This is a genomic window from Natronobacterium haloterrestre, from assembly GCF_900112205.1.
Taxonomy (GTDB): Archaea; Halobacteriota; Halobacteria; order Halobacteriales; family Natrialbaceae; genus Natronobacterium; species Natronobacterium haloterrestre.
The window spans coordinates 337,367-447,146 of the sequence record NZ_FOKW01000001.1 but is presented as its reverse complement, the minus strand read 5'-3'; the positions used below and the strand labels follow the sequence as shown (position 1 = coordinate 447,146).

The 109,780-nt window shown below is 67.0% G+C and carries 114 protein-coding genes, 1 tRNA gene and 2 pseudogenes (1 of these 117 only partly in view); 56 read left to right on the top strand and 61 right to left on the bottom strand.

The genetic code is table 11. The annotated features are described in order from the left end of the window. The first annotated feature begins 544 nt into the window (after positions 1-544). On the top strand, positions 545-2,311 hold the full coding sequence (locus tag BM113_RS02185) for an L-lactate permease (protein WP_089784946.1): 1,767 nt from the start codon (positions 545-547) through the stop codon (positions 2,309-2,311). Positions 2,312-2,342: 31 nt separating this feature from the next. Here BM113_RS02185 and BM113_RS02180 read toward each other — a convergent pair whose 3' ends face one another. Then, on the bottom strand, positions 2,343-2,951 hold the full coding sequence (locus BM113_RS02180; protein WP_089784945.1) for a helix-turn-helix transcriptional regulator: 609 nt from the start codon (positions 2,949-2,951) through the stop codon (positions 2,343-2,345). Positions 2,952-3,227: 276 nt separating this feature from the next. On the opposite strand from BM113_RS02180, the gene BM113_RS02175 reads away from it, so the two are divergent. The 3 genes from BM113_RS02175 (at position 3,228) to BM113_RS02165 (ending at position 10,174) form a co-directional block, all read left to right on the top strand. After that, positions 3,228-5,006 carry an L-lactate permease gene (locus tag BM113_RS02175; protein ID WP_089784943.1) on the top strand — a complete coding sequence of 593 codons (1,779 nt, stop codon included), beginning with the start codon at positions 3,228-3,230 and terminating at the stop codon, positions 5,004-5,006. 254 nt (positions 5,007-5,260) lie between these two features. Continuing rightward, complete coding sequence (locus tag BM113_RS02170; protein ID WP_089784941.1) at positions 5,261-7,033, top strand: L-lactate permease; 1,773 nt, start codon at positions 5,261-5,263, stop codon at positions 7,031-7,033. A 57-nt stretch (positions 7,034-7,090) separates the two neighbouring features. Further along, positions 7,091-10,174, top strand: a complete 3,084-nt coding sequence (locus BM113_RS02165) for an FAD-binding and (Fe-S)-binding domain-containing protein (RefSeq protein WP_089784940.1) — start codon at positions 7,091-7,093, stop codon at positions 10,172-10,174. A gap of 43 nt (positions 10,175-10,217) precedes the next feature. Here the strand turns inward: BM113_RS02165 and BM113_RS02160 are convergent, their stop codons facing one another. The 3 genes from BM113_RS02160 to BM113_RS02150 form a co-directional block, all read right to left on the bottom strand. Further along, positions 10,218-11,492 (bottom strand): dicarboxylate/amino acid:cation symporter, encoded by a 1,275-nt coding sequence (locus tag BM113_RS02160; RefSeq protein ID WP_089784938.1) that lies wholly within the window; start codon positions 11,490-11,492, stop codon positions 10,218-10,220. A 358-nt stretch (positions 11,493-11,850) separates the two neighbouring features. Continuing rightward, positions 11,851-13,173: a dicarboxylate/amino acid:cation symporter gene (locus BM113_RS02155; protein WP_089784937.1), complete on the bottom strand. Its 1,323-nt coding sequence runs from the start codon at positions 13,171-13,173 to the stop codon at positions 11,851-11,853. A 171-nt stretch (positions 13,174-13,344) separates the two neighbouring features. Beyond that, complete coding sequence (locus BM113_RS02150; protein WP_245757954.1) at positions 13,345-14,961, bottom strand: potassium channel family protein; 1,617 nt, start codon at positions 14,959-14,961, stop codon at positions 13,345-13,347. Positions 14,962-15,164: 203 nt separating this feature from the next. Between BM113_RS02150 and BM113_RS02145 the strand changes: the two genes are divergently transcribed. After that, the gene (locus BM113_RS02145) at positions 15,165-16,568 is read left to right on the top strand and encodes a sodium-dependent transporter (protein WP_089784935.1); all 1,404 of its coding nucleotides are present in this window, start codon (positions 15,165-15,167) and stop codon (positions 16,566-16,568) included. Positions 16,569-16,617: 49 nt separating this feature from the next. Here the strand turns inward: BM113_RS02145 and BM113_RS02140 are convergent, their stop codons facing one another. Continuing rightward, on the bottom strand, positions 16,618-18,183 hold the full coding sequence (locus BM113_RS02140; RefSeq protein WP_089784933.1) for a sensor histidine kinase: 1,566 nt from the start codon (positions 18,181-18,183) through the stop codon (positions 16,618-16,620). Between the two features lie 224 nt (positions 18,184-18,407). Here BM113_RS02140 and gatB point away from each other — a divergent pair, with 224 nt between their 5' ends. Further along, complete coding sequence (gene gatB / locus BM113_RS02135; RefSeq protein WP_089784932.1) at positions 18,408-19,901, top strand: Asp-tRNA(Asn)/Glu-tRNA(Gln) amidotransferase subunit GatB; 1,494 nt, start codon at positions 18,408-18,410, stop codon at positions 19,899-19,901. A 166-nt stretch (positions 19,902-20,067) separates the two neighbouring features. Here the strand turns inward: gatB and BM113_RS02130 are convergent, their stop codons facing one another. Next, entirely contained in the window at positions 20,068-20,472 is a 405-nt protein-coding gene (locus BM113_RS02130) for a hypothetical protein (protein WP_218149953.1), read from the bottom strand. Between the two features lie 426 nt (positions 20,473-20,898). Between BM113_RS02130 and BM113_RS02125 the strand changes: the two genes are divergently transcribed. The 4 genes from BM113_RS02125 to BM113_RS02110 all read left to right on the top strand — a co-directional run bounded on the left by BM113_RS02125 (position 20,899) and on the right by BM113_RS02110 (position 24,457). Continuing rightward, positions 20,899-21,894, top strand: coding sequence for an MBL fold metallo-hydrolase (locus BM113_RS02125; protein ID WP_089784930.1), 996 nt, complete (start codon positions 20,899-20,901; stop codon positions 21,892-21,894). 99 nt (positions 21,895-21,993) lie between these two features. Further along, positions 21,994-22,413 (top strand): OsmC family protein, encoded by a 420-nt coding sequence (locus BM113_RS02120; protein WP_089784929.1) that lies wholly within the window; start codon positions 21,994-21,996, stop codon positions 22,411-22,413. Positions 22,414-22,494: 81 nt separating this feature from the next. After that, positions 22,495-23,784: an NAD(P)/FAD-dependent oxidoreductase gene (locus BM113_RS02115; RefSeq protein ID WP_089784928.1), complete on the top strand. Its 1,290-nt coding sequence runs from the start codon at positions 22,495-22,497 to the stop codon at positions 23,782-23,784. 259 nt (positions 23,785-24,043) lie between these two features. Then, a complete protein-coding gene (locus BM113_RS02110; RefSeq protein ID WP_089784926.1) occupies positions 24,044-24,457 on the top strand; it encodes an EamA family transporter in 414 nt (137 codons plus the stop codon). Between the two features lie 19 nt (positions 24,458-24,476). Here BM113_RS02110 and BM113_RS02105 read toward each other — a convergent pair whose 3' ends face one another. Both BM113_RS02105 and artA read right to left on the bottom strand, forming a co-directional pair. Next, the gene (locus BM113_RS02105; protein ID WP_089784924.1) at positions 24,477-25,196 is read right to left on the bottom strand and encodes a metallophosphoesterase; all 720 of its coding nucleotides are present in this window, start codon (positions 25,194-25,196) and stop codon (positions 24,477-24,479) included. 57 nt (positions 25,197-25,253) lie between these two features. Beyond that, positions 25,254-26,279 carry an archaeosortase A gene (gene artA / locus BM113_RS02100; protein ID WP_089784923.1) on the bottom strand — a complete coding sequence of 342 codons (1,026 nt, stop codon included), beginning with the start codon at positions 26,277-26,279 and terminating at the stop codon, positions 25,254-25,256. Between the two features lie 122 nt (positions 26,280-26,401). Here artA and BM113_RS02095 point away from each other — a divergent pair, with 122 nt between their 5' ends. Both BM113_RS02095 and BM113_RS02090 read left to right on the top strand, forming a co-directional pair. Continuing rightward, positions 26,402-26,644 carry a hypothetical protein gene (locus BM113_RS02095; RefSeq protein ID WP_089784921.1) on the top strand — a complete coding sequence of 81 codons (243 nt, stop codon included), beginning with the start codon at positions 26,402-26,404 and terminating at the stop codon, positions 26,642-26,644. Between the two features lie 80 nt (positions 26,645-26,724). Beyond that, positions 26,725-27,135, top strand: coding sequence for a DUF7124 domain-containing protein (locus tag BM113_RS02090; protein ID WP_089784919.1), 411 nt, complete (start codon positions 26,725-26,727; stop codon positions 27,133-27,135). Positions 27,136-27,154: 19 nt separating this feature from the next. Here the strand turns inward: BM113_RS02090 and BM113_RS02085 are convergent, their stop codons facing one another. Next, positions 27,155-28,099, bottom strand: a complete 945-nt coding sequence (locus BM113_RS02085) for a phosphorylase family protein (protein WP_089784917.1) — start codon at positions 28,097-28,099, stop codon at positions 27,155-27,157. A gap of 104 nt (positions 28,100-28,203) precedes the next feature. On the opposite strand from BM113_RS02085, the gene BM113_RS02080 reads away from it, so the two are divergent. The 3 genes from BM113_RS02080 to BM113_RS02070 all read left to right on the top strand — a co-directional run bounded on the left by BM113_RS02080 (position 28,204) and on the right by BM113_RS02070 (position 29,965). Further along, on the top strand, positions 28,204-28,806 hold the full coding sequence (locus BM113_RS02080) for a SprT family zinc-dependent metalloprotease (RefSeq protein WP_089785549.1): 603 nt from the start codon (positions 28,204-28,206) through the stop codon (positions 28,804-28,806). A gap of 105 nt (positions 28,807-28,911) precedes the next feature. Continuing rightward, on the top strand, positions 28,912-29,463 hold the full coding sequence (locus BM113_RS02075) for a hypothetical protein (RefSeq protein WP_089784915.1): 552 nt from the start codon (positions 28,912-28,914) through the stop codon (positions 29,461-29,463). A gap of 145 nt (positions 29,464-29,608) precedes the next feature. Further along, positions 29,609-29,965, top strand: coding sequence for a DUF7577 domain-containing protein (locus tag BM113_RS02070; RefSeq protein ID WP_089784913.1), 357 nt, complete (start codon positions 29,609-29,611; stop codon positions 29,963-29,965). A 43-nt stretch (positions 29,966-30,008) separates the two neighbouring features. On the opposite strand, the gene BM113_RS02065 is transcribed toward BM113_RS02070, so the two are convergent. Beyond that, positions 30,009-30,692 carry an HAD family hydrolase gene (locus BM113_RS02065; protein WP_089784911.1) on the bottom strand — a complete coding sequence of 228 codons (684 nt, stop codon included), beginning with the start codon at positions 30,690-30,692 and terminating at the stop codon, positions 30,009-30,011. A gap of 123 nt (positions 30,693-30,815) precedes the next feature. Between BM113_RS02065 and BM113_RS02060 the strand changes: the two genes are divergently transcribed. Further along, positions 30,816-31,736 (top strand): HFX_2341 family transcriptional regulator domain-containing protein, encoded by a 921-nt coding sequence (locus tag BM113_RS02060; RefSeq protein WP_089784908.1) that lies wholly within the window; start codon positions 30,816-30,818, stop codon positions 31,734-31,736. A gap of 51 nt (positions 31,737-31,787) precedes the next feature. Here the strand turns inward: BM113_RS02060 and BM113_RS02055 are convergent, their stop codons facing one another. Beyond that, on the bottom strand, positions 31,788-32,417 hold the full coding sequence (locus BM113_RS02055; protein ID WP_089784906.1) for a hypothetical protein: 630 nt from the start codon (positions 32,415-32,417) through the stop codon (positions 31,788-31,790). Positions 32,418-32,619: 202 nt separating this feature from the next. Here BM113_RS02055 and BM113_RS02050 point away from each other — a divergent pair, with 202 nt between their 5' ends. Further along, positions 32,620-33,822, top strand: a complete 1,203-nt coding sequence (locus BM113_RS02050) for a 3-dehydroquinate synthase II (RefSeq protein ID WP_089784905.1) — start codon at positions 32,620-32,622, stop codon at positions 33,820-33,822. Positions 33,823-33,851: 29 nt separating this feature from the next. Here the strand turns inward: BM113_RS02050 and BM113_RS02045 are convergent, their stop codons facing one another. Continuing rightward, positions 33,852-34,283, bottom strand: a complete 432-nt coding sequence (locus tag BM113_RS02045) for a zinc ribbon domain-containing protein (protein ID WP_089784903.1) — start codon at positions 34,281-34,283, stop codon at positions 33,852-33,854. 103 nt (positions 34,284-34,386) lie between these two features. Between BM113_RS02045 and BM113_RS02040 the strand changes: the two genes are divergently transcribed. After that, a complete protein-coding gene (locus BM113_RS02040) occupies positions 34,387-34,755 on the top strand; it encodes a HalOD1 output domain-containing protein (protein ID WP_245757953.1) in 369 nt (122 codons plus the stop codon). A 47-nt stretch (positions 34,756-34,802) separates the two neighbouring features. Here the strand turns inward: BM113_RS02040 and BM113_RS02035 are convergent, their stop codons facing one another. After that, positions 34,803-35,186 (bottom strand): DUF7344 domain-containing protein, encoded by a 384-nt coding sequence (locus BM113_RS02035; RefSeq protein ID WP_089784900.1) that lies wholly within the window; start codon positions 35,184-35,186, stop codon positions 34,803-34,805. A gap of 146 nt (positions 35,187-35,332) precedes the next feature. Beyond that, entirely contained in the window at positions 35,333-35,944 is a 612-nt protein-coding gene (locus BM113_RS22155) for a DUF7344 domain-containing protein (protein ID WP_089784898.1), read from the bottom strand. A gap of 138 nt (positions 35,945-36,082) precedes the next feature. Between BM113_RS22155 and BM113_RS02025 the strand changes: the two genes are divergently transcribed. Then, positions 36,083-36,319 (top strand): HalOD1 output domain-containing protein, encoded by a 237-nt coding sequence (locus BM113_RS02025; RefSeq protein WP_245757952.1) that lies wholly within the window; start codon positions 36,083-36,085, stop codon positions 36,317-36,319. 78 nt (positions 36,320-36,397) lie between these two features. On the opposite strand, the gene BM113_RS22150 is transcribed toward BM113_RS02025, so the two are convergent. From BM113_RS22150 to BM113_RS02005, 5 genes are all read right to left on the bottom strand, one after another. Then, entirely contained in the window at positions 36,398-36,556 is a 159-nt protein-coding gene (locus BM113_RS22150; RefSeq protein ID WP_007142402.1) for a hypothetical protein, read from the bottom strand. A gap of 350 nt (positions 36,557-36,906) precedes the next feature. Further along, a complete protein-coding gene (locus BM113_RS02020) occupies positions 36,907-37,260 on the bottom strand; it encodes a 2Fe-2S iron-sulfur cluster-binding protein (protein ID WP_089784894.1) in 354 nt (117 codons plus the stop codon). Positions 37,261-37,624: 364 nt separating this feature from the next. Next, complete coding sequence (locus BM113_RS02015; protein ID WP_089784893.1) at positions 37,625-38,563, bottom strand: hypothetical protein; 939 nt, start codon at positions 38,561-38,563, stop codon at positions 37,625-37,627. Positions 38,564-39,108: 545 nt separating this feature from the next. Beyond that, a complete protein-coding gene (locus BM113_RS02010) occupies positions 39,109-39,462 on the bottom strand; it encodes a DUF7344 domain-containing protein (RefSeq protein ID WP_089784891.1) in 354 nt (117 codons plus the stop codon). Positions 39,463-39,642: 180 nt separating this feature from the next. Continuing rightward, on the bottom strand, positions 39,643-40,119 hold the full coding sequence (locus BM113_RS02005; protein ID WP_089784890.1) for an Lrp/AsnC family transcriptional regulator: 477 nt from the start codon (positions 40,117-40,119) through the stop codon (positions 39,643-39,645). A gap of 203 nt (positions 40,120-40,322) precedes the next feature. Between BM113_RS02005 and BM113_RS02000 the strand changes: the two genes are divergently transcribed. Then, the gene (locus BM113_RS02000) at positions 40,323-40,601 is read left to right on the top strand and encodes a HalOD1 output domain-containing protein (protein WP_089784888.1); all 279 of its coding nucleotides are present in this window, start codon (positions 40,323-40,325) and stop codon (positions 40,599-40,601) included. A 149-nt stretch (positions 40,602-40,750) separates the two neighbouring features. Here the strand turns inward: BM113_RS02000 and BM113_RS01995 are convergent. The 4 genes and pseudogenes from BM113_RS01995 to BM113_RS01980 form a co-directional block, all read right to left on the bottom strand. Beyond that, positions 40,751-41,137 (bottom strand): annotated as a pseudogene (locus tag BM113_RS01995) (transposase); the annotation flags it as partial. A 160-nt stretch (positions 41,138-41,297) separates the two neighbouring features. Then, a tRNA-Pro gene (locus tag BM113_RS01990) sits at positions 41,298-41,370 on the bottom strand. 100 nt (positions 41,371-41,470) lie between these two features. Continuing rightward, positions 41,471-42,079: a tRNA (pseudouridine(54)-N(1))-methyltransferase TrmY gene (trmY, locus tag BM113_RS01985; RefSeq protein ID WP_089784886.1), complete on the bottom strand. Its 609-nt coding sequence runs from the start codon at positions 42,077-42,079 to the stop codon at positions 41,471-41,473. An 85-nt stretch (positions 42,080-42,164) separates the two neighbouring features. Beyond that, positions 42,165-42,737 carry a metal-dependent hydrolase gene (locus BM113_RS01980; protein ID WP_089784884.1) on the bottom strand — a complete coding sequence of 191 codons (573 nt, stop codon included), beginning with the start codon at positions 42,735-42,737 and terminating at the stop codon, positions 42,165-42,167. Positions 42,738-42,863: 126 nt separating this feature from the next. Here BM113_RS01980 and BM113_RS22995 point away from each other — a divergent pair, with 126 nt between their 5' ends. Next, entirely contained in the window at positions 42,864-43,109 is a 246-nt protein-coding gene (locus BM113_RS22995) for an HVO_A0556 family zinc finger protein (RefSeq protein WP_089784883.1), read from the top strand. Positions 43,110-43,146: 37 nt separating this feature from the next. Here the strand turns inward: BM113_RS22995 and BM113_RS01970 are convergent, their stop codons facing one another. The 3 genes from BM113_RS01970 to BM113_RS01960 form a co-directional block, all read right to left on the bottom strand. Beyond that, on the bottom strand, positions 43,147-43,341 hold the full coding sequence (locus BM113_RS01970) for a DUF8028 family protein (RefSeq protein ID WP_007142396.1): 195 nt from the start codon (positions 43,339-43,341) through the stop codon (positions 43,147-43,149). A gap of 6 nt (positions 43,342-43,347) precedes the next feature. Then, positions 43,348-43,488, bottom strand: coding sequence for a DUF7511 domain-containing protein (locus BM113_RS23070; protein WP_449406642.1), 141 nt, complete (start codon positions 43,486-43,488; stop codon positions 43,348-43,350). 498 nt (positions 43,489-43,986) lie between these two features. Further along, positions 43,987-45,087 (bottom strand): S1C family serine protease, encoded by a 1,101-nt coding sequence (locus BM113_RS01960; RefSeq protein ID WP_089784879.1) that lies wholly within the window; start codon positions 45,085-45,087, stop codon positions 43,987-43,989. Positions 45,088-45,311: 224 nt separating this feature from the next. Between BM113_RS01960 and BM113_RS01950 the strand changes: the two genes are divergently transcribed. Further along, the gene (locus BM113_RS01950; protein ID WP_089784878.1) at positions 45,312-46,703 is read left to right on the top strand and encodes a tRNA pseudouridine(54/55) synthase Pus10; all 1,392 of its coding nucleotides are present in this window, start codon (positions 45,312-45,314) and stop codon (positions 46,701-46,703) included. 6 nt (positions 46,704-46,709) lie between these two features. On the opposite strand, the pseudogene BM113_RS01945 reads toward BM113_RS01950, so the two are convergent. Beyond that, a pseudogene (locus BM113_RS01945) lies at positions 46,710-48,791 on the bottom strand (S9 family peptidase). Positions 48,792-48,896: 105 nt separating this feature from the next. Between BM113_RS01945 and rnhB the strand changes: the two are divergent. Both rnhB and BM113_RS01935 read left to right on the top strand, forming a co-directional pair. Continuing rightward, positions 48,897-49,568 carry a ribonuclease HII gene (rnhB, locus tag BM113_RS01940; protein WP_089784876.1) on the top strand — a complete coding sequence of 224 codons (672 nt, stop codon included), beginning with the start codon at positions 48,897-48,899 and terminating at the stop codon, positions 49,566-49,568. Between the two features lie 80 nt (positions 49,569-49,648). Continuing rightward, a complete protein-coding gene (locus BM113_RS01935) occupies positions 49,649-50,668 on the top strand; it encodes a sodium:calcium antiporter (RefSeq protein ID WP_089784874.1) in 1,020 nt (339 codons plus the stop codon). 99 nt (positions 50,669-50,767) lie between these two features. Here the strand turns inward: BM113_RS01935 and BM113_RS01930 are convergent, their stop codons facing one another. Together BM113_RS01930 and secF are read right to left on the bottom strand one after the other, a co-directional pair. After that, entirely contained in the window at positions 50,768-52,402 is a 1,635-nt protein-coding gene (locus tag BM113_RS01930; RefSeq protein WP_089784873.1) for a preprotein translocase subunit SecD, read from the bottom strand. After that, positions 52,402-53,295, bottom strand: coding sequence for a protein translocase subunit SecF (gene secF, locus BM113_RS01925; protein ID WP_089784871.1), 894 nt, complete (start codon positions 53,293-53,295; stop codon positions 52,402-52,404). Before secF ends, BM113_RS01930 begins: the two co-directional genes overlap by 1 nt. Before the next feature lie 116 nt (positions 53,296-53,411). Here secF and BM113_RS01920 point away from each other — a divergent pair, with 116 nt between their 5' ends. Continuing rightward, positions 53,412-53,780 (top strand): DUF7968 family protein, encoded by a 369-nt coding sequence (locus BM113_RS01920; protein WP_007142386.1) that lies wholly within the window; start codon positions 53,412-53,414, stop codon positions 53,778-53,780. Positions 53,781-53,782: 2 nt separating this feature from the next. On the opposite strand, the gene BM113_RS01915 is transcribed toward BM113_RS01920, so the two are convergent. Next, entirely contained in the window at positions 53,783-54,274 is a 492-nt protein-coding gene (locus tag BM113_RS01915; RefSeq protein WP_089784869.1) for a DUF5812 family protein, read from the bottom strand. A 139-nt stretch (positions 54,275-54,413) separates the two neighbouring features. On the opposite strand from BM113_RS01915, the gene BM113_RS01910 reads away from it, so the two are divergent. The 3 genes from BM113_RS01910 (at position 54,414) to BM113_RS01900 (ending at position 57,367) form a co-directional block, all read left to right on the top strand. Next, a complete protein-coding gene (locus tag BM113_RS01910; RefSeq protein ID WP_089784867.1) occupies positions 54,414-54,722 on the top strand; it encodes a DUF6199 family natural product biosynthesis protein in 309 nt (102 codons plus the stop codon). Between the two features lie 76 nt (positions 54,723-54,798). Beyond that, positions 54,799-56,133: a glucose-6-phosphate isomerase gene (locus BM113_RS01905; protein ID WP_089784866.1), complete on the top strand. Its 1,335-nt coding sequence runs from the start codon at positions 54,799-54,801 to the stop codon at positions 56,131-56,133. A 73-nt stretch (positions 56,134-56,206) separates the two neighbouring features. Then, entirely contained in the window at positions 56,207-57,367 is a 1,161-nt protein-coding gene (locus BM113_RS01900; protein WP_089784864.1) for a CPBP family intramembrane glutamic endopeptidase, read from the top strand. Positions 57,368-57,479: 112 nt separating this feature from the next. On the opposite strand, the gene BM113_RS01895 is transcribed toward BM113_RS01900, so the two are convergent. Both BM113_RS01895 and BM113_RS01890 read right to left on the bottom strand, forming a co-directional pair. After that, a complete protein-coding gene (locus BM113_RS01895; RefSeq protein WP_007142381.1) occupies positions 57,480-57,938 on the bottom strand; it encodes an NOB1 family endonuclease in 459 nt (152 codons plus the stop codon). Positions 57,939-57,948: 10 nt separating this feature from the next. Beyond that, positions 57,949-58,194, bottom strand: a complete 246-nt coding sequence (locus BM113_RS01890) for a PRC-barrel domain-containing protein (protein ID WP_007142380.1) — start codon at positions 58,192-58,194, stop codon at positions 57,949-57,951. Between the two features lie 365 nt (positions 58,195-58,559). Between BM113_RS01890 and infB the strand changes: the two genes are divergently transcribed. Beyond that, a complete protein-coding gene (gene infB / locus BM113_RS01885; protein WP_089784863.1) occupies positions 58,560-60,395 on the top strand; it encodes a translation initiation factor IF-2 in 1,836 nt (611 codons plus the stop codon). A 47-nt stretch (positions 60,396-60,442) separates the two neighbouring features. After that, positions 60,443-60,622, top strand: a complete 180-nt coding sequence (locus tag BM113_RS21735) for a DUF7987 family protein (protein WP_143095794.1) — start codon at positions 60,443-60,445, stop codon at positions 60,620-60,622. Positions 60,623-60,717: 95 nt separating this feature from the next. Here the strand turns inward: BM113_RS21735 and BM113_RS01880 are convergent, their stop codons facing one another. Beyond that, on the bottom strand, positions 60,718-61,206 hold the full coding sequence (locus BM113_RS01880; RefSeq protein ID WP_245757950.1) for a GNAT family N-acetyltransferase: 489 nt from the start codon (positions 61,204-61,206) through the stop codon (positions 60,718-60,720). 152 nt (positions 61,207-61,358) lie between these two features. Next, entirely contained in the window at positions 61,359-62,279 is a 921-nt protein-coding gene (locus BM113_RS01875; RefSeq protein WP_089784859.1) for a hypothetical protein, read from the bottom strand. 122 nt (positions 62,280-62,401) lie between these two features. On the opposite strand from BM113_RS01875, the gene BM113_RS01870 reads away from it, so the two are divergent. The 4 genes from BM113_RS01870 (at position 62,402) to BM113_RS01855 (ending at position 65,881) form a co-directional block, all read left to right on the top strand. After that, positions 62,402-62,827: a hypothetical protein gene (locus BM113_RS01870; RefSeq protein ID WP_089784857.1), complete on the top strand. Its 426-nt coding sequence runs from the start codon at positions 62,402-62,404 to the stop codon at positions 62,825-62,827. Positions 62,828-62,937: 110 nt separating this feature from the next. Further along, the gene (locus BM113_RS01865; RefSeq protein ID WP_089784855.1) at positions 62,938-64,629 is read left to right on the top strand and encodes a CTP synthase; all 1,692 of its coding nucleotides are present in this window, start codon (positions 62,938-62,940) and stop codon (positions 64,627-64,629) included. Then, the gene (guaA, locus tag BM113_RS01860; protein ID WP_089784853.1) at positions 64,629-65,546 is read left to right on the top strand and encodes a glutamine-hydrolyzing GMP synthase; all 918 of its coding nucleotides are present in this window, start codon (positions 64,629-64,631) and stop codon (positions 65,544-65,546) included. Before BM113_RS01865 ends, guaA begins: the two co-directional genes overlap by 1 nt. Further along, complete coding sequence (locus BM113_RS01855) at positions 65,543-65,881, top strand: DUF7126 family protein (RefSeq protein WP_089784851.1); 339 nt, start codon at positions 65,543-65,545, stop codon at positions 65,879-65,881. Before guaA ends, BM113_RS01855 begins: the two co-directional genes overlap by 4 nt. Before the next feature lie 507 nt (positions 65,882-66,388). Here BM113_RS01855 and BM113_RS01850 read toward each other — a convergent pair. Both BM113_RS01850 and BM113_RS01845 read right to left on the bottom strand, forming a co-directional pair. Further along, positions 66,389-67,105, bottom strand: coding sequence for a 5-formyltetrahydrofolate cyclo-ligase (locus tag BM113_RS01850; protein WP_089784849.1), 717 nt, complete (start codon positions 67,103-67,105; stop codon positions 66,389-66,391). A gap of 51 nt (positions 67,106-67,156) precedes the next feature. After that, the gene (locus tag BM113_RS01845) at positions 67,157-67,876 is read right to left on the bottom strand and encodes a MogA/MoaB family molybdenum cofactor biosynthesis protein (protein ID WP_089784847.1); all 720 of its coding nucleotides are present in this window, start codon (positions 67,874-67,876) and stop codon (positions 67,157-67,159) included. Positions 67,877-68,101: 225 nt separating this feature from the next. Here BM113_RS01845 and BM113_RS01840 point away from each other — a divergent pair, with 225 nt between their 5' ends. Both BM113_RS01840 and BM113_RS01835 read left to right on the top strand, forming a co-directional pair. Beyond that, the gene (locus BM113_RS01840) at positions 68,102-69,142 is read left to right on the top strand and encodes a zinc-binding dehydrogenase (protein ID WP_089784845.1); all 1,041 of its coding nucleotides are present in this window, start codon (positions 68,102-68,104) and stop codon (positions 69,140-69,142) included. A 73-nt stretch (positions 69,143-69,215) separates the two neighbouring features. After that, complete coding sequence (locus tag BM113_RS01835) at positions 69,216-69,527, top strand: DUF7977 family protein (protein WP_089784844.1); 312 nt, start codon at positions 69,216-69,218, stop codon at positions 69,525-69,527. Positions 69,528-69,643: 116 nt separating this feature from the next. Here the strand turns inward: BM113_RS01835 and BM113_RS01830 are convergent, their stop codons facing one another. From BM113_RS01830 to BM113_RS01815, 4 genes are all read right to left on the bottom strand, one after another. Beyond that, positions 69,644-69,955 carry a DUF7853 family protein gene (locus BM113_RS01830; RefSeq protein ID WP_007142368.1) on the bottom strand — a complete coding sequence of 104 codons (312 nt, stop codon included), beginning with the start codon at positions 69,953-69,955 and terminating at the stop codon, positions 69,644-69,646. Positions 69,956-70,136: 181 nt separating this feature from the next. Beyond that, positions 70,137-70,529, bottom strand: a complete 393-nt coding sequence (locus BM113_RS01825) for a hypothetical protein (protein ID WP_089784842.1) — start codon at positions 70,527-70,529, stop codon at positions 70,137-70,139. Between the two features lie 175 nt (positions 70,530-70,704). Then, positions 70,705-71,271 carry an NUDIX hydrolase gene (locus BM113_RS01820; protein WP_089784841.1) on the bottom strand — a complete coding sequence of 189 codons (567 nt, stop codon included), beginning with the start codon at positions 71,269-71,271 and terminating at the stop codon, positions 70,705-70,707. 72 nt (positions 71,272-71,343) lie between these two features. After that, positions 71,344-72,333, bottom strand: coding sequence for a diacylglycerol/lipid kinase family protein (locus tag BM113_RS01815; protein ID WP_089784832.1), 990 nt, complete (start codon positions 72,331-72,333; stop codon positions 71,344-71,346). A gap of 55 nt (positions 72,334-72,388) precedes the next feature. On the opposite strand from BM113_RS01815, the gene BM113_RS01810 reads away from it, so the two are divergent. After that, positions 72,389-73,117 carry a PHP-associated domain-containing protein gene (locus BM113_RS01810; RefSeq protein ID WP_089784831.1) on the top strand — a complete coding sequence of 243 codons (729 nt, stop codon included), beginning with the start codon at positions 72,389-72,391 and terminating at the stop codon, positions 73,115-73,117. A gap of 12 nt (positions 73,118-73,129) precedes the next feature. On the opposite strand, the gene BM113_RS01805 is transcribed toward BM113_RS01810, so the two are convergent. After that, positions 73,130-73,543, bottom strand: coding sequence for an Lrp/AsnC family transcriptional regulator (locus BM113_RS01805; RefSeq protein WP_089784829.1), 414 nt, complete (start codon positions 73,541-73,543; stop codon positions 73,130-73,132). Positions 73,544-73,645: 102 nt separating this feature from the next. Between BM113_RS01805 and carA the strand changes: the two genes are divergently transcribed. Beyond that, positions 73,646-74,722, top strand: coding sequence for a glutamine-hydrolyzing carbamoyl-phosphate synthase small subunit (carA, locus tag BM113_RS01800; RefSeq protein ID WP_089784826.1), 1,077 nt, complete (start codon positions 73,646-73,648; stop codon positions 74,720-74,722). 115 nt (positions 74,723-74,837) lie between these two features. Here carA and BM113_RS01795 read toward each other — a convergent pair whose 3' ends face one another. From BM113_RS01795 to BM113_RS01780, 4 genes are all read right to left on the bottom strand, one after another. Then, on the bottom strand, positions 74,838-75,812 hold the full coding sequence (locus BM113_RS01795; RefSeq protein ID WP_089784825.1) for an FAD-dependent monooxygenase: 975 nt from the start codon (positions 75,810-75,812) through the stop codon (positions 74,838-74,840). Position 75,813: 1 nt separating this feature from the next. After that, positions 75,814-77,010, bottom strand: a complete 1,197-nt coding sequence (locus tag BM113_RS01790) for an ABC transporter substrate-binding protein (RefSeq protein ID WP_089784823.1) — start codon at positions 77,008-77,010, stop codon at positions 75,814-75,816. A 143-nt stretch (positions 77,011-77,153) separates the two neighbouring features. Further along, positions 77,154-77,960 carry an SIMPL domain-containing protein gene (locus BM113_RS01785; protein WP_089784821.1) on the bottom strand — a complete coding sequence of 269 codons (807 nt, stop codon included), beginning with the start codon at positions 77,958-77,960 and terminating at the stop codon, positions 77,154-77,156. A gap of 101 nt (positions 77,961-78,061) precedes the next feature. Next, positions 78,062-78,919: a glycerophosphodiester phosphodiesterase gene (locus BM113_RS01780; protein WP_245757949.1), complete on the bottom strand. Its 858-nt coding sequence runs from the start codon at positions 78,917-78,919 to the stop codon at positions 78,062-78,064. Between the two features lie 118 nt (positions 78,920-79,037). On the opposite strand from BM113_RS01780, the gene BM113_RS01775 reads away from it, so the two are divergent. Then, on the top strand, positions 79,038-79,406 hold the full coding sequence (locus tag BM113_RS01775; protein WP_089784820.1) for a hypothetical protein: 369 nt from the start codon (positions 79,038-79,040) through the stop codon (positions 79,404-79,406). Between the two features lie 88 nt (positions 79,407-79,494). Here BM113_RS01775 and purH read toward each other — a convergent pair whose 3' ends face one another. Further along, a complete protein-coding gene (purH, locus tag BM113_RS01770) occupies positions 79,495-81,123 on the bottom strand; it encodes a bifunctional phosphoribosylaminoimidazolecarboxamide formyltransferase/IMP cyclohydrolase (RefSeq protein ID WP_089784818.1) in 1,629 nt (542 codons plus the stop codon). A gap of 176 nt (positions 81,124-81,299) precedes the next feature. Here purH and purB point away from each other — a divergent pair, with 176 nt between their 5' ends. Then, on the top strand, positions 81,300-82,685 hold the full coding sequence (purB, locus tag BM113_RS01765; protein ID WP_089784816.1) for an adenylosuccinate lyase: 1,386 nt from the start codon (positions 81,300-81,302) through the stop codon (positions 82,683-82,685). Between the two features lie 27 nt (positions 82,686-82,712). Here the strand turns inward: purB and BM113_RS01760 are convergent, their stop codons facing one another. The 3 genes from BM113_RS01760 to BM113_RS01750 form a co-directional block, all read right to left on the bottom strand. Next, positions 82,713-83,801 (bottom strand): M20 family metallopeptidase, encoded by a 1,089-nt coding sequence (locus BM113_RS01760; RefSeq protein ID WP_089784814.1) that lies wholly within the window; start codon positions 83,799-83,801, stop codon positions 82,713-82,715. Next, positions 83,801-85,042, bottom strand: a complete 1,242-nt coding sequence (gene lysA, locus BM113_RS01755; RefSeq protein WP_089784813.1) for a diaminopimelate decarboxylase — start codon at positions 85,040-85,042, stop codon at positions 83,801-83,803. Before lysA ends, BM113_RS01760 begins: the two co-directional genes overlap by 1 nt. A 65-nt stretch (positions 85,043-85,107) precedes the next feature. After that, a complete protein-coding gene (locus BM113_RS01750; protein ID WP_089784811.1) occupies positions 85,108-85,872 on the bottom strand; it encodes an aldo/keto reductase in 765 nt (254 codons plus the stop codon). A gap of 207 nt (positions 85,873-86,079) precedes the next feature. On the opposite strand from BM113_RS01750, the gene BM113_RS01745 reads away from it, so the two are divergent. Further along, complete coding sequence (locus tag BM113_RS01745; RefSeq protein WP_089784809.1) at positions 86,080-86,274, top strand: hypothetical protein; 195 nt, start codon at positions 86,080-86,082, stop codon at positions 86,272-86,274. A 74-nt stretch (positions 86,275-86,348) separates the two neighbouring features. On the opposite strand, the gene BM113_RS01740 is transcribed toward BM113_RS01745, so the two are convergent. The 4 genes from BM113_RS01740 to dapA form a co-directional block, all read right to left on the bottom strand. Then, positions 86,349-87,788 carry an MEDS domain-containing protein gene (locus tag BM113_RS01740; protein WP_089784808.1) on the bottom strand — a complete coding sequence of 480 codons (1,440 nt, stop codon included), beginning with the start codon at positions 87,786-87,788 and terminating at the stop codon, positions 86,349-86,351. 69 nt (positions 87,789-87,857) lie between these two features. After that, positions 87,858-88,739, bottom strand: coding sequence for a 2,3,4,5-tetrahydropyridine-2,6-dicarboxylate N-succinyltransferase (locus BM113_RS01735; RefSeq protein WP_089784806.1), 882 nt, complete (start codon positions 88,737-88,739; stop codon positions 87,858-87,860). After that, positions 88,736-89,509: a 4-hydroxy-tetrahydrodipicolinate reductase gene (gene dapB, locus BM113_RS01730; RefSeq protein ID WP_089784804.1), complete on the bottom strand. Its 774-nt coding sequence runs from the start codon at positions 89,507-89,509 to the stop codon at positions 88,736-88,738. Before dapB ends, BM113_RS01735 begins: the two co-directional genes overlap by 4 nt. Continuing rightward, positions 89,506-90,444 (bottom strand): 4-hydroxy-tetrahydrodipicolinate synthase, encoded by a 939-nt coding sequence (dapA, locus tag BM113_RS01725; protein WP_089784803.1) that lies wholly within the window; start codon positions 90,442-90,444, stop codon positions 89,506-89,508. Before dapA ends, dapB begins: the two co-directional genes overlap by 4 nt. A gap of 412 nt (positions 90,445-90,856) precedes the next feature. Here dapA and BM113_RS01720 point away from each other — a divergent pair, with 412 nt between their 5' ends. Both BM113_RS01720 and BM113_RS01715 read left to right on the top strand, forming a co-directional pair. After that, positions 90,857-91,681: a M48 family metallopeptidase gene (locus tag BM113_RS01720; RefSeq protein WP_089784801.1), complete on the top strand. Its 825-nt coding sequence runs from the start codon at positions 90,857-90,859 to the stop codon at positions 91,679-91,681. A 137-nt stretch (positions 91,682-91,818) separates the two neighbouring features. After that, positions 91,819-92,316: a LabA-like NYN domain-containing protein gene (locus BM113_RS01715; protein WP_089784799.1), complete on the top strand. Its 498-nt coding sequence runs from the start codon at positions 91,819-91,821 to the stop codon at positions 92,314-92,316. Positions 92,317-92,449: 133 nt separating this feature from the next. On the opposite strand, the gene BM113_RS01710 is transcribed toward BM113_RS01715, so the two are convergent. After that, positions 92,450-92,632, bottom strand: a complete 183-nt coding sequence (locus BM113_RS01710) for a hypothetical protein (protein ID WP_007142346.1) — start codon at positions 92,630-92,632, stop codon at positions 92,450-92,452. Between the two features lie 149 nt (positions 92,633-92,781). On the opposite strand from BM113_RS01710, the gene BM113_RS01705 reads away from it, so the two are divergent. The 3 genes from BM113_RS01705 (at position 92,782) to BM113_RS01695 (ending at position 94,628) form a co-directional block, all read left to right on the top strand. Then, a complete protein-coding gene (locus BM113_RS01705) occupies positions 92,782-93,282 on the top strand; it encodes a PUA domain-containing protein (protein ID WP_089784797.1) in 501 nt (166 codons plus the stop codon). Between the two features lie 150 nt (positions 93,283-93,432). After that, the gene (locus tag BM113_RS01700; RefSeq protein WP_089784795.1) at positions 93,433-93,816 is read left to right on the top strand and encodes a nascent polypeptide-associated complex protein; all 384 of its coding nucleotides are present in this window, start codon (positions 93,433-93,435) and stop codon (positions 93,814-93,816) included. A gap of 5 nt (positions 93,817-93,821) precedes the next feature. Continuing rightward, on the top strand, positions 93,822-94,628 hold the full coding sequence (locus BM113_RS01695) for a methyltransferase domain-containing protein (protein WP_089784794.1): 807 nt from the start codon (positions 93,822-93,824) through the stop codon (positions 94,626-94,628). Positions 94,629-94,945: 317 nt separating this feature from the next. Here the strand turns inward: BM113_RS01695 and BM113_RS01690 are convergent, their stop codons facing one another. Continuing rightward, positions 94,946-95,254, bottom strand: coding sequence for a transcription factor S (locus BM113_RS01690; RefSeq protein ID WP_089784792.1), 309 nt, complete (start codon positions 95,252-95,254; stop codon positions 94,946-94,948). A 116-nt stretch (positions 95,255-95,370) separates the two neighbouring features. Beyond that, positions 95,371-95,628 carry a DUF5789 family protein gene (locus BM113_RS01685; RefSeq protein WP_089784790.1) on the bottom strand — a complete coding sequence of 86 codons (258 nt, stop codon included), beginning with the start codon at positions 95,626-95,628 and terminating at the stop codon, positions 95,371-95,373. A 134-nt stretch (positions 95,629-95,762) separates the two neighbouring features. Here BM113_RS01685 and BM113_RS01680 point away from each other — a divergent pair, with 134 nt between their 5' ends. Together BM113_RS01680 and BM113_RS01675 are read left to right on the top strand one after the other, a co-directional pair. After that, positions 95,763-97,055, top strand: a complete 1,293-nt coding sequence (locus tag BM113_RS01680) for an MFS transporter (RefSeq protein ID WP_089784788.1) — start codon at positions 95,763-95,765, stop codon at positions 97,053-97,055. 100 nt (positions 97,056-97,155) lie between these two features. Further along, complete coding sequence (locus tag BM113_RS01675; protein ID WP_089784787.1) at positions 97,156-97,665, top strand: DUF5797 family protein; 510 nt, start codon at positions 97,156-97,158, stop codon at positions 97,663-97,665. Between the two features lie 23 nt (positions 97,666-97,688). Here the strand turns inward: BM113_RS01675 and BM113_RS01670 are convergent, their stop codons facing one another. Further along, entirely contained in the window at positions 97,689-98,135 is a 447-nt protein-coding gene (locus BM113_RS01670; RefSeq protein WP_089784786.1) for a DUF7979 domain-containing protein, read from the bottom strand. A gap of 340 nt (positions 98,136-98,475) precedes the next feature. On the opposite strand from BM113_RS01670, the gene BM113_RS01665 reads away from it, so the two are divergent. Together BM113_RS01665 and BM113_RS01660 are read left to right on the top strand one after the other, a co-directional pair. Further along, positions 98,476-99,765: an aminoacyl--tRNA ligase-related protein gene (locus BM113_RS01665; RefSeq protein WP_177209074.1), complete on the top strand. Its 1,290-nt coding sequence runs from the start codon at positions 98,476-98,478 to the stop codon at positions 99,763-99,765. 115 nt (positions 99,766-99,880) lie between these two features. Next, positions 99,881-100,462 carry a GNAT family N-acetyltransferase gene (locus tag BM113_RS01660; protein WP_089784782.1) on the top strand — a complete coding sequence of 194 codons (582 nt, stop codon included), beginning with the start codon at positions 99,881-99,883 and terminating at the stop codon, positions 100,460-100,462. A gap of 50 nt (positions 100,463-100,512) precedes the next feature. Here BM113_RS01660 and BM113_RS01655 read toward each other — a convergent pair whose 3' ends face one another. Next, on the bottom strand, positions 100,513-101,580 hold the full coding sequence (locus BM113_RS01655; RefSeq protein ID WP_089784780.1) for a DUF5787 family protein: 1,068 nt from the start codon (positions 101,578-101,580) through the stop codon (positions 100,513-100,515). Positions 101,581-101,782: 202 nt separating this feature from the next. Beyond that, positions 101,783-102,217, bottom strand: a complete 435-nt coding sequence (locus BM113_RS01650) for a bis(5'-nucleosyl)-tetraphosphatase (RefSeq protein ID WP_089784779.1) — start codon at positions 102,215-102,217, stop codon at positions 101,783-101,785. Between the two features lie 246 nt (positions 102,218-102,463). Between BM113_RS01650 and BM113_RS01645 the strand changes: the two genes are divergently transcribed. From BM113_RS01645 to BM113_RS01635, 3 genes are all read left to right on the top strand, one after another. Further along, positions 102,464-102,799 carry an uS10/mL48 family ribosomal protein gene (locus BM113_RS01645; protein ID WP_089784777.1) on the top strand — a complete coding sequence of 112 codons (336 nt, stop codon included), beginning with the start codon at positions 102,464-102,466 and terminating at the stop codon, positions 102,797-102,799. Positions 102,800-102,904: 105 nt separating this feature from the next. After that, a complete protein-coding gene (locus tag BM113_RS01640; protein ID WP_007142331.1) occupies positions 102,905-104,185 on the top strand; it encodes an amidohydrolase in 1,281 nt (426 codons plus the stop codon). 132 nt (positions 104,186-104,317) lie between these two features. Further along, positions 104,318-105,544, top strand: a complete 1,227-nt coding sequence (locus BM113_RS01635; RefSeq protein WP_007142330.1) for a M48 family metallopeptidase — start codon at positions 104,318-104,320, stop codon at positions 105,542-105,544. A gap of 318 nt (positions 105,545-105,862) precedes the next feature. Here the strand turns inward: BM113_RS01635 and BM113_RS01630 are convergent, their stop codons facing one another. Beyond that, complete coding sequence (locus tag BM113_RS01630) at positions 105,863-107,272, bottom strand: geranylgeranyl reductase family protein (RefSeq protein WP_089784775.1); 1,410 nt, start codon at positions 107,270-107,272, stop codon at positions 105,863-105,865. 112 nt (positions 107,273-107,384) lie between these two features. Here BM113_RS01630 and BM113_RS01625 point away from each other — a divergent pair, with 112 nt between their 5' ends. From BM113_RS01625 to BM113_RS01615, 3 genes are all read left to right on the top strand, one after another. Next, a complete protein-coding gene (locus tag BM113_RS01625) occupies positions 107,385-107,720 on the top strand; it encodes a 2Fe-2S iron-sulfur cluster-binding protein (protein WP_089784773.1) in 336 nt (111 codons plus the stop codon). Between the two features lie 177 nt (positions 107,721-107,897). Beyond that, complete coding sequence (locus BM113_RS01620) at positions 107,898-109,046, top strand: DUF3179 domain-containing protein (protein WP_089784771.1); 1,149 nt, start codon at positions 107,898-107,900, stop codon at positions 109,044-109,046. Then, entirely contained in the window at positions 109,039-109,689 is a 651-nt protein-coding gene (locus BM113_RS01615) for a hypothetical protein (protein ID WP_245757948.1), read from the top strand. The genes BM113_RS01620 and BM113_RS01615 overlap by 8 nt, the downstream gene beginning before the upstream one ends. Before the next feature lie 61 nt (positions 109,690-109,750). On the opposite strand, the gene ftsZ is transcribed toward BM113_RS01615, so the two are convergent. Then, positions 109,751-109,780, bottom strand: partial view of a cell division protein FtsZ gene (ftsZ, locus tag BM113_RS01610; protein WP_089784769.1) — the end only. 1,176 nt of this gene lie beyond the right edge of the window; only the last 30 of its 1,206 coding nucleotides appear in the window; the start codon falls outside the window, past its right edge; it ends in the stop codon at positions 109,751-109,753.

The following is a 109,780-nucleotide window of genomic DNA, read 5'->3' as shown; positions in this document are numbered from 1 at the left end:
CCAGCGATTGCGTCATCGAGCATCGAGTTTCCACTGGGCGTTCGTCGGAATCGGGGCGCGCGCGAGGTCGACGACCCGCCCGAACGCCCGTTCACTCGAGTGAAGTGGCCTCTTCAGACAACTGTATCTACTGTGCAGTCGTGTGTACTGGTAGAACGTAACGGTCGATCACGAGCGTTCTGGAGCACCCTCCCGTTCCATGCTACTGTCCACCACTGGACACGGATTATGAAATCACAGTACTCGACCGTGACAGACGACTGAATAGGTCGAGGACGATTCCGAACCAAGGGTTATACGTCAGTTATTCACACGCCACGAGGCCCGAGAGGACGAATATCGGCGATTCACCGATCGAAAGTCGCCCGCTGGACGGCATACGACGGGGATTTCCTTCGATAGTCCGCTGAACCGTCGAAATTTATATATAGGGGATCGGTGGTGTCCCAACCATGCCAGACGGAATCCACCGTGGCATAAACAGTACGGACGGGAGACCGACTCCGGAGAGAAACCTCGCGCTCGAGCACGGGGGTGGGTCGTGATGGTCAGCACGGCAGAGATCCTGCTGGCCGCGGTCCCGCTTGTGCTCGCCGGCGTGTTGCTCGTTGGCCTCCTGTGGCCCGCGACGCGGGCGATGCCCCTCGCCTGGATCGCCGCCGTCGTGATAGGGCTGTTCGTGTGGGGGATGCCGCTCGAGTACGTGGTGGCGGCCTCGATAGCCGGCGCGATGACGGCGATCCAGATCCTCTGGATCGTCTTCGGCGCGTTGCTCCTCCTGTACACGCTGATGCAGGCGGGGGCGTTCGATCGGATCAACGAAGGGTTCGCGACGATCAGCGGGGATCGCCGTGTACAGGTCGTCCTGCTCGGCTTCTTCCTCGCGGCGTTCATCGAGGGCGCGGCCGGCTTCGGGACGCCGGCAGCGGTCGTCGCGCCGCTGCTGCTGGCGCTTGGCTTCCCCGCGCTCGCAGCGGTGATCGCGGCCCTGATCGGGCACGTCCTCGCCGTCACCTACGGTGCGGTGGGAACGCCGATCATCGTCGGCATCGAAAACCCGCTCGCGTCGACGGCAGCCACCGAGAGCGCGATCACGGACGCCGGCTTCACTATCCAGGCGTACTCGGTCGAAGTCGCGGTCTGGGCGGCGACCTATCACGCGCTCGTGGGCTTCGTCATGCCCCTGTTCGCCGTCGCGATGGTCGTCTACTTCTTCGGCGACACCGAGGAGCGGAGCCTCGAGCCGGCCTGGGAGGTCGCGCCGCTGTGTCTGTTCTCGGGGATCGCGTTCGTCGTCCCCTACTGGGCGTCGGCACAGATCAGCGCGGAGTTCCCGTCGCTTCTCGGCGCGATGGTCGGCGGCGCGGTCGTCGTCGGCGCGCTCAAGGCGGGCTACTTCGTCCCCGACGAGGAGTGGGAGTTCCCGGATCGCGAGACGTGGCCCGATCACTGGGTCGGCACGATCGAGCCCGGCCAGTCCAGCGGCTCCACCGTCCCCGACGGCATCGACGACGGTGCGACGGTCGCCGACGGCGGCAACCAGCGGATGTCGCTGCTCCGTGCGTGGACGCCGTACATCCTGCTGGTCGCGCTGCTCGTGATCACGCGCGTCGTCGAACCGCTGCCCGAACTGCTGCAGGAGAACGTACTCGAGGTCGCCGGCTACCCGATCCTGTTCAACACGCAGTGGCCGGAGATCCTCGGGACCGGAATTAGCGAAAGCATCTCCTGGGTGTACGTGCCCGGGTTCTGGCTCGTCCTCTGTGCGCTGATCGCGATCCCGCTGTACGGCATGCGTGGAGAGCAGGTGAAGGCCGCCTGGGCCGAGACGGGACAGAAGCTCGTCTCGCCGCTGATCGCGCTGGTGTTCGTCATCGCGATGGTCCAGATCATGCTGCAGTCGGGCGCCCACGCCGAGAGCGCCGAGAGCATGATCTTCGTCCTCGCGCAGGCGACCGCCGACGCCGTCGGCCCCGCCTACCCGTTCATCTCCGCGCTCATCGGCGCGCTCGGGGCGGCGATGGCCGGCTCGAACACCGTCTCGAACATCACGTTCGGCGGCTTCCAGTTCGAGGCCGCGAGCGAACTCGGCCTGCCGACCCAGCTCATCGTCGGCGCACAGGCCGTCGGCGGCGCGATCGGCAACCTCGTGGCGATCCACAACGTGGTCGCCGCGCTGGCGACCGTCGGCCTCGTCGGCGAGGAAGGCCGCGTGATGCGGCTCAACCTGATCCCGCTCGTCTACTACGCGCTCGGGGTCGGGATTCTCACGGCGCTGTTCAGCTACGTCCTCTTCCCGGGACTGTTCTGAACCGGCGTCCCTGGTTTTCGAGCCGGCCGGCTTAGCCCAGCGTCGGGGTAAACCGGTCGTCCCCGAGGAAGCTCCAGATGTGGCCTCGCTCCTCCGGCGAGTCGACCGCCGGTAGCTCCTTCAGTGCGGGCTGGATCGCGTTCCACCAGCCCTCCGGCGTCTCGAAGTCGGCGGGGTGCTCGGGGTAGACGTGCTCGACGAAGTCCGACTTCGTCGCGCTCGGATGGTCGACGATGTACTCGTAGGCCGCCCGGAGCGCCTCACGGCGCGCCTCGAGCGTCTCCCCCGATCCCGGCAGGTCCGCGCCCCGGATCGCCTCCTCGATCGCGGCGGACTCTCCGTCCCCGGAGTCCGCCCGTGGAGCCGCCGCGTCGCCGGCCCGTTTCGGCGGCGTCTCGATCGGCACCCACCAGACCCGGCCGCGGGCGCCGACCTTGCGCGTCTCGAGGTCCCCGCGCTCGACGAGGTCGTTCAGCTTGTTGTGCGCCGTCCGGCGGGAACAGCCGAGCGCGTCCATGACGTCGGCTGCGGTCAGCGGCCGACCGTAGTCGTCCCGGTCCTCGAACGCCTCGAGGGCGGCCTCCGGCGGGATGCGGTCGGCGTACTGGCCGTGCTCGTTTCGCTCTCGGTCGGCACTCATGTGCGCAACCAGTACAGTCGACTGTAAATGTCTTTGGCCGCTCACCCCGTGACAGCCCCGGATTCCCCGGCCGATCGATCGCCGGCACGGAGCTGGAATCGTACCGCGGAGCCGGGACTCCCAACCCTCCACGTTAGTAACGCGATGAATCTTCCGACAACTATAATTAGTATATGTACACAGGTACCTTACAACATGATTTCGCGGGTGCGACGACCGGAGGACTCTGGGGGAACCGGCCGAGGATTCGTCACGACGGGTTGACGAGTGACGAGTATGGTCTCGGGAACAGAGGTGCTGTTCGCCGCGGTGCCGCTGATCGTGGTCGGGGTGCTCCTCGTCGGGTTGCTCTGGCCGGCGACGCGGGCGATGCCCATCGCCTGGCTCTCGGCGGTCGTCGTCGCGGCCGCGGTCTGGGGAATGCCGCCGTCGTGGCTCGCCGCGGCGACCGTCGAAGGGATCATCACCGCGATCCAGATCCTCTGGATCGTCTTCGGCGCGCTCGTCCTGCTGTACACGATGATGATCGCGGGGGCGTTCGACGCGCTCAACCGGAGTTTCGCGACCGGCAGCGAGGACCGCCGCGTCCAGATCGTGCTGGTGGCGTTCTTCCTCGCGACGTTCCTCGAGGGGGTCGCCGGCTTCGGGACGCCGGCGGCGGTCGTCGCGCCGCTGTTGCTTGGACTCGGCTTCCCCGCGCTCGCGGCGGTCGTCGCGGCCCTGATCGGGCACATCATCGCCGTCACCTACGGTGCGGTCGGGACGCCGATCATCGTCGGGATCCGTGAGCCGATAGACAGCGTCTTCCTCATCCGTACGACGCTCGAGGCCGAGGGCGTGACCCCGGCCGAGTTCGCGGTCAACGTCGCGGCGTGGGCGGCGACCTACCACCTGCTGGTCGGCGTGTTGATGCCGTTCATCGCGGTCGCGATGGTCGTCTACTTCTTCGGCGAGCGCCGCTCGATCAGGCCCGCGCTCGAGGTGGCACCGCTGTGTCTGTTCGCGGGCGTGGCGTTCGGCCTCCCCTACTGGTTCGCGGCGTGGTACGTCACGCCGGAGTTTCCCAGCCTGATCGGCTCGATGGTCGGTGCGACGGTCGTCGTCGGGACGCTCCGGGCGGGTTACCTCCTGCCGGACGAGGAGTGGACGTTCCCCGACCAGTCGGAGTGGCCCGACCACTGGCTGGGCGAGATCCAGCCCGGCGACCGGGGGTCGGTACTCCCGAGCGAGCCACGGACCACTCTCTACCGCGCGTGGACGCCGTACCTGCTGTTGCTCGTCCTGCTCGTCGCCACCCGGCTGGTAGAACCGCTGTCCGCGCTGTTGCAGGGGGAGACGGTGATGGCGTTCGGGCGGGAACTGTCGCTGACGCTCGCGACGGTCAGCACCGGGATCGGCCGGTTCACGGTCGGCCTGCTCTCGCTCCAGTGGGTCGACATCTTCGGGACGACCCTCGAGAACGACATCGACCTCGGCTACGTCCCCGGGATGTGGCTGCTGGTCAGCGCGGTCGCGGCCGGCGTGCTGTTCGACATCGACCGTTCGGAGGCGGCGACCGCCGTCCTCGAGGCCGCCCGAAAGCTCGTGACGCCGCTGATCGCGCTCGTGTTCGTCCTCGCGATGGCGCACGTGATGCTCCAGTCGGCGGCCCATCCCGGCGCCCCCGACCAGAGCATGATCGTCGTCCTCGCGGTGGCAACCGCGAACGTCCTCGGGCCCGCGTACCCGTTCGTCGCGGCGCTGATCGGTGCGTTCGGCGCCGCGCTCGTCGGCTCGAACACCGTCTCGAACATCACGTTCGGTCCGCTCCAGTTCGTCGCCGCCGAGAACCTCGCGATCTCGCGGCAACTGACCGTCGGCGCACAGGCCGTCGGCGGCGCGATCGGCAACCTCGTGGCGATCCACAACGTCGTCGCCGCGCTCGCGACCGTCGGCCTCGTCGGTGAAGAGGGCCGCGTGATCCGGCTCAACCTGATTCCCCTGGTGTACTACACCGTTTTCGTCGGCTTCTGGACCGTCGTGTTCGTCTACGTCCTCTTCCCCGAGGTCTTCTGAAGGGGGCCGCCGGCAGGGCGTTCGGGTCCGGCACCGGTTCTCCCGACCGCCCCACCGCGTAGGGCGAGGGAGCCTCACGAATGACCAGATATATCCCGAACGTCCGTTATATAATGGATAATCGTTCAGTCCTCGAGAATTCCGGTAAATATACATGGTGATCGTCGGGAGTCTCGAACGATGAGGACCACTCACACGCGGTTACGTGACGAACGGGTGAGGGAGCGGGCTGTTGCGGCGGGGGTCGTGCGACGATGACCGACCTTATTGCAGTCGGGGCCGCGTTCGCCCCGCTCGTCGTCGTCGCCGTCCTGCTCGTCGCCTTTCTCTGGCCGGCCGAGCGGTCGATGCCGGTGGCGTGGCTCGTCGCCGCGATCGTCGGCGTCGCCGTCTGGGAGATGCCGGCGTCGTGGGTTGCCGCGGCGACCGTCAGGGGAGGACTCGCGGCGCTCGAGATTCTCTGGATCGTCTTCGGGGCGCTCGTATTGCTCTATACCCTGATGCGGTCCGGCGCGGTCGATCGGATCAACGAGGGGTTCGCCTCGATCAGCGAGGATCGCCGCGTCCAGATCGTCCTGCTCGGGTTCTTCCTCGCGACGTTCATCGAGGGGGTCGCCGGCTTCGGGACGCCGGCGGCGGTCGTCGCGCCGCTGTTGCTCGCGCTCGGCTTCCCGGCGCTCGCGGCCGTCGTCGCGGCGCTGATCGGCCACGCCGTCGCGACCGTCTTCGGCGCGGTCGGCACGCCGATCATCGTCGGCTACGAACAGCCACTCGAGAGCGTCGAGCCGGTGATCGCGGCCGAAGGCCTGTCGGTCGGCACCTACTCCGCGTCCGCCGGTGCCTGGGCCGCGGTGTTCAACGGCGTTCTCGGCGTCCTGATGCCGCTTTTCGCCGTCGGCATGGTCGTCTACTTCTTCGGCGATCGAAACGAGCGGTCGCTCGCCCCGGTCCGGGGCGTCGTCCCGCTGTGTCTGTTCTCCGGCGTCGCGTTCGCCGTTCCGTACGCGCTGACGGCGTGGTTGATCGGTCCCGAACTACCCTCGCTGATCGCCGCGATGGTCGGCGGTGCGGTCGTCGTCGCCGCGCTCAGGGCCGGCTACCTCGAGCCCGACGACACCTGGGAGTTCCCGCCCCGCGAGGAGTGGCCCGACCACTGGGTCGGCAGCATCGAACCGGGGCAGAACGAGTCGGACGCCTCGAGCGACGCGGGACGGTCGAACTCGATGTCGCTGCTTCGCGCGTGGTCGCCGTACCTGCTCCTCGTCGTCCTGCTGATCGGCACGCGGGTGATCGAACCCGTGGCGGCGGCCCTGCAGGGCGACCCCGTCGCGTCGATCGAGACGGGCGTCGGTACCCTGGCGATCGGCCCGACCCTCGAGTGGGCAGCTATCTTCGGAACCGAACTCGGCGGTTCGATCGGCTGGGCGTACGTTCCCGGCACCTGGCTCGTCGTGAGCGCCCTGCTGGCGATCCCCCTGTTCGGGATGGACCGCGAGCAGGTGGCCGGCGCGTGGCGCGAAGCCGGCGGCAAGATCGTCTCGCCGCTGATCGCGCTCGTGTTCGTCATCGCGATGGTCGAGATCATGCTCACCGACGCCCACCTCGAGGCCGCAGGCGTCACAGCGGCGGCCGCGCCAGATGGGAATATGATCTTCGTCCTCGCGGACGCGACCGCGGGGGTGCTCGGCTCGGCGTACCCGATGATCGCGCCCGCGGTCGGCGCACTCGGCGCGTTCATCGCGGGCTCGATCACGGTCAGTAACATCACGTTCAGCGCGTTCCAGTTCGAGGTCGCCCAGAACCTGGGGCTGCCGACCCAGTTGCTGGTCGGCGCCCAATCGATCGGCGGTGCGATCGGGAACGTCATCGCGATCCACAACGTGATCGCTGCGCTCGCGACCGTCGGCCTCGTCGGGAAGACCGGCCGCGTCGTCCGGCTCAACCTGATCCCGGTCGCGTACTACCTGATCGTGGGCGGGCTCCTGACGACGCTTTTCGTCTACGTCCTGTTCCCGACCGTCCCCTGACTACACTCACCGACACCTTCACCCGCGTTTCGACCAACCACACAGTATCCGACTGATATGACGATCACACCACCGACCCGAGATCCGGCAGAGGACCCGAACGCGAACTACGACTACCAGAGCGACGACGTCGAGCGACCGGACCTGCTCGCGGACCTCGAGCGGCGCGTCACCGGCGACGTCCGCTTCGATTCCTACTCGCGACAGCTGTACGCGACCGACGCGAGCATCTACGAGGTGACGCCGATCGGCGTCGTCTTCCCGCAGTCGACCGCGGACGTCGCCCGCGTCGTCGAGTACTGTGCCGACCGGGAGATTCCCGTCCTCCCGCGGGGCGGCGGCACCAGCCTCGCGGGCCAGACGGTCAACGAGGCCGTCGTCCTCGATTTCACGACGTACATGGACGACGTCGTCGAGATCGATCCGGACGAGCGACTGGCGACCGCCCAGACGGGGGTCTACCTCGAGTCGCTCAACGAGGAACTCGCCTCTCACGACCTGAAGTTCGCGCCCGACCCCGCCTGGGGCGACAAGAGCGCGCTGGGCGGCGCGATCGGGAACAACTCGACGGGCGCACACTCCCTGCAGTACGGGAAGACCGACGCCTACGTCGAGGAGGTCGAGGTCGTCCTCGCGGACGGCACCGTCACCACCTTCGGCGAGGTCGACGTCGACGACCTGCCCGACCTGGCCGAGGGCGACGACCTCGAGTCGGCGATCTACGCCGAGGTCGCGCGGATCCTCGAGGAGAGAGGTGACCTGGTCGAGGACGTCTATCCCGACCTCAAGCGCAACGTCTCCGGCTACAACTTGGACTGGCTCGTCGAGGACGCCCGCGGGGCCGAACGCGGCGTCGGCGAACCCGACGCCGAGGGCGGCACGGTCAACCTCGCGAAACTGCTCTGTGGCAGCGAGGGGACCCTGGCGATCGTCACCGAGGCGACGGTCTCGCTCGAGCCCGTCCCCGAGGAGAAGAGCATGGCGCTGCTGGCCTACGACAGCGTGCTCGACGCGATGGACGACGTCGAGCCGATCGTCGAACACGACCCCGCGGCCCTCGAGGTGATCGACGACGTGTTGATCGACCTCGCCCGCGAGACGCCAGAGTTCGAGCCGGTCACCGAGATGCTTCCCGACGGGACCGCCGCCGTCCTCGTCGTCGAGTTCTACGCCGACGACGTCGCCGACGGCAAGCGGAAGGTCGCGAACCTGCTTGCCGACCGCTGTCCGGACGTCGATCCGGAAGGGGAGGCAGACGGCGAGGACGACGACGCCCGGACGATCACCGACGCCGACGTCCTGGCGTTCGACGCCCTCGAGGCCTACGATCCCGAGAGCCGCGCGAAGATCTGGAAGCTGCGCAAATCCGGCCTCCCGATCCTGCTCTCGCGGACGACCGACGAGAAACACGTCGCGTTCCTCGAGGACACGGGCATCCCGCCGGCGAACCTCCGGGAGTTCGTCGCGGACTTCCAGACGGTACTCGAGGATCACGACACCTACGCCAGTTTCTACGCCCACGCGGGACCGGGCGTGCTCCACATCCGCCCGCTCGTGAACACGAAGACGGAGGCGGGCCTCGAGGCCATGGAGTCGATCACCGACGACGTGACCGACCTCGTCGTCCAGTACGACGGGTCCGTCTCGGGCGAGCACGGCGACGGCCGGGCCCGTACCCAGTGGAACCGGAAGCTGTACGGCGACGAGATGTGGGAGACGTTCCAGGAACTCAAGTCGGCGTTCGACCCCGACTGGATCCTCAACCCCGGCCAGGTCGTGTTCCGCGAGGGGAACCCGACCGATATGACCGAGAACCACCGGTTCGGCCCCGACTACGAGTTCGACGCCGGCTTCGAGTCGAACCTCGAGTGGCACAACGACAACGGGTTCCAGGGGATGGCCGAACTCTGTCACGGCTGTGGCGGCTGTCGGGGCGAGCAGTCGACGACGGGCGGCGTGATGTGTCCGACCTTCCGCGCGGAGGACGAGGAGATCCTCTCGACGCGGGGCCGGGCCAACGCCCTGCGCCAGGCCATGAGCGGCGACTTGGATCCCGAGGAACAGTTCAGCGACGAGTTCGTCGAGGAAGTGCTCGACCTCTGTATCGGCTGCAAGGGCTGTAAACACGACTGCCCGAGCGGGGTCGACATGGCCAAGATGAAGGCCGAACTCACCTACGAACACCACAAGCGAGCGGGCACCTCGCTGCGGGACCGCATGTTCGCCAACTTCGAGACGCTGGCGAAACTCGGGTCGGCGACCGCGCCGCTCTCGAACTGGGCCACCTCGATCCCCGGCAGCGGCCTCCTCGCCGAGAAACTGCTCGGCATCTCGCGGGAACGGGACCTGCCGACGTTCCGGCGCGACACCTTCGCGAAGCGCGTCGCGGACCACACCCCGGCCGTGCCCGCCGGGGAGGCCGAACGCCGGGTCGTCCTCGTCCCCGACGTCTACACCAACCACGAGTACCCCGAGGCCGGTGAGGCGGCCCTCGAGGTGCTCGAGGCCGCGGGGGTCCACGTTCGGATCGCCGACCCCCGCGACGTCGGCCGGCCCGCCTACTCCAAGGGGATGCTCGACAAGGCCGCCGAGAACGCGGAGGACACGGTCCACGACCTGCTGCCGTACGTCGAGGACGGCTACGACGTGGTGCTGCTCGAGCCCTCCGACGCGGTCATGGTCCAGTCGGACTACCTCGACCTGTTCGACCACGACGAGGTCCGGACGGTCGCCGAGCACACCTACGGCGTCTGCGAGTACCTCGATACGTTCCGCCTGGACGAGCGTCTCGCCTTCGACGCGCCGGCGGACCACCTCGCCTACCACGGCCACTGCCACCAGAAAGCTCACGCGAAGGACCACCACGCGGTCGGCGTCCTCCGCCGGGCCGGCTACGCCGTCGATCCGCTCGACTCGACGTGCTGTGGGATGGCCGGCTCCTTCGGCTACGAGGCCGAACACTACTCGATGAGCAAGGCGATCGGCGAGGTGCTGTACGACCAGGTCGACGACAGCGAGGGCGACCGCGTGGTCGCCCCCGGCGCGTCCTGTCGCACCCAGCTCGAGGATCGACCGGGCGCGACCGAGGAGCCGCCGACCCCGATCGAGGTCGTCGCCGAGGCGCTGGCTGACGGCCGGTAGCGATCCGAAAACACCGGAAACCGCTTTTGCTCGCCCGCGGATCTCAGTTCCGGTTCGAGGGAACCCAGGTCCCGCTGTCGAAGTCGACCGCGTCGTTCCACTTCGCGACCAGCGTCGTCACGGCGAGGTCGCCGCTGATGTTCGTCATCGTCCGCAGGCGGTCGAGGATCGGGTCGACGCCCGCGACGAAGCCGACGATCTCGAGCGGAAGCCCGAGTTGTGTCAGCACGAGCGTCAGCATGATCAGCCCGGTGCCGGGGACGCCGGCCGCGCCGATGGACGCGAGTACGGCGACCGCGACCACTGTCACTTGTTCCCCGATAGTGAGCGAAACGCCGACCAGGTTCGCCGCGAAGATAGCCACGACACCCTGGTAGAGCGCCGTTCCGTCCATGTTGATCGTCGCGCCCAGCGGTAGCGAGAAGCTGTAGACGCTCTCGTCGATGTGGAGGTTGTCGTCGGCGTTTGCCATCGTCACCGGCAGTGTCCCGCTCGAGGAGCGAATCGAGAGGGCGGTGATGAGCGCGTCCTTTCCGCCGACGAGCAGCCCGCGCGGGGATTCTCCGACGAACAGGGCGACGATCCCCGCGAGGTGGACGAGGGCGATGTGAGCGAGCGAGGCGACGAGCAGCGTCAGGATCAACAGCGCGAAGGGGATGATCGCGTCGGTCCCGGCCTGCCCGAAGACCGTCGCCATCAGCGCGAAGACGCCGATAACCCCGTACTCCATGACGCCCCAGACGACCTTGAACATCGCCTCGGAACCGGCTTCGACGACGTCGAAGATCGTTTCGACGCCGTTTTTGACGTCCTCGCTGTCGACCGTTTCCTGAACGAGCGCGAGCGCGAGTCCGAAGACGATCACGAAGAAGATCGTCGGGAGGACGTCGCCCTCGGCCATCGCGCCGAACGGGTTCTCGGGAACGATCCCGAGCAGGACCTCCTGGACGGACGGCGCCTCGGCGGAGTTTGCCTCGGCCTCCTGCCAGCCCTCGAGTCCTTCACCGGGGTTGATCAGGTTCGACACGGCGAGGCCGACGAAGACGGCAAGCGCCGAGGTGATCGCGTACAGGCCGACCACCTGCCCGCCGATCTTCCCGAGGTTACTCGGCGAGAGCCGTCTCGCGCCCATCAACAGCGTGAACACGATGATCGGGATAATGAGCATACTCAACAGATCGACGAAGAGGTCGCCGAGTGGCTCGAGCGCCGTCGCGGGTTCGCCGACGAGCAACCCGAAGATCGAGCCGAGCACGAAGGCGACGCCGATCCGATAGACGATCGGCACGGAGCGATAGCGCGACCAGTAGGTCGCCATGATACCTAACGACATACCTCGAGCAATTAACGGTCGTTTGATAAGCGTTACTATTAGTCAGTATTATCATGAATTACGATATCAGTTCTCGAAGAATCAGTGACAGGAATCAGATCTCCATCGATCGAGTTATGTGCGAAGTACTACATTTACGTGAAAATGACCCGTCGAATTCGGGGAAATACCACAGGTTCCGTTCGTGGTCACGGCCGGTCAGGGGTCCCCCGCGAGCGACGGGTCGACGACAGGACGACCGGTTCCGCGATCGGCAACGGTGAGACGGTCTGCTGTACCGAGTTCCCGGCCCGACCGCAGGCCAGTTCGCGATCGGGCCGGCGATGGCTTCCAGTCGTCCGTATCAGTCCCCGCCGGGCACGGATTCGCCGATCTCGAGGCCGCGGGTCGGGTCCACCCACGATCCGCTGTCGAAGTCGATCGCGTCGTTCCAGTGCGCGACGACCGTCGTCACGGCGAGGTCGCCGGTCACGTTCGTCATCGTCCGCAGGCGATCGAGGATCGGGTCGACGCCGGCCACGAACCCGACCACCTCGAGCGGGAGCCCGAGTTGGGTCAGCACGAGCGTCAGCATGATCAGGCCCGTCCCGGGGACGCCGCCGGCCCCGATGCTCGCGAGCACGGCGATGAGGACGACCGTCACCTGCTCGACGAGCGTCAACTGGACGCCGACGAGGTTCGCGGCGAAGACCGCCACGACTCCCTGGTACATCGCCGTCCCGTCCATGTTGATCGTCGCACCCAGCGGCAGCGAGAAGCCGTAGACCCCCTCGTTGATCCGCAGGTTGTCGTCGGCGTTTGCCATCGTCACGGGCAGTGTCCCGCTCGAGGAGCGGATCGAGAGGGCCGTCACGATCGCGTCTTTCGACCCGACGAGGAAGGCGATCGGCGACTGTCGGGTCAGCGCGATGATGAGCCCGCCGAGGTAGACGACCCCGATATGAACCAGGATCGCGCCGAGCAGGGTCCCGATCAACAGCGCGAACGGGACGAGCGCGTCGATACCGGCCTGGCCGAAGACGGCGGCCATCAGGGCGAAGACGCCGATGACGCCGTACTCCATGATCCCCCAGACGATCTTGAACAGCGCCTCGGTGCCAGCCTCGACGATGTTGAACAGCGACTCGACGCCCGACCGGACCGTCTCGTCCTCGGTTTCCTCCTCGAGCAACAGCAGTGCCAGCCCGAAGACGATCACGAAGAAGATCGCCGCGAGGACGTCACCCTCGGCCATCGCCCCGATCGGGTTCTCCGGGACGATGCCGACGATGACCTCGAGGAAGTCCGGCGTGTCCGCCGGTTCGAACTCGACGTCCTCCGTCAGGGTCAGCCCGGTCCCCGGATTCACCAGGTTCGCCGCCGCGAGCCCGATGCCGACCGCGATCGCCGACATGATCGCGTACAGGGCGATCACCTGTCCGCCGACGCGCCCGAGCGTCGACGGCGAGATCCGCCTGATCCCCATCAACAGGGTGAAGATGACGATCGGAATGACGATCATGGAGAGCAGGCGGACGAAGATGTCGCCCAGCGGCTCGAGTACGGTGACCGGTTCGCCGACGATCAACCCGACGACGGAGCCGAGGACGAACGCCGCACCGATACGGTTCACGATCGGAATCGACCGATACCGTTGCCAGTACGATTTTGTTTCTCTTGTTGCCATGTGACACACCAACTATGAGTTCCATCCCGCAGGTCAAAAAGCCGGGAGACCGTTGACGGGTTCTCGCGGGCGCTCCGATGCATAACGGTGCACTTCGGCGCGTAACACCGTGCTTCTCGGTCGTAACGTGGTCGTACCGTGTGGGGGCCGAACCGTTCGACTGGGGTCCCTTCACGCGAGTCTGGACTCGAGTTCGTCGATGGCTTCGTCGTCGCCGGCCAGCAGCAGGCTGTCCCCGCGCTCGAACGTAAACGACGGCGAAATGTCGGTGACGACCCCGTCGGACCGTTCGACCGCGATGAGGGTGCAGTTCAACTCTGGCAACGGCGTGTCCCGGAGTTCGCGTCCCACGAGGAGGTCGCTCTCGTAGCGGACGATCTTCAACTGGCGGTCGTAGGAGATGATCTCCTCCCGGAGGACGTCGAGCGCGAGCAGGCGGCCGCTGATGTCCGGCAGGTTGAGCACGTAGTCGGCCCCCGCCCTGCGAGCCTTGGCCTCGTTTGCGGAGTCGTTCATCCGCACGACGATGTCCAGTTCCGGTGCCAGTTCGCGGGCGACGAGTACCGAGAGGATCGCTTCGGCGTCGTCCGCGATCGCGATAACGAACGACGACGCCGCTTCGATGCCCGCCCGCCGGAGGACCTCCTCGTCCGTCGCGTTTCCGACGACGTCGACGCCCTCGTCGTCCTCGAGATCGACGACCGTACAGTCGACGGCCGACCCCCGCAGCCGTTCGCTGACCGTCCCACCGACCTCCCCGTAGCCGGCGACGACCACCGAACCGTCACGCCCGTCCTCCGTCCGCGTCCGCCGCTCGAGGTCTTTCAGTTCCGATTCGGGTCCGGCGACGAGAATCGTCAGTTGTTCGTCGATGGGCGTATCCGGTGCCGGCGACGCGACGAACTCGCCGTCCGTCCACAGGCCGACGACGGTGACGCTCCCGTTCTCGATCAGCCCCGTCTCCCCGATGGTCTGTCCGTGAAACGGGCTGTCTTCCGCGATCGTTACCTCGACGAGTGCCAGGTCCTCGCCCAGGCTGGTCACGTCGCTCACCCGTGGGTTGATCTCCGTCTGGACGCGCTCGGCGATCCGCTGGGCCAGCAGGTGCCGCGGCGTCATGACGGCGTCGGCCCCGGCGTAGCGGATCGGCTGCTCGAGCGAGAGGTCTGTACAGAGCACGACGATCTGGATCCACTCGTCGTGTTCCCTGACTGCGAGCACCGCGCTCGCGGCGTGTTCGTCGTCGGTGTCGACGACGACGGAAGCGGCCTCCTCGACCCGGGCTCGCTCGAGAGCCGCTGCCGAGGTGGGATCTCCCTGGATTACGGAGATGCCCGCCTCCTGGAGCTCCAGCACTTGGTCGCGGTTCGCCACGACGACGACGTAGTCGACGCTGCGGGTCTCGAACTCCTCGACGAGTCGTTCCCCGCGGGAGGTGTAGCCACAGACGACGACGTGATCGGTGACTTCCACTTCGCGGGGCACCGCCGGCGACAGCGCTTCCTCGAGGACGGGCTGGAAGACGTAGGGAACGACGATAAACAGGATCAGGAACGTGCTCAGGTCCATCGCGATGACGAAGAGATTGCCGACGGTCGACTCCCAGGGGGAGTCGGAGCCGTATCCGGTTCCGGTAAGCGTCTCGACGACGACCTGGGTCGAGTGAAGATACCGTGGCGACCGCCCCTCGACGACCACCATGAGGTAGTGATACGCCAGCGACGCGAGAAAGGCAAGGACCACGACCCCGGCGACCGTCCTCACTGCCCGCCGTTGCCACCGTTCCATGCCCGATCCGTTCAGATGGGACGCTAATGAACGTTCGGACGATTGGACACGCCGTCACGAGCCGCGAACGCACGGGCCGACGGGAGCGGACCGGCGAAAGACCGTACCCGGGCGCGTCAGGCACGTGACCGGTTCTCGAGGGTGAACGAGCGAGCGAATCAACACCGACTTGTTCCCCCGATTGCGTACGAACTTGTACATAAATGTCCTCTCGTGAATCGTGGGTCTCGAACGTCGGCTTCGTTCTCGCCTCGATCGGCAGCGCGGCCGGTCTCGGGAATATCTGGCGGTTCCCCTGGCTGACCGCCGGCAACGGCGGCAGCGCGTTTCTCGTCGTCTACCTGCTCATCGTCGTCGGCGTCGGCGTCCCGGGACTGCTCGCCGAGTTCGTCCTCGGTCGACGCGGCCGACAGACGCCGATCGGAGCGCTTCGCGCGCTCGTCTCCTCCCGCTGGGGGTCGGCGCTTGGAACGTTCAACGTCCTCACGACGCTCGTGATCCTCTCGTTTTATTCGGTCGTCGGTGGCTGGATCCTCCACTACGCGCTGGTCTCGCCGACCGGGGCGTACTTCGGCCAGCCCCAGCAGTACTTCGGGACCGCCAGTTACGGCCTCCAGGCGGTCGGCTTTCACCTGTTGTTTCTCGGCATCGTCGCCACGATCGTCTTCTTCGGCGTGAGCGGCGGCATCGAACGCGCCTCGAAAGTGATGCTCCCTGCCGTCGTGGTGTTGCTGGTCGCGCTCGCGGGGTGGACCGCGACCCAGCCGAACACCGCCGCAGGCTACGCGTTCTATCTCAGGTTCGACGCCGAATACCTCGCCGCCAACTTCCCGAGTGTACTCGGGCCGGCCGCGGGGCAGGCGCTGTTTACCCTCTCGGTCGGCTCCGGGGCGATGCTGACCTACGCCTCCTATCTCGATGAGAACGCCTCGCTTCCGCGGGATACGCTCGTGATCGCGGTCTCGAACACCTTCATCGGCGTTCTCGCCGGGCTGGTCGTCATTCCGCTGTTGTTCTCCCAGGGCATCGACCCGGGACAGGGCGGGCCAGGCGCGCTGTTCGTCGCGCTCCCCCCTGCGTTCGCGTCGCTACCGGGCGGCACCGTCGTCGCGACGGTCTTCTTCGGGACCGTCCTGCTGGCCGCGGTGACCAGCGGGATCAACCTGCTCGAGACGCCGGTCGCGACGCTCGTCGACGTCTTCGACGTCCCGCGACGGCGGGCGACGCTGCTGGTCTCGGTCCTGCTCGCGGCGACCGGAAGCGGGCTGGCGCTTGCCGGGCCGATTTTCCAGTTCGTCTCGGGTACCCTCGCGGACCTGCTGTTGACCGTCGGCCTGTTCGCGTTCGTCGTGATCGTCGGCTGGCTGCTGGGTCCGGAAGCGCTCGCGGAGTTTCGCGCCGGTAGCGGCCGGTTCGACCCGCTGGCCGAATCGTGGCTGCTGACCGTCAGTTGGGTGTTGCCCGTCGTCGTCCTGTTCTCGCTGACGAACACGCTCGCGTCGCTGGCCGGCGCGTCGCTGGGCCTGGGCGGCCGGGCGGTCGTCGCGGTCGTCGGAGCGATCTGCTGTCGGCTGGCGGTCGCAGTCGCGGTCGGCGCTCGAGACTAACGCGGTAACGCGGCGATCCCCCACCGGCCGCGGCCGCTCCCGTGTCGGTTCACTCCGCGACCGGCAACCGAACGACGAAGACGGCTCCTTCGGGATCGTTGTCCTCGACCCAGACCTCGCCCCCACACCCCTCGACGAGTTGTTGAACCAGGTAGAGCCCGATGCCGCTGCCCTCGCTCTCCAGTCCCTTCTCGCCTTTCCCGAAGATCTCCTCCTTCTGGGAATCCGGAACCCCGGGCCCGTTGTCGGCGATCCGGACCTCGGCAGCCCCGTCACGGACCGCCGCCTCGACGGTCACGGTCGGCACCTCCTTGTCGTTGTGCTGGACGGCATTTTTCAGGAGGTTCCGGAAAACCGCACCCAGCATGTCGTTGCCGATGACCTCGACCGACGGCGGCGACCGTTCGAGCGTGACCGCGGCGTCGGGATACGTCGAGCGGATCTCCGAGAGCTGTTGCTCGAGCGTCGTAGCGAGCGGTACCCGCTCGTTCTCGTCGTCCGTCCGGAGCATGACCTCCGCGAGGTCGCGGGCAGTGGTCGTGAGGTCGATCGCGTTCTCGGCGCTCTCGCGGACGATATCGAGGTGTTCCGCGCCCTCGGCGTCGACGTGGTCTTCGAGCATCTTCGCGTACGCCTGGACGAGCTGGAGGTCGTTCCGGATGTCGTGACGGACCACCTCGTTGAGGATCTCGAGGTTGTCCCGCTGTTCGGCGAGTTCGGCCTCGTACTGCTCGCGCTCGAGTTCGTAACCGACCCGGCTGGCCAGCGCCTCGACGACCGAGCCCTGGATCCCGACGGCGAGGTCCTCCCGTGCACGATCGTCAGCGAAACAGAGTGTCCCGTAGACCTCGTCGTCGACGGCGACGCGGGCGCCGACGTAACACCGGAGGCCGAATCGCTCGACCGCGGGATCCCCGTCCCACCCCTGTTCGGGCGCGTTCTCGAGGACGATCGGTTCGTCGGCCTCGATCGTGCGCCGACAGTAGGTCCTGCCGAGCGGATCGGTCGCTCCCGCCTGAATGTGCCTGTGATTTCCGACCGCGGCGACGATCTCCTGAACGCCGTCCTCGATCCGCGTCACGTAGCCGATCGGGTACTCGAGGTGATCGGCGGCGGTCTCGAGGATCCGCTCGATCGTCGCGGTGACGTCGCAGTCCGGATCGGTTTCGATCGTCTGGACGGCGCTCAGGGCGGCCGCTGCACGTTTCAGTGGCCCGCAGTCCTCGCTCCGCTCGTCGCTCCCCCCACCCGTCCGGTCCGTGGCAGCGGTCGCAATGTGGATCCGGTTGGCGACGACCGCGCCGCGGTTCCGGAGATCGGTCTCACGAACGACCGCCGTCACCGGCGACTCGAGGTCCGTCGCCGAGGGCGAGCCGTCGCTCACGGCGACGATCGCCGGATCGTCGAACGCGTCCGCGAGTCGCGCCGGCCCCGGCGCGTCGTCGTCAGTCGGATCGACCAGCACGCAGTCGACCTCGTCGTTCCCCGCCGTGTCGAGGTTTCCCTCGACGACCCCGTCTTCGACGTCGATCTGCCGGATCCGCCGGGCCGACAGCGCCTCCTTCGTCGGTGGTGGCACGGCCACCCCGACCGCAAGTAACCGAATCTCCCCCATATCACACTCTCGTGACTTATTAAATAAAAACTAGTTTATAGTTCTCATTCGGTGGGACGTTCCCGTGACCGTCGCAATCTCCTGGAGGATCCCGTTCGTTCGACTCCCGTTCCGTGGGGCGACTCCGTGTGGACTCGAGAGCGAACGGACGAGCGGGAACGGCGACCGGGGCCGACGGCTCCGTCCCGTTACGCTTTACCCCCGCCGGACCGAATCGGCCTGCAATGACTGCCCAAACCGTCCAGCAGGGCGACCTCGTGACCGTCATCGGCCTCGAGGTCCACGTCCAGCTGGAGACCGACACGAAGATCTTCTGTGGCTGCTCGACCGAGCCGACCGACGAGCCGAACGAGAACGTCTGTCCCGTCTGTCTCGGCCTGCCCGGCGCGCTCCCGGTACTCAACGAGGGCGCGGTCGAGGCCGCGGTGAAGATCGGCAAGGCGATCGACGCCGACATTCCCGAGGAGACCCGGTTCCACCGGAAGAACTACTACTACCCGGACCTCCCGAAGAACTTCCAGATCACCCAGTACGACGAGCCGATCTGTGCCGACGGCGAACTCGAGATCTCGGTCGAAGGCGACCGCCGCACCGTGGCGATCGAGCGCGCTCACCTCGAGGAAGACCCGGGCAGCCTCCAGCACGTCGGCGGCGGTGGCGGCATCGACACCGCCGAGTACACCCTGGTCGACTACAACCGCGCCGGCACGCCGCTGATGGAGATCGTCACCGCGCCGGACTTCCGCAGCCCCGACGAGGTGCGGGCCTTCCTCGCCGAACTCGAGGAGGTGCTCGAATACCTGGGCGTCTTCGACGCCGAGCGCGACGGCAGCCTGCGTATCGACGCCAACCTCTCGATCATCCCCGAGGAGGAGATCGACGGCGACGCCGAGGAGATCGACGGCGACGCCCTCGAGGCCGCCAACCGAACCGAGGTCAAGAACATCTCGAGTCACAAGGGCGCTCAGAAGGCCCTGGCCTACGAGGAGACCCGGCAGAAAAACGCCATCCAGCGCGGCCGCGCGGTCGAGCAGGAGACCCGACACTGGGACGAGTCCCGCGGCATCACGGTCTCGATGCGCTCGAAGGAAGAGGAGAAGGACTACCGCTACTTCGAGGAGGCCGACCTCCCGCCGCTGCAGGTCTCGGGGTGGAAAGCGGAGATCGCGATCCCGGAACTGCCCCGCGCCCGCCGCCGGCGGTTCCAGGAGGAGTACGGCCTGAGCGAGGAGGCCGCCTCCAAACTCACCTCCACGAAGCAGGTCGCGGACTTCTACGAGGACGTCGCGGGCGAGTTCGACCCCGACCTCGCCGCGACCTGGGTCGCGGACAACCTGCTGGGCGAACTCAACTACCGCGACATGGAAATTACGGAGATGGAGGGCCGACTCGAGGAGGTCACCCGCCTCGTCGAACTCGTCGCGGAAGACGAGATCACGGCGAAGAACGCCCGGGAGACGGTTCTCCGGTCGATGCTCGACGACGGCGCGTCGCCGGACGAGATCGTCGAGGAGGAAGGACTGGGCAAGACCGACGAGGACGAGGTCCAGCAGGCGGTCGTCGAAGCGATCGACGAGAACCCCGGCGCGGTCGAGGACTACGAGTCGGGCGACGACGGCGCGATCAACTTCCTGGTAGGCCAGGTGATGCAAAAGACCGGCGGCAGCGCCGATCCCGGCGACGTCAACCAGTTGCTGCGGGCGGAACTGGAAGGGTAACTCCCGAACGGGAGCAAAGCGAGCGTTCGGCTTTTTGGTCCAGATTGGCTCTTTTGAAACCTTCAGTAGATGATAAGGGGTGCCTGCTGAATACAGAGGATGGGTGCAGTAAACCGATGTTGTTTATTACAAGCACCTTGATATAATTCATCCGCTCAGTAATCGTTCAAGGAGCCCACCTTCGTGTCAGAATTCCCCCTGAACGGATATCAAACGCCAGACCACCACTCTCATACTCGTCACCCGGATAGTAGTAGAAACTGTCTTGTTCTTTTAGACTGGTATTGTCCTCATAGAGGCTGTATTCTATAAGATACTGCTGTCGTTCAGCAATATCTTTACGAACCGTTGGTTCGTCTGGCTCAACATTGATCCGTCCTGAGAACACTCGGGCTTCGCTTCTGGAGAGGTCTCCATCCGTTCGTGAGAAAGCCATTTCGATTGTGTAGGGGTTCTCGGTCTGGTTAAAGACGGTCACAGAGAGCATCGGGGAATCAGAGAACACCTTAGAACATCCAGCAAGCCCCGAACAGAGAGGAATCGTGCCCCAAACGAAGGTACGCCGTTGCATAGGGTATGTATCTCTACAATCAGTAAATACTTTCTGGAGAAAATAAGGAGCAAATATTCCTGTTTTGATTGACCGTTGCTATTGTTGATTAAATTTTGACTCGTGCGACATTCGCGCCCTCTATTCAGCATAGCTACTGAAACCTATCACTAGACAAGGATTTCAACAGCGCCTCCGGATTTTTCGAGAAGTAGGTGCGAGCATCGCGAGCAACCCGACGAGAAAAAGGTGGGAAAACCGACCGGCGGCAGCGCCGATCCCCGCGATGTCAACCAGTTGCTGCGGGCCGAACTGAGCGACTAACGGCGTGCCCGTGGCCTCGAGACCGATCGGTCCGCGCGTCGTTCCGGTTTCCGACCGGAACGGGTAACGACGTATCGTTCCGATACCCCTCGAGTTAATATCGTCAGGCCGATTGGCTGGGACATGGACCGCATCTCGCTGGGCAACGACGAGTTCGAGGGGCACAACAACGCCTACGTGCTCGCGGGCGAGGACACGCTCGCGCTCGTCGACACCGGAATCGCCACGCCGGACGTCCGCGCCGACCTCCGTGACGGACTGGCCGAACGCGGCTACGAGTTCGCCGACGTCGACGACGTCGTTCTCACCCATTTCCACCCCGATCACGCCGGACTGGCCGGCGAGATCCAGGCCGAAAGCGACGCCACGGTGTACGTCCACGAGGCCGACGCCCCGCTCGTCGAGGGAGATTCCGAGGCCCTCGAGGCCCTCGACCGACGCCGACGGGAGTACCTCGAGGACTGGGGCGTCCCCGAGGGCCCCAGGGAGGAACTGCTGGCCTTCCTCGAGGCGGCGGACGGAATCGAGGGCGACCCCGTCGACGCGACGCCGATCGAGGACGGCGACGTCCTCGAGGTCGGCGGCCGCCGCCTCGAGACGGTCCACGCGCCGGGTCACGCGGCCGGACTGTGCTGTTTCGAGATCGACGACGGATCGGAGGCGTTCGTCGGCGACGCCGTCCTCCCCGTCTACACCCCGAACGTCGGCGGCGCGGACGTCCGCGTCGACCGCCCGCTCGCGAAGTACCTCGAGACGCTGCGGACGATCGCTGGCCGGGACTACGACCGCGTCTGGCCCGGCCACCGCGATCCGATCGACGAGCCGACCGACCGCGCGCTGACGATCCTCGCTCACCACCGCGAGCGCACCGAGAAGGTCCTCGACGTGCTCGAGGAGCACGGACCGGCCGACGCCTGGACCGTCAGCGCCCACCTCTTCGGTGACCTCGAGGGGATCCACATCGTCCACGGCCCCGGCGAGGCCTACGCCCACCTCGATCACCTCCGCCACGAGGACGTCGTCGCGCTCGAGGACGGCGAGTACCGCCTGCGGGCCGGAGCCAGGGACGTCGATCTCGACAGCGTCCTGCCGCCGGCGGAAGCGGAAGCCGCGGACTGACAACCGTCCCTTCGAGCGGTCGAACCGACCTCTTGTGTTTCCCGGAATAGTGGAAACCGGACAAGACTTAAGCGCGGAGGGTACCACCCGTCGAACACGATGGCCGACGACCTCACCACCTACGAACTGACCGGCGAGCGACACAGCCCGAAGCGCACGCGGATCGACACCGGCGACGCCGAGTTCGCCGTCGGCAAGGACGTCAATCCCGTCGAGTACTTCCTGGGGGCGATCCTCGGCTGTCTGAACTCGACGGGGACGATGGTCGCCCGCGACATGGGCATCGAGATCGACGACCTGACCGCGACGATCGAAGGCGACATCGACTACGCCAGTTACCGCGGCGAGGGGACCGACGCCCGTCCCGGCCTCCAGGGGCTTACGGTCTCTGTCGCGATCGAATCGGACGCGGACGAGGATCGGCTCGAGGAGTGGCTCGCAGCCGTCGAACGGCGGTGTCCGGTCACCGACAACGTCGTCGAGGAGACGGGGTTGTCGATCGACGTCGAGTCGGCGTAAGCCCCGGGACGGGCGCACCGGTCGACGTTCGGTTGCATCGTTTGGTCCACGATTTTGTAGCTCCGGTTCCAATCCCCGGGCATGGAGTCGACTCCGAGCGTCGTCGTCGTAGGTGGCGGACTGGCCGGACTCGTCGCGGCGCGGCACCTCGCCGGCGGCGGAACCGACGTAACGATACTCGAGCGCGAGGAGACGGTCGGCGGTCGCGTCCGCACGGTCGAACGCGACGGCTACCGGTTCGATCGCGGCTTCCAGGTGCTTTTCACCGGCTACCCCGCCGCGAAGCGGGAACTCGACCTCGAGGCGCTGGACCTGCGCCGGTTCGCGCCGGGGGCCACGATCGCCCGGCCGAACCACCGGTCGACGCTGGCCGACCCGCTTCGGAGCCCGGGCGCGTTACCGGCGACGCTGTTCAACCGGGACGTCTCGCTGGGCGACAAGCTTCGGGTCGCCGGACTCACCCTGTCGCTGCGGGGGACCGACCCCGACGACCTCTTCGAGCGCGAGGAGGGCGACGACGAGTCGATCGCGGAGTACCTTCGGAGCCGCGGCTTCTCCGAGCGGTTCCTCGAGAACTTCATCGGGCCCTTCTACGGCGGGATCACCCTCGACCGGTCGCTGTCGACCTCGAGTCGGGTCTTCGAGTACACCTTCCGGACGCTCGCGTCGGGCGAGACGGTCGTCCCGGCCGCCGGGATGGAGGCGATCCCGTCCCAGTTGGCCGACCGCGCAGTGGGCCAGGGAGCGACGATTCACACCGGCGTCGAGGTGGAGTCCGTGGCCGCCGACGCTTCCGGCACGACGGTCGCGACCGACGACAGCGACTACCGGGTCGACGCGGTCGTCGTCGCGGCCGATCCGCCGAGCGCGCGCGACCTGACCGGCGTCGAGGCGATTCCGACAGCGGGCCGGGCCTGCGTCACCCAGTACTACTCGCTCCCAGACCGGACCGAACTCGAGACGGGGAAGCGACTCCTGTTGAACGCGGCCGACGACGACGGTCCGAACCACGTCGTCCCCCACAGCGAGGTCGCGCCGGAGTACGCCCCCGACGACCGGACGCTCATCAGCGCGACCTACCTCGGCGAGCGCGAGGAGCACGACGACGAACTCGCCGACCGTACCCTCGAGGCGCTTCGGTCGTGGTACCCAGAACGCGCGTTCGACGACCTCGAGGTCGTGCACACGGCACGGGTGCCGTTCGCACAGTTCGACCAGCCGCCGGGATTCCGCGAGGGCCTGCCGGAGCCCCGCGATCCAGACGGAGCCGTCTACCTCGCCGGCGACTACACCCGGTGGTCGTCGATCCAGGGAGCGATGGAGAGCGGTCGACGGGCTGCCGGGGCCGTTCTCGAGGACCTGTCGGCATAACGGTCCCGGGACGCGGCGAGACGCCACCGTTTGCCGCCGCGCTCTCTCCGAGCGCGCACCGATCACCGGGTTCGGTTTCGGGTCGCCGACGTCGTGGTCGCCGCAACTGTCCCGGTCGTTTGGCCTCTTTCTCCCCGTTCGTTCGCCCCTCGAGGTCGCCGATCGGCCGTCGGATTCGAACGCCAGTGATCGAGACCGGCGGCGGAGGTCGGGGCGGCGAAACGCGGGTTTTTTCCGGCCGAACGGGCAGCGGTGTGGCATGATCGACCTCTCGATCGTCCTCGCGCTGGCCGCGCTGGTCCTGTTCGGCGGCTGGGCGGTAGCTGCAGGCGTCGCGACCAGATCGCTCACCCCGGCCAACGCCGTGTTTCTCTCGTACGTGGCGAGCATCGCCGTCGCGGGCGGGTACGTGCTGGTCGCGCGGCGGCCGATCGTCGGCGCACGTACCGACGTCGCCTTCGCGCTGCTGTCGGGGGTTTTCCTCGCGACCGGAACGATCACCTTCTACGCCGGCCTCACCCGCGGAAACATGGCGATCGTCTCGGCGATCGCAGCCCTCTACTTCGTCGTCCCGGCGATCGTCGGCGTCCTCTACTTCGACACATCGCTCGCGCCGACGAACGTCGTCGGGCTGGTGCTGGCGGTGATCGCGGTCGTGCTCGTCGCGTCCTGACTTCCCGATCCCTCGGGACTCACAACAGATGCCGACACTCCCCTAGCGGCGGGAACCACAGCGTCTCCTCGCGCTCGTCGTCCCGCACCGCCGGGTGGAAGGCGTCGGCGTCGGTCACCAGCGGCGACTGGAAGTCCCGGGCGTGCATGCCGTTGACCGTCGCGCCCCCGGCGAGGCGGGTAAACGCCGGGAGCATGAGCACGTCGGCTCCCTCGTAGACGCCCGGCCCGTAGAGAAAACAGGGAAGTTTCCGGCCGTCGACCGACAGCGCCGGGTGGTCGTGGCCGACGACGTAGCGGCCGGCGTCCCCGTCGGGCGGTTCGTGACCGTGACAGACGGCCGTCTCGCCGTCCGCGAGCCGGTAGGTCGCGGCCGTCTCGCCGTCGAACGCCTCCGCGAGCATCGTGTCGTGGTTCCCCGGGGTCACGACCAGATCGGCATCGGCGTCGTCGACCGCCGACTCGAGGGCCGCGACGTCCCGGTCGACACCGTGTGGAAGCCGATCGAAGGAGTGCAACAGGTCGCCGGCGACGACGACCGTTTCGGGTTCGGTACGCTCGAGGAGAGCCGCGAGCCGGTCCCGGACGTCGGTCCCGTCGTCGATGGGAGCGTCGACGTTCGAGGCGGCGGCACGCCCGAGGTGGAGGTCGGCCAGAACCAGCGCGTCCGCGTCGGGGACGTAGGCGGCCCGCTCGAGCGGGACGAACGGAACGTCGACGTCGGGTGCGTCGTCGGGCATGGGTACGGGTACGGGTACGGGTACGGGTACGGGTACGGGTACGGGACCGGTCGCCGGTCAGTCGGCGGTCGGTCCGGTATCGACCCCCTCGGGCCGGTACTCCTCCTTCCCGAGGGCCTCGAAGAGGTCGTACTCGCTGCCCGAGAGGATATAGAGGACCTCCTCGAGCGGGGCGAGTACTTCGGGAACGATCCTGACGACGAGGTAGGTGATCCCGACCAGCGCGATCACGGACAGCGACTGGGCGATGTAGTTGTGGGCGACGAGGAACGAGACCCGACTCGCCTCCGCACCCATGTAGGTGGTCATGAACGAGACGAGCCAGTCCTGCTGGAACCAGCCCCACGGCGACGCCAGCCCGATGAAGACGTTGCGCGCGAGGTTGAGGAACCAGATGATCCCGATCGCCGCCGCGAAGGCGGTGGCCTTCCGCTTGAGCGGCGCGGAAACCGCGGCGATCAGCCCGCCGAAGATCGCCATGCTCCCGATGCCGGTACAGGCGAGGATGATGTAGGTCGTTCGCCCGGTGACCGTTTCGTCCGGATCGAAGTCGAAGCGACTCTCGTAGCCGTACGCGCCCTCGGAGAGCCCCGGACTGTAGCCGAGCAGTTCCATCCCGTAGTGGGTCTGGGCCGCGGTCGTCTCGATCAGCCACGTGCGAAAGACGGGGATCGTCTCGGCGGGCAGGTAGATCAGCCCCATGAACGCGACTGCCTTCGTCAGTATCAGCAACGATTCCCGCCCGCCCACGAGGAGGTAGCCCGTGTACGCACACAGCGGGAGCGCAGCGAGCGACAGCACCGTCTGGAGCGGACTTTGCATCTCGTAGTAGTAGTACGGGACCATCGTCAGCCAGAAGATCCCGAACAGCAGCCAGGCGACGGCGCCGATCCGACGCGCGGGGTCGGTCGCTCCCCGCCACTGGCACAGCAGCGCGATCATGAACGCGCCGATCGAGATCCAGGCGAGCGCGTCCGTCAGACCTGCGCCCACGCCAGCAAGCGTCGCGGGTGCGAGCGCGACCACGTCGGGACCGACGACCGAACTCGACTCGAGCGCGGTCGCGGCGAGAGCGGACGGCATGTTCAGCTTATCCGACGGACTCTCGCGCTATCAACTTGACGTCTCGTCTCGCCGTCGGACGGCCCCGCTCCGGCCGCCCCGGGCGACGAAAGCTTTAAGCTAAATACAGCCATTTGGTAACAATGTACATGGCTTCAAGCGAACTGTCGACCAGCGACCTCCTCGACCAGCAGCTGACGGTCCGGCGCGTCGACTCCGTCGATCCGACCGCGACCGTCCGGCACGTCGACCAGCTCGAGTCCGCCGCTCTCGAGCAGTTCTACGAGTTGTGCGAGGACGGCGGCTCGATTCCGGTCAGCGACGCCGAACTCGAGGTAGGGGAGGTAATCGTCTTCACCGACTACTTCGTGGTCGACGGGGTCTGAAGCCGACGGCCAGCCCCGGGAATTCCTGCGGGGCCGGACGTATCGAAGCCGTTTTCCCCGGTGCGAGCCTTCGGTCCAGTATGAACGGCGACACGGACATGACTCTGGCGTTCGAACTCGAGGCGCTGAAGGAACTCGCCTCGCCCGAGAACGTCTTCGAGGACGCCAGAGGATGGACCGAGTACATCGGCGTCGTCTCCGAGAAACCGACCTACGTCGTGACGAACTTCACGCGGAAGAACCGCATCCGCCAGGACTTCTTCTCCGGCCCCCGCGGCAAAGCCGAGAGCCTCGAGGGTGTCAAAGACCAGTTCGAGACCGAACGCTACGTCTACATCGGGGTCGACGACGATGACGAGCGCCTCGCCGACGAGGTCGGCTGGGAGTATCTAGACGTCGAGGAGGCCGCCGAGGCCGCCGACTGGATCATGGCGACCCGTATCGACGAGAGCGAGGAGGAGGACGAACCGGTCCGGGACGACTGGCCCTGAACTCGAGCCGCGACCCGTTTTATCGGATCCCGAGCGGATCCACCTCGAGCAGTTCCGACACCACCGCAGAGCCGACGCGTTCGGCGTTTTCGACCGCGAGCGCGAGCGTCGCCTCCGTCCCGTCGAAGCTCTGTGCGACCGACTCGCCGGGGGCCGGCCGGTCGTAGTTCGACACCGCACGAACCGACAGGTACCGCTCGCCGGCGTCGAACCGCTCGAGGCCAGTCGCCGTCGCGGCGTCTTCCATCTGGGTCGTCACGTAGGGGTCGACGCCGTAGCGCTCGCAGAGCCACGCGGCCTCGCGGGCGTAGCGAGGACCGTGCCAGAACTCGTCGCCACAGAGGGTCGTACCGCGGTCGACGGTCGGCCCGCCGTCCGGTGCATCGGGGTACCGCCGCTGGTAGGCGAGCGCGTCCGGATCGTCGCCCAGGTCGACTTCGCGGGCCGCGTCCAGTGCCGTCTCGACGAGGGTCGGCTCGAGGCGATGGACGTAGTCACGGGGCCGGTACGCCAGGCGTTCGATGGGTGGCGTCTCGCCTTTCGTTTCCTCGCTCCGATCCCACCGATGTTTCCGGTCCCAGTCGACGACCGCGTCGGCGAGGACGACGGAACCGAGCGCGATGCGGTCCGGCGTGCCGCCGGCGATCCCGGCCGAGACGACGTACGCCGAGGAGAGATCGAGCAGCGGCGTCGCGAAGAGGGCGGCGACCGTCGTCGCCGCGTCGCTCTTGCCGATCCCGGTCGTCGTGATCGCGACCCCGTGGGTCGTGAGGTACACCGGCGTCGCGGAGCCCGGAACCGATATCGCCCGCTCGAGTCGGTCAGCCCGGCGCTCGAGCCACGGCCGCCGCTCGTCTATCGGCGGTTCGGCGACGGCCGGCAGGACCAGCGCGGACGGGGACAGCGGCCCGTCCGTGGCGGACTCGAGGGGTTCCGGTTCGGGCAGCTCGAGTTCGTCAGTCATTGCCGGGGGATCGTCCCGCGCCGGTAAAGAGCTACGGTGCTCGAAGCCACCGCTCCGCGTCGGGAACCGCAAAGGATTCGGACGCCCGCTTCGACCCAGTGGGCGTGAGCGACCGGACCCGCGGCCACAGCTACGACGACGATGACCTCACTCTCGAGGACGAGATCGTCGCCCGCGCCCGCATCCACGCCCGGACGGTCGTCCAGGGCGAGGCGTACGACCTGCCGGTCGATCGCTCCGCTCTCGAGTGGACGACCTCGGCCCGGGCGCGGCGGCGGGCCGGCGCGTGCCGCTGGGACCCCGACCGCGAGGTGGCGACGATCGTCCTCTCCCGGCGGGCCTACGAGCGGTACGACTGGCCGGAGTTCGCCGAGGTCGTCCGCCACGAACTCGTCCACGCCTGGGAGTTCCAGCAGTTCGGCGACTCCGGCCACGGACCGCGGTTTCGCGAGCGAGCCGAGAGGGTCGACGCGCCGCGACACTGTCGAGCGTTCGCCGACCCGCGGTACGTCCTCCGGTGTCTCGAGGGGGACTGCGACTGGCGGGCCGAGCGCCACCGGGCCTCGCAACCGGTGAAAGCGCCGGACCGGTACCGCTGTGGCGCCTGCGGCGGGAGTTACGAGGTCGAACACGTCGAGAGCGGCCATACGTGGACGACTGCTGGCGGGTACGGCGGCGCGAGGGCCATGCTCGGGAACGACTGGTGACCGAGCCGTCGCGGGTGTGGGCGTACCCGCTCGATACGGCCACGTCGCCCGAGCGGCCGTCCGCGGCGCGGAACACTTATTCGCGTCACTCTACCTGTTTCGCGTATGGGAATACTCGACCTGATGCTGGGACGGACGGGGACCGGCGAACAGGGCGTCGAGGCCAAATCCTACACGCTGCCGAAGGACACCCACGGGTTCGTCTACCCCGTCGCCGTCCGCCGTGCCGAACTCGAGGCGTTCGACAGGCTCGTCGAGGCCGAGGCCGACGCCCCCTACCTCGAGGATCGGACCGACGAACTCCAGGACGTGTTCGACGAGGTGTTAGACGGCGAACTCGACGCGACCGAACTGGTCGAGCGCAAGCGCGAGATCCGCCGGGCCGTCGAACCCGTCCTCGAGCGCTGGAACGACCAGATCGAGGGCGACGTCGGCGTCGTATACGCGACTTCGGCTATCGACGACGACCTGCGCGCGTTCGTCAAGCTCTGCAAGCAACGCGACGAGGACGACGACGATCCGTTCGATCTCCCCGAGGGGTTCCCGGACGCGGCGGCCCTGCTCAAGCGCGTCGACGACGCAACCGACGCGCAGTACCGCGCCGTCGTCCACACGGATCTGCTGCCGGAAGGGAGCGGTGGCGAGTCTGGAAAGTAGGGTCGAGTCCTCCGTTCTGCAGGCCGCTGTGTCGGCCCGCGAAGCCACCGACGACTCCTGTCCGGCAAGCCGATTTTTCACCCTCGCCGTCCCGTCGAAACGGGGGAAACGGTTAACTCTCGACCGAACCGAACGTCTAGTAGGCATGGTCCCGGTAGAGCCCCTCTACTGGTACGCTCCGGCACTTGCTCTCCAGATCGCGCTCGTGTACGCCTTTTATCGGTACGCCCGGTCAGGGCCGTGGCCCGCCGGGGGCGATCCAGGTGGGGACACGGAGGCAGACGATGCCCGCTCCAGTGTCGACCTCCGGACCCGGTCCCGGGCGGACACGGATGACCCCGGAGGCGGCGTCGACCGCGAGGCTGGCGTCGTCCACTGTCCCGACTGCGGGACGGAAAACGAACGCGGCTACGCGTACTGTCGCAACTGCGTCGGCGAACTCCCCGACGCGGCCGCGTGGCGCTCGAGCGGGTTCGCGCCGCGACAGCGCGGGATCCTCTGAGCGACGCCGCCGTTCGCTCGGCCGGCCGAACGACGAGACTCGATCAGACGATCCGCTCTAACGCCTCGAGCGACGGGAGTTCGTACGTCGGCCGATGGTCGGACGGCCGGTCGCGGCCGACGTCGAGCAACGCAGAGTCGATCCCCATCGCGTTCGCGCCCGCGACGTCCGCGTGGGGCGAATCGCCCACGTGGATCGCTCCCTCCGGCGTCGCTCCCACTCCGGCGAGGGCGCGCTCGAACGGTTCGGCGTTCGGCTTCGGATGGATCCCCGCGCTCGGCTCGGTGAACACCCGAACGTCGAAGGCGTCTTCGATTCCGAGCGTTCGAAGTTTTCGCGTCTGTGTCGTCCGGCCGCCGTTGGTGATGAGTGCGACGCTGGCCCGGTTCCGGGCGTGCTCGAGCGCGGCTTCGGCCCCTGGCCGGAAGCGGACGGCGGTGGGATCCCGAAGCTCGAGATACGCGTCCGTGAGTCGGGACGCGACCGTACTGCGAGCGCCGAAGTGGACGTCGCTCCGGCTCACGACCTCGGCGAACAGGTGCTCGAAGAACTCCCGATCGGTGTCGGCCGTCGGCAGCGACGGGATCGCGGCCCGCAGGTCCGCGGGCGTACAGAACTTCGGGACCCCCGTCCGATCGAACGCCGACTCGAGCAACACCGCGTCGTCCTGCGTGGATTCACAGAGGGTATCATCGAGGTCGAAACAGATTGCGTCGTAGACGGCCATTCCCGTACTCGTACGGTCGTCGGCTCCCTCAACGTTTCGCCGTTGTGTGCGGCCGTGAGGAATTCGCGGATGACATCGGTACGACACCTCGGGAGTTATTGCACCGGAGTCGGTTGTCGGCGTATGGACGTCCTGAAGCGAGTCCACGTGGTTCCCGTCGGCTACGAGTACGATCGCATCCTCGAGCCGATTCGCGAGCAGCGGGCGGACCTCGTCTATCTCCTCGAGGGCGGAGGTGAGGACGAGGGCGAGGGCGAGGACGAGGCCGAAAGTGAGCACAAAAGTGATCGCGCGGACGAAAGCGACGAACCCGACGCCCCCACCGCCGACTCCCAGCTCTCGAGCCCCTCGGCCGACTACCACGACGAACTCCGGGCCGAACTCGAGGGAATCGTCCCCGAGGTCCGGACCCGTCAGTGTGACCTGGCGGACGTCTACGCCGTCCTCGGGGCGGTGACGACCATCGCGTCGAACCACGCCGAAGACAGCGTCTACGTCAACGTCTCGAGCGCGGGAACGATCGCGGCGATCGGCGCGACGATCGCGTGTATGGACGTCTCGACCGATGCCCGGGCCTACTACGTCGAACCCTCGACGTACGCCCACGACGGGACGAGTGAACCGGCCTCGTTCGGCATCGAGGCCACCGAACCCATCCCGTCGTACCCCATCGAGTCGCCGACGCCCGACCAGGTGGCGATCATGGAATTCCTCCGCGAGCCGTCGGCCTGGGACGGCTACAGCGATGCACGGACCGCGCCGCCGAAGAAGAAAGACCTCATCGAGTACGCCAGAGACCGCGAACTCTCGTTCATGGCCGACCGGCAGTCGCCCGACGACCGGGACGGCGAGGACAAGGGCGCGTTCCGCGTGCTCGATACTCACGTCCTCGAGCCGCTGGTCGCCGACGGGTACGTCACGGTGGAGTCGGTCGGCCGCCGCCGCGTCGTCGAACTGACCGAGCGTGGGGAAAACGCCTACCGGGCGTTCAAGCACAAACTCGAAGACAGCGGGGGGATGGGGACGAATCCCCTCGAGGAGTGAGGAGGGCCGAAGCGGTTCCGACTCCGGGTTCAGGCCCGACGGCAACGGGAGTTAGCGGCGACAGTCGTCCTCGAGTCGTGCGTACAGCGTCGTCCCCAGCCGTGCGAGTTCGAGGTCGGCCTCGAGGCGCTCGACGTGGGCCCGAAGCCGCGGTTCGGCGGCCGGCGATCCCTCGAGGCCCTCGAGGTCCGCGCAGTGGCCTGCGGGCCCGTCGACCCGTGCGAGCAGGTCGGGTGCGGCGTCCGCGAGGCGGGAACCGGGAAGCTCCGGGCGGCGACGCCCGGCCTCGCACGCGGCGAGCAGTTCGTGAGCGACGACGAGCCGGCGACGGAGCGTGCGGATCTCGTCCGGATCGGCCGGCTCGGAGAGGGCGGCTGTCAGCCGCGCTTCGGCACGCTCGACCCGTCCGGGATCGACGGCCAGGGCCGGCACGATTCGCTCCAGGCCGACCGTCGGTCCCTCGGTGCGACGGCTCGCGATCCGGACGGCAGCCGCAACCGTCGCGGGACGACCGAATCGGCGGAACGGCCGGTCCCCCGCGGCCTCGAGGACGGCACGGGCGACCGCCGTCGCGGACTCGACCCCGAGACGACGTGTGGCATCATCGATCGTCGGTGCGGCGTTGCTCTGACTCGTCTCGGAATCGTTCCCGGAGTCGCTCTCGGAGTCGCAGCGAGCCATACTCGAAGGGAGGCTTCGTCGGATATTATGTACTTCTACGAAAGTATCCGTACTATCGTTACTATCTTTATTGCTGATACTATCGTGGTCACGAGCAACCACGGGACGGGGCCGGAGCCTCGAGTCGCAGAACTCAACGGCTCCGCCGAGCAGTCCTGCCCGATCCGCCACGTTCAAGCCGATTCCCTTCGACCCTCGAGTCATGACGCGATCTGTCTGGATCAAAGCCGACGACGACGTCGGCGACTGGGACGACCGCCGGGCGCGGATCACTGCCGCGCTCGAGGCGGGCGCGGACTGGGTACTGGTCGACGAACGCGACGTCGAGCGGGTGCGCGAACTCGGCGACATCAACGTGGCCGCGTTCCGGACGGACGGCGACCTGACGCTCGTCGACGACGCCGAGGACGAAAGCGAGACGGAGGACGCGGGATCCCACGCGGACGCCGATCCCGACGCCGTCGTCGTCGGGAAGGACGGCGAGGGTGACGCCACCATCGACCTCCCCGAGGACTTCTCCGGGTCGGCCGACCTCTCGACGCTGCGACGCGACGGCGACCAGGAGCGGGGCGCGTACGTCCGTATTCTCGGCAAGGAGTACGAGCGGTTCGCCGAGACCGCCGCCGACGAGGCGGATCACACCATCGTCGTCGGCGAGGACTGGACGATCATCCCCCTCGAGAACCTGATCGCCCGGATCGGCGAGGAGACCGACCTCGTCGCGGGGGTCACGAGCGCGGAGGAGGCAAAGACCGCCTTCGAGACCCTCGAGATCGGTGCCGACTCCGTGCTGCTGGACTCGGACGACCCCGACGAGATCCGCAGGACCGTCGAGGTCCGCGACGAGGCCGAGCGCGAGACCCTCGAACTGGAGTACGCCGAGGTGCTCGACGTCGAGCGGGTCGGCAGCGCCGACCGCGTCTGTGTCGACACGGGCAACCTCCTCGAGCACGACGAGGGGATGCTCGTCGGCTCGATGGCCCGCGGGCTGGTGTTCGTCCACGCCGAGACCGCCGACTCGCCGTACGTCGCCTCCCGACCGTTCCGGGTCAACGCCGGCGCGGTCCACGCCTACGTTCGCACCCCCGACGGCGGCACGAAATACCTCTCGGAACTGCAAAGCGGCGACGAGGTACAGGTCGTCGACACGGACGGCCACACCCGTGAAGCGATCGTCGGCCGCGTCAAAATCGAGCAACGCCCGATGTTCCGGATCGCACTCGAGACCGGGGACGGCGACCGGGTCGAGACGCTACTCCAGAACGCCGAGACGATCAAGGTCCCGACCCGCGAAGGCCGGACCGCGGTCACCGACCTCGAGGCCGGCGACGAACTCCTGTTGTACTACGAGGATACGGCCCGTCACTTCGGCGAGGCCGTCGAGGAAAGCATTATCGAGAAATAAAAGGGCCTGTCGACGGTGCAACTACCCGGTCAGTCCGACCGGGTCCCTACCGCTTCGTCTTCGTCGTCTTCCGGGGCCTCGAGCCGAGTCGTACACCAGTGACAGAACTCGAGGTCCTCGTCGAGTTCCTTCCCGCACTCGGGACAGGTCGGGCCGTCGGTCGCGCTGGGCGAGTCCGGCGGGAACCCGAGCGACCGGAACGTGGCGTCGATCGCCGCAAACAGGACGATAAACGAGAGGGCGAACTGTCCGATCGTATCGGTCTCCTGGGTCACCAGTTCCATGCTCTCGGTCATCGATCCCGCCGCGGCGATCTGCTCCGTCGGAAGAAAGATCACGACCGCCGAGAGATACAGGCCGGCGAACACGAGCGCCCGGGTCCAGTCCCGGATGAGGGCGTGGCCCGCCCCGGGAAAGACGACCGAGAGCCCGCCGGCGGCGAGCGCGCGAAGCCATGTCATCTTCGTACCCCAAGATAGGAGAGCCGACGGGTTAACATTCCGATTCGTATCGGCGCGCAGGAACGAGGTCCCTCGCCGACACCGTCGGACGTCTGGCTGACGTGTGTCTGACGCACGTCAGAAAATGATCCCCCTCACTTTTCTACCAGTGCGGTGGAACCGGAATATGGAACAGGGCCTATCGCCGAGCATGGCCGTCGTTCGGACGGTTGCCTCCCACGAAGGCGTCGACCCGGTAGAGCTGTCGCCGCCGCTGCACGCTGCGATCGATACCGACGCACTCGACGCTTTCTTTCGTACCGAATCCTGCGACTGCGACGCCGCGAACGGACATACCGTCGGGTCCACCCCCGTGGTCGAGTTCACTTACCGGAACCATCGAATCCGCGTCGAAGAGCCCGGCGCCGTCGAGATTCTGGACGGCGACGACCGCCGTGGCTCTTCGAGGTCTCCCGATAGCAACCACAACTAACGCTCACAGAGGCGAGCGACGGCCATCGCTTCCATCGCGCGCCCCGGTTACGTCGACTCCGACCGCGAATCCGCGGCCACCTCGAGACACCGTTCGACGGCCGGTGACTCGCGGTAGCGAACCCGGTCGTTCGACCACTCGAACTCGACGATCCCGTAATCGGCCAGCGCTGGCAGATGGTGGTGTCGAAGATCGATTTCGACGGCCTCGTGGTTCGACTCGTCCGCGCGAGCGACGGCATCGACGAGGTCGTCGATCGGTACCTCGTCCGCGCTCGATCGCTCGAGGAAGTGCCCGATCACCGCACGCCGCCTCGAAGACGCAAGCACGTCGAACACCGCGTCTACCGGAAGCGCCGACCGATCCGCGCCGTTCGAGCCTCGATCCTGGGAGTCGTCGCGGTCGTCGTGGCCGTCGAGCGCGGGGGTCATGGTATTAACACACAAGCATGAACAGTTATATCTAGGGTTGACGTGTCAACTGACTCGAGACGGCGGTCCGGACGGGGAGACGGACGGAGGACCGAGGGCGGGGCGAACGCGAAACGCCCGGACGAGGACCGGCAATCGAGTGGCGGTCACCCGCCACGGGTGGTCCGCTCCAGAAACGCCTCGACGTCTTCGTCCTCCTGTTCTTTGGCGAACTCGAGGTACGGCTCGAGTCGTTCGCCGCGTTCGGTGAGGGTGATCGCGCCCGAGTCCCGCTCGAACGTAATGAGATCGTAATCCGCCAGTTTCGGCAGACTGGCGTGCGTAAGCGACGTTCTCGTATGGCGTTTCATCTCGGCGGTAAGGAGGTCGGCGGTCGTCTCGTTCTCCCAGGCGGCGAGTTGTGCGGTGAGTTCCGAGAGGGCGACGGTGCCACCGCGTTCGTACAGCAGGTACAACAGAAATCGATCGCGTCGATCGGCAAGCAGGCCGAACACGACTCCGGGGGTAAGCGACAGATCCTCCTCCTGATCGGCGTCGGTAGCGTCGTCGGACCCGTCGGACTCGTCGGACTCGTCGGACCCGTCGGACTCGTCGGACCCGTCGGACCCGTCGGACCCGGACGAAGGGCCGAACGGAGGTTCGGCGTCCGCATCGGAGTTCGCGTTCGCGGTCGCATTCGCTTCCGATTCCGTCCCGGCCCCGTCCTCCTCGTCCTCGTCTTCATCTCTATCCGTCGGTCCCCCATTGTCCTCCGACATCGTCCGATCGTACCACCGTATAGGGGATAATGATTTGGACGACAACAGGTTACGAACCACACCGAGGCTCATTTTACGCTCCGACGGCGTGAGACTCCCACCACTGCTATTTATATGCGCCTTCGTCGGAGGAGTGGTATGCGGAACGGGGAGTCACCGAGCGTCACCGTCGTTCGAGCGATCGCAATACGAGAGGGCGTCGATCCCGTCGAACTGGACCCGCCGCTCCACGAAGTCGTCGATCCAAGCGCCCTCAACTGTCTGTTCCAGGAGAACGGCCGCTCTAGCGACCATCTTGCGCTCGAGTTCACGTACGACACCTACCGAGTTCGCGTAACGGGGACGGACCCCGAAGTCGAAGTAACCGAACGGTGACTCGAGGCCGGTCGTCGCGGGACGGGTGGTCCGAATGGATCGTCCGACCCGAAACGGGTGAGCGACGGACCGTGCCGCTCAGTCGTTCGACGGTTCGTGGCCCGGACGGAGCCAGCCGCGGACCCGTTCGGAGAACGTTCCGATGCCGATTCCTGCGAGGAACGAGACGAGGCTCGGGACGAGTACCCACCAGAGGTCGGGATGCTCGCCGCCGGTGTGTAGCGCGATGTCTAGCATCGGTTCGGTCCTTCGAAGGTTGGAACCGTCAATGTATCGTTGGCGTCACTAATTCCGGAGCCCGGTGATACGGACATTGGCGGTTCTGTCCTCGTGTCGGCGAAATCGATGATCGATGCGCTCGTCGCGACGGCCACCGAACAACGCCTCCCCCATACTGCTCGGCTCGCGCTCCGTTCGGCGCGCTTGGGGCTGTCAATCCGGCAGCCGCGTTCGGAAGGGCTTCGGAGCAACGGCTCGTTAGTGATTCCCCCCGTTCGTCGGCATCCGAGGACGAGTTCGGTACTGAGAGCAAAGCACGTATTTCGGAGCCCCAGCGGCGCATCGCCTGTGCGATATGTGAAAACCACTCAGGATTCGTCCGGGGCCACCCGGCGTGGAAGGACCTGGCCCCAGACGTGCTTGTCCAGGAGCCTGACCGTCATCGGCTCCTCGACCGTGATGCAACACGAGAGCCGGGGATAGCCGAACCGAACCGCCGCGGCGTCGTGCCAGTGGGTCGGCTCCGGCGCGGGATCGACCTCGACGGTACAGGTCGAACACACCCCCCGCCCACCGCAGTTCGCGTACTGCGACACCGTACCGTAAACCGGCAAATCGTGCTCGAGTAACGACTCCCGGAGATTGGCACCGGGTTCGACCCGGATGGTGGTTTCCTCGCCCTCGCTTCCGGTGATGACCCGCACCGGAATTCCCTCGGCCATGGGGTTCGGTATGGTCTCACGCCACGTGGTTCTACCGGGGACGACGGAGAGTTCCGACAGGAGTCCGTCAGTGGTCTCGCTTACGACGCTGGACGCCAGTCGACCCCGGATCGGCGTCGGGCTCTGCCGGGTTGTCGTGACTCCCGTCTCCAACAGGGTGGCCGCTCTCGAGCGGAGACTGGTGGCCGCGAACGCAATTCTCGAGCACGGTCGGCTTTCGGCTGCGTAGCTTCGTCCTCCGGTTCCGAGAACCACTACGAACCGAGAGACGCAGGTCGGTACGAAGGGACGCCGCGTTCTGCCCTCGCGTTCCTCCGAACCCCTGCCGAAACCACCGACGAAGGTCGTCGCCGACGACCCCCGGCTACGCGTCGGTGGAGACCGTTTCCCGGTCCAGTTCCGCCCCGTCCGAGTCGAGGTGAACGACCTCGACGGCGTCGGGCAGTTCTTCCTCGACGGAGACGTCGACCGTATACTCGACGTCGGTCGGTTCGCAGGTCGGCTCCGGCGGTCGTCGGTAGTCGCCGATCCCGATCTCGAGGGCCATCGTCTCCCCGTCCTCGAGGGTCGCCGCCCGGAATCCGGGGACGGCGGCCGGATCGTTCGCCCGGTACCTCCCGACGAGAGCGAGGTCGCAACAGGACGTCTCCTCGAGCCGAAACCCGGTCTCGTGGTCACGGCATCGGCGATCGTAGTCGGACAGCTCCGCGGTAGCGATCCCCTCCCCGAGCGTCGGCGGTTGCTCGGGCAGCGGCGGGAAGTTCTCGCGGAAGCCGGCGTCGACTCGCTCCCAGTCGTCGGGCGAGACGGCGTCGGGGCTCGAGGACGGTTCTTGCGTGTACCGCAGCGACGCCGTCCTCTCCGGGACGCCCGCACGGACGTCGCTGTACCAGAGCCCGAAGTAGTACGGCAGTTCCGCGACCGTGAACTCCACGCTTCGCGTCCAGTACCCCTTCCCGTACCCGCCACAGTCCATCTCCGACCGGTTTTCCTCGGGGAAGTTCCCCCACGTCATATCGCCGAGTGACACGAGTTCGAGTCGGTCGCCGGCTTCCGAATACAGCGCGACGCCGGCGTTCGTGATACCGTCTCGGGAACCCCGTACGAAGTTGATGTCGACCGTCAGGGAACACGTCCCGGTCCATTCGCCGGCCGGTTCGTCGTACGCGATTTCCTCGAGATGGATGTCGTATCCCACGCCCGTCCAGGTTTCGCCGAGACAGCCCCCGTCGTTTACGAGGCACCCGGCGACGGAGGCGGCCACCCCGCTCGAGATCCCCGCCAGAAGCGCCCGCCGTTCCATGCGTGCGTGTAACGAATCAACTGGTTAAACAGTTGGCTCCCATGGAGGTCGCCGGCGACGAAACGATCCGATCGAGGCCGCGAGTCGGCGGGGTTTCCGTTCGAAGACGGGACTACGACTCGCGGTCGAGGGGACGGACCGATCTCGAGGTTCGTGGCTCGAGTCGAGAGCAGGCCGGGAATCGCCCTGGGGGGAGGAGGCGACTCGAGGACCTGACGGGAATCACTTCTGGGGAACGGCTTCGTAGGTACTCACGGGCGTTCGTCCCATTGGAATCGGAGAAGTCCGCTGCGTGCTCGATGGCTTCCTCTCGCCGGTGTGCGTAATCGCTACGCGTTCGGATCACGTGTCGTACACACGACCGCTCCAATCCGAGTCGGTCGACCCACTGGACCGATCCATTCAGCCCAACAGTGTGATGGACAGAACTGCGGAGGTGTGACGGCTCGGTACGGGGAATCTGCCCTGAGACACTCACCGACCTCTCGTTAGTAGAGCCGAACTGTCAGTCCCGAAGCTGGATCGATACCGAAACGGACTTCCATCTACGGCCATCCTGTCGGAAGGTCGTCCCGGTGGGCGGTCAGCAACTCGACGATCGGCGCGATTTCGGCGAAGCGCGGCCCCCGCGTAATCGTCCTCGAATTGGGGTCCCACTCGATAAAGCCAGCATCGTCGAGTTTCGGGAGGTGAGTGTGGTACAGCCCCACCAAGACGTCCTCGCGTCGCCCGTCGCGCGTGAAGTCCCGTGGAACGAACTCGGTTTCCCGTCTCGGGTTCGTCTCGGCGAGCGCCGTCAGGATCCGGCGCCGAGGGGGCTTGCTGAGCACTTCGAAGAGTTCGTCGAGCGTGGCACGCTCCCGTTGATCGGTCAAGTCGCGCGTCGAGTGGCCGGTCATGTGTTGCCAAGGACAGATGAGCTAGCCTCACCGACCCATCTGGTTCGTTCTACCGGTAGACACCGATCCGCAAATAGGTTGTGCAAAACGCAACTAATGGGATGCGATTTCCGCACTTTCAGGCCAATAAATTGCTGATTCCACACAAGTTTCGAGTGGTTCGACAGTCGGCCAGCAGGACTACCTGTCGGCTGACTCGAACTCGAACTCCGCCCAGGGGCGGGTGTAGTGGTTCGTGATGATTTCAGAGGATTCGATACTGAAGCCCATCGAAGCGAGTTCGTTGGTAATTTCGGTCAAATCTCGAGTGTCCGTGGCAACGACCTCGACGTATATGTTGCGCTTGCTGGTGAGCATCTCGCGGACGTCAACGACCCCGTGCTGATCCAATATACTGGCAGCCAACTCCTCGCGCTCGTCGGCGGGGGCGCTACAGACGAACAGTACGTGCAGCGGATAGTTCGCCTTCTCGTAATCGATTTTCGGGAAGTAGCCTTCGATGACACCCGTCTCTTCCATGTCCTCGATGCGGTTGCGGACGGTGCTGGCGGCGACGTCGACCTCTTCTGCGATCTCGGCGATCGTGATGTTTCGGGCGTCGTTCTGTAACAAGAACAGGATGCCACGATCGACGTCGTCTAGGGCGACTTCATTCATGGGTTACCCAGACCCGCCGCCTGTATGAATCTTCGTCCGTATTGCGGGAATCCACGCCGTCGGTGTCTCACACGGCGTGGGCGACGGACCGAGGCCGCTCTTTCGGAAAATGGGCTGCGAATTTCGCACATTTTTGCGCTATATTTGCGAAATGAGTACTCTCGAGGCAACATATATACACCACCACGGCATAGCGATTGACGATGGAATCCCACGTGCCGTCGTATCGGGTGATCGAGGCGGTCGCCCGGAAGGAGGGGGTTTCGCCGAGCGAGTTATCCCCACCACTGTTCAGCGTCGTCGATCCGGACGCGCTCGACGCTCTCGTTCAGGGGGATGGGGACTCGGACACCAGTCAGGTGACGGTCGAGTTCACGTACCTGGATTACGTCGTCCAGATCCGGGAGGGGCCCACAGTGAGCATCTCGGCTCAGGATCGAGACGCATCGATGGACGATTCCGAGTCCGTGGCCGAACGGTGAGCAAACTCGAGGAGTAATTCCCTCGGAACTTCCCCTCAGGGAGATGCGGATACACAGAATACTGCCGCAGTGATTCCCCACTCGCATCCACTCTTCCGTATCCAGCCGGTGAACCGCCACGGGCACGGTGGCCCGTAGCTTCCCGTGGATTAGTCTGACACACCCGCGACACCATCGGCATGATGACCTCTGGCGGTGTCGTGGGTCACGGTCGGCTGGTCCACACAGCCCGATGCTTGCCGTCGCAACTTCCGCACAGTGGGAAGTGTCTTGAGAGCAGGCACATTCCTATCCAGTTTCTCCAATTCTTTCTTGGCGATGTTGATGGCCGCGTTCCGGTCAGCGTGGTCTTGGCGGCCACACTCTACGCACTTGAATCGCTTCTTGTTCCGGTTTGCACGAGTCGTATGCTCGCACGTGGTAAGTGAACACGCCTGACTCGTGTAGTCAGGGGTAATCTTCTCGCTCGGGATGCCTTGGAACGCGGCTTTGTACGTGATGAACTCCCGAAGTTTGCGGAACGGAAGTGAGTGGAGGCATCACGTTCACCCTGGTAGCTCTACCTCTAATCGCCATAGGGCTTGGACGCCCGTATGCAGTGCAGTTGGACTCTCTCGCCAGAAACCGGCATCGCACCCCCTGAACCCCAAGCTATAGGGTGATTATCCTCGACTCCAGAAAGGGTGCGAGCTATAGTGGGCCGGCGCAGATTCGAACTGCGGTTACGGCCACCCGAAGGCCGAAGGATACCAAGCTACCCCACCGGCCCGCATTCGAATGGTGCGGCCCCGGTAGTTTAACGCTTCCGAAAGCTATCGTCGCCGCGCCGGATTGTAGTTTGCCACACACCGTCACCTCGCTCGCCGCGATCAGAACCGCTCGTAACCCGCCGTGTCCAGGTAATGGTGGACCACGGTAACGGCCTGATCGGCGTGCAGAACTTCGGGACCCAGCCGGAGCCGCAGATCCACCGTCTCCTCGAGCAGCGACCGTTCCTCGGCGGTGAAATCCCGGTGATCCGAGAGGACGAAAACCGGGTCGGTCTCGAGCAGCGACGCTTCGTCGTCCGCGTCGACGATCGGCGTCCCGTCCTCGTGTAACTGGACGACCGCACCGTCGGCGACCTCCTCGAGCGTCTCCGCGAACCCGCGGCGGTAGACCTCGATCCCGGGGCTCGGCTCCGCGGGGAGCGCGCCGATGGCCTCGTCGCGGTGCTCGAGGGCCTTGCGGACGAGCGCGGCGGTGCTTCGTTCGTCGGGGTTGAGTCGCCGGAGGTCGCTCCCGTCGAAGGTGATCGTGAGTTCGTCCTGGGCGATCAGGTGGACGCGGACGTCCTCGCGGATCCCGTGAGAGGTGACGAAGGCGGCGGTGATCGAGCGACACAGCGCGTCGAGCCGTCCTGCGCCGCTGGCGAGGTCGTCGAGCGAGAAGTCTGGCTCCGTCGGCACCTCGTGGCCGATGAGTAGGAACTGTCGCATACGGGGGGAACGCGGAGGCGAGGGATAGCCGCCACGGTTCCGGCCGGCCGGGCGGTCGGCCCGGAGCAGGGCCTTCGACCGTCGGTCACCGGGATCGCTCGGCCCGCCACCGCTCGCTCGCACCCGCGAGCAGCCGACGCGGGTACTCGAGGCCGGGCGTCCCGTCACGGTACCAGACGAAGATAGCCGCGGCCAACAGGACGAACTGGACCGTTTCGTAGGTCCCCATCTCGTAGTAGTGTAACACGGCGTCGAGGAGGCCGCCGACCGGGTCCTCCGGCGGGGCCTCGAGCAGCGGCCAGAGGAGGAATCGCGCGCCGGCGAACTCGCCGGTCAGGACCGCGGGCGGAACGTCGGCGGCGAGATGCGAGAGGTAGCCGACGGCGAACGCGACGCCGGCCCCACGGCGCTGTCGGCGTGCGGTGAGTCGGACGACGAGCGGCAACAGGACCGCGGCGACCAGCAGCGAGTGAGTCAGCGTCCGACCGCCGGGAAGCACGCCGATACTCCAGGCGAGTGGTTTGTCGATCAGGTCGGGGAACTGTGAGCCGACGGCGACCGCGAGGGCGGGAACCGCAAGCGGCGGGCTATCCGAGCGGCGACGTGCGTATCCCGAATAGAGCAGGTAGGCGACCGCGAGGTGTCCCCAGGGCCACATTCCCTCGAGTGTTTACCGTTCGAGCGAATAGGTGCTTCGACTCGCGGGAAGGCGGACACCGACGGACGGCGACGGGTTGCATACCCAGGGGGAACGTTTCCCCCTCGAGGCGTCTGCAATGGGTATATGGCGAAATCAGGGTCTTCACAGTCCGTCGAGACGGATACGGAACCCGTCGATCGCAGTCACGATACGGCTGCCGTCGATAGCGACGAACGGAAACTCATGGCGACCCTCGAGGGTCGGTCCTGCCCGCACTGCGAGGGGGACGGCACCCTCGAGCGCGGCGAGTACAAGGGGAACGCGGCCGTCGTCTGTGACGGGTGTGAGACGCCGCGGGTACAGGTGTGGTCCCCGTCCGGCGACGACTGAAACCGAGCGAAGAAAACGGAAGAGGAGATGGCGTCGCCTACACTGACCGCGACCGGGACGCGGGGTAGTCGTGGCCGACGACGAGTGCGACGACGTTGATGGTGAGGAGACCGAGGAACAGGGAGAGTCGAGCGACGGAATCGATGCCGGTCAGAAAGACCGGCAGGTACGCGATCGGCAGGAGCGTGCCGATCCAGAAGCCCAGGGTGGTGACGGTACTCCCGAGGTGCATCTGTCGTTATCGCATGGATTCGAGGTCGACGAACGCGCCCTCGTGGGCGGCGATCCAGTTGGTCATCAATTCCTCTTCCGACGCCGCCCTGGGGAAGACGGCGCACTCGTCGGGGGCGTTGTCGTTCTCGACGGTGACGTGGTCCAGTTCGAACCCGGCCTCGAGCGCCGCGTCGCGCTCGGCCCCTGCGGGGGACGTGTCGGGGGCCGACGCCCGTCCAGAGCCGCGTGGCGGTGCGTCGTCACCGCTCGCGTCGGCGGTCGGGCTGGCATCGTAGCCGGAATCGGCGTTCGTGTCGTTTTCGTGTGACATTGGTTGACAGGCGGTCGGTCGCGCCGGCCGAATCTACCCGACAGTCACCTATTGTTATCGACGGGCTACCCTGCCGAAACGGAACGACTGCGGGCGAATCGAAGCCAGCCCCGACCGTTCACCCTCTCGAAAAAGAACTCTTCGGGACCCGACGTGTACGTTTCCGATAACTCGAGCGGGCGACCTCGAGAGACCGGCGACCGACCCCCGTAATCACTCTTTTCGACCCACCCGCGAGTGGTTAGTGAGCGATTGGAAATCGAGACAGTCGCGGGTTCGAATTCGTCGTCAGTCGAGGCACGTGTACTCGACCGACGAACCGCCGTTTCCCGCCTACCGCGCTCCGAGCGTCAGTTCCTCGGTCGTCTCGGTTCCGTTGCGCCACAGCCGGAGGTCGATCGTCTCGCCCGGGCTGGTCTCGAGCGCCAGGAACGTCGAGAGGGCGTGTCGGTCGGGAATCGGTTCGCCGTCCATCTCGAGGATCACGTCGCCGCCGACGGGGATCGGCTCGCCGCTGCGGCGAACCGTGCTGTCGGCCCCTTCCAGGACCCCCTCGGCCGCCTCGCCGGAGAACACCTCGGTCACCATCACGCCGGTCGCCGCCTCGAGGTCGTTCTCCTGGGCGATGATCCGGTCGACCGACGTGAGGCCGATCCCCATAAAGGAGTGGCGGTACTCGCCGTTTTCGATGAGCGACGGGACGACCCGGGCGGTCAGCGCCGCCGAAATCGCGAAGCCGATGTTGTCGCCGCCAGTGGCGTTGACGACGCCGACGACGTCGCCGTCGAGATCGACCAGCGGCCCCCCGCTGTTACCGGGGTTGACGGCGGCGTCCGTCTGGACGACGTTCGGCAGGGAGAACTGTCGGCCCGGCGGGTTCACGGTTCGGTTGACGCCGCTGACGATCCCCTCGGTGAGGGTCCCTTCGAGGCCGTATGGGTTGCCGACCGCGAGCACCTGCTGGCCGACGACGGGGCGTTCCTCGGCCAGGGAGAGGGGCGACGCCGACTCCGGGACGTGATCGACCTCGAGGACGGCCAGGTCGCTGTGGGGATCGGTGCCGACGAGGCGGGTGCTCGTCCAGTCGCCGTTGATGTACTGGAGATCCGCGTCCTCCCCGCCGGCGACGACGTGGTCGTTCGTGACGACGTGGTTCTCGTCGAAGAGGAAGCCGGAGCCCTGGCCCCGACCGACGTCGCCGGTGATGGGGTCTGAGACCCCGAGCACTCGGACCATCGTGACCGAATCGATGATCGCCTCGTAGACGTCGGTGTAAGCGGAGCCGTCGGCGACGTTCTCCCGGTCGATCTCGTGGACGGAACCGCCTTCGATCGGGTCGTCCCCTCGCGGTTCCGCACACCCGGCGACCGCGCCGAGGAGGCCGGCACCGGTCGCCGCGAGGAACCGCCGCCGATCGACTCGCGAATCGTTCATGGCCGACGGCTAGGACTCCACGTATTTCAACTTCCGGAAACAGTAAACGCCGTTCGACGATCTCTCTCCCGATTTTGGAGCGGAGGAACGAGGGGGTCTCGAGCGGAGCCGACCGCGTCGACGGGATACCGGCGGTGGCGACGGTGCTGAGCGGGCGGCGAGAAGGGAGGACGCGACGAGCGGAAGGGAAAGCGTGTTACCCACGGCACCCCGATTCCCGGTATATGCTCACGGAAGACGCCCGCGCGCTGCTCGCGACGGGAGGCGTCTGTGACTCCTGTCTCGGCCGCCCGTTCGCCGACAGGAGTTTCGGACTGACGAACGCCGAACGCGGTCGCGCGCTGCGGACGACGGTCGCGATGGCCGACGACGAGGACTTCGACCCGACCCCGCCCGCGGACTGCTGGGTCTGTGAGGGGTACTGTGGCACCTTCGACGCGATCGCCGACGCGGTCGTCGAGGCACTCGAGGGCGTCGACTTCGCCACCTACCAGGTGGGCACGCAGGTCCCGCCGCTGGTCGAGGAGAACGACCGGCTGCTCCGGGAGGACGCCGGCCTCGAGCCGGACGTCGGCGAGTCGCTCAAGCGGGAGATGAACCGCGAGGTCGGCCGCCGCGTCGGCGCGAAGACCGGCGCCGAGGTCGACTTCGACCGCCCCGACGTGCTCGCGGTGGTCGACCTCGAGGGGTTCGACCCCCGCGAGGCCCTCGAAGAGGGGGCGGTGACGGGCCACGCGGTGGACGTCCAGATCAACCCCGCGTTCGTCTACGGCCGCTACCGCAAACTCGAGCGCGACATCCCCCAGACGGAGTGGCCCTGCCGGGAGTGTGGCGGCAGCGGGATCCAGCTGGGCAACGACGGCGAGGAACCCTGTGACTACTGCGGGGGGTCGGGCTACATGTACGACACGAGCGTCGAACAGACGGTCCGCCCGCACGTCGTCGAGGCCATGGACGGCGACGAGGGCACCTTCCACGGCGCGGGCCGAGAGGACGTCGACGCGCGCATGCTCGAGGAGGGGCGGCCGTTCGTCCTCGAGGTGAAACGCCCCCGGAAACGCGACCCCGACCCGGCCGAACTCGAGGCGAAGATCAACGAGGCCGCCGACGGCAGCGTCGAGGTCGAGGGGCTCCGCCTGGCGACCTACGAGATGGTCGAACGCGTCAAGGAACACGACGCGAGCAAGCACTACCGCGCCGACGTCGAGTTCTCCGAGCCGGTCGACGAGGAGCGGTTCGACGAGGCCATCGCGGAACTCGACGGGACGACCCTCGCACAGGAGACGCCCCAGCGGGTCGACCACCGGCGCGCGGCGCTGACCCGCGAGCGGACGGTTTACGACCTCGAGGGCGAACTTCGGTCGCCGACCGAGGCCGAGGTGCGGCTCCACGGCGAGGGCGGGCTCTACGTCAAGGAGTTCGTCAGCGGCGACGACGGCCGCACCGAGCCGAGCCTGGCCGGCACGCTCGGGGTCGACGCCGAGGTGACCGCGCTGGACGTCACCGGCGTCGAGGGCGAGGACGAGCCGTTCGAACGCGAGGAGTACTTCCTGGACGAGCCCCGCGACGGCGACGGCGACGACGGCGACGACGACGAGGGCAGCGACCGGAACTGACCCCGCTTACGCGTCCGCCGCCTCCTCCCGACCCGGATCGTGCCTCTTGTACCACCCGAGGAGCTGCTCGAGCCGGTGGATCGCCCGATCCGGGTCGCCGATGTCGTGGTGTTCGTCCGGGTAGACGACGAGCTTCGCGTCGACGCCCTGTTTCCGCGCGGCGACGTAGAACTGCTCGGACTGGGCGGGCGGACAGCGCCAGTCCTCGCCCCCGGCCATCACCAGCAGCGGCGTGTCGATCCCGTCGGCCTCGAGGATCGCCGACCCGTCGTCGAACGTCTCGGGGTCCTCCCAGGGGAGGCCGAAGTCCGCTTCCATCCAGTTGTGCGAGTCACTCGTGCCGAACTCCGCCCGGAGGTCGTAGATCCCGTGTTCGGGTGCGGCGGCGGCGAACAGGTCCGTCTGCGTGACGAGATACCCCTGCGCGATTCCGCCGTAGGAGAAGCCGTGGCCGAAGACGCGGTCGGGGTCGATCCAGCCCCGATCGACGAGCGACTCGACGCCGGCGACGATGTCGTCGACTTCGGCGGTTCCCCACCGCCCCTTCAGCACTTCGGCGAACTCCCGGCCGCGGGAGATCCCCCCGCGGTAGTTCGGGCGGAAGACGACGTAGCCGCGGCTCGTCAGCGCCGCGTGGTCGAAGCTGAACTCCGGTTCGTCGTACGAGATCGGGCCGCCGTGGATCGCCACCACGAGCGGGTGGGGGCCCTCGGCGAGGTCGAGGTCGGGGTCGGCGTAGAAGACGCCGTCGAGCGCCCAGCCGTCGGACTCCCACTCGACGCGGCGCACCGCGGGCATCGAGTGCGAGTCGATCAGGTCGGCGTTGACCGCGGAGAGCCGTCGCAACGACGCCGGCGGTTCGTCGGCGGTCAGGTCCAGGTCGTCGACGGCGACCGCGTGGACGTCGATCCCGTCGCTCGGGTGAGAAAACAGGAGCGACGCCGTCTCGCCGTCGGCGGCGACGTCGAAGCCCTGGATCGCACGGTCCTCACCCTGCGCGTCGAAGACGCGCTCGACCGTTCCGTCCAGTTCCGCGCGGACGAGCCTGGTCCGGCCCTCGTCGCCGACGAGGGTGTAGGCGGCGTCGCCGACCCACTCGACGGTCCCCCAGTAGGCGACCGTCCGGTCGAGGGCCGCCGTCAGCGACCGCGATTCCTCGCCGTCGTAGTAGTGGACCTCCGCCGGTCGACACCAGTTCTCCGGGTCGCGGACGACGAAGCCGAGCGTCCCGTCCTCGCGCCACGACGGTCGCGAGCACTGTCGGTCGCCGTCGGTCAGCCGCCGCAGGTCGGAGCCGTCCGGCGCGATCGTATAGAGGTCCCGGACCAGCGTATCGTCGGGCCGCTCGAGCCGACAGGAAGTGAACGCGATCCGGTCGGTCGGCCCCCAGCGCGGTTCCATGCCCGCGACGTCCTCGAACGCGCCGCCGCCGTAGGCGTCGTCGAGCCGTTCCGTCTCGCCCGAGTCGTAGTCGACGACGAACAGGTAGGTCGTCACGTCGTCCGTCCAGCCGGTTCCGTCCACCTTGTGCTGGAGCCGCGTCGTCTCGATCGGGCCGCCGTCGCGGACCTCCTCGAGGTAGGCCCGCTCGTCCTCGGTGGGGTCCCGGGCTGCGATCACCAGCCGGTCCCCCTCGGGGCCCCAGTCGAACGCCGAGACGCCCTCCTCGCGGTCGGTCACCTGCCGGGCGTCGCCGCCGCGGACGAGGTCGAACGCCCAGACCTGCTGGTTCGGCTCGTCGTCGCCGTTTTCGTCGCCTCCTGCCGAACCGTCTCCGTCGTCCTCCTCCTCCCGCTCCCGTCGGCCCACGCGCCGCTCCACGTCGGTCCCCCTGTCGGCGAGGAAGGCGAGTTGGTCCCCCGACGGGCTCCAGGTCGGACTCGAGACACCCTCGACGGATGTCAGCCGGTGGGGATCGCGGGAGCCGTCCGCAGGCACGACGAACAGGGAAGTGACCGCCTCGTCGGCTTCCTATTCGTACTCCGTCGCGACGAACGCAACCCGGTCGCCCTCCGGCGAGATCGCGAGGTCGGTGATCTGCGTGAGATCGTAGAACGCCTCGAGCGGAATCGCGTCGGATACAGTCATAGCGCATTCCTTTCAGCGAGGTTCCAAATGCGTTGGGGTGGCCGGGGGCGAACCGACGGCCGGGAGTCACAACCGTTATTTCCCGAGTCCGCGACCCCTTCGCGTATGCCCTTCGGCGTCGACGAGGCCGGCAAGGGACCGGCACTGGGATCGATGTTCGCCGCGGCCGTCCACCTCGAGGAGCCGGCCGTCCTGCCCGACGGGATCGCGGACTCGAAGCGGCTCTCTCCGTCCAGACGGGACGCACTCGCCGAAACGATCCGCGAGGACGATCGGATCTCGGTCGGCGTCGCCGAAGTGCCCCCCGAGCGGATCGACGATCCGGAGACCGACATGAACTCGTTGACGGTCCGGGCCCACGCCGCGGCCATCGAGGACGCGCTCGCCGACGTCTCGACGGACGGCCCGGTCGCCGGCCTCTGTGACGCCTGCGACACCGACGCGGACCGGTTCGCTCGCCGGGTCGCCGACGCCTGTGGTCCGTTCGAGGGCGAGGGAGCGCTCGAGGTCGACGCCCGCCACGGGGCCGACGACGACTCGCCGCTGGTCGGCGCGGCGAGCATCGTCGCCAAGGTCGAACGCGACGCCCACGTTGCGACCATCGCCGACGAGTACGGCGACGTCGGCAGCGGGTACCCCGGGGATTCGACCACCCGCGAGTTCCTGTCGGAATACGTCGCGGAACACGGCGAGTTGCCGCCGTTCGCCCGCAGTTCCTGGTCCACCTGCGAGGAGTTGCTGGCCGAGGCGCGACAGACCGATCTCGGACAGTTCTGATCCTCGATTCCGCTGGGAGGGCGTCCGGGCCGGCGATTTCTGTCGACCGATTTATATCCGCGCTCGACACAAAGTCGGGCGTGTCCGTCGTTACGATTCTCGGACTGCTCGCGCTCGCCGCGGCCGCCACGGCCGTCGTCTGGAAAGGGAGCACGTGGCTCGAGAGTTCGGCGAACCAGTTGGCCGTCGGCTACGGCGTGCCCGCGGTCGTCCAGGGGGCGATCATCGCCGCCGCCGGCTCGAGCATGCCGGAACTGGCAAGCGTCCTCGTCGCGACCCTGCTCCACGGGGAGTTCGAACTCGGGATCGGCGCGATCGTCGGCTCCGCGGTGTTCAACCTGCTCGTCATCCCGGCCGGCTCGGCCCTGGCGACCGAGACCGACGGCGGGATGGAAACCGGGCGCGACCTGGTCTACAAGGAGGCGCTGTTCTACATGGTCGCGGTCGCGACGCTGCTGCTTACCTTCTCGATGGCGGTCATCTACAACCCGAGCGACGGGGCGACGCTGCAGGGATCGTTCACCCGGCCCCTCGCGGTCTTTCCGCTCGGGATCTACGGTCTCTACGTGTTCAGCCAGTACCTCGACACCGCCGACCACGAGGCGGAGGAGGACGCGACGGTGGAGCTCCGGACGTGGCTGTGGTTCGGCCTCGGCCTCGTGTTGATCGTCGTCGGCGTCGAGGGGCTCGTCCGGGCCGCGATCGGCCTCGGCGAGGCGTTCAGAACGCCCGCGTTCCTGTGGGGAATGACCGTCGTCGCGGCCGGCTCGAGCATCCCGGACGCGTTCGTCAGCGTCGCCGCCGCACGCTCGGGGCGGCCGTCGGTCAGTCTCGCCAACGTGTTGGGGAGCAACGTCTTCGACCTGCTCGTGGCCGTACCGCTGGGCGTGCTCGTCGCCGGCAGCCTGGCGATTACCTTCCCGCACGTCGTGCCGATGATGGCGTTTCTGATCTTCGCGACCATCGTCTTCTTCGCGATCGCCAGAACCGGGATGGAGCTCTCCGAGCGGGAGGCCTGGCTGTTACTGGCGACGTACGGACTGTTCGTCGCCTGGCTGGTTCTCGAGAGCGTCGGCGTGACGGATGTCGTCCGGACCTGATACGGGTTACTGCAACTCATTTCCGACACAATCGCGACCCGGACGGCGGTTGTGCCGGTAGGTCGGGACGGCAGTCCATATGAAAAGAGCGACGCGGCGTTAGCGATCGGTCAGCAGGCGCTGGAGGATCTCGCCGTACGCCGGCCGGGTGATGAGCACGCCCACGAGTACGCCGAGGATCGTGATGATGGCGAACCCGCGGAGGTCGCCGAGGCTCAACACGGCCAGCGGCGACATCGCGATGATGGTCGTCGCGGCCGCGGCGCCGATGACCCAGAAGGCCTTGCGGAACCGCGATTCGAAGACCCGCTGGGAGCTGACGTCACCCTGGTTCATCACCTCGTCGGCGATGATGACGAGGTCGTCTACCCCCGTTCCGACGACGGCGATGAAGCCGGCGACGTGGGAGAGGTCGAGCGGCATGCGTATCAGCGCCGCGAAGCCGAGCAGGACGACCACCTCCGTCAAGGCCGTGACGATCATCGGCAGCGCGACCCGCCGGTCGCGGTACCGGACGAAGACGACGCCGCTTACGGTCAACACCGAGAGCACGCCGATCAGCAGCGAGTACTGCTTGAACTGGTCCGCGAGCGCGGGGTTGATCGAGTACTGCTCGGCGTCGTCGAAGTCGAGCGGCGCGGTCAAGGCCCCGGACTGCAGGTTGACGGCGAGCGTATGTGCGTCCTGCTGAGTCGGGACGATCATCCGGAACGTGGGGTTGGTCGACCACTCCTCGGCGGCCATGCTCTGGGCGAGGTCCGTCCCCATCGGGTGGGCGTCGACGACTTCGCCGTCGACTTCGGTAAGGAGACACCACTCGGGGTCCTCGTGGTTCGGATCGAAGACGCCGGTATCGCGGTCGAACCGCTCGGGGGAACACTGTCCGACACCTTCGCCGGTGAACCCGTATTCGTTCATGTCCGACTGGAACGACTCCGCGGGACTGGGACCGCCATCCCCGCTGACGTCGTCGACCGTGACCGGGACGTAGTGTTGGCCCGGCCTGTTCGGCGGGTTCTCGTAGGAGGCCGACCCGATCGAACTGAAGTCCTCGTAGGTGAGGACCGTGTCGTTTCGCTGGGTGCCGTTCTCGCCCGGATGGTAGGCGACGATCCGGACGTCACCGCGATCCGACAGCAGTTCGCGGAGTTCCCCGGTCGTCATCCCCGGTACCTCGGTAACGATGTAGTGGTCGCCGCCGAGTCGGGACTCCTCGTAGGCCGTCCCGCCGGAGAGGCCAGCCTCGTTGATCCGGAGTTCGATCGTCTGGATGATCTCCTCGCGTGTCTGGGCCGTGACGCCGTCCTCGACGTCGTCCTCGGAGACGTCCGCGCCGGCGGCCTGCAGCGCCTCGGCGAACTCCGCGTGGGTAACGTCCTCGGAGAACACCTCGGCCGTGGTCCGTCCGTCGTCGTGGACCCGGACGACGACGTCGATCGAGTCGAGGTCGAGTTCCTGCGCGATCACCGTCGCATCGGGTTCGGTCTCGAGGTCGTCGACCATCATCCCGACCGGCGGCGCACTGACGCGGGCCCCGCCCTCGAGGCCGAGTCCGTACTCGAGGTTGGTGGGGTTGTCCGTCCGTTCGACGGAGCCGTTCCCGTCCTCCTCGACGATCCTGTCGTCCTCGGCCATGATTCCGCCGGGGATGAACAGTGCGACCAGCGAGAAGGCCACGAACACGACCAACAGCAGGACGCGCCAGTGCTCCTTGACGAAGGCGATCGGTCCCATTACGATCTCACCCCGTGGAACTTGTACCAGCGAAGCAGGCTTACGTTCAGCATATACGTGTTCATCAGGTCGGCTGCGAGGCCGACGAAGAGGACGATGCCGATCGACGCCAGTAGATCGACGCCGAACAGCGACGCGGCGATCCCCATCACGAGCATCGCCATCATCGACGTAACGGTCATCGTGATACCCGTCCGCATCGCGCGGTGGGTGCTCTCGTAGAAGTCACCCTGTCGTCGCAGGATGTGGTTGTTCAACAGGATGTCCGAGTCGACCGAGTACCCGATCAGCATGAGCAACGCGGCGACGGTGCCCAGCGAGAGCGGGATGCCGGCGATCGACATGAACGCCAGCGGAATGATCAGATCGGAAAACGCCGAAAGGACGATCGCGACGGCCGGGACGAACGTCCGAAAGAGGAGGAACGCGATGACGCTCATCCCGACGAACGCGACGGCAATCCCGAGCAGCGCCGTCTGCTGGGTCTGTGCGGCGAAGCTCGCCGATGCCGTCGACTCGGACTGGACGACCGAACCGTCGCCCGCGGGCTCGAGGTTCGACTCGGCCTGGTTCGAGAGGTCCTGAATCACGTCGTCGTCCTCGACGCCGGCGAACTGGACGGTGTACTGGTTTTCGCCCACGACCGACTGGATCGAGTGTGGCTCGACCGAGAACGCGTCCTGGATCTGTGCCTCGGACGAGGTCGTTTCGACCGTCAGTTGCGCCCCGCCCGCGAAGTCCATTCCCAGCGGAACCGGCGCGCCGTAGGCGAGGAAGGAACCGCTGAGAACGAGCAATGCAACCGCGAGAACCGCAAGCGGAACCGCCGCGAGCTGGCGATTACTGTACCGGGTGTAATCTCTTTCTACCTCCGGTACCTCGAGAGTCCCCATGTACGCGACCCTGGAGGGCCCCCGAAGTAAGCCTTCTCAATTTCTCCAGGGTGTCGATTGCCGAACAGTACCGTGCCGTACGGCAGACTGAAGCCGCTCGAGGCCGTTCCTCGGGTATGAACGACGACGCCGAAATCGACGCGGCGGCCGACGAGCGCGGCGACGAACGCGAGACGGCAGCCGACCGGGTGACGGTGTCGTACCCGGCGGACCTCTCCGACTGGGGCCGGTTCCAGGTCGAGAAACCCTCGTTCCGCGCGTTCCTGCGGAAGACCCGCGACGAGGCTCGCGAGGGCGACCGGTGGGAGGAGTTCGTCGGTGTCGGCTGCTGTGGCAACACGCTCGACGTCCCGCTGCGGGTCGAGCACGTCGCCGGCGGGCCACGAATCGACGAAGAAACCGAAATCGAGTACGAGGTCCGGGAGGCCTGCGACCTCGAGGGCGGCTGGGAGGTCCAGAGCGAGGCGAGCCCAGAAAACGCCTGACGTCAGTCGGGCAGATAGCGGACGCTCAACACGCCGTTGCCCCCGTCCGGGCTCTCGGGGACCGATCGGCGCACCTCTACGCGAACCGCTTCGAGCCGCGCCGCCCGCGAGAGCGTCTCCTCGTCCTCGAGGACGTCCCGGGCGGCGTCCTCCGTCTCCTCGGCCGGGAGACAAAAGACGTGGATCTCGCCGGTCCCGGCCCGCTCCTCGGTGACGAGGTCGCCGACCTCGGCGGCGGCGGCCAGTTCCTTCGCGTGCTGAGTCGGCTCGAGGTCGCTGTCGACGAGGTCGATCGATCGGCGCTCTTCGACGTCGATCACCTGCCAGGCGACCTCCAGCGGCGGTTCGGGGGCGACGGTCGCCTCGAGGACGTCGTGGACCTCGAGGCCGGGGTTCGAGGCGAGCGTGTGTACCTGTGCGGTCTCGACGTCGCGGACGACGGCCGACTCCGCTTCGGCGTGCGTGACGACGAACGTTCCCGTCTTTTCGGTCATGGGCGGTCGTAGGGCCGGGGTCGTTTTCCGGGTTTCGGGTTCAGACGATATCGACGGTGACGGCGGCGACGGCGGGTGGGATTCCCGGCCCGCGGGGACGAGACGGGATCTTCTTACGCTCGCGTGACTATCAGCTCGTATGGTCGTTTCGAAACTCATGAAACTCTGTTACGCCGGAAGCGCACTGTACGGACTGCTCGCGGCCGCGACGCCCCGGCGCGCGCTCGCGCTGTCGCTGCGTGCCTGGACGCCTGGCCTCGAGAACGTCTCGGAACTCGAGCCCCGCGAGTGGTACGTCCGAAACACCCGGGCGGTCGGCGTCGGGATGCTCGCTGCGGGACTCGCCGGACTGGCACTCGAGCAGCGTGCCGCCGAGACCGAGGAAACGGCGGAAGGGACCGACGACGGCCCCGTCACCGTCGAGGTCGGCGACGGTTCGTCGGACTGAAGCGACGGTTCGACCAGGGACAGTCCGGCGAACGCGTGACGGAACGCCTTTGCCCCAGGCGGTTGCTCACTCCGGTATGGACGTCGACATCGGCAACGCGCTCGCATCGGTCGCCTCGCCGGGCGTCTCGCGGGCGAGCCTCGAGCGACTGGACGAGCGGGTCGCGGACGCCCACGAGCGTATCGAGCGCGGGATGGCGAACCGGGAGCACGGCTACGAAGCTCTCAACCTCCCGGAGCGAACCGATCCGGACGAGATCAGGGCGGCCGTCGATCCGGTCGCGGACGCCGAGGCACTGCTCACCGTCGGCATCGGCGGGAGTTCGCTCGGCGCGGCGACGATCGCGAACGCGCTCGAGGGCGTCGAGCCACGCTCGACGGGAAGTCGGACGGAGTCCGACGGTACCGAGACCGTCTTCCTCGACAACGTCGATCCTGCATGGGTCTCGCGGAAACTCGCCTCGCTCCCGCTCGAGGAGACGGCGATCAACGTCGTCTCGCGCTCCGGAACCACGGCGGAGACGCTGGCGAACTTCCTGGTCGTCCGCGACGCCTTCGAGTCGGCCGGCGTCGACTGGACCGAGCGAACGATCGTGACGACCGGCGATTCCGGGCCGCTGCGTGATCTCGCCGATCGCCACGACCTCCCCTCGCTGAAGGTGCCCGACGGCGTTCCCGGACGCTTCTCCGCGCTGTCCGCCGTCGGGATGGTCGCCGCCGCGGTCTGTGGCCACGACCTCGAGGCGCTGCTCGAGGGTGCCGCGGCCGAACGGGAGTCCCTGTCGGGATCGCTGTTCGAGTGTCCGGCCTACGCCTACGGCGCGACGACCTACGCCCTCGACGGGCGGGGTGCAGGGACCAACGCCGTGATGCCCTACGCCGAGTCCCTCGAGACCTTCGCCGAGTGGTTCGCCCAGCTGTGGGCCGAGAGCCTCGGGAAGGACGAACTCGGACAGACGCCCGTCCGGGCGCTTGGCGCGACCGACCAGCATTCACAACTGCAACTGTACCGGGCCGGACCGCGGGACAAACTCGTCACCTTCCTCACCGTCGACGACGGCCCGGACCGCTCGATCCCGGAGACGGACGTCGACGACCTCGCCTACCTCGGCGACTCGACGCTCGGCGAACTACTCGCGGCCGAGTTCGAGGCGACCGAAGCCAGCCTCGCGGCCGCCGGCCGGCCGAACGTTCGCGTCGAACTCGAGGCCGTCGACGAGTACGAACTCGGCGGCCTGCTGTACGGGATGGAGGCCGCCTGCGTGCTCGCCGGCGAACTCTACCGCGTCAACACGTTCGAACAGCCGGCCGTCGAGTGGGCGAAGAAGGCAACGCGGGGACTGCTGGGCGGCGGCGAGTTCGAGGAAGCCGAGGCGGTCGCCGAGAAGACCGAACTGCGGGTCGAACGGTAGTCGGAACCGGCTCCGACTCCCTGCCTGCATCGAATTGCGGTGCTCCTATAGGCACGTAGACGAAAATCGTGGTATGAGCGATACCGAACGGGCCGCCGACCGCGACCCCGACCACGGCCCCGGCACCGGCTCCGACGCTCGCCGAACCGAGCGTGGCGACCCGCCCTCCTCCGCGCTCGTTCCCGCCGTCGGAACCGTCCTCTCGGCGGTCACCGCTGCCGCGCTCCTGGTCCCCGTTCGCCGCGGCGTCGACGAACCGACTCTCCAGATCGCGGGGGCCCTGGCGGTAGTCGCCACCGGCGCGTTCCTCGCGCGACGTCACGCCCTCCTCGAGCGACGACGGGCCGGTCCGATCGCGGCCGGCGCGAGCCTTCTCGTCGTCGTTCTCTCCGGATACGTGATCACCCAGGGGGTGCTCGGCTCGGCCGTCCTGCCCGGCCTCGGATGGTCGATATCGCTGCTGTTTACGGCGTTTTTCGTCGCCGCAGGTTCGGTCGGCGTCGGCGTCGCGGACTACGTCGGACTCTCCAGTCGTGGGCTGACCCGGCGGGCGAGCCACATGGCCGAGATGTTCGTCCTCGCGTTCGTCAGTCTCTTCGGCATTGCGTTTGCCTTCCTCTTCCTGTCGCTGCCGCTTGCCCTCGTCGTCGGCGAACCCACACCGCTACAGGAGACGCTCGTCGAGTACGCCTCGACCGTGGTCGCGCTGGGCGGGGTCACGATCGGCTACCTCCGGCTTCGCGGCCGCGACCGCTCGTTTATCGACCTCGAGATGCCAACGCTCCGGACGGTCGGCTGGCTCGTCGGCGGAGTGATCCTGCTCGTGGGGACGAACACGGCCCTCGGGTCGCTGTTGAGCGCGGCCGGTGCGGAGGGAGCCGAGCACACGACCGTCCAGCAGGTCGCGGAGAACCCGAACCTGTTGGTGGTCATCATCCCCGCGATGGTGTTCATCGTCGGCCCGTTCGAGGAACTGCTCTACCGCAACATCATCCAGAAATCGCTGTACGACACGTTCTCGCGCTACGGTGCGATCGTCGTCGCGAGCGTCGTGTTCACGTCGGTCCACATCTCTGCGTACTCGACCGCAGGGGCGAACCGAATCCTCGTGAGTCTGGCGCTGTTGTTCGTCCTCTCACTGATCCTGGGCGCGCTCTACGAGCGAACCGAGAACCTGCTCGTGCCGGCGCTGGTCCACGGCTGTTACAACGCGGCGGTTTTCCTCATCGCGTAAACGGGGCGCTCTCGGTGGGTGCTTGGCGAAGGGAGTCGAGCGGACGGGAGCGACTGTAGTCCGCTCCGGATGCCGAACGCGAAATTATCGGGCCCGAGTGGGGTAGAGGGGGTTACGAAGGGTTCTTTCGCGCGAGTTCGGACCCACAGATCGGACACCGGTCCTTCTCCTCGTCGAACTCGCGGCCACAGCCCTGACACTGGTAGTGCCAGTGGCGCTGTTCGTCGATCCCCTCGCGGGCGATGACCTCGACGTCGACGTTGAGTTTCTCCGCGACGTTTTGCATCGCGTAGTCGTCGGTGACGAGGACCCCGTCGAGTTCGAAACTGGCCGCGACGAGCCGAACGTCCGTGTCCGAGAGCACCTCGAGGTCGCCCGACTCGCGGGCTGCACGCCGGACCTTCTCCGTCGTGTCCTCGTTGGGGATGTGGATGTGCATCCCCGAGCCCTCCATCGCGTCGTAGCGATAGGCGCTCTCGTCCTCGAGTTCTTCGCGGACGAGCGGGATGGTCGCAGTCTGTTCTGACGTGTGGAAGTCGTGAATAAAAGCCGAGGAGTCGAGAACGTACATACCGTTTCCGTTAGCGCTTGACGACGATGTAGTCTTTTACCGCCTGAACGCGGTTGACGGGGACGAGAAACCGGCCGTCTTCGTCGACGTCGAAATCGACGGAGCGGGTCGGAAGTTCTTCGTCAGGATCGATAACCAGGTCGTGAAGTTTCCCGGACTTGAGGTCCATCGTGATGTTGTAGAGCAATCCCAGTTCGGTGCCGTCGGATCCCATGACGGCCTTCCCCGAGAGATTTTCGGCGAGTATATCGCTCATGCATACCCGTATTTACTAATCGGTATTAAAATCCATGGGGTCCGCGGTCGTCCCGGTTCCGTCCGGCGATCGAGACACTCATCGTCCGTTTTCGGGCCGTACACGGCCGTGAAGGCGCGGTCCAGTCCGCCGTCGGACGTGGCCGATCCGGAAACCCACGCTTGCGAACCGTTACGATCCCTCGAGCCACGGCCCTCGGAACGGGGCGAACCTACGGCTATCCCGCGTCGCGACGTTCGCCCCGATCAGCGCCCGACGCCACGTGATTCTCGCTGCTCGAGTCCCGGCACAACGGCGCGGCGTGACGATGGGTTTAACTACCGCCCTGCGGACGCTCTAGGCAAGACCTTCTCGGGTGGTTCATCATGTCGGACACGGATACAGATGCGGAGACGGATACGAATTCGGACTCGGACTCGCGAGACCCTACATCTCTCAGAACGCCGATCGTCGCCGTCCTCGGTCACGTCGATCACGGGAAGACCAGCCTGCTAGACAAGATCCGCGGTTCCGCAGTCATCGAGGGCGAGGCCGGGGCGATCACCCAGCACATCGGGGCGACCGCGGTGCCGTTAGACATCGTCTCCTCGATCGCGGGCGACCTGGTCGACCCGGACGACTTCGACCTGCCCGGCCTCCTCTTTATCGACACGCCGGGCCACCACTCCTTCACGACGCTTCGGTCCCGCGGGGGCGCGCTCGCAGACATCGCTATCCTCGTCGTCGACGTCAACGACGGCTTCCAGCCCCAGACGCTCGAGGCGCTCGATATCCTCCGGCGGTCGGAGACGCCGTTCATCGTCGCGGCCAACAAGATCGACACGGTGCCGGGGTGGGACGAGACCGAGGACTCGCCGATCAACGCGACCTACGAGTCCCAGACCGACCGCGTCCAGGGTCGACTCGACGAACAGCTCTACGAGATCATCGGGAACCTCTCTGACGAAGGCTTCTCCGCCGACCTCTACTGGCGCGTCCAGAACTTCCAGCGCAACGTCGGCGTCGTCCCCGTCTCCGCGATGACCGGCGAGGGCGTACCGGACCTGCTCGCCGTCATGATGGGCCTCTCCCAGCGGTACATGAAAGAGGAGATGGAGATCGACGTCACCGGCCCCGGCGTCGGCACCGTCCTCGAGGTCAAAGAGGAGAAAGGGTTCGGCAAGACGATCGACATCGTCCTCTACGACGGCACGATCAAGGCCGACGATCAGATCGTCGTCGGCGGACAGAACGATCCCATCGTCACCGACGTCCGCGCCCTGCTACAACCCCGGCCGCTCGCGGAGATCCGCACCGAGAGCCGGTTCGAGAAAGTCGACGAGGTCAGCGCCGCGGCCGGGATCAAGGTCGCCGCGCCCGATCTCGGCGACGCGATGGCCGGCGCGCCAGTCCGAGTCGTCTGCGACCGGGACCTCGAGGACGTCGTCCGCGAGGTCGAGGCCGAACTCGCGGACATCGCCGTCGACACCGCCGAGGAGGGCGTCGTCGTCAAGGCCGACACCCTGGGCAGCCTCGAGGCGATGGCCGACGCCCTGGAGGACGCCGAGGTGCCGATCGTCCGCGCGGAGGTCGGCGACGTCGCCCCGCGGGACGTCTCCGTCGCCTCGACCGCCGACGATCCGAAACAGCAGGTGATCCTCGGGTTCAACGTCGACGTCCTTCCCGACGCCGAGCGGCGGGCCGAGACGGACGACGTGGATATCTTCACCGACGAGGTCATCTACCAGCTCGTCGAGGAGTACGACGAGTACGTCGAGGAGATCGAGCAGGCCCAGCAAGACACCATCCTCGAGAACATCACGCGACCCGCCCGGTTCCGGATCCTGCCGGATCACACGTTCCGCCAGAACGATCCCGCGGTCGTCGGCGTCGAGGTCGACGCCGGGACCCTGCGCAACAACGCGAACGTCGTGACGTTCGACGGCGGCGAACCCGAACGGGTCGGCCAGATCAAAGGGATTCAGGAACAGGGAGAGGACGTCGACGAGGCCCGCAACGGCGACCGCGTTTCGGTCGCGATCGACGGCCCCACGGTCGGCCGTGACATCGAGGAAGGCGACCGACTCTGGACCGAAATTCCCGAGAAGCACGCCAAGATCCTGGAACAGGAGCTGACGGACGAAATCCCCGGCGACGAACTCGAGGCGCTGAACATGTACCTCGAGAAACAGCGGAACCGTGATCCGTTCTGGGGGAAATAAAATCAAATTTGGACATTCTTCTGTGATACGGGACGAGAACGGAAGGTATGGTTTCCCGCGAAAACAAAGTTGTAGGTGCATGTGTCGTGGTCGCGATGGTTCTCACTTACGGAGGATTTTGGCTGGCCGGTTTATCTTCGGAAATTCTGATGGGAGTGCTGATTTTCGTTGGCGTCGTCGCACCGATGGTCGTAAACAACTATTTCGATAACCGAGAATCCGTCTGAGCAAGTGAGTCGATGTGCACACTTTGTTCGTACTCTACGTTCGCTTCCGGGGCACATAGCGATAGCGAGCGAGAGCGCAGTCGGCTACCCGGTAGCTACGTTCGACGCTCCTCGCTCCCGACGTGCTTTTCCATGACGATTTCGTCGTAATCGCGGTAGTCCAGCGGATACTCTCCGGTCTTTTCGTACCCACGCCGTCGATACAATTCGGGGAGATACGGATGCTCTCCGGGTGTAGTAAGCCAGACAGTGGCGAACCCCTGATCTCGAGCCAGCGTCTCCACGTGATCCAGTAGCCTGCTTCCGACGCCTCTCCCCTTCCAGTCCGCGTGAACGCCGAGACGGCTCAGTTTCACTCGATCCGGGTCCGTCTCCTCGAGTCGGACGCCGCCGACGATTTCGGTCCGGACGCTGGCGACGTAGAGTCGGTCGTTTCGAATCCAGTTCGAGACCGTATCTGACGTAACTGATCCGGCTTTCGCGGGAAACCCGAGTCGACGGTTCTCCCGGTAGGCGCTTCGATACACTTCCGCGAGTCGCTCCGAATCGGCGACGGTCGCCCGGCGGAGTTGCACTTCTTGCACGATCTATCCCACGTTGGGGTCGGAGCGACCAATAATCCCGACCATGGCCGCGGTGAAAGTGGAAGTACTGACACACCCAGCGCGGAACGACCGGAGTTCGCGATCGGGGACGGTGACGGAGAGATCCGGCATGGCTGTCCCGTCGGCGACAACTACTTCGATCCGTCGACCGTCTCGGTCTCCCTTCGGCGGGCGCGCTCGATGCCCTCGAGAACGGCTTCGGGATCGTCGATCGCGTCCCGATCGCAGCGAAGGTCGAACCGGCGACTGCGCTCGAGAACCAGTTCGTCGTCGGTGAGTTCGACCCCGCTGATCCGCTCCCAGGGGACGAGTTTGCTCGCCCGCCCTCGATCGAGTCGGATCCCGCGCCGGTGGGCACGGAGTTCGCCCACGGTCCGATCCGTGTCGCCGGTGTCCAGCGAGAACCGTTTCCCGCCGCGTTTCGCTCCGTTACCTCCGAAGTCGAACCGATCCCAGGCGATCACGAGGACGGCGTACGCGATCCAGAACAGCCCGAACGCGTTTCCGGCGACGAGGGACGTAACGCCCGCAACGAACGCGAGGGCGACGAGCAGGGCCCAGGCCCCGCCCTGGAGAAAGCCCGCCGGTTCGTAGTTCCAGGAGACGACCGGGTCGTCCGCGGTCACTGCCTCGACGTACCGGTTCCGACAGAGGCGTTCCAGGCCGAAGCCGGCGACCCCCACGACGAGGGCGAAGATCGCCGTCACGACGAGGTGACGGGTCCGCACCGTGAGGGCCGTCACGCCGGGTACGAACGCGACGACCCCGAAGGCGATCGCCGGCAGGTAGGGGACGGCCCGGGTCCGCCGGGACCGCCCGATCCGCTCGGGAAGGCCGACGGCCCGCTTCCCGAGGACGTGACCGACGATCGTGACGGCGGTCACCGTCGTCGGGAGCACACCGAGGAGCGTGACCGCCGCGACGTCCGCGAACGCGCCGACGACGGCGGCGAACCCGCCCGCGACGAGGCCGAGGTAGAAGCCGAACCCGGCCTGGAACCCGATGTCCGGCGGCTCGGGGTCCGCGAGGGGGCGGCCGTGCTCGAGGGACATACCGAAGGGTACGGTTCCCTGGCGCAAAAAAGCGTGTGACACCCAACGCGCGACGCTTCTCCGGACTGGGTGCTTGCGCCTGCCGTTGAAATACTTACCATCGGATCGCTGGTGGGTCGTGTATGCTCGTCCATCTCCAGCAGTACAAACACGAGGAAGTCCAGTTCGACGACAACCGGACGACGGGCGAATCCCAGACCGAAGATTCGGTCGACAAGGAACCCGAGGAGTACTTCGGCAAGAACATCGACGACTTCGACCTCGAGACGTGGGAAACGGTCGACCACGACGGCGACCCCATCCAGCGACGCGAGGTGACGATCGACGGCGTCACCGCGCTCTCGGTGCCCCAGGAGCCGACCGAGGAGGACGATCCGGACCTGCCCGGCCGAACCCTCCAGCTCCGGCTGGGCGGCGGTATCGAGTTCCTCGCGAACGTCGAACTCGTCGAGGCCCAGGATCGGAACCCGTCAGAACCGGAGGCCGAAGGGAAAGTCTCGAAGGAGGACGACCCGCAGGGGAAGATGACGATGGACGACGAACCGTAAGCAGCAGTGATCGACTCGGTGTGTGGACGTGTCACGAACCGGAATGACAGCCGCTACCGGAGACGCGACGGTCCCGAAATCGTTTTCAACTGCTCACTCGCACACTCGGTATGCCGACGGAATCGGACACTCATTACGACCCCTCGCTGGGGAACAAGTTCATCTTCGTCACCGGCGGCGTCATGTCGGGGCTCGGCAAAGGGATCACGGCCGCGAGCACCGGCCGTCTCCTGAAAAACGCCGGGTTCGACGTCACCGCAGTGAAGATCGATCCGTACCTGAACGTCGACGCCGGGACGATGAATCCCTACCAGCACGGGGAGGTGTACGTCCTGGAGGACGGCGGCGAGGTCGACCTCGACCTGGGGAACTACGAGCGGTTCCTCGACGTCGACATGACCTCCGACCACAACATCACGACGGGGAAGACCTACCAGCACGTCATCGAGAAGGAACGGGCCGGCGACTACCTCGGGAAGACGGTCCAGATCATCCCCCACATCACGGACGACATCAAACGGCGGATCCGGGAGGCCGCCGAGGGGACCGACGTCTGTATCGTCGAGGTCGGCGGGACGGTCGGCGACATCGAGGGGATGCCCTACCTCGAGGCGCTGCGCCAGTTCGCCCACGAGGAACCCGAGGAGAACGTCCTCTTCGCCCACGTCACGCTCGTCCCCTACTCGAAGAACGGCGAGCAAAAGACCAAGCCAACCCAGCACTCGGTCAAGGAGGTCCGGTCGATCGGCCTCCAGCCCGACGTAATCGTCGGCCGCTGTGAGGACCGACTCGATCCCGAGACCAAAGAGAAGATCGCCCTGTTCTGTGACATCCCCACGGAAGCGGTGTTCTCGAACCCCGACGTCGAGGACGTCTACCACGTCCCGCTGATGGTCGAGGAAGAAGGACTCGACCAGTACGTCCTCGAGCACTTCGGGCTCGACGACGAGGCGCTCCCGGCGGGCGAGCGATCGAACGAGTGGCGCGAGATCGTCACCTCCGAGAAGTCCGGTACCGTCGACGTCGCGCTGGTCGGCAAGTACGACCTCGAGGACGCGTACATGTCGATCCACGAGTCGCTGAAACACGCCGGCTTCGAGGTCGGCGTCGACGTCGACGTCCACTGGGTCCCGGCCGACGAGATGGCCGACGAGTACGACGATCAACTCGAGGCGGTCGACGGGATCATCGTCCCCGGCGGCTTCGGAATGCGCGGCTCCGAAGGGAAGATCCGCGCGGTCCAGTACGCCCGCGAGAACGACGTCCCGTTCCTCGGACTCTGTCTCGGCTTCCAGATGGCCGTCGTCGAGTACGCTCGGAACGTGCTCGGCCTCGAGGGCGCCCACTCGGCGGAGATGGACGAGGATACGCCCCACCCGGTCATCGACATCCTGCCCGAACAGTACGAGGTCGAGGACATGGGCGGTACGATGCGGCTCGGCGAGCACACGACCGTCATCGAGCCGGAGACGCTGGCGTACGACCTCTACGGCGACACTTCCTGTAGCGAGCGCCACCGCCACCGCTACGAGGTCAACCCCGAGTACTTCGATCGGTTCGAGGACGAACCGCTGGTCTTCTCCGGCACCGCCGGCAACCGCATGGAGATCCTCGAACTCGAGACCCACCCGTACTTCCTCGGGACGCAGTTCCACCCCGAGTACACGTCACGGCCGGGACAGCCGAGTCCGCCGTTCCTCGGCCTCGTCGAGGCCGCACTCGAGCAGTCCGAGGACGAAGCAGCCTCGGCCGAGACCGACAGCGACACGGATGCTGACACCGAAACGGAGGTAACCCACTGATGGTAGACACAGAGACGTTCGTCCCCGACGCAATCGACGAGATCGAATCGGAAATCGGCGACGCAAACGCCGTCATCGCCCTCTCGGGCGGCGTCGACTCCTCGGTCGCCGCTGCCCTGGCCTACGAGGCCATCGGCGACCGACTGACGCCAGTCTACGTCGACACCGGGCTGATGCGGAAAGGCGAGACCGACCAGATCCGCGAGACGTTCGACTACATGGAGTCGCTGCGGATCGTCGACGCCAAAGACCGGTTCCTCGAGGCGCTCTCGGGCGTCACCGACCCCGAGGAGAAACGGGAGGTCATCGGCGAGCAGTTCATCCGCGAGTTCGAGCGCGAAGCGACGGACGCGGACGCCGACTACCTCGTCCAGGGGACGATCTACCCCGATCGCATCGAGAGCGAGGGCGGAATCAAGTCCCACCACAACGTCGGCGGCCTCCCCGAGGTCGTCGACTTCGAGGGAATCGTCGAACCCGTTCGCGACCTCTACAAGGACGAGGTCCGCGAGGTCGCACGCCACCTCGGCCTGGACGAAATCGTCGCCGAGCGGATGCCGTTCCCCGGTCCCGGCCTCGCGGTCCGGGTGATCGGCGAGGTCACCGAAGAGAAACTCGAGGTCGCCCGCCACGCCTGTCACGTGGTCGAGGAGGAACTCGAGGAGTACGAACCGTGGCAGGCCCTCGCTGCCGTGATCGGCAAGGCGACGGGCGTCAAGGGTGACAATCGCGTCCACGGCTGGGTCGTCTCGGTGCGCTCGGTGGAGTCCCGGGACGGGATGACCGCCCGCGCCCAGGAGATCGACTGGGATACGCTCCAGCGCATCCAGTCGCGCATCACCGGACAGAACGAGAACGTGGCACGGGTCGTCTACGACGTGACCCACAAGCCGCCGGCGACCATCGAGTACGAATGACGGACGCAAACGGAACGCGCGCGGTCGTCGCCGGCCCCGACGAGGCCGAGATCGGCCCCGCCCTCGAGGACGAAGGCGTCGAAGTCCGACGACTCGAGGGGGTCGTCTCCCGACCCCAACTCGAGGAGGCGGGCATCGTCGACGCCGACCTCTACGTCCTGACCGACGTCGATCAGGCGACGACGATCCCGATCGTCTGCGATCTCAACGACGACCTCCGGACGGTCGTCTACGCCGACCGGACGGTTCCGGAGTTCGTCACCGCCCAACTCGATCTGGCGGTCGATCCAGCGTTGATCGACCCCGCCGTACTCGCCGAAGAACTACTCGCCTGAGACGGATCCCTGTCCCGATGTACCGGCGCACCTGCGATCCGGGCGGGTGGGCCGGAACTGACGCACGGTAAACCGTATGACCCCGGAGAATCGAACCCGAAATCCGGCGAACGCGGTTTTACAGTTAAAACTATTTAGGTTATCCATTTTCCGGATAGCGCCCCTCTCGAGCCGGAAAATCCCGAATTAAATCCGAGTTAAATCCGATAGAATCGGTGTAAGGGTCTTATACCGTCGCCTCCGTTAAAGTAGTCCCCGGCGTTAGGAGCGAGTGGAGGTCGACGGGTAACTCCACCGAGGCACCCACGCCTGTTCCCGTGGCTTCCAGCAATCCCACCACAGCACCCTTCCCCCCACCATTGCCACACCGTCTCGGCGCGGGCTACTGCACCGGCCTGCGTCACTTTGCGGTCTGGCATCCGAGGCGCAATTTGCGCCTCGGAACGGACCCACTTCTCCCAGCGACGTCCACTCGAGAGCCGAGTTCCGCCGTCGTTGGAACGAGTCTCACTCGGCCTCCGCTAGCCGCTCCAGAACGGGGATCTCCTCGAGCCGTTCGTCCCCGAGAACACTCCAGTCGATCCCGACGGGGGTCGATCCGGCGTCCGGACGGCAGATACGCTCCGGCGTGACCACCAGATCCATCGGTACGTCGTGTTCGTCGAACTCGACGTCGACGTCGGCGTCCTCGAATAGCTGCCGTTCGTGAACCGTCGTCGCGACCGTCGTGTCGTCGTCGACCAGGTCCAGTTCCCGCAGGATCGCGTACTCGAGGTCGCTGTACCCCTCGCCCTTGCCGATCCGGCCGCCGGCCTCGGTAACGGCGACGCTCCCGGAGACGATCAGGTCTATCGGTTCGACGGCTTCCGGCCCGACCTGTGTGCCGTGTTCCGACGACCCCGAGACGGTCGTCGCCGCGTCGTAGTCCTCGAGTTCGTCGGGATCGAGTTCCAGGAAACACTGCTCGTCGGCCAGCCGCGGCACCGCCATGTAGACGGTTTTGCCGTCCCGCAGAGCCGCCCGTCGGACCGGAAGCTGGGGGGCGTCGGGGTTTGCCTTGATCGTCGACGCTGCTTCCCAGTCGGGCTGGTCGGCCAACCGCTGTGCCGCTTCTTCGGCCCCGGCGAAGTTCGGAATCCGACCGTGTGGCGGGAACGGGAACCGGGCGATGCCGCTATCCTCGAGGTCGTCCCAGACGCGCTCGCGGAGCGTCTCCTTGTCCATGCGAGGCAGTACACGTTCCCGCGGGATTATCCCCGTGTTTCGGGACCGCGGTTAGCGACTCGAGTCGTCGGTTTCGGCCGTTCCGTCGGTTTCGTCTTCGGCCGCCCGTTCGCCCTCGTCCTCGTCCTCGTCCCCGTCCTCATCTTCGCCCTCGCTCTCGTCTCCGTCCTCGTCGGCCGGCGCCGCGAGCGCGACGAGGTTCCGCGCTTCCGGCAGGATGATCGACTCGGTGCCGAGCCGGGCCGCGTCCGCGTTGCCCGGGAGACAGAACACCGGTTTTCCCTCCGAAACCCCCGCGAGCGTTCGCGACGCGACGACTCGAGTGCCGACCTCCTCGTAGGCCAGCGACGTGAACAGGTCCCGGAACGCCGTCAACTCCTTGTCCAGCAGCGGCTCGACCGCTTCGATGACGACGTCGTCCGGTTCGACGCTCGTCGCGCCCGCCGTGACCACCACGTCGACGTCGTCGCGTTCGATGACCCGCAGCACGATCGACTGCACCCGATCGTGCTCCGGCGAAACGTGCTCGCGCGTGACGAGTTCGTGTCCGGCGTCCTCGAGTGCCGTGACGACCGCCTCGCCGGCCTCGTCGGTCGCCAGCGACCGATTCGAGGCGACCGTGACGACGGCCGTTCCGAGCGGGGGGTCCGGGATTCGGTCGTCGGGCGCGGTCGCGTCGGTTTCGGTGACGACGGCGGACTCATCGTCGCTGTCGTCCGGGGCGGCGCTCGGCTCGCGGTCCGACGCCGCGTTCCGGTCGGCTTCGTCCATACCCTGTCTTCGAGCGCCCGCGTGTAAAATCGTGGACCTCGGCGCCGCCGGTCTCCGACTCGACCGAGCACCGATCGACGTTATCTTGTTATATGCACACGTCCACCACTATCGAGGGCTGGCCTTCGAACCGACCGGGGCCAGCCGTTCGAACCGACTAAACTCGAAGGGTTGCCGAGAATATTGCCCAACCGTTAAACCGGACGTTTCCGTCTACCCGTGTACATGCAGGCAGTCAAGATCACGGAGCACGGCGGCACGGACGTCATCGAATACGGCGAGTACCCCGATCCGGAGGTCGGACGCGACGAGGTGCTCGTCGACGTGAAAGCCGGCGCGCTCAACCACCTCGACGTGTGGGTCCGCCGCGGACTGCCGACCCTTTCCCTCGAGATGCCCCACGTGCCGGGCAGCGACGCCGCGGGCGTCGTCGTCGAGACCGGTCCCGACGTCACCCGGTTCGAGGAGGGCGACCGCGTCGCCGTCTCGGCGGGCGTCAACTGCGGCGACTGCGAGTTCTGCCGCGACGGCGATCCGACGCTGTGTGTCAACTTCCACCTGCTCGGCGAACACGTCACCGGCGTCCACTCCGAGTACGCCGCCGTGCCCGAGGACAACCTGATCCCGGTCCCCGAGGGCGTCGACTGGATCACCGCCGGCGCCTCCTCGCTCGTCTTCCAGACGGCCTGGCGGATGCTCATCGACCGCGCGGAACTCGAGCCCGGCGAGAAGATCCTCGTGCTCGGAGCCAGCGGCGGCGTCGGCCACGCGGCGCTCCAGATCGCCGACTACGCGGGTGCGGAGGTGTACGCGACCGGCAGTACGACCGAAAAACTCCAGTACGCCCGCGACCACGGCGCGGACCACGTCGTCAATTACGAGGAACACAACTTCGCGGAGTGGATCCGGTCGGAGACGGGGGGCCGCGGCGTCGACGTCGTCGTCGACTACATCGGCGCGGGGACGTGGCGCGACTCGATCAAGAGCCTCGCCAAGAACGGACGGCTCGTCACCTGTGGCGGCACCGCGGGGCCGAACCCCGAGACCGATCTCCCCCGCATTTTCTGGAACCAGCTACAGATCATCGGTTCGACGATGGGCACCCCCGGCCAGGTCGACGACGTGATGGAACTGGTCTGGGACGGCACCTTCCAGCCCGCCGTCCGCGAGGTCCTCCCGATGAGCGAGGTCGCACGCGCCCACGAGATCATCGAGGGTCGCGAAGGCTTCGGGAAGGTCGTTGTCCGACCCGACAGCGAACTGTAACCCGACGCGAATCGATACGCGCCCACCTACCGGAACCGTGAGGGCTTTGCCGTCGCGCTCGATAGATCCGGACGTGAGCTCGAGCGACGACGGCGGCTACGTCCACGATCCTTCGGCGTTCGACGAGGACGGCGAGCACCGCGACGAGGCCGACGACGCGGACGACGGCGTCGAGACCGTTCACCCCGCGGCGGCCGACCGGGAGTTCGACTGGCGCGGCTGGACCCTGGTCGGCGTGATAGTGTTCGCGTTCGTCGTCGCGCCCGCGGCGATCATTCTGGTCCCGCCGGGCAGCGAGAGCTACCGGTTCGCCCTGCTGATTCTGCCGCTGGCTCCGGCGCTCGTCCTGGCGGTGACGGCCGTCTGGGCGACGACCCGGCCCTGACTGCCCCACTGGGCTCGAGTCGATGCCGGGCGGTGAAACCGGTCGACGGTTCGGAAGCCGATCGGCGATGCGAAAACGAAGGGGTGAACCGAACCGAATCGAACCGAACGAGCCGGTCAGGAAGCGAGCGCCGACTCGACGCGCTCGAGTACTGCTGCTCCGTGTTCGACGTCCCGCTGGGGCGTCTCCGAGTCCTCGAGATAGGCGTCGACATCGTCCCGGAGTCGCCGGAGTTGACGGTCCGTAAAGGCATCCGAGCCGTCGGCCTCGACGGCTTCGATCGCCTCGAGTGCCCACTCGGGCGGGCTCTCGGAGTCGTCCGCCACGGCCTCGTCGATGCGGTCGGCGAGGAGGGAGTGGACGACCCAGCGTTCTTCTCTGGAGAGCGTCACTTCGTGCGTCTCGGTTTCCTGTGGAGGGGAGCTCATTTCGTCAATCGGACCGTATCTATCGGTCCTCGCTCATCGATACGAACGAGGGGATTATAAGGCTTGTCACTAGTTACCATTCATCGAAGGACTGTCACGTGTGTCCCGGAGCGATCGCGACTCGAGCGAAGGCGTACCGGGTTCGAGCGCAAGCGGGGCGTGATAGTCGAGGACGGCTCGCTCACGCTGTGACGAGCGAAACCGCCGGGAGCGTCAGGAGGACCAGCCCACCGACGAGCGTGACGTAGACTCCGACGTCGGGGGGCCACCGCCCGGTCAGGGGACCCGTCACCGCGACGACGAGAAGCGTGAGACCACCCAGCGCAGCAAACGTCGCCGCGCCAATATCCGGCCGATCGAACCGCACGATACTCGTCGTCGCCACGGCCCCACCGAGCACCACACACAGGGAGAGTAGCCGCACCAAGCGACGCTCGAGCCCGGATTCCATCCCGAGGACGTACACGCGAACCTGGGGCTGGCCGACCCAGGGGAGAACCAGTCCGAGGGCGACGATCGTGACGCCGCCAAGCCCGAGGGTGAGCAACCCCCGTCGACCGCCTGCGGCGGACATCGCGGTCGAATACCACTACTCGTCAGTTAATCCTTGCTCCGGGGCACGTCGCTGCCGACGTCGACGCGCCGGGTGGTAGCCCGGTAGAATCGAGAAGACCGACTCGAGACCGGCGGCGATCGACGGGCCGAAGTCGGATACCAGTTCGAGAGCGATCACCGGAGTTTCGGACCCGTCACTCCACGTCCCGTCGCATCGCGATCTCGAACCAGGGACAGAGCCGGAGCTGTCGGTACCACTCGGGGTTTTCGTGCAGGCGGTCGTAGGGGACCCACATCAGACCCGCGACCTCCTCCTCGTTGGGATCGAGGCTCCGATCCGACAGCGTCAGCTTCAGGACGGCACAGACCTCGTGTTCGACCCCCGCGTTCTCGAAGTAGCGTTTGTACTCGAATCGGTCGGTCAGGCGCAGGTCGTCGTACTGGTCGGGCGTGATCCCGAGTTCCTCCTCGAGACGCTCCCGGGTGGCCTCCTCCTGGCTCTGTCCCTGGACCGGGTGGGAGGCGACGGTTCCGTCCCAGTAGGTTCCCCAGAGTCGTTTCCCCGGCGCTCGCTGGGCGAGCAGGATGTTCCCGTCGCCGTCGAATACGAGCGACGTGAACGCGCGGTGGCGGACCCCGTCGCCGGTGTGAGCCTCGAGCCGGTTGACGGGCTCGAGCGCGTTGTCGTCGGCGTCGACCGCGATTACGTCTTGCTCGGCGTTCTCGTGCTCCAGATCCAGGTCGTCCTGCCGCGTGCTCATACCAGCACAATTGCGGAGGGTCCTAAAACCAGTATCGCCTCACTCCGTAGCTCGCCCCTGGAGGGGACGGGGTCAGCCCTCGAGCGGCCACAGCCCGTCGTCCGTTCGTTCACCCTCGTTCGGGTTCGAGTCCGTATTCGAGTCCGGATTCGGCTCGTACTCGTCCCCGACCGCGATCTCGAGCGTGTCCGGTTCCGTCTCGAGTCGCAACCGCTCGGTCTCTAACATCTCCCCATCGAGGCTGTACTCGACCGACCCCTCGCGGCTCTCGATCGCCAGCGACGACGTCCGTCGTCGAACGATGCGATCACCGTCGCGATCGAACAGTCCCTCGAGCGCCGCGTCACCGAGCAGGTCGACCGTCGACGCGTCCTCGACGATCGTCACCTCGAAGCGGCCGTCCTCGACGTCGGCCTGGGCGGTTCGCGCGCCGGTGAACCGCCGGCAGTTCCCCACGAGAACGAACAGGGCTTCTCCCTCCCACGTTCGCGACGGCTCGGCGCTGGGTCCGTCGGCCGTCTTCACCCGAAGCGGGAGCGAGTCGAACGAGCCGACGGCGTCGAGCGTCTCCTTGACGTAGGCGAGGACGCCGAGTTCCGCCTTGCTCTCGGCGGACGTCTCGCTGCTGGCTTCGGCGGTGACGCCCCCGACACAGGAGTTGACGAACGCCCGCTCGTTCGCGAGGCCCAGATCGATCTTCCGCCGTCGTCCGTCCTCCAGAACCCCGAACGCGTGTTCGATCCCCTCGATGCCGACGTTCGACGCGAAGTTGTTCCCCGTGCCCGCCGGGACGGCCGCGACCGTCGTCGTCTCGAGTTCGCCGGCCGACGCGACCCCGTTGACGACCTCGTTGATGGTGCCGTCGCCGCCGGCCGCGGCGACGAGAGAGGCCTCTCCGGCTGCCTCGCGAGCGAATCGTTTCGCGTCGCCGGCCTCCTCGGTTCGCCTGATCTCGAGCCCGTGATCGGCCGCGAGGTCGATGACGTCGTCGACGTGATCGCCGCTCCCGCTGATCGGGTTGAGCACGAGGACGCGGTCCTCCGTTCGGCCCTCCGACTCCATACCGTAGTACGTGCCGGGCGTGGACAAAAGGGGTGCCCCGGCGTATGCTCCGTACATGTACGCAGTCGATCTCCACGCACACACGCGCTTCTTTCACGGCCGTCGCCGGCTCGGGGACCGATTCGACCCGTTCGGTGCTCGACTCCTCGCCGAGGCGACCAAGCGTCGCGGCCTCTCCGGGGTCGCGACGACGAACCACGACTATTACACGCCGCTCGAGCCGAACGTTGACGTCGCCGTCCTCCCCGGGATCGAGATCACGACCGATCGCGGACACGTCCTCGTCGTCGGTCCCGACCCGCCTGCGGAGACCGAACCCGGAGTGCTCACGCCGGGTGAGGCGGTCGACCTGGCCCACGAACGGGACTGTGCGGCCATCGTGGCCCACCCGTACCGGAACAGCACCGTTCGCGAACTCGAAGACGTCCCCTTCGACGCGATCGAGGTCAACGGGAAACACCCCCGGTCACGGCCGCTCGTCGAGGAACTGGCGGCCGAACGGGGGCTGCCGCTCGTCGGCGGGAGCGACGCACATTATCCCTTCGAGGTGGGCCGGGCGTACACGCTCGTCGACGTCGACGTCGATGCCGATCGGCTCACGCCGTCCGCGCTCGTCGACGCGATCCGCGACGGGCAGGTCAGCGCGCGCATCTCGCGCTCGGCGCTCGATCGCCTTCTGCGCCGCGGGTACCGGGCGATCCACCGGCGGAAGGGGGTGCTCGAGGCGATGGAGGGGCCGACTCCGGGCGTCGGGACGCCGCCGGGCGAGGAGGCCGAGCGGTGACCCGGCTGCCTGCTACCCGAGTTGCTCCTCGAGGATCAGCCGCGTTTTCGTGCTGACGACCTCCTCCTGGTCGCGAGCCTTGGTGATGAGGTCGTTGACACCGCGAGTGTCCGCGGCGTCGACGACCAGGACGATATCCTGTTCGCCGGAGACCATCCAGACGAGGTCGACCTCCTCCCACTCGGCCATGCGTTCGGAGACGGCGTTCGTGTCGACGTCGACGGCAACGCTGATCTCGAGCATCGCCTGGACGTTGCCGGTGCGAGTCGAGATGGTGAATCGTTCGATGACCCCGTCGTCCATCATCCGTTCGACGCGGTTGCGGACGGTCCCCTCGCTGGTGCCGATCTCGTCTGCGATCTCTGTGTAGGGTGTACGGGCGTCTCGCCGGAGAATGTCGAGGATCTGTCGGTCCAGATCGTCCATGGAGATCCGTACGTATGCGGACGGGATACTTACCGATTACGAATTTCGTAACTGAGCTTCGAAGACAACACTTATTATGGTAGGTTCGATACGTAGTTCGTAATGACGGAAGCCTACGTTGCGCTGGAGGGTGGCCACGTAATCGAGGGACGTGGTCGCGCTCCGGGAACCGCTCGCGGCGAACTGGTCTTCACGACGGCGTATACGGGATACGAGGAGAGCCTGACCGACCCCTCCTACGAGGAGCAGGTGCTTACCTTCTCGTACCCGCTGATCGGCAACTACGGCGTCCGAGAAGAGCGGTTCGAGGACGACCGCGTCCATCCGCGTGCGGTGCTCGCGAAGGAACTTACCGAGGACGTCGCCGACTGGCTCGCCGAGGAGGGCGTTCCGGCGGTCGACCACCTCGACACCCGCGACGTCGTCACGGACATCCGCGACGAGGGTGCGATGAAATGCGGCATCGCCGTCGGCGACGACGTCACCGAGAAAGACGCCCTCGAGCAACTCGAGCAGTGCAAGGGGATGAGCGAACACACCGACATCGGCTCGCAGGTCAGCGTCGACGAGCCGGTCGTCCGCGGCGAGGGCAACGACGGCGAAACCGTCGCCCTCGTCGACTGCGGCGCGAAGGGGTCGATCGTCGACTCACTTCTGGCCCGCGACGCCGAGGTACACGTCCTCCCCTACGACGCGACCCCCGCGGACGTCGAGGCCGTCGATCCGGACGTCCTGTTCATCTCGAACGGACCGGGCGACCCGGCCAACTACGGGGCGGCGATCGATCTCGTCCAGGAGTTCGTCGCCGAGACGCCCGTCGCCGGGATCTGTCTCGGCCAGCAGATCGTCGCCGAGGCCCTGGGCGGGACCACCGAGAAGATGGACTTCGGCCACCGCGGCGTCAACCAGCCCGTCCTCGACCTCGAGTCCGGCCAGGTCGTGATGACCACGCAGAACCACGGTTACACCGTCGACGAGCCGGGCGACCACCTCGAGGTCACCCAGATCAACGTCAACGACGACACGCCGGAGGGACTGGACGGGATCGACCACGACATCATCACCCGCCAGTACCACCCCGAGGCCAACCCCGGCCCGGAGGACACCCTCGACTTCTTCGACGACGTGCTCGCGATGGCCGACGAGCGAGCACAGCGGGCCGTTCCCGCCGACGATTGAGACGGATGCTGTAACGATTTATCGGCGCGACCGCGATCCGGGCGGCGGTTGTGCCGAATCCGACGTACAGTGAACCGTACGAGACGCCCTTCCTCTCGTTTCCGCGGTCGGGCGGTTAGCCGCCCGACGATCCGTCCTCGGCGAGCGCAGCCGCTCGGTCGAGGATCGCGTCGTCGTCGACCGCGTCGAGAACGATCTCGTCCTCGAGCGCCGCGGCGAGTCGACGCTGCCCGCGTTCGGCACGCTGCGTGGCGACCGCTTCCTCGAGGTAGGTGCCGTCGTACTCCTCGGCGTACGTCTCCGCGAGCCGGTGGAGGGGAGCCGCATCGTGGTTCTCGGGCACGCGCTCCTCGAAGACCTCGACCCACCGCTCGGGGTCGGCCCACTCCTCGCGGCGGTTCTGCATCCGGCGACGCCAGTCGTAGCGACCGGCGTACTTGCCCCAGAGCCCGGCCTCTTCCCGAAGTTCGCGGATCAGGGTGCGAGCGGCTGTCGCGCCGTGTCCGGCCGCGACGATCGCCTGGTCGCCACAGCCGGCCAGCGGACCGGCGACGTAGAGGCCGTCGACGGAGGTGGTGCCGTCGTCGTCGGGGTAGTCACGGTCGAAGCGGTCGTCGTCGCCGTCCGCCTCCGTGACGAACATCGCCGTCTCGTCGTCGAGGCCACGGAGGTACTCGCCGTCGTACTTCGTCGCGGCGACGACGAACCGCGCCGTGATGGGGTCGGCCTCCTGGAGTTCGAGCCGGAAGCCGCGGTCTCCACCGGCCTCGAGTGCGACGACGGATTCGACGTGATCCTCCCGGAGCCGACAGCCTGCCCGCTCGGCGTGGTCCTGTGCGAGTTCGAGGAACGTCTCGACGTCGATCCCGCAGGGGAACCCGAGGTAGTTCTCGAGCGAGGCACAGCGGCGCAGCGACGAGGGACCCCGGTCGAAGATCGTCGTCTCGAGTCCGTACCGGGCGGTGAAGACGCCCGCCGAGCAGCCGGCGGGTCCGCCGCCGACGATGGCGACGTCGACGTCGACGTCGGTGGCGACGTCGGTTTCAGTAGCACCACTCGCACGAAATTCCCTCCAGTCGCTCTCGCCCATCCTAGTCCTCCCCGCGGACGATCGCTGCGACCCGCTCGCGGTCGAACAGCTGTTCGTCGCTCGGGATGTCGGGGTACGGCTGACCTGGCTCGTAACCGGGCCACTCGCCGAACCGGTCCGGATAGAGCTGTTTGGCCGTCATCTCGGTCTGGAAGAGGTTCATGATCGGTCCCTGGTAGCGCATCCCCCCGGCGACGACTCGATCGTTTCGCACCGCCTCGAGGTCGCTCCCGACGGGATGGTCGGCGAGCCGCTCGCGGACGTCCTCGATCGAGTACCGGGAGGTGATCCCCCAGAGGTGAAGCACGACGTCCGGGTCGGCCTCGAGCATCGTCTCGTAGTCGACCGTCCCCCAGTCGCCCGACCAGTCGTAGTCCGCGAGCGCGTCGCGGGCGGCGAGGGGTCGGGTGTCGGCCTGCCAGTAGCCGGGCGCGTTGAGGTGGTAGGTGAAGAACTGGCCGTCGCCGAGGGTGACCCGCGCCGCGGTCGGGCGCTCGCTTTTCGGCGGCAGGTCCGACTCGATTCGGTCCCGCAGGTCGGCGTGAACGGCCTCGAGCGCCTCGAACCGCTCGCGTTCGCGGAAAACCGCCGCGACCCGCTCGAAGACTTCCCAGAGGGTGTAATACTCGTACCCGTCGGCGTAGGCCGGTGCGGGCTCGCTGTGGACGCCGCTGTGGAAGTTGCCGAGCCAGGGCCCCAGCGTCGACGCGATTTCGTCGACGTCGTCCGTGGTCCAGTCGTCGTCGTGTTTGACCGGGTACGACGGATCGAGGAAGTGGACGTCGCTGTCGAGGTCGTAGAGCATCTCCTTGGTGAGTCCGCCCTCGAGCGGGTCGGGAAGCCCCTCCCAGTCGAACGAGACCCCCTCGAGGTGGTGGTAGTACTTGTCCATCGTCGTGCCGGCCATTTCCGTGGAGAACAGCGCGTTCACCGCATCGCCGTGGCCGAGCGCGACGGCCATGTCGGCGTACTGTGGGAAAGCGACGAAGGCGTCTTCCGGGACGGAATCGAACTCCACGTCACCGACCGGAGCGAGCGCCGCCCCGTGGGACTGGTCGCCCCCCGTTTCCCCGTTCGCTTCGTCGTCAGTTCCGTCGGACGAACCCCCGAGACAGCCTGCCAGGGCTGCGCTCCCGACCGTTACCCCCGCAGTGACGAACCGCCGTCGACTCGAATCGATCGCTCGATGTACTGCCATACGATTTAGGCTTGCCTAATAATTTAAAAACAGATCGATTTAGGCCGGCCGAAAAGGGCGGGAGAGGAGTCGGCCCTCCCGTCTCCACCGCCTCGAGAGGGCACGACTACGGGAACGTACCTGTACGGGCGCCAACGGCCGGACTAGCGCTCCGAGAACGCGTACTCGACGGTGACGCTGGCGGTTACGGTGACCGGATCGGCGTCGATATCCGTTCGCGGCGCGCCCCCCGCATCGTCGGCCGCCGACTCGTAGCCGGTGGCGTAACTGGTCGTCCTGACGCGGACGTCGTCGGTCGCAACGGACGTCGTCCCCTCGAGTTCGACGTCCCGGTTGTCGGCGACGTGGGCGGCCTCCTCGTCGGCGTTGGCAAGCGCCTCGTCGAGTGCGTCCTTCCGGAGTTCGGCGCGGGTTTCGTCCCCCAGCGTGAAGTTCACGCGGCCGATGTCGTCGGCCCCGCCCTCGGCGACGGCGTCGATGACGTCGCCGACCCGATCGACGTCGTCGATCGTCACCTCGAAGGAGTGGACGCCGCGGATCTCCGTCGTGTCGTCCTCCCGTCTGCGAACCGGCGAAATCCGGTACCGGCGCTCCTCGACGTTGTCGTCAGGGATGCCGAGTTCGTCGAACGTCGCCCGCAGTTCGTCGGCCCCCGACGCCAGTTCCGCGGCGACGGCCTCCGCGGACTCGCCGCGCGCCTCGACGCCGACGTCGACGGTTGCCTCGTCGGGATCGGCCTCGACTTCGCCCGTCGCGCCGACAGTGATCGTCCGATCGTCTTCCTCCGTGCCGCTGGATTCGCCGGTACTCGCGTTCGTCGTCGACCCGAGAGCGTCCCCGAGGCAACCGGCCATCGATGCCGCTGCGCCGACGCCGGCAGCCGCGAGGAAGCGGCGTCGGTTCGGTTCCGTGCCCGAGTCCGAGTTCTGGGTCGAATTCGTCTCCGTCATCGTACCTAGACCGTCACACCCCACCTAAAAACCCACTCGGCTAGCTGAAACGGCTCTTTTACCTCGAGATGAGTACCGACCGTCGACCTGGACCGGGCGGTTCACCCCTCGTTGACGACCTCGAACGCGTAGTCCGGACGGTTGGTCACCAGCACGTCGTGGTCGATCTCGAGAACGTCCCGGATCGTCGCCTTCGTGTCGACGAGTTTCCAGACGCCCGCGGTGAGTCCGGCCTCTCTGGCCGCCGAGACGTAGTTCGACACGCCGTGGGGCGCGTAGTGAGTGAACGCCGCGTCCGCACCGCAGGACGCGGCAGCGTCCGCGAGCCAGGGGCCCGGAACCGAGCCGATCAGGCCGATCGGAACGCCCGCCTCCCGGGCCGTCTCGAGGGCTTCCTCGTCGAAGGCGATGATCGTCAGGCGGTCCAGTAGGCCGTAGGCGGCGACCTCCTCGAGGACCGCGTCGGTGTACCCCGTCTCCTTGAGTTCGAGGTAGAGGGCAACGTCGTCGTTCGCGTCCGCGATCGTCTCGAGCGCGCGGGGGAGCCTGATCAGCGGTTCGCCGTCGATCGTCGCGCCGCGAATCTCGTCCCAGTCGGTGTTCCCGACCCATCCCTGGCCGGTCGAGTCCCAGTCGAGGACGGGATCGTGAAACAGGAGCAGTTCGCCGTCGGCGGTCCGTCGGACGTCCAGTTCGATCCCGTCGACGCCGACCTCGAGCGCCCGGCGGATCGCGGCCGCCGTGTTGGGCGGCGCGAGTCCCTCCGCGCCGCGGTGGCCGACGATCGCCGGGCGATCGGTCGCGACCGACCCGCCGGTAATCAGCGGCGACAGCCCCCACGCCGCGAGGGCGGAGAGGCCCGCTCCCGTGCCCGCCAGGAGTTGCCGTCTGGAGAGCGAACGGGAGGACAGGGAGGGGGAAAGGGTGGAGGAGGAAGAACTCGAGGATGGGCGACTCATACGCGTTTTCTACCGTCCGTGCGTATATCAACTTTCTTCTGGTATCCGGCTGGAGGGAAAGACCGTCCTCGGGGACGCGAGTCGGAACCGATTTATCGTCAAATATCCAAGTGGAGGCATGGAACGACTCGAGCCAATCGCCGAAGGGATTCGATCCCGTCCCGTTCTCGCCGTCTTCGGCGTCCTCGCGGCGCTCCCGACGGTGCTCGCGGTCGTTTCCTTCCGACAGCCGGTCGCGCTCCCGTACGGAATCCTCCCGGCGTTCGAGTTCCTGTTCCGGCTGCTCGTCTACGCGCCGGTCGCGTTCCTCAGGACCGTGTTGCTCGAACCGATCGGACTCGGCGTCCTCTTTGCCGTTCCCGGACTCGAGCAGGCCGCGGTCGTGGCGACGCTGCTCGGGTTCTACTACGTCGTCAGTCACCTGCTCGTTCGGCTGGGGCGGGTGCTGATCGAAGGCCTGTCGGAAGCCGGACTCGAGGGCCGATAGGCGGCCGCGGATCCGTGTCGATCGTCGCGTCCCCCTATCCCGTGTCCCGAACGAGGACACGGGTGACCGATCGGCGAAACGGTGGCAATCAGTCGTGCCGGAACGACCGCTGGCCCGTAAACGCCATCGCCATCCCGTGTTCGTCCGCAGCCTCGATCACGTCCTCGTCGTTGACCGAGCCGCCGGGCTGGATCACGGCCTCGATACCCGCTTCGGCGGCCTCCTCGATGCCGTCCGGGAACGGGAAGAAGGCGTCCGAGGCCATCACGGCCCCCTCGGCGTCCTTGCCCTCGGCGTGCTCGTCGGCCTTCATCGCCGCGAGGCGGACGGCGTCGACGCGGGACACCTGCCCCATCCCGACGCCGACCGTCTCGGTACCGTCGGCGAAGAGGATACCGTTCGACTTGACGTGTTTCAGCGTCTGCCAGGCGAACACCATCGACTCGAGTTCCTCGTCGGTCGGTTCCCGTTCCGTGACGACCTCGAGGTCGTCGACCGAGATCGACTGGCGGTCGCGCTCCTGGACGAGGCGGCCGCCGACCAGCGGTTTCTCCGTGAAGCGTTCGGAGGGCTCGTCGCCCAGTTCGCCGACGTCGAGAACACGGAGGTTCTCCTTCTCACGGAGGATCTCGAGCGCGCCGTCGGTGTAACCGGGCGCGACGACGACCTCCTTGAACGAGTCGACGACCAGTTCGGCGGTTGCGGCGTCACACTCCCGGTTCAGCGAGACGATGCCGCCGAAGGCGCTCATCGGGTCCGTCGAGAGGGCCTTCTCGTAGGCCTCGGCGAGCGTGTCCGCGGTCGCACAGCCCGCCGGATTGGTGTGCTTGATAACCGCCGCCGCTGGCTCGTCGAACTCCTTGATGAGGTTCAGCGCGCCGTCGGCGTCGTTGTAGTTGTTGTACGAGAGTGCCTTCGCGCCCTCGTTGAGCTGGTCGGCGTGGACCACCGAGGCCTCGTCGCAGGTGTAGTCGGCGTAGACGGCGGCGTCCTGGTGGGGGTTCTCGCCGTACCGGAGCGTGTCGACGCGGTCGCTCGAGACGACCCGCCGCGACGGGAGTCCGCCGTCCTCGCCCGGGAGGTCCGTGTCGACCGTCACCTCGCCGGCGTCTTCGTCCACGTCGACTGCCCCCTCGGCGAACCACTTCACCGCACGCGGGTAGGCCCGGAACTCGCCCTCGTAGAGGACTCGTTCCTTGAGCGACTCGGCGTCGTCGCCCTCGTAGACCGGGATCGGCTCCTGGGTGACGATCGGGCCGGCGTCGACCTCGCTCTCGAGGACCTCGCCGTCCTCGTCGGTCGCGTCGGTTACTACGTGGACCGTACAGCCCGTCACGGATACGTCCGCCTCGAGGGCGTCGCCCCAGGCGTCGGTCCCGGGGAACGCGGGCAGCAGGGACGGATGGACGTTCAGCGTCGTCGGCTGGGCCTCGAGGAAGGTATCCGAGAGGATCCGCATGTAGCCGTCGAGACAGACCAGGTCGAACTCGTACTCCGACAGCGCCTCGTTGACGGCCCGCTCGTGGTCGCGGCGGTCCATCCCGTCCTCGAGCGGCACGACCTCGGTCGGGATTCCGCGCTCGGCCGCGGCCTCGAGGACCGGCGCGGCCGGGTCGTTCGTGAGTACGACGGCGAGTTCGGCACCACCAGGCTGTCTGTCGGCGATGTTCAACAGGTTGCGCCCTCGGTTGCCGGCCATCCCGGCGATTCGCATCATGTTCGCAGTCCCGCCCGCGAGTGGCAAAGCCGTTGCGGTCTCTCGTCCGCTGATATCCACATATGTGCATAGATAAGCCAGTATCGAACTACAACTCATCCGAGATATACACGCCCGTGGTTTACTCGAGTCTCCGTTTCGATACCCTTTTGCACCGCGCTGGAAAGATGCGGACAATGACCGACACAGACGCACTGTACGCCGTCTCGCCGCTCGACGGCCGATACAGTGGCCGGACCGCACCGCTGTCGCCGTACGCGAGCGAGGCCGCGCTCATGCGCGCCCGGGTCCGCGTCGAGGTCGAGTACCTGATCGCGCTGGCCGACCTCGAAGCGACGCCGCTGGAACTCGACCTCGAGGAGCGCGAACACCTCCGCGGGCTCTACAAGCACTTCGCCGAGGAGGACGCGCGGCTGATCAAGACCCTCGAGACCGAAGGGTACGCCGGGTTCGAGGCGACGAACCACGACGTCAAGGCGGTCGAGTACTTCGTCCGTCATCGCCTCCCCGAGGACAGCGACGCCTCCGCGTGGATCCACTTCGGGCTGACCAGCGAGGACGTCAACAACCTCGCCCACCGGCTGCTCGTCCGCGACGCCGTCTCGGAGGTCCTGCTCCCGCAACTGTACGAGGTCCGGGACGCGCTCGCGGGAATGGCCCGCGACTACCGCGACCTCCCGATGCTCGCCCGCACGCACGGCCAGCCCGCGACGCCGACCACCTTCGGCAAGGAGATGGCCGTTTACGCCGCCCGACTCGGCCGCGCGACGGGACGGATCCACGCCGCGGCCGAGGACCTCCGGGGCAAACTCGGCGGTGCGTCCGGCACGTACGCCGCCCACCACGCGGCCTACCCCGAGGTCGACTGGCAGTCGTTCGCCGAGGAGTTCGTCACCGACCTCGGCCTCGCGTTCGAACCCCTCACGACCCAGGTCAACCCCTGCGACGACCTCGCGGCGCTGTTCGACGCGTTCCGGAGCGCGAACGACGTGTTGCTCGACCTCGACCTGGACATGTGGCTCTACGTCTCCGACCGCTACCTCGGCCAGGAGGCCGTCGAGGGCGAGACCGGGTCGTCGACGATGCCCCACAAGGTCAACCCGATCGACTTCGAGAACAGCGAGGGGAACCTCTCGAAGGCCAACGCCGATCTGGGGTTCCTCGCCGACTACGTTACGACTTCGCGGCTCCAGCGGGACCTCTCGGACTCGACGGTCAAGCGCAACATCGGGGCCGCGTTCGCACACTGCCTGATCGGCTACACCAAAACGGCGGCCGGCCTCTCGAAGGTCGTCCCGAACGAACGGGTGATGCGCGAGGAACTCGAGTCGACGCCCGAGATCATCGGCGAGGCCGTCCAGACGATTCTCCGGCGTGAAGGGCAGGAAGATGCCTACGAGCAGGTCAAGGACCTGACCCGCGGGAAAGACGTCACCCTCGAGGACTTCCGCGACCTGTTCGACGACCTCGAGGTCGAGGAGTCGGTCCGCGAGGAACTGCGCGAGTTGACGCCCGCCGGGTACACGGGCGTTGCCGACGAACTGGTCGACGATCTCGAGTAGCCCGCGTCGATCGATCGACGAGTCCCCTCACTCGAGCAACGCCGTGAGCGCCGCCTCGAGCGTGTCCGCCGCCGCTTCCACGTCCGAAAGCCGGACGTACTCCCGCCCGGCGTGGGCGACGCCGCCCTCGTCGTCGGCGAGGACACCGGGGCCGAAGACGACAGTCGGCGCGTCCGCGGCGAAGAAGCCGGCCTCGGTCGCCGCGCCGAACGGGCGTACGTCGCCGCCGCTCGCGTCCCGCAGCGTCCGTACCAGCCGCTCGTCGGCGTCCGTGACGAACGCTTTCGGGAACGGCGTGTCGGGACGGATCAGGTCGACGGAAACCTCGAGCCCTCCGCCGGCGGCGACCCGCTCCTCGAGGAACGCCTCCAGATCCGCGGCGAACGAGTCGGCGGTCTCCGGCGGCACGCTGCGCCGGTCGAACGTCACCCGACAGGAGCCGGGAACGCGGTTCGGGGCCTCGCCCCCCTCGAGGACGGTCGGCGTCAGTTTCGGCTCGCCGAGCACGTCGTCCTCGCCGGGCCCGGCCGCCTCGTCGTACGCGCGCAGCGCCTCGAGGACGGACTCGAGGCCGAAGACCGGATTCCGATCGGCGGGAACTTTCGCCGCGTGGCCGCTCTCGCCTTCGATCGTGATCGTGCCCTCGCACTGGCCGCGGGCGGCGATACAGACGTCGAGATCGGTGGGTTCGCCGACGACATAGCCGTCCGCCGAGAGCCGCTCTTGCAACCCGGCAGCGCCGGTCATCAGCGTCTCCTCGTCGGGCGTGATCGCGAGGGTCAGTTTGCCAGCCGTGGGCTCGACTCGAAGGAACGCGGCGAGCAGGGCCGCGAGCGGCCCTTTCGCGTCACAGGCCCCGCGCCCGCGAACGACGTCGCCGTCGCGTTCGTGGGGGACGTGGGGCGCGACGGTGTCGATGTGGGTGTTCAGGACGAGGTGCGGGCCGTCCCCGTCCTCGCCTCCACCCCGAGTCGCGAGGGTGTTCCCCAAATCGTCGACCTCGGGCTCGAGGCCAGCCTCCTCGAGCGTCTCGCACAACAGCTCTCGCATCGCCGCGACGTTCTCGTGGGAAGGGGTCGCGACCGCGTCGGCGTGGAACGACTCGAGGTCGAACATCACTGCTCCAGCCGGGTCACGTCCGCGAGCGTCTCGCGCCGTCGCGCGACGCGGGCCTCGCCGTCCTCGAGCGCGATTTCGGCCGGCCGGGGCTGGGAGTGGAACTGGTTGGCCAGTTCGTAGCCGTACGACCCCGCGTTGCCGATCGCGAGGACGTCGCCGCGTTCGGGCCGGGCGATCGGTCTGTCGTGGGCGAAGACGTCCGCGCTGGTACAGACCGGGCCGCCGACGGTCGCCTCGAGCGTCTCGCGGTCGGGCGCGCTGACGTTCAGCATGGGATGATAGGAGCCGAACATCGCGGGCCGGATCAGCGTCGAGAGGCTGGCGTCGACGCCGACGACGGTCGTGTCGGGGGCTTCCTTGATCGTGTTGACCTCGGTGAGGATCAGCCCCGCGTCGGCGACGATGTAGCGGCCGGGCTCGAGTTTCAGTTGCGCCTCGAGGTCGCCGACAGCGTCCCGAACCATCTCCGCGGTCCGCTCGAGGTCCAGCGGCTCCTCGTCCTCCCGGTAGGGGACGCCGTAGCCGCCGCCGACGTCGACGAACTCGAGGTCCTCGTCCCCCACGCGGCGGGCCATCTCGCCGACGCGTTCGATCGCGCGGCAGTGATCCTCGAGGTCGTCGGTGAGGACGCCGCTGCCGGCGTGGGCGTGGATGCCGACGAGGTCGCCGTCGAACGCCTCGCGAACGCGGTCGGCGACCTCGGGCACGCGCTCGTAGGGAATCCCGAACTTCGCGTCCGCGCCGGTGGCGACCTTCTCGTGGTGGCCCGTCCCGATCCCGGGGTTGATCCGGATCGCGATCCGGCCGTCGTACCCCCGCTCTTCGAGGCGCTCGAGGGTGTCGGTCGCGCCGATCGTGACCGTCAGGCCGGGGTTGTCGGCACCGAGTTCGGCGGCGTAGTCGAGGTCGCGATCCGGCGGATTCACGGCGGTGTACTGCAGTTCGTTCGGGTCCGCGCCCGCGTCGATCGCTCGCTGTAGTTCGCCCCACGCGGCACACTCGATCGTGCCGCCGACCTCGAGGACGGCCTCGAGGACGGCCTTCCCCGTGTGGGCCTTGGCGGCGTACATGACGTGGGCGTCGGGGAACGCGGCCGAGAACCGCGCGTAGTTTTCCTTCACTCGGTCGAGGTCCATCACGTACAGCGGCGTCTCGTGGTCGTCGGCCAGCGACTCGAGCCGCGAGCGGTTCCAGTCCGAGAGCCGGCGAACGGCCGGCGAATCCGCGAGGTCGGTCATTACTCCCTCCAAGCGACCGCGAGGATTCAAGGGTTTGGGTTCGGGTCGAAACCCGCCGAAACCGGCTACTCGGGAAACAGCTCTTCGGTCCGCTCGATGCCGTCGATCCGCTCGACGTCGGCCGGTTCGAGGTCGATCGCCCGGGCCTCGAGGTTCGCCGTCAGGTGCCCGCGGCTGCTGGCTTTCGGGATCGGGACGACCCCGTCCTTCGCGGCGAGCCAGGCGAGACAGACGGCCTCGGGCGTGACGTCGTGTTTCTCGGCGACGGCGACGACCGCCTCGATCTCCCCGGCGCGGCCGTTCGCCAGCGGCGAGTACGCAACGAGCGGATAGCCGTGCTCGCGGGCGTGCTCGAGGAGGTTCTCCGGCTGGAAGAGCGGGTGGTACTCGACCTGGTGGGCCGCGATCGGCGCGTCGAGAACCCCACGGGCGGTCTCGAGTTCCTCGCGGGAGAAGTTACTCAGTCCGATTCCGTCGACGACCCCTGCGTCGGAGAGGGCGTCGAACGCGGGCAGCGTCCGCTCCGGGTCGTAGGTCTCGATCGGTCGGTGAACGTACAGCAGGTCGACCGACTCGAGGCCCAGTCGCTCGAGGCTCTCCTCGGTCGTTCGACGGACGGCGTCTGGCTCGAGGCTGTCGGCCCAGACCTTCGTCGCGACCTGGACCTTCTCGCGCGAAACGTCGCTCCGGGCGAGGCCGTCGCCGACGACGCCCTCGTTCCCGTAGATCTGTGCGGTGTCGAGGTGTCTGTAGCCGACCTCGAGGGCGGTCGCGATCGTCTCGGGGGCCTCGATTCCCATGGTCCCGAGCCCGATCGGTGGGAGCTGCATACACGACGTTGGCGTGTCGGACGGAAGAGGGATCCGGGTGATATCGAAAAGATGACCGTCGTCGACTCGTCTCTACGATCGAGACTGTCCCGATCGCTACCGACCGGGCCGCCCGGTTTCCGTCGTACCGTCGCGAGAGACTGTCCCGGTCGGCGTCGTAGCACTATCACGGACGATCATTATACCGATCGCTCGAGTGCCAGTAGTATGCGAGTCGTTCTCAACGAATCGACGAAAACGATCCACAAACCCGCACGGTCCAACGGGCAGTCCACGGCCTGCGGCGCTCTCAGACACGTTTCTCCGGCACGGATCCGGGAGACCACCCGAACGGGTCCCGACGCGGCGACCGACGACGACACGTACTGCGGCCGGTGTTTCGACGCGGTGAGCGGGTACTAAGGCGTCGCCTCGAGCCGGTTCCGGTACGACACCGGCAGACGTCCGAGCGCGCTGGGACTCGAGCGGCCCCGGGCTCACGCCTTCCGGCCGGAGGCCGGGCCGTCGTCGCTCTCCCACTCGCCCACCTGATCGGGGGGCAACCGCGGGAGTTCGATCGCGAGCCGCCGGTCCTCCGCCTCGGGGAACGACAGGGTCCCGTGGGAGTTCTCGACGACCCACTTGATCAGCCAGATCCCGAGCCCGCTGCCGTGCTCGAGCGGGGTCTCCTCGCCCAGTTCGAGGGCGCGCCGATCGGCCGGCTCGAGCATCCGCGTCTCGCTCACGAGCGCGAGTTCGACGACCCGCTCGGATGGGAGACCGACCGCGAGGCGAACCGGCCCCGTTCCCTGGCCGGAGACCGCGAGCGAGAACAACTCGGCGAGCGCCGCCTCGAGGGAGGGGTCGGTCAGTATCGTCTGGTCGACCGGGCCGCTGACCTCGATCAGTGGCCGATCGGACGAGTCAGGGCTCGTCCGGTCGTGTTCGTCGGCGACCCGTTCGCGCGCCCGATCGACGACGTCGGCGAGCGACAGCGGCTGGATCCGTGGTTCCTCGACGGTTCGCTGGACGTACCGTGCCTTGTCGGCGATCTCCACGACCTGCCGCGTCGAGTCGAGGGCCGCCTCGACCCACTCGCGTTCGGTCGGCTCGAGTCGCTCGTCGTCGGCGAGGGTCTCGAGCATCCCCAGGGCGGTGTTGAGGTCGTTGCGGATATTGTGCCGTAACACGCGGTTGACGACCGTCAACCGTTGCTCGCGGTTCTCGACCACCTGCCGGGTCCGGGAGAGGTCGTAGGTCTGTTCGAGCATGAGTCTGGCGTTCAACTCCGGCTTCGGCTGCGAGCGGTACCGTTCCGGCGGGACGTAGTAGGGGTTCTCGCAGATCGTGTTCCGGTAGATGATCCGCTCGTGAGTCCACAGCGCCTTCGCGATCGACTCCTCGCCGAACCGCGCGAGGTCGTACTGACAGAGCGCCGTCACCGGGAGTTCGGGACAGGTCGTGTCGAACTGCGCCTCGAATTCCAGGACGTGGTCGAACGTCTCCTCGGTATGGAAACACCAGCTATTCTCGCCCGCGACGAAGAGTCCCTCGTATCCGTCGTCGACGGCCGCCTCGCAGGCCCGCTCGAGCGTGTCGATCATTCGATCGGGATCGAACCCGTTCTCGAGATAGCGCTCCGACGCGTCCTCGATCCAGAGGTCGCCGGCCTCGATCCGGTCCTCGACGTCGATCCCTATCGCCCGTAGCGCCGTCTCGATCCGAGATTCGACGTTGTCGTCGTACAGGTAGACACACCGGTGACCCGACTGGAGGGCGTAATCGACGAACGCCGTCGCCGCCGCCAGTTGCTCGTCCTGGCCGTCGTAAAACAGCGCCAGGTGGCGCGGTAGCTCGCGATCTGCGAAATCAGCGCGGAGCGCCGCTGGGGTTGGCGTCTCGTCGTCACTGTCGGGCGCGTTCCGTCCCTGTATCACGGTTCGATTAGACGTCTCCGTGGTAATTGGTTTTGGGACGCGGGAGTACGGGGCGAGGGCGAACCGGTGCTACTCCCGGAGCGTGTCCTCGCGCTCGGTCGCCTCGAGCGTCTCCGTCTCGAGGTCCGTCGCGACGACGGCGGGCTTGTACGCGCCGCCGTCGAAGAGGTCGTGGTCGCTGACCGAGGACTCGACGAACCGGGTGAACGCGCGCCGTTCCGGCGGCAGTTCCCCGTACAGCACCTCTTCCTCGACGAGATCGTACACCGGGATCCGGGGCGTGAGGAGGGTGTTCTCGCCGACGACGCTGTTCTCCCCGACGACGAACCCGCTTGTGACCCGACAGCCCGCGCCCAGGGAGACGCCGTCCTCGACGATCACGGGTGCGCTCTCGACCGGCTCCAGTACCCCCCCGATGAGGGTGTTCGCGCCGAGTTTGACGTCCTCGCCGATCTGTGCGCACGATCCGACGGTATCACAGGAGTCGACGAGCGTTCCGTCGCCGACGTACGCGCCGATGTTGACGAAACTCGGGCTCATCATGATACAGTCCGAGCCGAGGTACGCGCCCCGACGGATCGTCGTCCCGTCGGGCGTGTTCCGGGTGCCGCGGTCGCCGAGGTCGCCCGTCTCGCGCAGCGGGAGCACGTCGTAGTGATCGACGCCGCCGTACTCGAACGCCCGGTTCTCCCGCAGGCCGAAGTTCAGCAGGATGCCCCGCTTGACCCACTCGTTTACCTCCCACTCGCCGTTCCCGGACGACGTCCGGGAGCCAGCCGAGCGCTGCTCGGCGCTGTCGCGTTTCTCGGCGGCGCGGACCTCGCCGGCCTCGAGGGCCTCGAGGAACGCCTCGAGGGTAGCGGAGACATCCTCGTCGGCCGTTTCCGCCGTGACGTCTCCGTTGTCGTACCGTGTCCACAGGTCTGCGATTTCGTTCTCGAGTGCACTCATTCGTCGATCACGTCCGCAAAGTCGTACCGTCCCGCCTTTCGTCCTGCGATCCAGACTGCCGCGTCGACCGCGCCCGCGGCGAAGACGCCGCGGTCCTCGGCGCGGTGGGTCAGCCGTACCTCCTCGTCGTTGCCCGCGAGGACGACCTCGTGTTCGCCCGTGACGTCGCCCGCACGCAGGGCGTGGACGCCGATCTCGCCTTCCTCGCGTGGCTCCTCGCCCTCGCGGCCGTGGTTCCTCCCCGCGAAGTCGCCGTTCGCCTCGATCTCCTCGAGGAGCCGGTTCGCCGTGCCGCTGGGGGCGTCGCGCTTGCCGTTGTGGTGGGTCTCGACGAGTTCCACGTCGTAGCCGGGCAGGTTCCGCACCGCCTGCCCGACGACGTTGACCAGCGCCTGGACCCCGCGGGCGAAGTTCGGCGCGTGCAACAGTGGGATCGACTCGCTCGCGGCCTCGAGGTCGGCGAACGCCGCGTCGTCGAACCCCGTCGTTCCCGTCACGAAGGCGACCTCCGCGTCGGCCTCGACGCAGGCGTGGGCGTACTCGAGCGCGGAGTCGGGCCCCGTAAAGTCGACGACGGCGTCGGGCTCGTGCTCGCCGAGCAGGGCGTCGAACTCCGCGGCCGGTTCGACCGCGACCCCCTCGACGGTCCCCCCGTCGGGTTCGCGGTTGACCGCGAACGCGACCTCGCAGTCCGCGCGTTCGCGGGCGGCGGCGACGACCTCCCGGCCCATCCGGCCGGTCGCACCGGTGACGCCGACCGCGACGGTCATCGATCGGCCTCCCGGCCGCCGTTCGCGACCGCAGTCGACTCGGTCTCTCCCTCCTCGAGGTCGGCGAGCACCGACTCGAGGTCCGCACGGTACTCCTCCGAGAGCCGCGAGAGCGGCGAGCGCAGTCTCGCGGGCCCATAGCCGCGGATTTCCATGGCTTCCTTGACCGGGATCGGATTGGTCTCGACGAACAGTGCGCGGAACAGCGGCCCGAGTTCGTGGTGAATCTCGCGGGCGCGGGCGTAGTCGCCGTCCAGGGCCGCGCCGACCATCGCGCAGGTGCGCTCGGGTTCGACGTTCGCCGCGACGCTGATGGTGCCGGTGCCGCCGACGGAGATGGTCGGCAGCGTGAGCGCGTCGTCGCCCGACAGCACCGCGAACTCCTCGTCGCGGGTCCGCTCTGCGATCTCGCCGATCTGCCCGAGGTCGCCGCTCGCGGCCTTGTAGCCCGCGATGTTCTCGTGGGCGGCGAGTTCGACCGCCGTGTCGGGTTCGATGGAGCGGCCCGTCCGCGAGGGGACGTTGTAGACGATCTGGGGGAGGTCGATGGCGTCGGCAATCGTCTCGTAGTGTTCGATCAGGCCGCGCTGTTCGGGCTTGTTGTAGTACGGCGAGATCAGCAACAGGCCGTCCGCGCCGACCTCGGCCGATCGCTCGGAGAGTTCCAGTGCCTCTGGGGTGTTGTTCGAACCCGATCCCGCGATGACGGGGACGTCGTCGACGGCGTCGACGACCGCCTCGACGACCTCGACGTGTTCGTCGTGGGACAGCGTCGCCGACTCCCCCGTGGAGCCGACGGGGACTAACCCGTCGACGCCCGCGGCCTCGAGTCGCCGTGCGTCCTCGCGAAGGGTTTCGAAGTCGATGCGCTCGTTCTCGTCGAAGGGCGTACACATTGCCGGGAAGACGCCCGAAAGGTCGATGTCGTGTGTCATGATCCAGTGTGTCGTGGCTGTCGGTCAGTGGTCGATCGGTTCGATCCGGTCCGCACCTGAACTGCGCCCGAGACGAGGTCGCTACGCTCGCCTCGAGCACCCTTCAGACGCGTTTTTTGACAGGTTTAGCAAAAGGAACGGCAACCGCACACGCTCCGCTTCCGGCAGCGTAACCTGCAACCCGAGCGGAGCGTAGCATACGCGTTAGCGCGAGGGGAACGGACTTATGGATTACGTTACCTGCCGTTTTGGCCTCGAGACGGTCGGCCCGGGACGACAGTTCACTGCCGGAACTGGACCGATCCCTGACAGGTGCTGCCGGAACGGCGCGCGGATCGACCGGGATATCACGCCGAGCCGTCGGGCGGTATATCCCGCGAAGCTTATACATCGTGATTGCTTACGAACGCCTATGACAGACTTCGGACTGAAAGTACGGATGTTCGTCGTCGGCTCGATCCTGGCGGCGCTGTACCTGTTCGTCGGGCTCGTCGGGCTGACGATGCTCGGTACGGGTGCCTGGCCGATCGTCCTCCTGCTTCTGGTCACGTTCCCGTTCATCCAGTACAAGATCGGTACCTGGGCCGCGACCAGAGGGGCCGAAGAGATGCCCGAAAGCGGCCAGTACGCCGATATCCACCGGATGACGGAGTCGCTGAGCCGTGACATGGGCATCGACAAGCCCAAGCTAATGGTCCAGAAGATGGGCGTCCCCAACGCCTTCGCCACCGGCCGCAAAGGTAACGGCGTCGTCGTCGTCAGCGAGGAACTCATCCGCCTGCTCGACCGCGACGAACTCGAGGGCGTCATCGCTCACGAACTGGCCCACATCAAGAACCGGGACGTGCTGATGATGACGGTCGGCAGTTCCATCGGGATGATGGTCGGCTACGCCGTGTACTTCGTCTACGTGTTCGCCGGTGACGACAACCCCGGCGGCTTCATCGTCGGCTGGATCCTCTCGATGTTCGCCCAGATGCTCGTCACGGTGCTGGTGATGGCGATCTCGCGGTACCGCGAGTACGTCGCCGACGACGACGCCCGACAGTACATCGGCAGCGGCGATCCGCTCGCTCGAGCGCTCGAGAAAATCTCGAAGGGAGCCGAGAACCGCGAATCGACCATCGACGACAGCACGGCCGCGCTCTGTATCTTCAACTCCGAGCGCGGACTGCTCCAGACGGTGTTCGCGACCCACCCGCCGACCGAAAAGCGCATCGAGAAGCTCCGGAGCTAACCGGGTTCGACTCGGCCCCGGCCCGTCTCCGGTCGTCCTTCTCGCCGCTCGTTGCGGTCGTGGTCACGTTCGAGCCACGATCACAGAAACCGTCACGATCGACGCGATTTTTACGGTACCACGTCACACTCCTAGCTGTGACCGAAATCCATCAGGACCAGCGCGTCGCCGTGCTCGTCGACGCCCAAAACCTCTATCACACCGCACAGAGCCTTCACAGCCGGAACATCGACTACTCGGCACTGCTCGAGAAGGCCGTCCAGGACCGACAGCTGACCCGCGCGATCGCGTACGTCATCCGCGCCGACGCGCCCGAGGAGGAGAGTTTCTTCGACGCGCTGGTCGACATCGGCTTCGAGACGAAGATCAAGGACATCAAGACGTTCTCGGACGGGTCGAAGAAGGCCGACTGGGACGTCGGGATGAGCCTCGACGCAGTGACCCTCGCGAACCACGTCGATACGGTCGTCCTCTGTACGGGCGACGGGGACTTCTCGCGGCTCTGCTCACACCTGCGCCACGAGGGCGTCCGCGTCGAAGTGATGGCCTTCGAGTCCTCGACCGCCGAGGAACTGATCGCGGAGGCCGACGCCTTTCTCGATCTTGGCGAACGCCACGAGACGTTCCTGCTCTGATCGGCACCCGGTGGCGAGTCGAGAGAGGTGCGGATACGGGTACGAGTGCGAGTCCTAGTACGAGTCCGAGTCCGAACAGTCCGTCGAGAACGTCCAAGTCGGCGACCCTCTCGCCCGTCGTGGTCGCCTGCCGCTACCTCGAGCCGGCCACCGTGGCTTCCCGCGCCAGATTCACGAGTAGCGCTCCGGCACCCACCACGAGGGCGATCGCGGTCAGGGCGTAGACGACGTGTGACTCGAGCGCCGCCGGCCCGACGAACGTCAGGGTGCTCACCGCGAGCAGCCCCGTGCCGAGCGCGACCTGCGTCAGATCCATTCACGTCTGGATAGCGGGTCGACCTATATAACGTTCCTGATTCGTCCGGGCGAAATGAAGCGGTTCTTTTCGCCTCGTTTCCCTTTCGGCCCGGCGAGCGCCCGACGGCAAGCGAAGGGTTTTCTCCGTCGAGGGTCGAACTCGGGGCGATGAGCGAGCCAGCAGACGGGTCGGCGGGACCGTCGACGCTCCGGACGATCGCCGACTACCAGTTCGGCGCGGGCGCGGGCGAGGCGATGTTCCCGCCCGCGGAGTCCGAGTCGGAGTCGCTGACGATCAAACGAACCTCTTCGGGCCGACCACAGCAGATCCACGCCGAAAACGGCCGGATCGCCTCCTTCGGCACCGACGGCCGGTTCACGCTCGGCCTCGAGGGCGGCCGTCGACTCGCGGCCGCCCTCGAGTATCCCGCGTACCGCGTCGTCGTCGACGACGAGAGCGAACCGTTCGTCCGCGAGGAAAAGAACGTCTTCGCGAAGTTCGTCCTCGAGGCGGGGTCGGAGATCCGGCCGGGCGACGAGGTGCTCGTCGTCCACGAGCGCGGCGAACTGCTCGCGGTCGGCCGCGCCGAACTGGACGCGGACGCGATCGCGGATTTCGAGACGGGGATGGCGGTCAACGTCCGCGAGGGCGCACCGGCCGACGACTGACGACGGCCTCCCCCGGCGTCGAACCATTTTGGAGAGTAACGGGGGACCGATGCGTTCGACGCTGTTGCTCGAGCGACGGCGACGTCCAGGTGGCCGCTCGCTGCGGGTGGAACGACAAAGTAAAAGGTCGCGGGTGGCGACGTGTCGGGTATGTTCGGAGGAGGCGGCGGCGGACTCAATCCGCGCAAGATGGAACAGATGATGGAACAGATGGGGATCGACGTCGAGGACATCGACGCCGAAGAGGTCATCATCCGCACGGGCGAGTACGACCTCGTCTTCGACGACGCCGAGGTTACGAAGATGGACGCCCGGGGCCAGGAGACCTACCAGATCATCGGCTCGCCCGAAGAGGTCGAGGCCGGCAGTGCCGGCAGCGCCGACGACGCCGGGACCGACGACGACGGCTCGGCCATCCCCGACGAGGACGTCGATCTCGTCGCCACCCGCGCCGGCGTGGGCGAGGACGAGGCCCGTGAGGCCCTGGACGCCAACGACGGCGACCTCGCCGCGGCCGTCGAGGACCTCGAGTAGCCGACGTGACCGGAAACGAGCCCGATACGGACACGGATATCGAAAGCGACGGCGCTTGCGGCACCGACCACGGCGACGACCGCAACCCCGTCCTGCTCGTCCGCGGCGACCGCGAGTTCCTCGTCCAGCCCGGCGAGGAGATGGGCACCGACCTCGGCGTCCTCGAGGTCCCCGAAGACGTCGAACCCGGCCAGACGCTCGAGACTCACCTCGACGAGGAGTTCCAGGTCCGACGCCTGCGCGGCCCGGACCTGTTCCACCACTTCGAGCGCACCGGTGCGCCGATGGTGCCCCGCGACGTCGGACTGGTGATCGGCGAGACCGGGATTTCACGGGGCGACCGCGTGCTCGACGCCGGCACCGGGACGGGCGTCCTCGCGGCCTCGATGGCCCGTGCAGGGGCCGAAGTCGTCACCTACGAGCGGGATCCGGAGTTCGCCGACGTCGCCCGCGAGAACATGGAACTGGGCGGCGTCGCCGACGAGGTCGACGTCCGGACCGGCGACCTCCGCGAGGAACTCGAGGCCCTTGAGCCCTCGTCGTTCGACGTCCTCACGCTCGATACGGGCGACGCGGCCGACGTCGTGGCCCACGCACCCGACCTGCTGGTCGAGGGCGGCTTCGTCGCGGTCTACAGCCCCTTCATCGAGTCGACCCGCGAGGTCGTCGAGGCCGCTCGAGAGGCCGATCTCGCGAACGTCCGCACCCGCGAGACGATCCAGCGCGAGATGCAGTTCGACGACCGCGGCTCGAGGCCGTCGACGGCACCCGTGGGTCACACGGGGTATCTGACGATAGCTCGCAACGAGTAACTCTCCTTCCGTTCCGTTATCGACGCCCGAAAGGAGTACCGACAGCGGTGTAGGAAGCCAGTACGGATCCTCGCGACGTGGCCGGGAGCGGACCCCGAGCATTGCGAGGCGTCCGCGACCCGGGGAAGGGCAGGCCATCGTCCCGTAACCGACCGCGAGCAGCCATCGGCTGCGAGCGGGCCGACGACCGATGTGGCGGGCCGCTTGGGGCCTGGAACGGAGGGAGGAGTGCTTTTGATCGACCTTTTACCGAGGGACGTCGCGCTGGACGGCAGCAACGCTGCCGTCAGCGCGACAGACCGCAGCGTAAAAGGTCGTTAGTTGTCGTCCTCGCGCCACTTGTGCTCGCACTCGGAGCAGATGAAGAAGCGGGTCTCGGACTCGTCGGCCGCGCGGATCTGTTTCATGTACCAGTACGCGCGGTCGTGACCACACTCGGGACAGTGGGCGTCGGTTTCTGGCAGCGAGGTCTCCCCGGAGGACTCGATGATCTCGCTGGCTTCCTGGCTGTCCGTGACGATATACTCGTCGGCGTCGCCTTTCGGCTCCGTGTAGCCGCAACTCCCGCACTTCCAGAGCCCGTCGTCGGCTTTCATCATCGAACCGCATTCGTCGCAGAATTCCATCGTTGTCCGGGCTACGTCGGTCGAGCGACTTAAGGAACGCGTTTACCGTCTCACCCTCCCTCGAGGGCCTCTCGAGTCGCCGACGCACCCTCGTTTCGGGCGACCCGACCGGCCGGTTAGCCTTCGCCCTCCGACTGGTACGGCTCGCCGACCGCCTCTCGGGGCAGGGCGTTGTGCAACTCTGCCTCGAGATCCGCCGCCGACTCGAACCGGTTGCTCTGGACGTCCTCGACGAGCGAACCGAGGTTCCGTTCCCCGTCGGCCAGCAGGACCGTCACGTCCTCGAGTTCCGCCGCGGCCTCCGCCCTCGTCGCCGGGTAGTCGAGTTCCTCGAGCGTCGATTCCACTCGGCCGAGTTTCACTTCGCGACCCATACCCCCGGCTACGACGTCGGACGGCTTGTAACTCGTTTGCGATCGGACGGACTGTCCGGACGGAGACGACAGTCCGCTCGCAAGTACTTTCGATTCGAAACTATAACGGCGTCGCCGACCGTGGGTAACGACGAGTGCCAGTACGGACTCTCCTCGAGAAACTCCTCGCGCCGTTCGCCGTCGACCGGCGAGTGCTCGCGCTCGCGTTCGCGCGGATGGCCGACGGAATCGGGAACTCGTTTTTGATCGTCGTCATCCCGCTGTACGTCGGCAGCGATATCGTCGGCGGCGCGACCTTCGGCCTGGGGGAGTCGATGATCATCGGGATCATCCTCTCGCTGTTCGGTTTTCTCAACAGCACCTTCCAGCCGCTGACGGGGCGGCTCTCGGATCGCTACGGCCGCCGGAAGCTGTTCATCCTGATCGGACTGGGTGGGCTCGCCGTCACGAACCTCACCTACGTCTTCGCGCGGTCCTACGTCGAACTGGTCGTCATCCGGGGGCTGCAGGGCGTCAGCGTCGCCTTCATCATCCCCGCGTCGGTCGCGCTGGTCAACGAACTCGCGACGACGGACGAACGCGGCGGGAACATGGGCGTCTACAACACCTTCCGGCTGATCGGGTTCGGGGCGGGCCCGGTCGCCGCCGGGACGGTGGTCAACCTCGGCCCCTACGCGTTGGGCAGGACGACGATCACCGGCTACGACGCCGCGTTCTACGTCGCCACCGTCGCGGCCGCCGTCAGCTATCTGATGGTGACGGCGTTGATCACGGATCCGGAGTCGACCGAGGCCAACGCCGGCGCGGACCTCTCGATCGACGTCTTCGACCGGTCGGGATCGAACCTGCTCGATCCGATCTTCACGCTCGGCGTCGCCTCGCTGTTCATGGCGACCGCGATCGCGCTGTTCGCGACGATCCAGCCCCAGATCAACGCCCGCCTCGAGCAGGGCGCGACCTGGTTCGGCCTGCAGTTCGCGGCGTTCGTCGTCGCCCAGATCCTCCTGCAGACGCCGATCGGGCGCGCCTGTGACCACTACGGGCGACGGCCGTTCATCGTCGGCGGGATGGTGCTGTTGATCCCCGCGACCCTCGTCCAGGGGTTCGTGACGACCTCCGAGACGATGTTCGTCGCGCGACTCCTCCAGGGGATCGCGGGCGCGATGGTGTTCGCGCCGTCGCTGGCCCTCGCCGGTGACCTCGCCGGGAAGGGCGAGTCCGGCTCGAAACTCTCCGTGCTCACCATGGCGTTCGGGTTCGGGATCGCCCTCGGACCGCTGTCGTCGGGCGCGCTGGTACAGTACGGCTTCGCGGTCCCGTTCGTCTTCGGGACCGCCCTCGCGACGCTGGGCGCGATCCTCGTCTACACCCAGGTCGAGGAGACGCTCGAGACGACGGCACCGGTGCCGGTCGTCGGCGGCGACTGACGGTCTCGATCCCCGCCGGCGAGTCGGGCGATCGGGAGAACGGACCGCAACGAGCGATGGGACGCAACGCAAAAGTACCGGATCCCCATACCCTTCGACGATGACGCTTTCGGACGAGGCCACCGAGCGGCTCGCCGACGTGGTGGAACTACAGCCGACGAAAAACTCCGAACTCCAGGACCGGTGGGGGATGGAAAGCGGCAGCGAGGTCCACCAGTACCTCGAGAACGAACTCGGCGACTACTACTTTCGCGACGACAACAGCCTGATCCGCGCGACGGCCGAGGCCGCCGACCTCGTCGACGTCGAACCCGGCATCGAGAGCGATCCCGACAGCGAGGGCGCGCCGTCTCGGATCCGCGTCCCGGAGCTCCAGGCCCGGATCGTCGACGTGCTGGCGGGCCCGGACGAACGCTCCGAGAGCGTCGTCTCGGTGCTGCATTCCTTGCGGGACGCCTACGACTACGGCGACGACCTCGAGGCCGAAGCCGTCCGCTCCGGACTGCAGAGCCTCCGGCGCAAGGACGTCGTCGAGGTCGAGTACCGGACCGTCCCCACGTTCCGGCTGGCGGTCGAGCGCGAGGACCTCGAGGTCGACGTTTCCCAGTGATCGGCGTCCGGCGGAGACATCGATCACCCGAAGGGGCCGCGGTTCGGGAAATGATGGCGGCGAATCGCCTCGACGACCAGCGCCACGCCGACGACCGCCAGCGCGATCGCAGCGAGTCCGCCCGTGCTCGTCCACCTGACTGTCGTGTTGCGCTCGATCACGTGGTACTCGTCCCCTTGTGAGACGACGTAGCCGTCGCCGATCCTCGTCGCCTGCTGGTCACCATCCGAGATGACGTACCGGTCGCGCTCGCCTCGCAGGTCGTCGACCATCCGCCGCTCGTCGGCGGTCAACTCGTCGTACTCGACGACGCCGTACCGGTCGACCGAATCCGAGACCGACTCGAGGTCCGCGGCCGAGCGCTCGTGGGTGACCTCGTGTGCGACGGCGGTGAATCCAGCGAAGATCGCGAGCAAGAGCGCCGCGAGACCGACCACGAGCAGGCCGAAGTGGAGCCAGTTTCGATCCATCCGTGTATCGAACAAAGACGTGTTTTTTCACTTATTGTAGTTTCGAGAAATCTGTCCTCGGCGACAGTCTTCAACATTTACTTATATTAGGTCGCCGACGTTTCGGTCGCATGTTCCGACGAACGCGACCTGGCAACCGCGGGTCCGGTGTGGCCCGCGGCTGGGTTCCGCGATAGTACCGAGAGTCGTACTGCTTCTCTTCGCGTCGTTCGTACGCTGTCCGTGACGGGTCGTAGCCGACGTTACGGCGACGGTGGTGTAGACGCGGATCGTCACGCTCGCAAGGAGACTGGACACGGAAGGTTCGACGCCGACGGCCGCGTCGACGGGGGTGATCGCAGTGCGGCGTAGCCAGTCCCTGCTTTTCACCAGCCGGGAGACCAACGGCCACGAAAACGAGACCGTCGCGCTCACGGCACGGGCCGGCCTCGTCCGACAGTTCGGCAGCGGGCGCTACGGCTTCACGCCCACCGGCCAGCGCGTCCGGGAGAACCTCGTCGCCCTGCTCGAGCGCGAGATGGACGCCGCAGGCGGCCGACGGATCAGCCTCCCCTCGCTGAACGACGCCGGCATCTGGCAGCGAAGCGGTCGCTGGGAGAGCTTCGAGGGCGAGATGTTCACGCTCGAGAACCGCGACGGCAAGCGCCTCTGTCTGGCTCCCTCCCACGAGGAGGGCGCGGTCCACCTCGTCGACGGCGTCGTCCGTTCCTACGACGACCTGCCCCTGCTGGTGTACCAGATCGAGCGGAAACACCGCGACGACCACGCCCGCAACGGCCTCCTGCGGACGAAGGAGTTCACGATGAAAGACGCCTACAGCTTCCACGCGACCGACGACTCCCTCCGGGAGTGCTACGACCGGGTCCGGGAGACCTACGTCCGTATCTTCGAGTCGCTCGGTCTCGAGTTCGTCGTCGCGGCGGCGGACGACGGCGTCATGGGCGGGACGAACTCCGAGGAGTTCGTCGCAATGACCGAAACCGGCTCGGGGACGGTCGCTGTCCGGCGCTGTACCGCGACGGACTGTCGGTTCGGCGTGACCGACGAGTCGCCCCGCGCCGACCTCGCGGCCGGCGACGACTGCCCCGAGTGCGGCGGCCGGCTCGCGGCCGGCGAGGGGATCGAAGTCGGCCACGTCTTCCAGCTCGGCAGGCGTTACGCCGAACCCATGGGACTGACGATCGACACCGCCGGCGGCGGGCAGCGCCACGTCCTCATGGGGAGCTACGGCATCGGCGTCGAACGGCTCCTGCACGCCCTCCTCGAGCAGTACGCCGACGAGAACGGCTGTCGCTGGCCCGACTCGTCCACGGCGCTCGAGGACGGGGACGTCGCCTCTCCCGAAATCGCACCCTATCGCCTCGCCGTGATCCCCCTCGAATACGGCGACGCGGACCTGCGCGAGGCGGCCGATCGCCTCCACGAGCGCTGCGGGACGGCCGAGACGCTCCTGTTCGACGACCCCGAGCGGACGATCGGCGAGCGGTTCGCCGAGAGCGACCTGCTCGGAATCCCCGAGAAAGCGATCCTCGGGAACCACTACCGGGAGACCGGCGAGGTCGAACTCGAGGCCCGCGACGGGACGACCCGGTACGTGTCCCTCGAGGAGGTACCCGAAATCATCGGGTAACCGACCGAACTGGCGGTCACAGTCGGGCGTCGTTGGCCTCGAGTCCGTTCGCTCGTTCTGGCACAGACCCCCTCCGCACTCAATTATTTATATCATGTCGATATACAAAACCGGTGTGTTTCCTGAATTACTCGAGACCGATTCGCTCGTCCTCGAGCGGTTCTGTCGCGATCGCGTGAACGTCACCGAGCTGTACGACCTCTTCAGGGAGGCCCGCGAAGACGTCGCCGACGTGTTCGAGTACGTCCCGCAAGAGCCGTACGCGACGGTGAAGGAGGTTCACGACCAGCTGACGGACGCGGAAGCCGAGTGGGACGACCGCGAAAGTGCCCAGTACGCCGTCTACGCGGACGACGAACTCGCGGGATACACCGGGTTGTTTCCGGAGTGGAACCGACACACGGGGCGGATCGGGTTCATCCTTGGCAAGCCCTACTGGGGGAACGGGTACGCGGGCGACTGTGCGACGGCCATGACCGAACTGGCGTTCGACCGGCTCGGTCTCGAGACCGTGGCGATCGGTTACGAGGACGGAAACAAACGATCCGAACGGGCGATAGAGAAGTTCGTCGAGTCCGCCGGCGGACAGTACGACGGCCGACTGCGAAACTGGACGCCGATCGGCGACAGGATCGCCGATCACCACCGGTATACCGTGACACGGGAGGAGTTTCGGCGAGCGAGAGCCGACGAATAGGACCGTCGGACCTCGGTACCGATTCCGCGTCCGAGCGCGCTCCGGGCACCTCACTCTCCGGGCGACTCGAGTCCGGGCCGCCGTCGCCGACGGCGATCCGCGAGCAACGCTTTGAACCGTTTTCCGGGACCCCCCTCGATCGGCCACCCCTTCGTGCGCCACGCGGGCGGCTCCGGTTCGTAGGACGAACAGGAACCCGAACACTCGGCGGCGGTCGGCTGCCGGTCTTTCGCGTCGCAGTAGGGGAGCAACTGGCCGTCGACCTCCCGAAGCCGGAACTGTCGGCAGTCCGGCCGCATCGTGTCGACGAACGAGCGCCAGCCCCGCTCGTAGGCCCGTTCGGCGATCGCGAGTCGCCGCTCGTGCTTCCACTCGAGGTCGGCGTACTCGAACCGGGCCGCTGACCCGTCCCGCCCGCCGGCGGAATCCGGCCGCTCGAGGATCCGCGTTCCGGGCTCCGCGACCGCCAGCGTTCGGGGGTGCCAGGCCACGTCGGCCGACAGCGTATCGGGGTCGAACGCGAGGACGCCCGCCTCGACCGGCAGGTCCTCGAGCAGGATCGGCTCGACCCGTTCGCCCGTCCGTCGGGTCGCGACCCAGACCTCGTCGGCCAGCGCAATCGCCACGTCGAACTCGAGTTGCGGCCGGAGTCGCCGGGCTGCCGACCGATCGAGGTCGGGTTTGTTCTCGACGGCGACGATCCGCTCGCACCAGTCGGGATAGGGCCACTTCCGCCGGACCTGGATGCGGTTCCCGTCCTTGCGGGTCTCGAGGATGCCCCGGTCGTCCGCGCGGTGGATCGCTTCGCGGACGTACCGCCACGGGTAGCCGGGGTGGGGGAGGGCATCGCGGTAGTAGGTCCACTCCGCCGGCGCGTTCCGGACGACGTGGAGGAGATCGCTATCGAGGCGCTTCCGGCCGAACCTGGCGCGCTTCCGGAGGGCGTCGGGGTCGCACTCGAGGACGATGGTGTCCCAGCGCCGCCGCTCGGTACCCAGTTGGCGGGCGACGATCACCGGAGTGTCGTCGCTGGACCCGGGCGGCCACTCGCGCTCGGCCCACCTGCAGGTCCGCAGTTCGAAGCCGAACTCGGCGTCGTACGCGTCCGTCCCGTCCACGGTGGGCCGTACTCGCCGACGGAGAAAAACCTGCCCGATCGAACCGACGACGGACGGGCGGCCCCGGATACCGGTCGAAAAGAGGGGAAACGAGATCGTCGGGGTCGGGACTGTGGGGTTCGACCCGCATCGAACCGAACGCGGTCCTCGAGAGCGGCCGACGCCTCGGCGCTCGACGGAGGGAGAAATCCCGGTTCGCCTTCTACTCCTCCTCGTCCTCCCGCTCGTCGAGGAACTCGTGGGCCTGCTCGAGGATCTCGCGTGGACCGTCCTGCGTGACGGTGTTTACGGCCTGTTCGTAATCGCGCCACTGCAGGTCGCGATGTTCGTTGGACAGTTCCGCGCTGGCCTCGAACGACTTCGCGATGAAGAGGTGAACGGTCTTGTGGATGGTCTTGCCGTTCGCCTCGAAGACGTAGTCGTAGTCCTCGCGAAAGCCGTCGAGGAGCCGGAACTGTTCGATACCTGCCTCTTCCTTTACTTCGCGGATCGCCGTCTGCTGTAGCTCTTCATCTCCTTCGACACCGCCCTTGGGAAACTCCCAGTCGCCTGGGCGGCTCTTGAGTAGAAGATACTCGCGCCGGCCCCGCGTGTCGCGGAAGAGGATCGCGCCTGCGCTCGTAGCTTCGACTGCCATTAACCGAAGTACTAGGCGCGACGTTAAGAGAATATCGGACTGTTCGTTAAACGAACACCCGCGCGCGACGACAGTACCGGATCGTCGGTCCGACGGCGGCGGCGCGTGACGAGCGTTCGATTCCACGCCCGGAGGCGTTGGTCTCGAGCCCCGAGTTCCGGGTTCCGAGTCTCGAGTCCCGAGTTCCGACCGCCCCATCTCAGCAAGTTTTTACGCGCTGGCCGTCGACTGTGTCGTAACTCAGCCATGACCTTCGTCACCCGCCTCACGCTGCAAAGCGGCGACCGGGCCGCCCTCGAGGGTATCGTCGACGACATCAAAACGACCGCCGAACGGAAAGGTGCGGAACTGAAAGGGCCACACTCCCACCCCCCGACGGACATCTCGGTCCCACAGCACTGCCGGCTCCACGCCGACGACGATCGGCACTTCTCCTCCTGGAACTACACGGTCTTCACCCGTGAACTCGAGATTCACGGCCACGACAACCTCGCGCGCAACATCGCCGAACAGGACTTCCCGGACTCCGTCCACATCGAAGCCGAAGTCGAACAGATCCACGGCGCCGGCCGCGGGAACTGACGCGAGCGCAGGTTCTGTTCTCTTCGTCCGCCCCTCCGCCGTGACGTACCCGACCGAGGTTCCGCCTTCGATAGCACTTTTTAGCGCCGCTGCCCAGTGGGGGATATGACCGCGGACGACCTGGTCGAACTTCGCCGCGACTTGCACCGTCGACCCGAACCCGCCTGGCGCGAGTTCTACACGACCGCACGCATCGTCGAGGAACTCGAGTCGCGGTTCGGCGACGACCTCGCCGAACTCCACGTCGGCCCCGACGCCATCGCGACCGATCACCGCCTGGCCGTCCCCGACGACGCCGAACTCACCCACGCCCTCGAGCGCGCACGGGAGACGGGCGTCGACGAAGGCGTCCTCGAGTCCCTCGAGGGCGGCTACACGGGCGCGGTCGCGGTGCTCGAGAAGGGAGACGGCCCGACAGTCGGTCTCCGGGTGGACATCGACGGCCTCCCCCGCGCCGAGAGCGAGGACGCCGACCACGCGCCCGCGGCCGAGGGCTTCCGCTCGGAACACGAAGGCGCGATGCACGCCTGCGGCCACGACGCGCACGCGACGATCGGCGTCGGCGTCCTCGAGGAGATCGTCGACAGCGACTTCGAGGGCACGCTGAAGGTGTTCTTCCAGCCCGCCGAGGAGGTCATCGGCGGCGGCAAGTCGATGGCCAAGAGCGAACACATCGCGGACGTCGACTACCTGCTGGCGGCCCACATCGGGCTCGACCACCCGACCGGCGAAATCGTCGCCGCCATCGACGGCTTCCTCGCCGTCTCGCACCTCGAGGCCGAGTTCTCCGGGGAGCCGGCCCACGCGGGCGGCCACCCCGAGCAGGGGCGCAACGCCGTTCAGGCGATGGCGACGGCGGTCCAGAACCTCTATGCGATCCCGCGTAACAGCGACGGCCCGACGCGGATCAACGCGGGCAGGGTCGAGGGCGGGAGCGCGGCCAACGTGATCCCCGAGTCCGCGCGGATCCTCGCCGAGGTCCGCGGCGAGACGACCGAACTGATGGAGTACATGGCCGACAACGCCGAACGCGTGATCAGGTCGGCCGCGGAGATGCACGACTGCGAGGTCGAGGTCGAACTCGGCGCGCAGGCCCCGAGCGCCACGAGCGACGAGGCACTCGCGACGCTCGTCGCGGACGCCGCCGGCGACGTCGAGGGCGTCGAGCGTATCCTCGAGCGCGACGAACTCGGCGGCAGCGAGGACGCCACGTTCCTGATGCGTGAGGTCCAGCAAAACGGCGGGAAGGCATGTTACGTCGGCGTCGGGACGGATCACCCCGGCGGCCACCACACCGCGACGTTCGACGTCGACGAGGAGAGCATCGGTCACGGCGTGGAGACGCTCGCGGGAGCGATCGAGCGGGTCGCCGAAGAGCGACCCTGACAACACGAGTCGGGACTCGTAATCTTCTTGGAAATCCTGTCGAAACGAACATTCGAGAGTGCGTCTTCCCTCCCCCACGTCGATGGTCTCCCGCCCTTCGCTGGCGGTGTTCGTACTCGAGGTGGCACCCTCGTGATCCGTCCGACGCGACTTCAACTGGGACTCTGGCTTCGGCTGGCGGTCGCCGCGACCCTCGTCGCGCTTGGGCAGTTCGTCGTCCTTGCGTTCGAAGTCGTCACCGTGGCATTGCTCGCGTTGATCGTGCTGGCGTCCCTCGAGGAGTTTCTCTCGTTGCTGTTCGTCCTCTCGGTGCTATTGACCGGGCTGTTCGTCTGCTGGTACCTCCTCGCAGTGGTCGTCCGGCGGCTCTACCCTGCACGGACGCTGTCGGATCGACTGTCACACGACGGGATGGCCGACACCGTCGAAGCCGTCGGCGAATCGCTGCTGTCCGCGAGGGTACTCGCGAACTGGCCACGAACCCTTGCCCTGCTCGGCGGGCTGGTCGTCGGGACGTTCGTCGGATTCGGCCTCGCAGAACGGATCGCGTGGCGGTCGATGATCGATCCGTTGTACGCGGCGGCCACCGTCGGCGTCCTCGGTGCGCTCGCGCATCTCGTCTGGCTCGTCCATCGTGAGTGGACCGACGACGCTGCCGCGCTTCGCGACGTATCGGAGTCCGTTCGCGTCCTCGAACGGCCCGATGAGGAGGTCGAACGACGTCGGGCAGCCGTCCAGGGGCGCGTCGATCGACTCGCCAGACAGGCTGACCTGCCCTCGCCGACCGTCCGCCTCGGAGTCACAGCGACGCCGACCGCGGCGACCGTCGGCTACCGGCCGGAGAGTTCGACGCTCGTCGTCTCGCGGGGGCTGCTCGAGGCCGTCGACGACCGGGAACTGGATGCCGTCCTCGCACACGAACTCGCCCACGTCACGAATCGGGACGCGGCCGTGGTGACTGCGTTGTCGATGCCCGCAGCCTCCGCGACTGCGATCCTCGAACGCTACGACTATCACCCGTTCGTGGCACTGCTAGCTGGGTTCGTCGTCGGAATCGTCCGCTGGTCCGTCGCAGTCGTCAGCCGCTATCGAGAGTACGTCGCCGACCGTGGGGCCGTCGCGATCACTGGCGACCCCGCGGCACTCGCGAGCGCCCTCGAGACGCTGGATCGCGACCTCGAGACGAGTCCCTCGAGTGACTTTCGCCACCCTCGCTCGACGGCGGCGTTCGCGATCGTCCCACCACCGTGGGATGAACACCGGTTTTTCGACCGGACCCGGCGGTTCGTCGCGCGTCGGATCTTCGGGACGCATCCGCCGACCGAGAAGCGCGTCGAACGGCTTCGGGATCGCATCTGATCCATCCGGATTCCTGATGGCTGAACACGACTTTCCATGTATTCCATGAATTCGAAAATCGGAGCCAGGATGGACGGTCGCCGCAACTCGGGGAAAGGCAGGTAGTTGCCCGATAACGACCGCGAGCGAACGAAAGCGCGGTGCGTAGCGCCGCGGGAAGACGAACGACCGGAGGCCGTGAGTCGGTGAGCGAGCGGGCCGACGACTGATGTGGAAGGCGCTCTATGACCGCCTGGAACGGAGAGGAGTAGTTTTCTGGCAAAGCCAAGCGGAATCTCCGATCCTGCGAGGTACGAAAGACAGCGCAACAGTTTGGTTTCAGTACTTCGGATCCGCGCCGGTCGTCTCGTAGACCGCGTCCATCAGTTCGTCGCGGCGTTCCTGCCAGGCCTCGAGTTCGTCCGGGCTCGAGGGGTAGTCCTCGTAGTGGGCAAGCAGGTCGTCGGCGCGGCGTTTCGTTTGATAGAGGTTCCAGATCGTTCCCCAGTGGCCGCGGCTCTTGAGCAGGGCCTCGAGTTTGAGCTTCATGCCGATGTCCGTACTACCCGAATAGAGCGCCTCGGCGAGCTTGTCGCCCGGCATCGCCGCGAGCAGCCCCATCAGGTCGTCGACGTCGACGGCCGTCGAGAGGATGTTGTAGACGTCCAGCGCGGCGTAGCGGGCCCCGAAGTGATCCATCACGAGTTCGTTGTACTCCCAGAACGTCTCCTCGCTGAAGTCGCCGGTCTCGAGGCCCTCGATCGCCTGCTCGGCGGCGTACTTGCCCGCGTAGGCCGCGCCGGCGATGCCGCCGCCCGTGGTGGGATTGACGTGGCCAGCGGCGTCGCCGACGGCCATGTAGCCGGGGTGGACCGCCGAGTCGTACGGGCGGCGGGTCGGGAGGGCAGCGCCGAGTTTGTCCTCGACGTCGGCCCCGTCGAACTCCTCGCGAGTCTCGAGGTCCCGCTTGAGGTCGTCGACGAGCTTCATGGGCTCTTCGGTCATCTGGAAGCCCAGCCCGGCGTTGATCTCGGTCTCGGTCCGTGGGAAGTACCAGAGGTAGCCGGCCGCGCGCTCGGTCGGCTTGAACACGAGCGCGTCGGACCACTCGACTGGCTCGTCGACGCGGACGATCTCGCGGTAGGCCGAACAGAAGTGGGTGTAGTCGACGTTGGTGTCGAACGTCGACGCCGAGAAGTCGACCTCGTCCTGCAGGACCGACAGCGAGCCCGCGGCGTCGATGACGACGTCGGCCTCGTAGCTGACCGGTTCGCCGGCGTGTATCCCTTCGACGCCGGTGACCCGACCCGTTTCGCCCTCCTGGACGACCGTCTGGACGACGGTGTCGTAATGCAGTTCCGCGCCCGCTTCACGCGCGCCCTCGATGATGCGCTTGCCGTACTCCCAGCGGTCGATGACCGCGAGTTCGCCGGGGACCGGGATCTCGAGGACGGTGTCCTCCTGGGGGATCTCGAAGCGGCCGTGGTCGACCTCCGTGTTGGTGATCGCGGGCTCGAGTTTCGACTTGGGGATCGACTCGGGGAAGTCGCTCGCGCCCTTCAGGGCGTCCCCGCAGGCGATGTGGCCCGCCTCCTCCTCGCTTTTGCGCTCGAGGATCACTACGTCGTACCCTTCCCGTGCGACCGTCGCTGCGGCGTAACACCCTGCTGTACCGGCGCCGACGACGACGACGTCCGGGGAGTGAGTCCGTGTCGCCGTACCGGCAGCCGACTGATCCTGCGTACTCATACCGACAGTGTGAACACCGCGGTAAGAAAACGTTTTATGTGGGAATTTCGTCGTTGCTAACTCGACAGAATCGGAATAAAGAGTTTTGAAGGGTACTTTCGTACCCACGTGCATGACCGAATACACCGTCGAGTTTGTCGGGACGGGAGAGACGATCACCTGTTCGGACAAGGAGACGATCCTCAGCCGGTGTCTCGAGGAGGGGATCGCCCAGGAGTACTCCTGTCGCGTTGGGATGTGTCTGGCCTGTTCGGCCGAGATCGTCGAGGGCGAGGTCACCCAGCCCGCGGCCCGGGGACTCACCGAGGAGGAGGCCGAGGAGTACGCGCTGACCTGTATGGCCCGGCCCCAGTCCGACCTGAAACTCGAGCGCGGGAAGTACCCGCCGAGCATCGAGAGCGAAATCGACGCCGAGGGTGCGGACGGCCACGCTGCGGCCGACGACTGATACGGGTTACTGTCCGTCAGTTCCGGCGCAACCGCCGCCCGGATCGCGGTTGCGCCGGTGAATCCGTATGACTGGTTCTTCTCGTCTCGACCCCGCCTCGATCGACCGCTCGTCGGTCGTGCATCGCGCGTACACGGCCACGACACCGCGTTGACCGCTGGTGCCCTACGGGCACGCATGACACGACGTTCGCGGCGAAGCGTCCTCGCGCTCGCGGCGGTCGGCCTCGCCGGCTGTCTCGGCGGATCCGGGCCCGGCCGGTCGGGCCCATACGACGAGGGCGCGAGCGGGACCGAGGCCACCCCCGACGGGATGACCGCCTCGCCGGACGACGCCGCACTCGAGGCGTCCCAGGTTCCGACGGCGGACGAGCAGTTGCCCGTCGAGTACTCCCTCGAGACACTGCGCGAGGCGACGGTCAGGGAGGTCGTCCCCCGCGACGGGATCCCGTCGATCGACGACCCCGCGTTCGAACCGGTCGACGAGAGCGTCGATCGCCTCCCCGGCGACCCCGTCTTCGGCGTCGTCAGGAACGGCGAGGCGAAGGCCTACCCCCAGTCGGTTCTCGTCCACCACGAGATCGTCAACGACGAGATCGGCGGCGAACCGGTCGCCGTCACGTACTGCCCGCTGACCGGGACCGCGATGGGGTTCGAGCGCGGCGACGTCGAGTTCGGCGTCTCCGGCCACCTGCTCAACAGCAACCTCGTCATGTACGACCGGGCCGAGGAGAGCTACTGGCCCCAGATGCTCGCGACGGCGATGGAGGGGCCGCTCGAGGCCGCGTCGCTGGTCGAGTTTCCCGTCCGCTGGACGACGTGGGAACGCTGGACCGAGGCCTACCCCGACTCGGTCGTGCTCGCCAGCGACCAGGACTACGTCCGGGACTACGGGAACGACCCCTACGGCGCGTACAACCCGCCGAGCGGCTACTACGCCGAGGACACCGACTGGACGTTCGCCCCGCTGACCGCCGACGACCGCTACCCGCCCAAACGGCCGTTCCTCTGCAGTCGGCCCGACGACGGCCCGCTGGCGGTCTCGCTCGAGGCCCTCCAGGAGCATGGCGTCTACGGGATCGGCGGCGACGGACGCGAGGACGACTACCTCGCGACCTACGATCCGACGTTCGACGTCGGCCACCTCTACCGCGTCGACGACGCGACGGAGTACGGGTACGACGCCGACGCCGGAGCCGTGATCGATCCGGACGGCGAACGACGCGACCCCGCCGACCTCCCGCTCGAGTCGGTCTACGCCTACGACGCGATGTGGTTCGCCTGGGCGGGGTTCTATCCGTCGACGAGCGTCCACGCCCATGACTGACCGCCGCGCCCGGGTGACGGCGACCGTCGACGCCTGCCGGTTCGCCCTCGCCCGCCGGGACGCCCGCGCCGTCGTGGCCGTCGTCGGGGTCGGTTACCTGCTGGCGTACCTGTGGGTCACCGACCTGCTGGCGATCCGCCCCGATGCCGGCACCGGCTGGCTGCTCGTCGACGACCCGTTCGCCCGCGCGCTCGAGCGTCGGGGTCCGATCTCGTTCGAACCGGTCGCGCTGCTCGAGTTCGGCTACGGGACGGTGCTGGTCTCGCCGATCGACGTCGCGATCGGCGCGGCGCTCGCGGGGCTGGTGGGGCTCAACCTCGCGCTCGCCTCCCTCGCGGTCGTTCGGCCGGCGGCCTGCGGGATCGACGGGAGCGCCGGCGGAGCGAAGAAGGGTGCCGGCGCCGGCCTCGCGGCTGCCGTCCCCGCCCTGCTCTCGGGGTCGGTCTGTTGTGCGCCCGCGATCGCCCTCGCGCTCGGGATCCAGGTGAGCGGCGCGCTCCTGGCGACGCTGCCGTGGCTGTTGCCGATCGGTACGGCCCTGCTGGTCGGCAGTCTCGGCTATCTCGCGGGAAAGATCGACGTCGCTCCCGCGGCGACCCGGGAATCCGCCGCTCGAGCGACCGGACTCGAGGAGAATCGATGACGCCGGCTGTCGGTAACGGGTCGCGGACGACGGCTCGAGGACGGGGCCGTCGTGGAGAGAATCAGTCGACGAAGTCGATGTCGTCGGTGCC

Excerpts from the sequence above, each read along its gene's own strand:
- BM113_RS02035 (WP_089784900.1), bottom strand. The coding sequence starts at position 35,186 with ATGACCCCCGCGCTCGACGGCCACGACGACCGCGACGACTCCCAGGAT.
- BM113_RS02170 (WP_089784941.1), top strand. The coding sequence starts at position 5,261 with ATGACCGACCTTATTGCAGTCGGGGCCGCGTTCGCCCCGCTCGTCGTC.
- BM113_RS02105 (WP_089784924.1), bottom strand. The coding sequence starts at position 25,196 with ATGCCCGACGACGCACCCGACGTCGACGTTCCGTTCGTCCCGCTCGAG.
- BM113_RS02015 (WP_089784893.1), bottom strand. The coding sequence starts at position 38,563 with ATGGAACGGCGGGCGCTTCTGGCGGGGATCTCGAGCGGGGTGGCCGCC.
- BM113_RS02095 (WP_089784921.1), top strand. The coding sequence starts at position 26,402 with ATGTACATGGCTTCAAGCGAACTGTCGACCAGCGACCTCCTCGACCAG.
- BM113_RS01970 (WP_007142396.1), bottom strand. The coding sequence starts at position 43,341 with ATGCACCTCGGGAGTACCGTCACCACCCTGGGCTTCTGGATCGGCACG.
- BM113_RS22150 (WP_007142402.1), bottom strand. The coding sequence starts at position 36,556 with ATGCTAGACATCGCGCTACACACCGGCGGCGAGCATCCCGACCTCTGG.
- BM113_RS01830 (WP_007142368.1), bottom strand. The coding sequence starts at position 69,955 with ATGAGCTCCCCTCCACAGGAAACCGAGACGCACGAAGTGACGCTCTCC.
- BM113_RS01865 (WP_089784855.1), top strand. The coding sequence starts at position 62,938 with ATGCCGACGGAATCGGACACTCATTACGACCCCTCGCTGGGGAACAAG.
- BM113_RS01630 (WP_089784775.1), bottom strand. The coding sequence starts at position 107,272 with ATGAGTACGCAGGATCAGTCGGCTGCCGGTACGGCGACACGGACTCAC.
- BM113_RS01745 (WP_089784809.1), top strand. The coding sequence starts at position 86,080 with ATGCGAGTCGTTCTCAACGAATCGACGAAAACGATCCACAAACCCGCA.
- BM113_RS02130 (WP_218149953.1), bottom strand. The coding sequence starts at position 20,472 with ATGCAACGGCGTACCTTCGTTTGGGGCACGATTCCTCTCTGTTCGGGG.
- BM113_RS02125 (WP_089784930.1), top strand. The coding sequence starts at position 20,899 with ATGGACCGCATCTCGCTGGGCAACGACGAGTTCGAGGGGCACAACAAC.
- BM113_RS01650 (WP_089784779.1), bottom strand. The coding sequence starts at position 102,217 with ATGGCAGTCGAAGCTACGAGCGCAGGCGCGATCCTCTTCCGCGACACG.
- infB (WP_089784863.1), top strand. The coding sequence starts at position 58,560 with ATGTCGGACACGGATACAGATGCGGAGACGGATACGAATTCGGACTCG.
- BM113_RS22155 (WP_089784898.1), bottom strand. The coding sequence starts at position 35,944 with ATGTCGGAGGACAATGGGGGACCGACGGATAGAGATGAAGACGAGGAC.
- BM113_RS01805 (WP_089784829.1), bottom strand. The coding sequence starts at position 73,543 with ATGGACGATCTGGACCGACAGATCCTCGACATTCTCCGGCGAGACGCC.
- BM113_RS01840 (WP_089784845.1), top strand. The coding sequence starts at position 68,102 with ATGCAGGCAGTCAAGATCACGGAGCACGGCGGCACGGACGTCATCGAA.
- BM113_RS01910 (WP_089784867.1), top strand. The coding sequence starts at position 54,414 with ATGGTCGTTTCGAAACTCATGAAACTCTGTTACGCCGGAAGCGCACTG.
- BM113_RS02060 (WP_089784908.1), top strand. The coding sequence starts at position 30,816 with ATGGACGTCCTGAAGCGAGTCCACGTGGTTCCCGTCGGCTACGAGTAC.
- BM113_RS01670 (WP_089784786.1), bottom strand. The coding sequence starts at position 98,135 with ATGGATCGAAACTGGCTCCACTTCGGCCTGCTCGTGGTCGGTCTCGCG.
- BM113_RS02005 (WP_089784890.1), bottom strand. The coding sequence starts at position 40,119 with ATGAATGAAGTCGCCCTAGACGACGTCGATCGTGGCATCCTGTTCTTG.
- BM113_RS02155 (WP_089784937.1), bottom strand. The coding sequence starts at position 13,173 with ATGGCAACAAGAGAAACAAAATCGTACTGGCAACGGTATCGGTCGATT.
- BM113_RS02025 (WP_245757952.1), top strand. The coding sequence starts at position 36,083 with ATGCGGAACGGGGAGTCACCGAGCGTCACCGTCGTTCGAGCGATCGCA.
- BM113_RS02115 (WP_089784928.1), top strand. The coding sequence starts at position 22,495 with ATGGAGTCGACTCCGAGCGTCGTCGTCGTAGGTGGCGGACTGGCCGGA.
- BM113_RS01735 (WP_089784806.1), bottom strand. The coding sequence starts at position 88,739 with ATGAGTGCACTCGAGAACGAAATCGCAGACCTGTGGACACGGTACGAC.
- BM113_RS02185 (WP_089784946.1), top strand. The coding sequence starts at position 545 with ATGGTCAGCACGGCAGAGATCCTGCTGGCCGCGGTCCCGCTTGTGCTC.
- BM113_RS02110 (WP_089784926.1), top strand. The coding sequence starts at position 24,044 with ATGATCGACCTCTCGATCGTCCTCGCGCTGGCCGCGCTGGTCCTGTTC.
- BM113_RS01920 (WP_007142386.1), top strand. The coding sequence starts at position 53,412 with ATGAACGACGACGCCGAAATCGACGCGGCGGCCGACGAGCGCGGCGAC.
- BM113_RS01710 (WP_007142346.1), bottom strand. The coding sequence starts at position 92,632 with ATGGATCTGACGCAGGTCGCGCTCGGCACGGGGCTGCTCGCGGTGAGC.
- BM113_RS01795 (WP_089784825.1), bottom strand. The coding sequence starts at position 75,812 with ATGGGCGAGAGCGACTGGAGGGAATTTCGTGCGAGTGGTGCTACTGAA.
- dapA (WP_089784803.1), bottom strand. The coding sequence starts at position 90,444 with ATGACACACGACATCGACCTTTCGGGCGTCTTCCCGGCAATGTGTACG.
- BM113_RS02045 (WP_089784903.1), bottom strand. The coding sequence starts at position 34,283 with ATGACATGGCTTCGCGCGCTCGCCGCCGGCGGGCTCTCGGTCGTCTTT.
- BM113_RS02070 (WP_089784913.1), top strand. The coding sequence starts at position 29,609 with ATGGTCCCGGTAGAGCCCCTCTACTGGTACGCTCCGGCACTTGCTCTC.
- secF (WP_089784871.1), bottom strand. The coding sequence starts at position 53,295 with ATGGGGACTCTCGAGGTACCGGAGGTAGAAAGAGATTACACCCGGTAC.
- dapB (WP_089784804.1), bottom strand. The coding sequence starts at position 89,509 with ATGACCGTCGCGGTCGGCGTCACCGGTGCGACCGGCCGGATGGGCCGG.
- BM113_RS01850 (WP_089784849.1), bottom strand. The coding sequence starts at position 67,105 with ATGGACAAGGAGACGCTCCGCGAGCGCGTCTGGGACGACCTCGAGGAT.
- BM113_RS01780 (WP_245757949.1), bottom strand. The coding sequence starts at position 78,919 with ATGAGTCGCCCATCCTCGAGTTCTTCCTCCTCCACCCTTTCCCCCTCC.
- BM113_RS21735 (WP_143095794.1), top strand. The coding sequence starts at position 60,443 with ATGGTTTCCCGCGAAAACAAAGTTGTAGGTGCATGTGTCGTGGTCGCG.
- BM113_RS01750 (WP_089784811.1), bottom strand. The coding sequence starts at position 85,872 with ATGCAGCTCCCACCGATCGGGCTCGGGACCATGGGAATCGAGGCCCCC.
- BM113_RS01640 (WP_007142331.1), top strand. The coding sequence starts at position 102,905 with ATGACCGCGGACGACCTGGTCGAACTTCGCCGCGACTTGCACCGTCGA.
- BM113_RS01875 (WP_089784859.1), bottom strand. The coding sequence starts at position 62,279 with ATGTCCCTCGAGCACGGCCGCCCCCTCGCGGACCCCGAGCCGCCGGAC.
- BM113_RS01815 (WP_089784832.1), bottom strand. The coding sequence starts at position 72,333 with ATGGAGTCGGAGGGCCGAACGGAGGACCGCGTCCTCGTGCTCAACCCG.
- BM113_RS02120 (WP_089784929.1), top strand. The coding sequence starts at position 21,994 with ATGGCCGACGACCTCACCACCTACGAACTGACCGGCGAGCGACACAGC.
- BM113_RS01615 (WP_245757948.1), top strand. The coding sequence starts at position 109,039 with ATGACTGACCGCCGCGCCCGGGTGACGGCGACCGTCGACGCCTGCCGG.
- BM113_RS02020 (WP_089784894.1), bottom strand. The coding sequence starts at position 37,260 with ATGGCCGAGGGAATTCCGGTGCGGGTCATCACCGGAAGCGAGGGCGAG.
- BM113_RS02145 (WP_089784935.1), top strand. The coding sequence starts at position 15,165 with ATGTCCTCTCGTGAATCGTGGGTCTCGAACGTCGGCTTCGTTCTCGCC.
- BM113_RS02150 (WP_245757954.1), bottom strand. The coding sequence starts at position 14,961 with ATGGAACGGTGGCAACGGCGGGCAGTGAGGACGGTCGCCGGGGTCGTG.
- BM113_RS01720 (WP_089784801.1), top strand. The coding sequence starts at position 90,857 with ATGACAGACTTCGGACTGAAAGTACGGATGTTCGTCGTCGGCTCGATC.
- BM113_RS01705 (WP_089784797.1), top strand. The coding sequence starts at position 92,782 with ATGAGCGAGCCAGCAGACGGGTCGGCGGGACCGTCGACGCTCCGGACG.
- artA (WP_089784923.1), bottom strand. The coding sequence starts at position 26,279 with ATGCCGTCCGCTCTCGCCGCGACCGCGCTCGAGTCGAGTTCGGTCGTC.
- BM113_RS01760 (WP_089784814.1), bottom strand. The coding sequence starts at position 83,801 with ATGTTCGACCTCGAGTCGTTCCACGCCGACGCGGTCGCGACCCCTTCC.
- BM113_RS01820 (WP_089784841.1), bottom strand. The coding sequence starts at position 71,271 with ATGAGCACGCGGCAGGACGACCTGGATCTGGAGCACGAGAACGCCGAG.
- BM113_RS01870 (WP_089784857.1), top strand. The coding sequence starts at position 62,402 with ATGCTCGTCCATCTCCAGCAGTACAAACACGAGGAAGTCCAGTTCGAC.
- BM113_RS01950 (WP_089784878.1), top strand. The coding sequence starts at position 45,312 with ATGCTCACGGAAGACGCCCGCGCGCTGCTCGCGACGGGAGGCGTCTGT.
- BM113_RS02175 (WP_089784943.1), top strand. The coding sequence starts at position 3,228 with ATGGTCTCGGGAACAGAGGTGCTGTTCGCCGCGGTGCCGCTGATCGTG.
- BM113_RS02160 (WP_089784938.1), bottom strand. The coding sequence starts at position 11,492 with ATGGCGACCTACTGGTCGCGCTATCGCTCCGTGCCGATCGTCTATCGG.
- BM113_RS01625 (WP_089784773.1), top strand. The coding sequence starts at position 107,385 with ATGACCGAATACACCGTCGAGTTTGTCGGGACGGGAGAGACGATCACC.
- BM113_RS02090 (WP_089784919.1), top strand. The coding sequence starts at position 26,725 with ATGAACGGCGACACGGACATGACTCTGGCGTTCGAACTCGAGGCGCTG.
- BM113_RS02075 (WP_089784915.1), top strand. The coding sequence starts at position 28,912 with ATGGGAATACTCGACCTGATGCTGGGACGGACGGGGACCGGCGAACAG.
- BM113_RS01620 (WP_089784771.1), top strand. The coding sequence starts at position 107,898 with ATGACACGACGTTCGCGGCGAAGCGTCCTCGCGCTCGCGGCGGTCGGC.
- purB (WP_089784816.1), top strand. The coding sequence starts at position 81,300 with ATGACCGACACAGACGCACTGTACGCCGTCTCGCCGCTCGACGGCCGA.
- guaA (WP_089784853.1), top strand. The coding sequence starts at position 64,629 with ATGGTAGACACAGAGACGTTCGTCCCCGACGCAATCGACGAGATCGAA.
- BM113_RS02000 (WP_089784888.1), top strand. The coding sequence starts at position 40,323 with ATGGAATCCCACGTGCCGTCGTATCGGGTGATCGAGGCGGTCGCCCGG.
- rnhB (WP_089784876.1), top strand. The coding sequence starts at position 48,897 with ATGCCCTTCGGCGTCGACGAGGCCGGCAAGGGACCGGCACTGGGATCG.
- BM113_RS02050 (WP_089784905.1), top strand. The coding sequence starts at position 32,620 with ATGACGCGATCTGTCTGGATCAAAGCCGACGACGACGTCGGCGACTGG.
- BM113_RS02065 (WP_089784911.1), bottom strand. The coding sequence starts at position 30,692 with ATGGCCGTCTACGACGCAATCTGTTTCGACCTCGATGATACCCTCTGT.
- carA (WP_089784826.1), top strand. The coding sequence starts at position 73,646 with ATGACGGAAGCCTACGTTGCGCTGGAGGGTGGCCACGTAATCGAGGGA.
- BM113_RS01845 (WP_089784847.1), bottom strand. The coding sequence starts at position 67,876 with ATGGACGAAGCCGACCGGAACGCGGCGTCGGACCGCGAGCCGAGCGCC.
- BM113_RS01960 (WP_089784879.1), bottom strand. The coding sequence starts at position 45,087 with ATGAACGATTCGCGAGTCGATCGGCGGCGGTTCCTCGCGGCGACCGGT.
- BM113_RS02165 (WP_089784940.1), top strand. The coding sequence starts at position 7,091 with ATGACGATCACACCACCGACCCGAGATCCGGCAGAGGACCCGAACGCG.
- BM113_RS02010 (WP_089784891.1), bottom strand. The coding sequence starts at position 39,462 with ATGACCGGCCACTCGACGCGCGACTTGACCGATCAACGGGAGCGTGCC.
- BM113_RS02140 (WP_089784933.1), bottom strand. The coding sequence starts at position 18,183 with ATGGGGGAGATTCGGTTACTTGCGGTCGGGGTGGCCGTGCCACCACCG.
- BM113_RS01825 (WP_089784842.1), bottom strand. The coding sequence starts at position 70,529 with ATGTCCGCCGCAGGCGGTCGACGGGGGTTGCTCACCCTCGGGCTTGGC.
- BM113_RS01645 (WP_089784777.1), top strand. The coding sequence starts at position 102,464 with ATGACCTTCGTCACCCGCCTCACGCTGCAAAGCGGCGACCGGGCCGCC.
- BM113_RS01855 (WP_089784851.1), top strand. The coding sequence starts at position 65,543 with ATGACGGACGCAAACGGAACGCGCGCGGTCGTCGCCGGCCCCGACGAG.
- BM113_RS01980 (WP_089784884.1), bottom strand. The coding sequence starts at position 42,737 with ATGTGGCCCTGGGGACACCTCGCGGTCGCCTACCTGCTCTATTCGGGA.
- BM113_RS02055 (WP_089784906.1), bottom strand. The coding sequence starts at position 32,417 with ATGGCTCGCTGCGACTCCGAGAGCGACTCCGGGAACGATTCCGAGACG.
- BM113_RS01890 (WP_007142380.1), bottom strand. The coding sequence starts at position 58,194 with ATGAGCGATATACTCGCCGAAAATCTCTCGGGGAAGGCCGTCATGGGA.
- purH (WP_089784818.1), bottom strand. The coding sequence starts at position 81,123 with ATGATGCGAATCGCCGGGATGGCCGGCAACCGAGGGCGCAACCTGTTG.
- BM113_RS02180 (WP_089784945.1), bottom strand. The coding sequence starts at position 2,951 with ATGAGTGCCGACCGAGAGCGAAACGAGCACGGCCAGTACGCCGACCGC.
- BM113_RS01895 (WP_007142381.1), bottom strand. The coding sequence starts at position 57,938 with ATGTACGTTCTCGACTCCTCGGCTTTTATTCACGACTTCCACACGTCA.
- BM113_RS01675 (WP_089784787.1), top strand. The coding sequence starts at position 97,156 with ATGACGCTTTCGGACGAGGCCACCGAGCGGCTCGCCGACGTGGTGGAA.
- BM113_RS02085 (WP_089784917.1), bottom strand. The coding sequence starts at position 28,099 with ATGACTGACGAACTCGAGCTGCCCGAACCGGAACCCCTCGAGTCCGCC.
- gatB (WP_089784932.1), top strand. The coding sequence starts at position 18,408 with ATGACTGCCCAAACCGTCCAGCAGGGCGACCTCGTGACCGTCATCGGC.
- BM113_RS01690 (WP_089784792.1), bottom strand. The coding sequence starts at position 95,254 with ATGGAATTCTGCGACGAATGCGGTTCGATGATGAAAGCCGACGACGGG.
- BM113_RS01700 (WP_089784795.1), top strand. The coding sequence starts at position 93,433 with ATGTTCGGAGGAGGCGGCGGCGGACTCAATCCGCGCAAGATGGAACAG.
- BM113_RS22995 (WP_089784883.1), top strand. The coding sequence starts at position 42,864 with ATGGCGAAATCAGGGTCTTCACAGTCCGTCGAGACGGATACGGAACCC.
- BM113_RS01775 (WP_089784820.1), top strand. The coding sequence starts at position 79,038 with ATGGAACGACTCGAGCCAATCGCCGAAGGGATTCGATCCCGTCCCGTT.
- BM113_RS01785 (WP_089784821.1), bottom strand. The coding sequence starts at position 77,960 with ATGACGGAGACGAATTCGACCCAGAACTCGGACTCGGGCACGGAACCG.
- BM113_RS01905 (WP_089784866.1), top strand. The coding sequence starts at position 54,799 with ATGGACGTCGACATCGGCAACGCGCTCGCATCGGTCGCCTCGCCGGGC.
- lysA (WP_089784813.1), bottom strand. The coding sequence starts at position 85,042 with ATGACCGACCTCGCGGATTCGCCGGCCGTTCGCCGGCTCTCGGACTGG.
- BM113_RS01900 (WP_089784864.1), top strand. The coding sequence starts at position 56,207 with ATGAGCGATACCGAACGGGCCGCCGACCGCGACCCCGACCACGGCCCC.
- BM113_RS01810 (WP_089784831.1), top strand. The coding sequence starts at position 72,389 with ATGTACGCAGTCGATCTCCACGCACACACGCGCTTCTTTCACGGCCGT.
- BM113_RS01930 (WP_089784873.1), bottom strand. The coding sequence starts at position 52,402 with ATGGGACCGATCGCCTTCGTCAAGGAGCACTGGCGCGTCCTGCTGTTG.
- BM113_RS01790 (WP_089784823.1), bottom strand. The coding sequence starts at position 77,010 with ATGGCAGTACATCGAGCGATCGATTCGAGTCGACGGCGGTTCGTCACT.
- BM113_RS01915 (WP_089784869.1), bottom strand. The coding sequence starts at position 54,274 with ATGACCGAAAAGACGGGAACGTTCGTCGTCACGCACGCCGAAGCGGAG.
- BM113_RS01685 (WP_089784790.1), bottom strand. The coding sequence starts at position 95,628 with ATGGGTCGCGAAGTGAAACTCGGCCGAGTGGAATCGACGCTCGAGGAA.
- trmY (WP_089784886.1), bottom strand. The coding sequence starts at position 42,079 with ATGCGACAGTTCCTACTCATCGGCCACGAGGTGCCGACGGAGCCAGAC.